This is a genomic window from Alteromonas genovensis, assembly GCF_010500895.1.
Lineage (GTDB): Bacteria > Pseudomonadota > Gammaproteobacteria > Enterobacterales > Alteromonadaceae > Alteromonas > Alteromonas genovensis.
The window spans coordinates 173,015-288,357 of sequence record NZ_JAAAWO010000003.1; the positions used below are offsets into that span (position 1 = coordinate 173,015).

96 protein-coding genes and 8 tRNA genes (2 of these 104 running past the window's edge) are annotated in these 115,343 nt (G+C 44.6%); 56 read left to right on the plus strand and 48 right to left on the minus strand.

The features are described from left to right. From GTQ48_RS05855 to grpE, 6 genes are all read right to left on the minus strand, one after another. On the minus strand, positions 1–765 hold the start of the coding sequence (locus GTQ48_RS05855) for a propionyl-CoA synthetase (protein ID WP_163105599.1). The gene continues 1,137 nt to the left of window position 1, outside the view; only the first 765 of its 1,902 coding nucleotides appear in the window; it begins with the start codon at positions 763–765; its stop codon lies beyond the left edge, outside the window. Between the two features lie 166 nt (positions 766–931). Further along, a complete protein-coding gene (locus GTQ48_RS05860; protein ID WP_163105600.1) occupies positions 932–1,429 on the minus strand; it encodes a c-type cytochrome in 498 nt (165 codons plus the stop codon). Between the two features lie 393 nt (positions 1,430–1,822). After that, positions 1,823–2,221 carry a DUF3718 domain-containing protein gene (locus GTQ48_RS05865; protein WP_163105601.1) on the minus strand — a complete coding sequence of 133 codons (399 nt, stop codon included), beginning with the start codon at positions 2,219–2,221 and terminating at the stop codon, positions 1,823–1,825. Between the two features lie 474 nt (positions 2,222–2,695). Beyond that, positions 2,696–3,829, minus strand: coding sequence for a molecular chaperone DnaJ (gene dnaJ / locus GTQ48_RS05870; protein WP_163105602.1), 1,134 nt, complete (start codon positions 3,827–3,829; stop codon positions 2,696–2,698). A gap of 193 nt (positions 3,830–4,022) precedes the next feature. Then, positions 4,023–5,951: a molecular chaperone DnaK gene (dnaK, locus tag GTQ48_RS05875; protein WP_163105603.1), complete on the minus strand. Its 1,929-nt coding sequence runs from the start codon at positions 5,949–5,951 to the stop codon at positions 4,023–4,025. Positions 5,952–6,077: 126 nt separating this feature from the next. Beyond that, positions 6,078–6,707, minus strand: a complete 630-nt coding sequence (gene grpE, locus GTQ48_RS05880; RefSeq protein ID WP_163105604.1) for a nucleotide exchange factor GrpE — start codon at positions 6,705–6,707, stop codon at positions 6,078–6,080. 235 nt (positions 6,708–6,942) lie between these two features. On the opposite strand from grpE, the gene GTQ48_RS17635 reads away from it, so the two are divergent. Continuing rightward, positions 6,943–10,662 (plus strand): hybrid sensor histidine kinase/response regulator, encoded by a 3,720-nt coding sequence (locus GTQ48_RS17635; protein WP_239060014.1) that lies wholly within the window; start codon positions 6,943–6,945, stop codon positions 10,660–10,662. A gap of 31 nt (positions 10,663–10,693) precedes the next feature. Here GTQ48_RS17635 and GTQ48_RS05895 read toward each other — a convergent pair whose 3' ends face one another. Continuing rightward, positions 10,694–12,382, minus strand: a complete 1,689-nt coding sequence (locus tag GTQ48_RS05895; protein WP_338023290.1) for an ATP-binding protein — start codon at positions 12,380–12,382, stop codon at positions 10,694–10,696. 154 nt (positions 12,383–12,536) lie between these two features. Further along, entirely contained in the window at positions 12,537–13,247 is a 711-nt protein-coding gene (locus GTQ48_RS05900) for a hypothetical protein (RefSeq protein WP_163105606.1), read from the minus strand. Positions 13,248–13,596: 349 nt separating this feature from the next. Between GTQ48_RS05900 and GTQ48_RS05905 the strand changes: the two genes are divergently transcribed. Together GTQ48_RS05905 and GTQ48_RS05910 are read left to right on the plus strand one after the other, a co-directional pair. After that, the gene (locus GTQ48_RS05905) at positions 13,597–14,289 is read left to right on the plus strand and encodes a hypothetical protein (RefSeq protein WP_163105607.1); all 693 of its coding nucleotides are present in this window, start codon (positions 13,597–13,599) and stop codon (positions 14,287–14,289) included. Between the two features lie 156 nt (positions 14,290–14,445). Beyond that, on the plus strand, positions 14,446–15,114 hold the full coding sequence (locus GTQ48_RS05910; protein ID WP_163105608.1) for a glutathione S-transferase family protein: 669 nt from the start codon (positions 14,446–14,448) through the stop codon (positions 15,112–15,114). Positions 15,115–15,145: 31 nt separating this feature from the next. On the opposite strand, the gene GTQ48_RS05915 is transcribed toward GTQ48_RS05910, so the two are convergent. Both GTQ48_RS05915 and GTQ48_RS05920 read right to left on the minus strand, forming a co-directional pair. Further along, a complete protein-coding gene (locus tag GTQ48_RS05915) occupies positions 15,146–15,796 on the minus strand; it encodes a response regulator transcription factor (protein ID WP_163105609.1) in 651 nt (216 codons plus the stop codon). Positions 15,797–16,090: 294 nt separating this feature from the next. Further along, complete coding sequence (locus tag GTQ48_RS05920) at positions 16,091–18,472, minus strand: TonB-dependent receptor (protein ID WP_163105610.1); 2,382 nt, start codon at positions 18,470–18,472, stop codon at positions 16,091–16,093. A gap of 266 nt (positions 18,473–18,738) precedes the next feature. Between GTQ48_RS05920 and GTQ48_RS05925 the strand changes: the two genes are divergently transcribed. The 12 genes from GTQ48_RS05925 (at position 18,739) to GTQ48_RS05980 (ending at position 37,143) form a co-directional block, all read left to right on the plus strand. Further along, entirely contained in the window at positions 18,739–20,034 is a 1,296-nt protein-coding gene (locus GTQ48_RS05925) for a GntP family permease (protein ID WP_163105611.1), read from the plus strand. 19 nt (positions 20,035–20,053) lie between these two features. Then, positions 20,054–21,415: an E22 family MetX-like putative esterase gene (locus tag GTQ48_RS05930; RefSeq protein ID WP_163105612.1), complete on the plus strand. Its 1,362-nt coding sequence runs from the start codon at positions 20,054–20,056 to the stop codon at positions 21,413–21,415. A 9-nt stretch (positions 21,416–21,424) separates the two neighbouring features. After that, positions 21,425–22,531 (plus strand): extracellular catalytic domain type 2 short-chain-length polyhydroxyalkanoate depolymerase, encoded by a 1,107-nt coding sequence (locus tag GTQ48_RS05935; protein ID WP_163105613.1) that lies wholly within the window; start codon positions 21,425–21,427, stop codon positions 22,529–22,531. Continuing rightward, positions 22,524–23,306 carry a 3-hydroxybutyrate dehydrogenase gene (locus GTQ48_RS05940; RefSeq protein ID WP_163105614.1) on the plus strand — a complete coding sequence of 261 codons (783 nt, stop codon included), beginning with the start codon at positions 22,524–22,526 and terminating at the stop codon, positions 23,304–23,306. Before GTQ48_RS05935 ends, GTQ48_RS05940 begins: the two co-directional genes overlap by 8 nt. Before the next feature lie 68 nt (positions 23,307–23,374). Beyond that, positions 23,375–24,250, plus strand: coding sequence for an NAD(+) kinase (gene nadK, locus GTQ48_RS05945; RefSeq protein WP_032096996.1), 876 nt, complete (start codon positions 23,375–23,377; stop codon positions 24,248–24,250). A gap of 463 nt (positions 24,251–24,713) precedes the next feature. Next, positions 24,714–25,223 (plus strand): DNA starvation/stationary phase protection protein Dps, encoded by a 510-nt coding sequence (dps, locus tag GTQ48_RS05950; RefSeq protein ID WP_163105615.1) that lies wholly within the window; start codon positions 24,714–24,716, stop codon positions 25,221–25,223. Positions 25,224–25,831: 608 nt separating this feature from the next. Continuing rightward, positions 25,832–27,517 carry a DNA repair protein RecN gene (gene recN, locus GTQ48_RS05955; protein ID WP_163105616.1) on the plus strand — a complete coding sequence of 562 codons (1,686 nt, stop codon included), beginning with the start codon at positions 25,832–25,834 and terminating at the stop codon, positions 27,515–27,517. A 123-nt stretch (positions 27,518–27,640) separates the two neighbouring features. Further along, positions 27,641–27,997, plus strand: coding sequence for an outer membrane protein assembly factor BamE (locus GTQ48_RS05960; protein WP_163105617.1), 357 nt, complete (start codon positions 27,641–27,643; stop codon positions 27,995–27,997). A gap of 153 nt (positions 27,998–28,150) precedes the next feature. Beyond that, the gene (gene tmpT, locus GTQ48_RS05965; protein WP_163105618.1) at positions 28,151–28,801 is read left to right on the plus strand and encodes a thiopurine S-methyltransferase; all 651 of its coding nucleotides are present in this window, start codon (positions 28,151–28,153) and stop codon (positions 28,799–28,801) included. An 802-nt stretch (positions 28,802–29,603) separates the two neighbouring features. Next, complete coding sequence (locus tag GTQ48_RS05970) at positions 29,604–32,972, plus strand: glycoside hydrolase family 16 protein (protein WP_163105619.1); 3,369 nt, start codon at positions 29,604–29,606, stop codon at positions 32,970–32,972. A 56-nt stretch (positions 32,973–33,028) separates the two neighbouring features. Continuing rightward, positions 33,029–35,731, plus strand: a complete 2,703-nt coding sequence (locus tag GTQ48_RS05975; RefSeq protein ID WP_163105620.1) for a TonB-dependent receptor — start codon at positions 33,029–33,031, stop codon at positions 35,729–35,731. A gap of 110 nt (positions 35,732–35,841) precedes the next feature. Then, positions 35,842–37,143, plus strand: coding sequence for a glycoside hydrolase family 2 TIM barrel-domain containing protein (locus GTQ48_RS05980; RefSeq protein WP_163105621.1), 1,302 nt, complete (start codon positions 35,842–35,844; stop codon positions 37,141–37,143). A gap of 19 nt (positions 37,144–37,162) precedes the next feature. On the opposite strand, the gene GTQ48_RS05985 is transcribed toward GTQ48_RS05980, so the two are convergent. Next, on the minus strand, positions 37,163–38,449 hold the full coding sequence (locus GTQ48_RS05985) for a DUF445 domain-containing protein (protein ID WP_163105622.1): 1,287 nt from the start codon (positions 38,447–38,449) through the stop codon (positions 37,163–37,165). A gap of 621 nt (positions 38,450–39,070) precedes the next feature. On the opposite strand from GTQ48_RS05985, the gene GTQ48_RS05990 reads away from it, so the two are divergent. Together GTQ48_RS05990 and GTQ48_RS05995 are read left to right on the plus strand one after the other, a co-directional pair. Continuing rightward, positions 39,071–39,742, plus strand: a complete 672-nt coding sequence (locus tag GTQ48_RS05990) for a DUF4097 family beta strand repeat-containing protein (RefSeq protein ID WP_163105623.1) — start codon at positions 39,071–39,073, stop codon at positions 39,740–39,742. Positions 39,743–39,782: 40 nt separating this feature from the next. Continuing rightward, a complete protein-coding gene (locus GTQ48_RS05995; RefSeq protein WP_163105624.1) occupies positions 39,783–40,334 on the plus strand; it encodes a sugar O-acetyltransferase in 552 nt (183 codons plus the stop codon). An 83-nt stretch (positions 40,335–40,417) separates the two neighbouring features. Here GTQ48_RS05995 and GTQ48_RS06000 read toward each other — a convergent pair whose 3' ends face one another. Continuing rightward, positions 40,418–41,707: a GGDEF domain-containing protein gene (locus GTQ48_RS06000; RefSeq protein ID WP_163105625.1), complete on the minus strand. Its 1,290-nt coding sequence runs from the start codon at positions 41,705–41,707 to the stop codon at positions 40,418–40,420. A 365-nt stretch (positions 41,708–42,072) separates the two neighbouring features. Further along, complete coding sequence (locus GTQ48_RS06005) at positions 42,073–43,050, minus strand: DNA topoisomerase IB (protein WP_163105626.1); 978 nt, start codon at positions 43,048–43,050, stop codon at positions 42,073–42,075. A 469-nt stretch (positions 43,051–43,519) separates the two neighbouring features. Between GTQ48_RS06005 and GTQ48_RS06010 the strand changes: the two genes are divergently transcribed. From GTQ48_RS06010 to GTQ48_RS06020, 3 genes are all read left to right on the plus strand, one after another. Then, entirely contained in the window at positions 43,520–43,939 is a 420-nt protein-coding gene (locus GTQ48_RS06010) for an MAPEG family protein (protein ID WP_163105627.1), read from the plus strand. A 61-nt stretch (positions 43,940–44,000) separates the two neighbouring features. After that, entirely contained in the window at positions 44,001–44,855 is an 855-nt protein-coding gene (locus tag GTQ48_RS06015; protein ID WP_163105628.1) for a formyl transferase, read from the plus strand. A 101-nt stretch (positions 44,856–44,956) separates the two neighbouring features. Further along, complete coding sequence (locus tag GTQ48_RS06020; RefSeq protein ID WP_163105629.1) at positions 44,957–45,967, plus strand: hypothetical protein; 1,011 nt, start codon at positions 44,957–44,959, stop codon at positions 45,965–45,967. Between the two features lie 290 nt (positions 45,968–46,257). Here GTQ48_RS06020 and dkgB read toward each other — a convergent pair whose 3' ends face one another. Next, positions 46,258–47,061, minus strand: a complete 804-nt coding sequence (gene dkgB, locus GTQ48_RS06025; RefSeq protein WP_163105630.1) for a 2,5-didehydrogluconate reductase DkgB — start codon at positions 47,059–47,061, stop codon at positions 46,258–46,260. Between the two features lie 264 nt (positions 47,062–47,325). Here dkgB and GTQ48_RS06030 point away from each other — a divergent pair, with 264 nt between their 5' ends. From GTQ48_RS06030 to GTQ48_RS06045, 4 genes are all read left to right on the plus strand, one after another. Further along, entirely contained in the window at positions 47,326–48,030 is a 705-nt protein-coding gene (locus tag GTQ48_RS06030; RefSeq protein ID WP_163105631.1) for a spondin domain-containing protein, read from the plus strand. Positions 48,031–48,040: 10 nt separating this feature from the next. Next, positions 48,041–48,775 (plus strand): spondin domain-containing protein, encoded by a 735-nt coding sequence (locus GTQ48_RS06035; RefSeq protein WP_163105632.1) that lies wholly within the window; start codon positions 48,041–48,043, stop codon positions 48,773–48,775. 158 nt (positions 48,776–48,933) lie between these two features. Then, on the plus strand, positions 48,934–49,659 hold the full coding sequence (locus GTQ48_RS06040) for a response regulator transcription factor (RefSeq protein WP_163105633.1): 726 nt from the start codon (positions 48,934–48,936) through the stop codon (positions 49,657–49,659). A gap of 14 nt (positions 49,660–49,673) precedes the next feature. Further along, positions 49,674–51,161: a sensor histidine kinase gene (locus GTQ48_RS06045; RefSeq protein ID WP_163105634.1), complete on the plus strand. Its 1,488-nt coding sequence runs from the start codon at positions 49,674–49,676 to the stop codon at positions 51,159–51,161. A 163-nt stretch (positions 51,162–51,324) separates the two neighbouring features. On the opposite strand, the gene rluB is transcribed toward GTQ48_RS06045, so the two are convergent. The 5 genes from rluB to GTQ48_RS06070 form a co-directional block, all read right to left on the minus strand. Beyond that, the gene (gene rluB, locus GTQ48_RS06050; RefSeq protein WP_032094630.1) at positions 51,325–52,224 is read right to left on the minus strand and encodes a 23S rRNA pseudouridine(2605) synthase RluB; all 900 of its coding nucleotides are present in this window, start codon (positions 52,222–52,224) and stop codon (positions 51,325–51,327) included. Between the two features lie 42 nt (positions 52,225–52,266). Then, on the minus strand, positions 52,267–52,860 hold the full coding sequence (gene scpB, locus GTQ48_RS06055) for an SMC-Scp complex subunit ScpB (protein ID WP_163105635.1): 594 nt from the start codon (positions 52,858–52,860) through the stop codon (positions 52,267–52,269). Further along, positions 52,847–53,773: a segregation and condensation protein A gene (locus tag GTQ48_RS06060; RefSeq protein ID WP_239060015.1), complete on the minus strand. Its 927-nt coding sequence runs from the start codon at positions 53,771–53,773 to the stop codon at positions 52,847–52,849. Before GTQ48_RS06060 ends, scpB begins: the two co-directional genes overlap by 14 nt. A 27-nt stretch (positions 53,774–53,800) precedes the next feature. Further along, positions 53,801–54,421: an L-threonylcarbamoyladenylate synthase gene (locus GTQ48_RS06065; protein ID WP_163105636.1), complete on the minus strand. Its 621-nt coding sequence runs from the start codon at positions 54,419–54,421 to the stop codon at positions 53,801–53,803. 313 nt (positions 54,422–54,734) lie between these two features. Beyond that, positions 54,735–55,571 carry a PHP domain-containing protein gene (locus GTQ48_RS06070; RefSeq protein ID WP_239060026.1) on the minus strand — a complete coding sequence of 279 codons (837 nt, stop codon included), beginning with the start codon at positions 55,569–55,571 and terminating at the stop codon, positions 54,735–54,737. A 278-nt stretch (positions 55,572–55,849) separates the two neighbouring features. Between GTQ48_RS06070 and GTQ48_RS06075 the strand changes: the two genes are divergently transcribed. The 7 genes from GTQ48_RS06075 to GTQ48_RS06105 are packed head-to-tail and all read left to right on the plus strand — an operon-like array spanning position 55,850 to position 62,936. Next, positions 55,850–57,529, plus strand: coding sequence for an anthranilate synthase component 1 (locus tag GTQ48_RS06075; protein ID WP_163105638.1), 1,680 nt, complete (start codon positions 55,850–55,852; stop codon positions 57,527–57,529). Between the two features lie 44 nt (positions 57,530–57,573). Continuing rightward, positions 57,574–58,206, plus strand: coding sequence for an aminodeoxychorismate/anthranilate synthase component II (locus GTQ48_RS06080; RefSeq protein ID WP_032094633.1), 633 nt, complete (start codon positions 57,574–57,576; stop codon positions 58,204–58,206). Further along, positions 58,199–59,230: an anthranilate phosphoribosyltransferase gene (trpD, locus tag GTQ48_RS06085; protein WP_163105639.1), complete on the plus strand. Its 1,032-nt coding sequence runs from the start codon at positions 58,199–58,201 to the stop codon at positions 59,228–59,230. Before GTQ48_RS06080 ends, trpD begins: the two co-directional genes overlap by 8 nt. Further along, positions 59,223–60,620, plus strand: coding sequence for a bifunctional indole-3-glycerol-phosphate synthase TrpC/phosphoribosylanthranilate isomerase TrpF (trpCF, locus tag GTQ48_RS06090; RefSeq protein WP_163105640.1), 1,398 nt, complete (start codon positions 59,223–59,225; stop codon positions 60,618–60,620). The genes trpD and trpCF overlap by 8 nt, the downstream gene beginning before the upstream one ends. A 20-nt stretch (positions 60,621–60,640) precedes the next feature. Then, on the plus strand, positions 60,641–61,822 hold the full coding sequence (gene trpB / locus GTQ48_RS06095; protein WP_032094624.1) for a tryptophan synthase subunit beta: 1,182 nt from the start codon (positions 60,641–60,643) through the stop codon (positions 61,820–61,822). Next, a complete protein-coding gene (gene trpA / locus GTQ48_RS06100) occupies positions 61,822–62,631 on the plus strand; it encodes a tryptophan synthase subunit alpha (protein ID WP_163105641.1) in 810 nt (269 codons plus the stop codon). The genes trpB and trpA overlap by 1 nt, the downstream gene beginning before the upstream one ends. 5 nt (positions 62,632–62,636) lie before the next feature. After that, positions 62,637–62,936 carry a YciI family protein gene (locus GTQ48_RS06105; RefSeq protein WP_163105642.1) on the plus strand — a complete coding sequence of 100 codons (300 nt, stop codon included), beginning with the start codon at positions 62,637–62,639 and terminating at the stop codon, positions 62,934–62,936. Positions 62,937–63,119: 183 nt separating this feature from the next. Here GTQ48_RS06105 and GTQ48_RS06110 read toward each other — a convergent pair whose 3' ends face one another. After that, positions 63,120–63,584 (minus strand): pyridoxamine 5'-phosphate oxidase family protein, encoded by a 465-nt coding sequence (locus tag GTQ48_RS06110; RefSeq protein ID WP_163105643.1) that lies wholly within the window; start codon positions 63,582–63,584, stop codon positions 63,120–63,122. 775 nt (positions 63,585–64,359) lie between these two features. On the opposite strand from GTQ48_RS06110, the gene GTQ48_RS06115 reads away from it, so the two are divergent. Genes GTQ48_RS06115 through GTQ48_RS06125 form a run of 3 tightly spaced genes read left to right on the plus strand, consistent with a single transcriptional unit; the run spans position 64,360 to position 66,630 of the window. Next, entirely contained in the window at positions 64,360–64,629 is a 270-nt protein-coding gene (locus GTQ48_RS06115) for a PepSY domain-containing protein (RefSeq protein WP_163105644.1), read from the plus strand. Position 64,630: 1 nt separating this feature from the next. Beyond that, positions 64,631–65,305 carry a response regulator transcription factor gene (locus GTQ48_RS06120; RefSeq protein ID WP_163105645.1) on the plus strand — a complete coding sequence of 225 codons (675 nt, stop codon included), beginning with the start codon at positions 64,631–64,633 and terminating at the stop codon, positions 65,303–65,305. Continuing rightward, the gene (locus GTQ48_RS06125) at positions 65,302–66,630 is read left to right on the plus strand and encodes an ATP-binding protein (RefSeq protein ID WP_163105646.1); all 1,329 of its coding nucleotides are present in this window, start codon (positions 65,302–65,304) and stop codon (positions 66,628–66,630) included. Before GTQ48_RS06120 ends, GTQ48_RS06125 begins: the two co-directional genes overlap by 4 nt. 118 nt (positions 66,631–66,748) lie before the next feature. On the opposite strand, the gene GTQ48_RS06130 is transcribed toward GTQ48_RS06125, so the two are convergent. Beyond that, entirely contained in the window at positions 66,749–67,789 is a 1,041-nt protein-coding gene (locus GTQ48_RS06130; protein ID WP_032094617.1) for an AI-2E family transporter, read from the minus strand. A 73-nt stretch (positions 67,790–67,862) separates the two neighbouring features. On the opposite strand from GTQ48_RS06130, the gene folX reads away from it, so the two are divergent. Together folX and GTQ48_RS06140 are read left to right on the plus strand one after the other, a co-directional pair. Then, a complete protein-coding gene (gene folX / locus GTQ48_RS06135) occupies positions 67,863–68,231 on the plus strand; it encodes a dihydroneopterin triphosphate 2'-epimerase (RefSeq protein ID WP_032094616.1) in 369 nt (122 codons plus the stop codon). A 23-nt stretch (positions 68,232–68,254) separates the two neighbouring features. After that, on the plus strand, positions 68,255–69,145 hold the full coding sequence (locus tag GTQ48_RS06140) for a TIGR01777 family oxidoreductase (protein WP_163105647.1): 891 nt from the start codon (positions 68,255–68,257) through the stop codon (positions 69,143–69,145). 281 nt (positions 69,146–69,426) lie between these two features. Here GTQ48_RS06140 and GTQ48_RS06145 read toward each other — a convergent pair whose 3' ends face one another. Beyond that, complete coding sequence (locus GTQ48_RS06145; RefSeq protein ID WP_163105648.1) at positions 69,427–71,949, minus strand: ABC transporter permease; 2,523 nt, start codon at positions 71,947–71,949, stop codon at positions 69,427–69,429. Continuing rightward, entirely contained in the window at positions 71,950–72,645 is a 696-nt protein-coding gene (locus GTQ48_RS06150; RefSeq protein ID WP_163105649.1) for an ABC transporter ATP-binding protein, read from the minus strand. It lies immediately after the preceding gene. Between the two features lie 14 nt (positions 72,646–72,659). Here GTQ48_RS06150 and GTQ48_RS06155 point away from each other — a divergent pair, with 14 nt between their 5' ends. From GTQ48_RS06155 to GTQ48_RS06165, 3 genes are all read left to right on the plus strand, one after another. Next, complete coding sequence (locus tag GTQ48_RS06155) at positions 72,660–73,313, plus strand: arylesterase (RefSeq protein WP_163105650.1); 654 nt, start codon at positions 72,660–72,662, stop codon at positions 73,311–73,313. Between the two features lie 47 nt (positions 73,314–73,360). Then, positions 73,361–73,546: a hypothetical protein gene (locus GTQ48_RS06160; RefSeq protein WP_163105651.1), complete on the plus strand. Its 186-nt coding sequence runs from the start codon at positions 73,361–73,363 to the stop codon at positions 73,544–73,546. Between the two features lie 225 nt (positions 73,547–73,771). Beyond that, positions 73,772–74,749 (plus strand): transposase, encoded by a 978-nt coding sequence (locus tag GTQ48_RS06165; RefSeq protein ID WP_163105652.1) that lies wholly within the window; start codon positions 73,772–73,774, stop codon positions 74,747–74,749. A gap of 64 nt (positions 74,750–74,813) precedes the next feature. Here GTQ48_RS06165 and GTQ48_RS06170 read toward each other — a convergent pair whose 3' ends face one another. The 11 genes from GTQ48_RS06170 to gltX form a co-directional block, all read right to left on the minus strand. Continuing rightward, positions 74,814–76,142 (minus strand): amidohydrolase family protein, encoded by a 1,329-nt coding sequence (locus GTQ48_RS06170; protein WP_163105653.1) that lies wholly within the window; start codon positions 76,140–76,142, stop codon positions 74,814–74,816. Next, positions 76,139–77,566 carry an amidohydrolase gene (locus tag GTQ48_RS06175; protein ID WP_163105654.1) on the minus strand — a complete coding sequence of 476 codons (1,428 nt, stop codon included), beginning with the start codon at positions 77,564–77,566 and terminating at the stop codon, positions 76,139–76,141. Before GTQ48_RS06175 ends, GTQ48_RS06170 begins: the two co-directional genes overlap by 4 nt. A gap of 136 nt (positions 77,567–77,702) precedes the next feature. Beyond that, a complete protein-coding gene (dusC, locus tag GTQ48_RS06180) occupies positions 77,703–78,641 on the minus strand; it encodes a tRNA dihydrouridine(16) synthase DusC (RefSeq protein WP_163105655.1) in 939 nt (312 codons plus the stop codon). 265 nt (positions 78,642–78,906) lie between these two features. Then, positions 78,907–79,074 (minus strand): DUF1289 domain-containing protein, encoded by a 168-nt coding sequence (locus tag GTQ48_RS06185; protein ID WP_163105656.1) that lies wholly within the window; start codon positions 79,072–79,074, stop codon positions 78,907–78,909. Between the two features lie 306 nt (positions 79,075–79,380). After that, complete coding sequence (locus GTQ48_RS06190) at positions 79,381–80,286, minus strand: M14 family metallopeptidase (RefSeq protein WP_163105657.1); 906 nt, start codon at positions 80,284–80,286, stop codon at positions 79,381–79,383. 538 nt (positions 80,287–80,824) lie between these two features. After that, positions 80,825–80,900 (minus strand) — tRNA-Glu (locus GTQ48_RS06195). A 154-nt stretch (positions 80,901–81,054) separates the two neighbouring features. Next, positions 81,055–81,130 (minus strand) — tRNA-Glu (locus tag GTQ48_RS06200). Between the two features lie 154 nt (positions 81,131–81,284). Beyond that, positions 81,285–81,360, minus strand: a tRNA-Glu gene (locus tag GTQ48_RS06205). 154 nt (positions 81,361–81,514) lie between these two features. Then, positions 81,515–81,590 (minus strand) — tRNA-Glu (locus GTQ48_RS06210). A gap of 169 nt (positions 81,591–81,759) precedes the next feature. After that, positions 81,760–81,835, minus strand: a tRNA-Ala gene (locus GTQ48_RS06215). 85 nt (positions 81,836–81,920) lie between these two features. Next, a complete protein-coding gene (gene gltX / locus GTQ48_RS06220; RefSeq protein ID WP_163105658.1) occupies positions 81,921–83,330 on the minus strand; it encodes a glutamate--tRNA ligase in 1,410 nt (469 codons plus the stop codon). Positions 83,331–83,833: 503 nt separating this feature from the next. Between gltX and GTQ48_RS06225 the strand changes: the two genes are divergently transcribed. From GTQ48_RS06225 to GTQ48_RS06240, 4 genes are all read left to right on the plus strand, one after another. Then, positions 83,834–83,909 (plus strand) — tRNA-Val (locus tag GTQ48_RS06225). A gap of 34 nt (positions 83,910–83,943) precedes the next feature. Further along, positions 83,944–84,019: transfer RNA gene (locus GTQ48_RS06230), tRNA-Val, on the plus strand. Between the two features lie 25 nt (positions 84,020–84,044). Beyond that, positions 84,045–84,120: transfer RNA gene (locus tag GTQ48_RS06235), tRNA-Val, on the plus strand. A 262-nt stretch (positions 84,121–84,382) separates the two neighbouring features. Then, complete coding sequence (locus GTQ48_RS06240) at positions 84,383–84,685, plus strand: hypothetical protein (protein WP_163105659.1); 303 nt, start codon at positions 84,383–84,385, stop codon at positions 84,683–84,685. Positions 84,686–84,815: 130 nt separating this feature from the next. Here the strand turns inward: GTQ48_RS06240 and GTQ48_RS06245 are convergent, their stop codons facing one another. Then, on the minus strand, positions 84,816–85,295 hold the full coding sequence (locus GTQ48_RS06245; protein WP_163105660.1) for an energy transducer TonB: 480 nt from the start codon (positions 85,293–85,295) through the stop codon (positions 84,816–84,818). 514 nt (positions 85,296–85,809) lie between these two features. Here GTQ48_RS06245 and GTQ48_RS06250 point away from each other — a divergent pair. Next, positions 85,810–87,438 (plus strand): response regulator, encoded by a 1,629-nt coding sequence (locus GTQ48_RS06250; protein WP_163105661.1) that lies wholly within the window; start codon positions 85,810–85,812, stop codon positions 87,436–87,438. A 154-nt stretch (positions 87,439–87,592) separates the two neighbouring features. Here GTQ48_RS06250 and GTQ48_RS06255 read toward each other — a convergent pair whose 3' ends face one another. From GTQ48_RS06255 to moaA, 3 genes are all read right to left on the minus strand, one after another. Next, positions 87,593–91,822: a response regulator gene (locus GTQ48_RS06255; RefSeq protein WP_163105748.1), complete on the minus strand. Its 4,230-nt coding sequence runs from the start codon at positions 91,820–91,822 to the stop codon at positions 87,593–87,595. Positions 91,823–92,094: 272 nt separating this feature from the next. Next, entirely contained in the window at positions 92,095–92,622 is a 528-nt protein-coding gene (locus GTQ48_RS06260; RefSeq protein WP_163105662.1) for a GNAT family N-acetyltransferase, read from the minus strand. 159 nt (positions 92,623–92,781) lie between these two features. Then, positions 92,782–93,750 (minus strand): GTP 3',8-cyclase MoaA, encoded by a 969-nt coding sequence (gene moaA / locus GTQ48_RS06265; RefSeq protein WP_163105663.1) that lies wholly within the window; start codon positions 93,748–93,750, stop codon positions 92,782–92,784. Between the two features lie 331 nt (positions 93,751–94,081). On the opposite strand from moaA, the gene GTQ48_RS06270 reads away from it, so the two are divergent. The 3 genes from GTQ48_RS06270 to GTQ48_RS06280 all read left to right on the plus strand — a co-directional run bounded on the left by GTQ48_RS06270 (position 94,082) and on the right by GTQ48_RS06280 (position 96,563). Beyond that, the gene (locus GTQ48_RS06270; protein WP_163105664.1) at positions 94,082–95,872 is read left to right on the plus strand and encodes an ABCB family ABC transporter ATP-binding protein/permease; all 1,791 of its coding nucleotides are present in this window, start codon (positions 94,082–94,084) and stop codon (positions 95,870–95,872) included. A 22-nt stretch (positions 95,873–95,894) separates the two neighbouring features. Next, a complete protein-coding gene (locus GTQ48_RS06275; RefSeq protein WP_163105665.1) occupies positions 95,895–96,110 on the plus strand; it encodes a DUF3820 family protein in 216 nt (71 codons plus the stop codon). A gap of 126 nt (positions 96,111–96,236) precedes the next feature. Then, positions 96,237–96,563: a hypothetical protein gene (locus tag GTQ48_RS06280; RefSeq protein ID WP_163105666.1), complete on the plus strand. Its 327-nt coding sequence runs from the start codon at positions 96,237–96,239 to the stop codon at positions 96,561–96,563. A 309-nt stretch (positions 96,564–96,872) separates the two neighbouring features. On the opposite strand, the gene GTQ48_RS06285 is transcribed toward GTQ48_RS06280, so the two are convergent. The 4 genes from GTQ48_RS06285 to GTQ48_RS06300 form a co-directional block, all read right to left on the minus strand. Then, positions 96,873–98,216: a class II 3-deoxy-7-phosphoheptulonate synthase gene (locus GTQ48_RS06285; RefSeq protein WP_163105667.1), complete on the minus strand. Its 1,344-nt coding sequence runs from the start codon at positions 98,214–98,216 to the stop codon at positions 96,873–96,875. 92 nt (positions 98,217–98,308) lie between these two features. Next, positions 98,309–99,079, minus strand: a complete 771-nt coding sequence (locus tag GTQ48_RS06290; protein ID WP_163105668.1) for an ATP-binding cassette domain-containing protein — start codon at positions 99,077–99,079, stop codon at positions 98,309–98,311. Further along, positions 99,076–100,032 carry an iron chelate uptake ABC transporter family permease subunit gene (locus GTQ48_RS06295; protein ID WP_163105749.1) on the minus strand — a complete coding sequence of 319 codons (957 nt, stop codon included), beginning with the start codon at positions 100,030–100,032 and terminating at the stop codon, positions 99,076–99,078. The genes GTQ48_RS06290 and GTQ48_RS06295 overlap by 4 nt, the downstream gene beginning before the upstream one ends. Before the next feature lie 21 nt (positions 100,033–100,053). Continuing rightward, positions 100,054–100,536: a low molecular weight protein-tyrosine-phosphatase gene (locus GTQ48_RS06300; protein ID WP_163105669.1), complete on the minus strand. Its 483-nt coding sequence runs from the start codon at positions 100,534–100,536 to the stop codon at positions 100,054–100,056. 156 nt (positions 100,537–100,692) lie between these two features. Here GTQ48_RS06300 and pepE point away from each other — a divergent pair, with 156 nt between their 5' ends. Further along, a complete protein-coding gene (pepE, locus tag GTQ48_RS06305) occupies positions 100,693–101,415 on the plus strand; it encodes a dipeptidase PepE (RefSeq protein WP_163105670.1) in 723 nt (240 codons plus the stop codon). On the opposite strand, the gene bioD is transcribed toward pepE, so the two are convergent. Genes bioD through bioB form a run of 4 tightly spaced genes read right to left on the minus strand, consistent with a single transcriptional unit; the run spans position 101,386 to position 105,336 of the window. Next, a complete protein-coding gene (bioD, locus tag GTQ48_RS06310; protein ID WP_163105671.1) occupies positions 101,386–102,075 on the minus strand; it encodes a dethiobiotin synthase in 690 nt (229 codons plus the stop codon). The genes pepE and bioD overlap by 30 nt on opposite strands. After that, complete coding sequence (locus GTQ48_RS06315) at positions 102,072–102,962, minus strand: methyltransferase domain-containing protein (RefSeq protein ID WP_163105672.1); 891 nt, start codon at positions 102,960–102,962, stop codon at positions 102,072–102,074. The genes bioD and GTQ48_RS06315 overlap by 4 nt, the downstream gene beginning before the upstream one ends. Further along, entirely contained in the window at positions 102,959–104,206 is a 1,248-nt protein-coding gene (locus GTQ48_RS06320) for an aminotransferase class I/II-fold pyridoxal phosphate-dependent enzyme (RefSeq protein WP_163105673.1), read from the minus strand. The genes GTQ48_RS06315 and GTQ48_RS06320 overlap by 4 nt, the downstream gene beginning before the upstream one ends. After that, positions 104,206–105,336: a biotin synthase BioB gene (gene bioB / locus GTQ48_RS06325; protein ID WP_032096071.1), complete on the minus strand. Its 1,131-nt coding sequence runs from the start codon at positions 105,334–105,336 to the stop codon at positions 104,206–104,208. The genes GTQ48_RS06320 and bioB overlap by 1 nt, the downstream gene beginning before the upstream one ends. A gap of 109 nt (positions 105,337–105,445) precedes the next feature. Between bioB and bioA the strand changes: the two genes are divergently transcribed. From bioA to GTQ48_RS06355, 6 genes are all read left to right on the plus strand, one after another. Then, positions 105,446–106,711, plus strand: coding sequence for an adenosylmethionine--8-amino-7-oxononanoate transaminase (bioA, locus tag GTQ48_RS06330; RefSeq protein ID WP_163105674.1), 1,266 nt, complete (start codon positions 105,446–105,448; stop codon positions 106,709–106,711). 282 nt (positions 106,712–106,993) lie between these two features. After that, a complete protein-coding gene (locus tag GTQ48_RS06335; protein ID WP_163105675.1) occupies positions 106,994–107,515 on the plus strand; it encodes a DUF2937 family protein in 522 nt (173 codons plus the stop codon). 263 nt (positions 107,516–107,778) lie between these two features. Then, complete coding sequence (locus tag GTQ48_RS06340; RefSeq protein WP_163105676.1) at positions 107,779–108,060, plus strand: hypothetical protein; 282 nt, start codon at positions 107,779–107,781, stop codon at positions 108,058–108,060. Between the two features lie 232 nt (positions 108,061–108,292). Then, positions 108,293–109,129, plus strand: coding sequence for a substrate-binding periplasmic protein (locus GTQ48_RS06345; protein ID WP_163105677.1), 837 nt, complete (start codon positions 108,293–108,295; stop codon positions 109,127–109,129). A 386-nt stretch (positions 109,130–109,515) separates the two neighbouring features. Continuing rightward, positions 109,516–110,307 (plus strand): DUF1206 domain-containing protein, encoded by a 792-nt coding sequence (locus GTQ48_RS06350; RefSeq protein WP_163105678.1) that lies wholly within the window; start codon positions 109,516–109,518, stop codon positions 110,305–110,307. Positions 110,308–110,368: 61 nt separating this feature from the next. Next, entirely contained in the window at positions 110,369–111,499 is a 1,131-nt protein-coding gene (locus tag GTQ48_RS06355; protein WP_163105679.1) for an AI-2E family transporter, read from the plus strand. Between the two features lie 43 nt (positions 111,500–111,542). Here the strand turns inward: GTQ48_RS06355 and GTQ48_RS06360 are convergent, their stop codons facing one another. Next, positions 111,543–112,685 carry a DUF748 domain-containing protein gene (locus tag GTQ48_RS06360; RefSeq protein WP_239060017.1) on the minus strand — a complete coding sequence of 381 codons (1,143 nt, stop codon included), beginning with the start codon at positions 112,683–112,685 and terminating at the stop codon, positions 111,543–111,545. Positions 112,686–113,374: 689 nt separating this feature from the next. Here GTQ48_RS06360 and GTQ48_RS06365 point away from each other — a divergent pair. Then, positions 113,375–114,343 (plus strand): calcium/sodium antiporter, encoded by a 969-nt coding sequence (locus GTQ48_RS06365; RefSeq protein WP_163105680.1) that lies wholly within the window; start codon positions 113,375–113,377, stop codon positions 114,341–114,343. A 20-nt stretch (positions 114,344–114,363) separates the two neighbouring features. On the opposite strand, the gene GTQ48_RS06370 is transcribed toward GTQ48_RS06365, so the two are convergent. Further along, on the minus strand, positions 114,364–114,798 hold the full coding sequence (locus tag GTQ48_RS06370; RefSeq protein WP_239060018.1) for a hypothetical protein: 435 nt from the start codon (positions 114,796–114,798) through the stop codon (positions 114,364–114,366). Positions 114,799–115,063: 265 nt separating this feature from the next. Between GTQ48_RS06370 and asnS the strand changes: the two genes are divergently transcribed. Beyond that, positions 115,064–115,343: the 5' end (the start) of an asparagine--tRNA ligase gene (gene asnS / locus GTQ48_RS06375; protein WP_163105681.1), read on the plus strand. It continues 1,118 nt past the right edge of the window; 280 of the gene's 1,398 nt are visible here — the first part of the coding sequence; it begins with the start codon at positions 115,064–115,066; its stop codon lies beyond the right edge, outside the window.

Sequence of the window (115,343 nt, forward strand, 5' to 3'; positions counted from 1 at the left end):
ACCACCATTGTCTCGTACTACACCTTTGGGTTTGCCGGTTGTGCCAGACGTATAAAGGATGTAGAGAGGATCTGTTGCGTCTACCTTAACTGCAGGGACGGGCGAACACGTTTTTATTAAAGCATGCCAATCATAATCGAAGGTAGAATCGAGTTCGGCGTGCAGCTGTGGCCGTTGAAGAACCACGCAGCCATTGGGCTTGTGAGAGGCAAGCTCAATGGCACTGTCTACCAACGGTTTATAAGGGAGCAACTTTGTTCCCTCAATGCCGCAAGACGCAGTAACGATAAACGAGGGTGTAGCGTCATCTATACGTACCGCTAATTCATTTGCTGCAAAGCCACCAAATACCACCGAATGAATAGCACCTAAGCGAGCACAGGCAAGCATGGCGATAGTGGCTTGTGGGATCATGGGCATATAAATTATTACTCGCTCTCCCTTAGCTACCCCTAGGTCTTGAAGCGCGCCTGCAAAAGTAGCCACTTCCTGTAGCAATTCACTGTAGCTATAGGTTCGCGTGGTATTGGTAACCGGAGAGTCGTAGATAAGAGCGGCTTTGTCTCCCCTCCCCGCATTAACATGGTGATCAAGCGCAAGGTAACTGGTATTGAGCTGCCCGCCTTCGAACCACGTTTGGTAACCGTTTGCTGAGCCAGATAGTGCTGTTTCAGGCGCTTTAAACCATTCTATATCGCGAGCTTTTTCTAACCAAAAGCGTTCAGGAGAGGTTGTTGAGGCTGTATATTCTTCTTTGTAGTTCATAACCAAATCCGTTGTAGAGTTTGTAGTTACACTACTTCAGTATAGTCGTGAATGCTTATAAGACTTCAGGCTTACATAAGTTAAGCTTTTGTTTAATAATCAAAAAAAAGCCGGCAGCACCGCTACCAGCTTTTCAAAAAAACGAGTTCGCTTTTGATGAAATGACTTAGTCTTTTTTATAGTCATCGTGACATGACTTACAGCTTGCGCCAATTTTACCAATGGCATTTCTATATGCACTTTTATCGCCATCTTCAACGGCGCTCTGTAGGCCTTGAGAAGCAGTTTTTAGCGCGGCAATTTTGGTTTCAACATCTGAGAAATTTTCCCAAATAGCATCTTTTGCGCCAGTGTCTACGTTGTATTCTCGAGTATCTACCGACAAGTAGTCGCCCATCATGGTAGCAAGTTGCTCTAATCGCACAGCGTTAGTTTGCATTACAGACTCATCAAACGGTAATGCACCTTTTGCCATGCCACCTAGTGGCCCCATATTGCTTTTCACTAGTTGAAAAATTGATTGGCGATATTGTGTTGCCGCTTTTGCATGCTTTGCCGACATTGCTGGCTTTACTTCCACGGCTAAAGCGTTAGTAGAAAACGCAACACTTGAAAATGCCATGCAAGCTGTGGCTGCGATTATTGCTTTATTTATATGTTTCATGCCTGTTCCCTTTTTTAACACTATGAGATTTGCTTTCTATACACTGCGGTATCAGTGGTGATTTTTATAAGGCCTGTTGACCCCGCTGTTTCCAGCAGGCCCTATTTATCGTGACGAAGAGCCGTTCAAAGCGCAAGTGATAATTGCTAAAAATAGGGCGAAACAAACTAGGAACATGCCAAGCGCATGTTGGAAGCAAACAAAGTTTATGCGCAAAATTGAGGATTATGCAATACAAGAAATTTCAAAACGAAGAGTTAGAGAATTGTTGGCAAGTGAAAAAGGCAAGGCCCCGTAAAAGGGGCCTCTAGTGCGGCGTAATGCCGCTACCATGTTGAAATGGTGATCACACCGCTTATTAGCGTGGTGCAATGAATTCAGTGTGGTTGAAGATTAAATTCTACCGTTTAGCTCTGCCGAAATGGGTGAGTCTTGTAAACCTTGCTCAGCAATCCACGCTTGAAGTGTTTTGCCGTCTGCTTCTGGCGCCTGAAGGTCTTTGCTAGGCATTTTCTTAACCAATAACGTGCCTACTTCAACCGCGTTACTCGTTACCGCCGTGCGGATAAGACTTTGTCCGTTACATGAAACACCTGCGTAATAATCGCGAAGTTTCAAACGGTAATCTGACTGTACACTACGCATCTTTTTACGAAGCTCACCTTTGTCGTCAGCCTGTACGATAGTACAGATGTTAGCTAGTGCATCGTTGATGCCGTCTGCTCGTGCTGCGTTAGAGAAAGCAAGTGTAGATGCTGCGATGATGATAGAGGTTTTAACTATTTTCAACATGGTTAAAGTTCCTGTGGTTAATGGTTTAATGTTTTTGCAACTCACTCGTCGTTGCTTGAGTTGTATTAAACGCCACCTTCGCAAAAACAAAAACATGTTGAACAATATATAAGTATTCAAACCTATACTTTAGTTGAAGCCAAAAATTATCACCCAGCCTTAAATGTGAAATTTATCAATTAAATTCAACCACTTAATAATCAGCGCCGCAAAAAAACGGGAATTATTGAATATAGGAAAGTAAGGACAAAAGGTATGAATTGAGGAGTTGATTAGACCAAATTGACCTAGATAGACAGTGGCTACAGACAAAAAAATGCCAGTTAGCATGGCTAACTGGCATTTAATCGTTATGTTTCTGAGCTATCTTTCCGTGCTATGTTTTTGGCTATTTCATTAAGCCTTTAAACATGATGAGGTGTGTAATTTCACCAGCATTACGGCAGTAACTTAACACCTAAAAAGCTAACTAATTTAATTAGTTAGATCGTCAAAGAATTTTTTGACGCCATCAAAGAAGCCTTGTGCTTTAGGGCTATGCTTGCTTGACGCTTTACCCATCGACTCTTCAAGCTCGCGCAATAGCTCTTTCTGCTTAGATGAAAGGTTCACTGGTGTTTCTACCACAACCTTACACATTAAGTCGCCTAGCGCGCCGGTACGCACCGACTTAACGCCTTTGCTGCGTAGGCGGAACATACGACCAGTTTGAGTTTCAGGGCTTATCTTCAGCTTCACTTTACCGTCGAGAGTAGGAACTTCTAACTCTCCACCAAGGGCTGCGGTGGTAAAGCTTAGCGGTACTTCGCAGTACAAGTTGTTGCCATCACGCTCAAAAATTTCGTGGTCGCGAATATGTACTTGAACATATAAATCGCCTGCTGGCGCGCCGTTTTCGCCGGCTTCACCTTCACCTGACAAGCGAATTCGGTCACCCGTATCCACGCCTGCTGGTATTTTAACATTAAGGGTTTTTGTTTTTTCTTTGCGACCATGTCCGTGACAGCTGTTACACGGATCTTCAATAATTTTGCCTTTACCCGAACAGGTAGGACAGGTTTGTTGAACCGCGAAGAAACCTTGACGCATCTGTACTTGGCCGTTGCCGTGACACGTTGGACAAGTTTTTGGTGTAGAACCATTTTTAGCGCCAGAGCCATCGCACACTTCACATTCTGCTAATGCAGGAACACGAATATCAACGCTCTTTCCGCGAACCGCTTCTTCTAGCGATAGTTCAAGGTTGTATCGAAGGTCTGAACCTTGACGAGCGCGAGATTGACGACCGCCTCGACCGCCGCCACCAAAGATATCGCCGAACACATCACCAAAGATGTCGCCGAAATCTGCACCGCCGCCGTAGCCACCACCACCGCGGTTAGGATCAACGCCTGCGTGACCATATTGATCGTAAGCAGCACGTTTCTGTGAATCTGACAGAATCTCGTAAGCTTCTTGAATTTCCTTAAACTTTACTTCAAGTGCTTTGTCACCCTCAGTACGGTCTGGGTGATATTTCATCGCTAGCTTTTTGTACGCTTTTTTAATTTCGCGTTCGCCAGCACTTTTATCTACTCCAAGCACTTCGTAGTAGTCACGTTTCGACATATCGTTTACTTACCCTACTTATTGTCGACAAGCCATGTAAATTGCCTGTCAAATCTACATCTGACTGTTGTGAAAATCACCTGCGCTGCTCATACGCTAACGACAAGTCATTTACACAACAAAGGCGCAGCAAGAAAATCCTGATGCGCCTGAACTGCTAAACAGCCCGGCGCACCGGGCTAATCAATACAGCTTACTTTTTATCTTCGTCTTTTACTTCTTCAAACTCAGCGTCAACAACATCGTCGTCGCCTTTTGCAGAAGCTTCTGGCTCAGCGCCTTCTTGTGCACCGGCTGCTGCACCTTGTTGCGCTTGCGCAGCTTCCATCAACTTGCTAGACGCTTGGATAAGTTCCTGCGTTTTCGCTTCAATTTCAGCTTTGTCTTCGCCTTTGGTCGCAGTTTCCAGCGCGCTTAATGCTTCTTCAATTGGCGCTTTGTCTTCTGCACTTAATGCATCGCCAACTTCTTCCATTTGCTTACGAGTAGCGTGGATCATGCCGTCAGCTTGGTTGCGCGCCTGAATGAGTTCTTCGAACTTCTTATCAGCTTCTTTGTTCGCTTCAGCATCTGCTACCATTTTTTCTACTTCATCGTCACTTAGACCTGAAGACGCTTTGATAGTGATCTTCTGCTCTTTACCCGTATCTTTGTCTTTCGCTGATACGTGTAGTATACCGTCGGCATCGAGGTCGAAGGTTACTTCGATTTGCGGTACACCGCGTGACGCTGGACGAATACCTTCAAGGTTGAACTGACCAAGAGACTTGTTGCCGCTTGATTGCTTACGCTCACCCTGTAGTACGTGTACTGTTACCGCAGACTGATTGTCTTCTGCTGTAGAGAACGTTTGCGACTTCTTCGTTGGAATAGTCGTGTTCTTCTCGATTAGCGCCGTCATCACGCCGCCCATGGTTTCAATACCAAGAGACAGTGGCGTAACGTCTAGAAGCAATACGTCTTTAACATCACCAGAAAGAACACCACCTTGAATTGCCGCGCCTACAGCAACAGCTTCATCAGGGTTAACGTCTTTGCGTGGCTCTTTGCCAAAGAATTCAGTTACATACTTTTGAACCAAAGGCATACGAGTTTGACCACCAACCAAGATGATATCGTTGATTTCACCTACAGAAAGGTCTGAATCAGCAATCGCTTGCTTAAGTGGACCAAGCGAGTTTTTAACTAGCTCTTCAACAAGAGACTCTAGCTTAGAGCGAGTAAGTTTAATCGCTAAATGCTTAGGACCTGAACCATCAGCAGTGATGTAAGGCAGGTTAACCTCTGTTTGTTGTGAAGATGAAAGTTCAATTTTCGCTTTCTCACCGGCTTCTTTAAGACGCTGCATAGCAAGCGGATCTTTGCGAAGGTCGATGCCTTGATCTTTCTTAAACTCGTCAACAAGATAGTTGATAACACGGTTATCGAAATCTTCACCACCTAGGTGGGTGTCACCGTTCGTCGCGAGTACTTCAAATGTGTGCTCGCCATCTACTTCATCAATTTCGATGATAGAGATATCGAATGTACCACCACCTAAGTCGTATACGGCAACGATGTTATCGCCTTGCTTTTTGTCCATGCCGTAGGCAAGAGCAGCAGCAGTTGGCTCGTTGATAATACGCTTAACTTCAAGACCAGCAATACGACCGGCGTCTTTAGTTGCTTGGCGCTGAGAATCGTTAAAGTATGCAGGTACAGTGATAACCGCGCCTGTCACTTCTTCGCCAAGATAGTCTTCAGCGGTCTTTTTCATTTTCTTAAGTACTTCAGCAGAAATCTGAGGAGGCGCCATTTTCTCGCCTTTCGCTTCTACCCATGCGTCACCGTTATCAGCCTCTACGATTTTGTAAGGCATGATGTCGATGTCGCGCTGTACTTCTTTATCTTTAAAGCGACGACCAATTAAACGCTTGATAGCGAATACGGTATTTTCAGGGTTAGTTACTGCCTGACGCTTCGCTGATTGACCAACAAGCGTTTCGCCGTCATTTGTATATGCAATGATTGATGGCGTTGTACGATCGCCTTCCGCGTTTTCAAGTACGCGTGGTTTGTCGCCGTCTAGAACTGCGACACATGAATTTGTTGTACCTAAATCGATACCTATGATTCTACCCATTTTCGTGTCTCCGAAAAGTTTCTTAATTCTGCTAAATTAGTGGGGTTATTCCCGCTATTTTCAATAGTTGTCAGTAAAAAAACTGACTTTTTTGTGTCTTAATTCGCTGTGCGTTGTTTGTTCAACTTACGCTTGCGTATCAACACCACCACTTGGCGCGCGCGATACCATTACCATGGCAGGGCGGAGCAAGCGGCCGTTAATTTGATAACCTTTCTGCATCACCGCCATTACTGTGTTTGGCGCGTGGTCTGCACTTTCTTGCATCGACATTGCCTGATGCAAATCAGGGTTAAAGGTATCGCCCTGCGGATCAATAAGGGTTAATCCAAATTTCTCAATAGTGCTCATAAAACTTTTGTGGGTCATTTCCACACCTTCGAGCAGCGGCTTCACCGCTTCATTGTCGCTATCAGAAAGTTCGATAGCACGCTCTAGGTTGTCAACAACAGGCAGAAGCTCGCCGGCAAAACGCTCTAATGCGAATTTGCGAGCTTTCTCAACTTCACCTTCAGCGCGACGACGAGCGTTGTCGGCATCAGCTCGAGCGCGAAGTACGCCGTCTTGTTGCTCTTTAATCGTTGCTTGAGCTTCAGATAAAGCAGTCTCTAGCTCATAAATGCGCTGTGAAGCTTCATCTTGAGGGGCGTCAGTACCTTCAACTTCTTGGCCTTCAACTTCTACTTCTTCAGTAGCCTGCACAGTTTCATCAACTGCGTTTTCTTTATCTGCGTGCACGTCGCGACTGTCGCTCATGCCTACCTCCAAACATTGTATAAATTGGGCAACACCCATTTGCTAGCATTACTAAACAAAGGGAATATCTATGTTGCGCTTATTTATGGGGTTAGTTTGTAAGCGATCAAGGGTAACCACACAATTTTTGTGGTTTGAATTTAATTTTTTTTCAAAAAATATTTATCAGCGTGAATACTGCTCACTATTGTGAAAATCGTGTTAACGTAAATCAGTGATTTTTATGAGGTGGTGAATGCTTAGCATTTGGTCGGTAGGCAGTATTGTTGCCGTGTATCTTTTTATTTTGTTTGCTATTGGCTTTTGGGGCGAAAGGTACCTCAAAGACAATCGGCAGCACCCTATTTTATACAGCCTAGGTTTAGGCGTTCACTGCACGTCGTGGGCGTTTTTTGGTACCACATCACAAGCCGCAGAATACGGTTGGGCTATCGTGCCTACTTACATGGGCATTATATTAACCATGGTTTTTGCATTTCCTGTGGTACTGCACATCAGTCGGTTATGCCAGCAACACAATATCACTTCCCTCGCTGACCTGATTGGTATGAGGTACAAGCACTCCCACCTTGTCGCGGCTTTTGTTAGCGTACTGTGTTTTGTGGGGGTTATTCCGTACATCGCTTTGCAGCTCGACGCCATTACCAAAAGTATTACTCTGATTACACCCAATACCGCCGAAACCAGCCAGAGCGTTAGCATGTATGTGGCTTTGTTGATGGCTATTTTTGCCATCATCTTTGGGACGCGAACCCTGAACTTAACCGACAAGCACCCTGGGCTTTTAATGACTATTGCATTTGAGTCGGTGTTTAAGCTTGTGGCGCTGTGGTGTATTGGTATTTTCGTTTGCTATTTTATGTTCGACGGCGTGCTCGACCTTATTTCAAAAGCGTCTGTACATGAACAAGCGCGAGAGGTTATCTATGCCGACAGCGCTCCCCTTGTTTATGTTACTCACGTAATGCTTGGGGTTTGCTCCATGTTTGTACTGCCGCGTCAATTTCATATGAATTTTGTCGAGCTCAACGGCGAAGGGGAACTGCGAACCGCCCGCTGGTTTTTCCCTGTGTATTTATTGGGTATGACCATTTTTCTCATCCCTTTGGCCTTGGCTGGCAAAATGCTGCTGCCTGAAAGCGTAAGCTCAGATACCTATGTATTGGCGCTTCCCCTTTTTGCCGAAAACACGCTGCTCTCAATCATTGCGTTTTTAGGGGGATTGTCTGCAACCACCAGCATGGTGATTGTGGCCACGCTTGCCCTAGGCATTATGATTGCCAACAACTTAGTTACACCGCTTTGGATAAAAGCGAGATTAAGAACCGAGCCAAACCATACCCTTGAGACAAATAAAGTACTTGTTATTCGTCGCTTAACCGTGTTGGTAGTGCTGTCGGTGGCCCTTTGGTATCACCTCAATGTCAGTCAAGCTGCACCATTGGTGAAAAGTGGCGTGATCGCCATTGCCTTGCTGGGGCAGTGCTTTCCCATACTGATGTTTGGCCTTTATTGGAATAAAAGTACCAAGGCAGCTGCCTTGGCCGGGTTATGTGCAGGCTTTCTTTGTTGGTGCGCACTACTGTTCTACCCCAGCGTTATGTCTAGTTACTATTTTAATGCACCGCCCACCGATGCTCAGCTAGGTATCGGCTTTATTATTTCACTTATTACCAACGCCGCCGTATATGTTGTAGTTTCCCTGATAAGTTTAATCAATAAACGACGAGCAATAAGTAGAAGGGGCTTAGTTGGTCATCGAGGTAGTCATCGAGGTAAAAATGGCTCTCAAACTCACAACCTAGCTGGTAGTATTGACGACAGTGAGGATTTGGCCTTATCCACACCCTACTTAAAAATTCGCGTGGGTGACATCGTCTCTTTAACCCAAAGAGTATTAGATAAAAAGAGTCACGACACGTTAATCAACCAACTCTCCATCGACGTCTCTGACGCTCGCGCTAACGGGCTTGCCAATCACACCTTATTGCAACGAGTAGAGCAACTTCTTGCAGCGCAAGTAGGCGGACCAAGCGCTCGTATACTATTAGGCGATATTGCCGATAAAAACACAGATTCACTTCCCGAGCTTGTTGACTGGGTGGAAGAAGCCTCTCAGTCGTTTCAGTTCAATCATGAGGTGCTGCAGTCGTCTGTGCAAAACATAGAGCAAGGGATCAGTGTGCTTGACGAAAAGCTGCACTTACTTGCGTGGAATGAACGCTACGTTGAACTGTTCAGCTACCCTAGAGGCTTTTTAAAAGTCGGTATGTCAATACATGACATACTGAGCTTTAATGCCAAACGAGGGCTTTTTGGCCAGCAAGAGCGCAACAGGTACGAAACCGATACCAGCACCTCAGCGACAGCAGATTCAGCGACAACAGCGTCGGCAGCAGCAGATTCGACTGCAGCAAATTCGACTGCTGTAGATTCAACGCCTTTAGATTCAACGAGCATAGATACTGACATTAACGATGTCGCTGAGATAAATAGCCGCATTAATCAAGAAATAGAAAAGCGCGTTCAGTTTATGCTCAAAGGGAGTCGCCACAAATATATACGAAAACAACATGATGGCAGGGTTATAGAGCTTAACGGTGCTCCCCTTCCAGGAGGTGGCTATGTAACTACCTATAGCGATATTACCGAATACATCGCCATTCAAGATGAATTAAAAGAGTCAAAATCGGAACTTGAGCAGAGGGTAATGCGACGCACGAAAGAGCTTCAGCTTGCCAAGCAACAGGCTGATGCGGCAAACGAGAGTAAAACTAAATTTTTAGCCGCTGCAGGACACGATTTGATGCAGCCGTTTAACGCCGCAACCCTCTTTGCTTCTATGCTAGAGAAGAAAACGAAAAATAGTGAATTATCGGGCTTGTCTGAGGGCGTAGTGAATTCACTCAATAACGCACAAACGCTACTTTCTATGTTGCTAGATATGACAAAGTTAGACTCTGGCGTACTCAAACCGAATAAGATCACCTTCGCTCTAGATGACGTGCTTTCATCATTAGTGACGGAGTTTAGTCTTATCGCGTCGCAACGAGATATTTCATTAAAATACGTAAAAACGAACTGTCACACACACACCGATAAGCACCTTTTCAGACGAGTGATACAAAACTTACTCTCTAACGCGATACGGTACACCCAAAAAGGCAGTGTTTTAATTGGGGTAAGACAATGTACCGTCAAGGGTGCAAAAGCATTGAATGTTTGCGTTTACGATACAGGTCCGGGTATTCCACTGCATCAACAAGAAGCTATTTTTGGCGAATTCCACCAGCTGGAAAACCCCAATAGTTCACAGGGCATTGGCTTAGGATTAACTATTGTTGATGGGGTATGCAAGTTGCTCGGGCATTCTGTATCACTGAAATCTGCTTTGCACAAAGGCAGTTGCTTTGCCATTACTGTGCCTAAGCACCCTGCCAGCGCGATGCAGACAAAGCGTATACCGCAGGGAATACAGGCCGAACCCAACTCTCTACCGCTCGACAACACACAAGAGAACACACGAGAGAACACACACTCGCTGTTTTTAACAAACAAACGAATTTTACTTATTGAAAACGACGAGCAAGTAACGGTGGCGATGCAGGCGTTGCTCAGTGATTGGGGAGCTGAGGTTATTACCGCAACAGGAAAGAAAGACGCCCTTGCTGCTTTCAAGCATAAGCCTGACGTTATCATTGTCGACTACCATCTTAACTTAGGTGAAACAGGCACCAACATTTTGCAGTCAATGGACTCCTTGCCATCTGAATCAATAGCGTCATCTGGAACACGAAAGCCGCTCAAGCCTAACAAAACAGCGCTTCGAATATTGATCACCGCGAACCGCAGCCCTGAGATAAGGGATTTAGCCGCAGAGATGAACCTTGCCTATTTACCAAAACCTGTAAAACCAAGTGCCCTAAAAAGATTGTTAAAACACTCGTTTACCTAAGTCGGTCAGGACTCCTTCACCGCTGACGCCTTTAGTACAGTGCCAACACGGCTTTTAACGATGCTAAGTCTACTGGTTTAGTGAGATATTCATCCATACCTGCATCGAGGCATTTTTGCTTTTCGCGATCCATGGCATTGGCGGTTAGCGCGACGATGGGTATCTGTGTGTTTTCATCACCTGCTCGCCCCTCGCGAATACGACGTGTTGCCTCATAACCGTCCACATTCGGCATCTGGCAATCCATTAAAATAAGGTCGTAATGTTTTGCTTTGGGCTTCAACAACGTGTCTATTGCTTCAACGCCATCACTTGCAACTACGACCTCAACTCCCATGTCACTTAACAACGTTACCATTACTTCTTGATTGATTAAATTATCCTCAGCCAGCAGTACATTTAAATTGAAATGGGAGGGCGGTATCTCGACATTCTCGATACTACTAGCCTCTTCGCTTTGCGAAGTCGTCTCGACCATTACGTTAAACTTAAATGTAGAACCTTTTCCGGGAGTGCTTTCAACAGAAATATCACCGCCCATCAATTCGCAAAGTTGCTTGGTAATCGCAAGCCCTAGTCCGGTGCCACCGAACTTCCTAGTCGTCGACATGTCAGCTTGAGAGAAAGGGGCAAAGAGTTGATTTATAGAAGATTCACGAATTCCAATGCCAGTATCACTAATCTCTACATTCAGTGACAACGCCTCTTCTTTTTCTACTACATTGTACTGAATATTTACACCGCCGTTCTCTGTGAATTTTATGGCATTTGACAATAAATTATTGAAAACCTGCTTCAAGCGATGATGATCACCAATCACTCTCGTATGTTTATTGTCTATGGCTCTTGCCTTAAGCCACAAGCCTTTACTTTTCGCATGATATGCTTGTTCTTGAACAAGGTTAGTGACAAACTGATTTAAGTCGAATTCAACGTGTTCAATCGCCAGTTCCCCAGCTTCAATCTTTGAAAAATCAAGAATATCGTTGATGATAAACATCAAGGAATCTGCGCTTCGCTGAGCGGTAGAGATAAGTTTAGCCTGACTGTCAGTAAGAGGTGTACGACTAAGCACCTCAATCATACCTATCACTCCATTCATTGGCGTGCGTATTTCGTGGCTCATATTAGCAAGGAAAGCACTCTTCGCTTCATTTGCTGCATTTGCTTCTCGCTCGTGAGCGACTGCAACGTCACGCTCCAACAGCAGCTCAATCTGCTTACTTACCAGCTTTTGCCGCGCAAGATGTGCAAACCAACTAAGCAATGTACTCATCATCAATGCGAAGAAAAAATGCATCACCATCGGCAAATCGAAAGCAAGATTGATAATAAACCAGCCGACCCAACTAAACACTATAGAGGTGAGCCAGTGGGCTCTGTTTGAGAGCACAATACCAGAGGCAATAAGCACTAATACTATATTGGTTGCTTGTTCTGGCGTCTGCGAGAGCCATATATGGACGAGGCTATTGGTAGCGCCGGCAATTAACATCAGTAATATACATGGGCTATGCCATCTCATAGGTATTGCTGTAGCAGTGCGGCTTAATACCAAACTCATAGCCGCAACAATCGATGAACAAGCGATAAGGGGCCACTTAAACGTTTCAGTAAGGAGTAAGAGATGACTAACCGTTAGAAACGAAAAAAGGATACAAACGACAATTGCGATACGTTTTAAGTGCCCATGGTCTTCGCCGCTGATTTGTTTCGGCACACTCAATGTCATCACTCTTTACCCACTAAAGACGTTTTATATATGTGATCATATTGTAAAAGTAGTACGGTAGGTATCCGCAATTAGGATAAGAATGCTACTTTCTCTGTCACCAATAAAGAGCCGCCATTAGGTTACCATTGCTATAAGAGCGTTATGACTCATCTACAATCTTAAGATCTATAGCGTCATCGCCGTCACTTCTTTTTTCGCCAATGAATACATCGATAACTGTTTGCTCGTGTTCAGTGAACGCCGTTTTAAAATTATCACTGTGCACAGGTATTGATTTACGCATAGCTGGAGCAATGCGCTCGTTAGCTCTTGCTAACTGCTGAGTAAAGTCTTCTATAGTTATTCGGTTGTAGGTATACACACCCTCTTTCTTGCCTCCGATAGACGGCGTGAGCAGGTCGTCATGCTCGAGTAAAAACGCATGTTTGAATACCGCCTGAGATTTAGTAAAGCAATGTGTTTTGCTGCGCAGCATTGCCGCTTCTGGCAGCGCTTTAATACGAACGCTGTCATGGCTTTTTTGCCATGTAACACCACACACACTCACTACATAAGCATCATCTTGCTGTGCGACGGTGGCTCTAGCAAGTGGGGAGCCCGCTGGCATTGCGTCTAACGCCTTTATAACGTCGGGTAATTCATTGAGAGAGAGCTTTTCTAATGTCATCACACCGCTATTAGAGGTGTAAGTAAGCTTAAGCGTATTTTCTAAGTAATACACCTGCCCGGTATCTTGCCAGATAGAAACGGCATCGTTTTTGTGATTATTGATATGTTTTTTGTTTTGCTGAGACGCAAGGGACTGTTTGTTTAATCCACTTGAAAAGCGCTTAATAATATTTGATAACACAGCACACACTTCATATTATTGAGTGTTGTGTTTTACGTATTTATAACCAGTGTGGTTTAATTCTCGCACTACAAAAGAACTCGATTGGTTTATCTTCAATTGGTTTGCCCTCGATTGGCTTGTCCTCGATTGAATTGCCAGACCTTACTGCTTATCGACTTTATCCACTCTACTCGCCACCTGCGCCCGCAAGCTAGAGTAGCTGCATGCCAGCTAACGACTGCCACGCCTCTCAACTGGCGCGTCCACAGTCGCTTTATTTGTTATTGCTACCCAATCTAATACTATCGACACTGATACCCGTACCGATTACTCTAAAGGCATTACTACACATAAAAAGGATTTGCCGTTGCGACTGTTTTTCTCCGCTTCACTGAACTCACTACTCTTCGTATTGCTAACAACCTTGATAGTTGGGTGCAGTGAAACCAATGAATTAAGTGAATCTGAAAGACGATATAACGCAGCAGTGACACTCCATGCAGAACGTATTGAGGAAACGAGAGCTCTGCTTGATGAAAAACTGACAGGTCAATTTTTATCTGACATTAACACGCTCATTTATGCAAAAGAAAAGCTCGATAGTGCAAAGTCTGTGTTCATTGATGCAAAGATTGTTGGTATCACCTCACCTGATGCACAAGCACTTGAATTGAGGTTAAAACAGTTTGAAAAACAAGCAGCCAAATCATCCTTATCGTTATTGCGTGCAGCGCTTGAAAAGACCCTTAATTTTCAAAATAGCGTGCACGACATGCCGCTAGCACCTGTAAGCGGCGCCTCGTTAGGAAGCAACTCGATGATTGAGTACATGGGCAAAAAATTCAATACCTCACTTGATGATTGCTGTCTTAAGGACTTGAAAAATATCGAAGTCTTTATGCGAGGCGCTGAAGACGAACTGTTTTATGCGCTGCGAAAACGTATTCTCAACGTGGAAAATGATTTAACTCGGGTATTGTCAGACGACGACTTTCAAAGTGATTATAAAAAGCGCCTTACGCTATTAGAAAACGATATGGACGCTTACTTTCAGCCGTAAAAAAGGCGCAATGGTACTCGATGAACTAGAGGTAGAGATGTTTTAGGATTAGCTGCAATCGTTATAATCAACTATCACTACAGATGTGTTGCACTCTTTCTTATAAAGCAATCTTATACTACATAAATGTATTCATAACTGTGTTAAAGGTTCACTATGCTTAAATTGTACGGATTTGATGTTAGTAATTACTACAACATGATTAAACTGGCGATGGCGCTGAAAGGGATAGATTATGAAGCCGTCATGACGTATCCAAATCAAACGCCAGAATATTTAGCAATCAGTCCAACGGGTAAAGTGCCCGCATTGCAAACAGACCAAGGCGTACTGGTAGAAACCAATGTTATCCTTGAGTATCTTGATGAAATCTCGCCTCAAGCACCACTTTATCCAACCGAGCCCTTCGCAAAGGCCAAGGTGAAAGAGTTAGTTAAACTCATCGAGTTATACATTGAATTACCTGCAAGGCGTTGTCACACAGAGGCGTTTTGGGGCGTACCCGTTGATGACATCACTAAAAAAGAAGTGAAGCGCGCATTGTTTAACGGTGTTCAAGCTCTTGCCCGCGCCGCTGACTTTTCGCCTTATATTGCGGGTGACACACTAACTGCGGCCGATATTATGCTGCTTTATTCTATGGACCTTGCAGCTCCCGTGGCTAAAAAGCTTTTTGATGTAGACTTATATGAACATGCTCCTGGCAGCAAAGCACTCATGACCAAGTTAAAAGAAATGCCGGAAGTACAACAAATTGAAACAGATAAACGGGCGGCTGCGCCAGCGTTTAACGCTTATTTGAAAAAGGCCCTTGGCAGTAAATAAACAGGTGCCAATTGGTGCATGTTGGCAAACATTATCCATCGGTTCGCATAGCATTTTTAAATGCTATGCCAGCTTTGGTTCTATTAATAACCCCTAGCTTTTTTAGCACTGCAGAAACATGCTGTTTTACCGTTGACTCTGAAATCGCTAACTCGTAGGCAATTTGCTTGTTAAGCAAACCATCGGCGACCATTTTAAGCACTTTTAATTGATGAGGGGTTAGTAGGCTCAAGCGCGTGCTGAAGTCATCCAGGGTGCTGCTAGCATCGGTAGTGGCACTGATATGCTCTGGCAACCAAGTTTCGCCGTCTAATACTGTATCTACCGCATCTATAATACAATCCACAGACGCTGATTTTGGAATAAATCCACTGGCACCCAACGCGAGTGCTCGCTGAACAATACCTGGCGCATCTTGCGCTGTTACAATAACCACAAGCACATCTGGATACTCAGCTCTAATCTCAGACAATCCGTTCAATCCCTCACTGCCTGGCATTCCCAAATCTAAAAACACGATGTCGATGCTGGTATCTTGAGCTAATAACGCCTTTGTTTCTGGAAACGTAGACGCTTCAAGTAGCACTGCGCCCTCGCTGTTTTGTAACGCATGGCACATTGCAGCACGAAATAGCGGATGATCATCTGCTATGAGCAATTTTACCGTTACTGGGCTATTCATTCGTCGCTACCATTTGTATCTGGCATTCGTATCTGTCATCCGTTTCAACCATTGATCTCTGCCGTTGATTCGCGCCATTCACTTCTACCATCTGGTTTTCGCATTTTTGGCTGTCAATTTGTTATTTTAGTGTAAACAGAATACTAACACGACATTGGGCTTCTTTCTCTTACCTACTCTCACCGAACTAAAGATTTAGATTTCGTAAACCTTAAATTAAGAAAAATCTATAGAAAGCGTTAATAGAAAAGCCCGCTTAAAAAGCGGGCTCTTAAAGTTTGCAGTTTTATTCTACTAGAAACGATAGCCAAGAGTTAGATGAACAGTTCTTGGGTCGCCATAATAGCCAATCAAGGTTGTATCGCCTCCTAGCCCTGGTCCAAAGTTGCCATCTTCGTCGCGGGTGACAAAGTCATAGCCGCCGGTGAGGTACTCTTCGTCGGTGAGGTTTTTCACGTGAAGACCTGCGTACCAATCTCCTTCTATGCTTTCCCATCGAGCGCTAAGATTAACCATGCCATACGCATCTTGTTCAATAAGATCGCTGGCTTCGAACAGTAAATAGTCACTTCTGTAGTAGTAGTTTGCGTTAAATGTAATATCCCCAAAACTGGTTTCTAAGAAATAGTTAGCGTTTAAATTAAAGGTGTTTTCTGGCGTACTTGCTGAACCAATAAGTGGTGGTATCGCATTATTCTCTTTAATTTCAAAGTCGATGTATCCATAAGCCACATCAAACTGAAGGTTTTCTGAGGCAATCCAAGTCATCTCTAACTCGGCACCTGTTGCTGCTGTTTCTGCGGCGTTTCTTAAGCGTTGATCCAGCGCTGTAGGGTCAGATAAATCACCCTCTACACCAATATACTGTCTGTCGCTATGATCGTAGGAAAAGAGCGTAACGTTTAATCGTAAGGTATCACTTAAGTCACTTTTCATACCCAGCTCAAAACTGTCTACCACTTCAGGATTTACGCCGGGTTCATTTATTGTTGCACGAGGGTTAAAGGTGCCCGACTTGAAACCTTGAGAATAGCTGGCGAAAAACATCATGCTTGGGTCGAATTGATACTCTAGCCCTACACGAGGTGTGAATCGTGACCAGCTTTGCACTGCTGGGGCATCTAAAACACCATCTCCGTCTGTATCGGTGCCCAATACCTGTGGAACTAGCTGTCCTTCTGGGCGAACATAGCCTTCAATCCAACCCGTGGACGGATAGACATTGTCAAAAATAAGGCCGTTATTTACAAACGCAGATTTTTCTTCGTCGGTGTAGCGCGCACCAAGAGACAGAGAGAGCTGCTCGGTAATGTCGTAATTGAGCTGTGCATAAGCAGCATAACTTTCTGAGTTATTACAGCCGGTCACCTCACGGGTGAGCCCCGGTGCACCTAAAGACTGCCCAAGCACACCTAAGATGGCATCGAAATTACCACAGCTATCACCATCGTAAAAATAGAGCCCCGACACTACGTCAAAATTATCGCCAAAGTAGTTTGCCTGTAATTCATGGGTGGTGTTGCTGTCGTCATACTCTGCCGGTACATCAAAAATAGGCAGAGGCGTATTATCAAAGTCGATGTTTGTTGGAGAATAACTCTCGCGGTAAGAGCCGATGTATTTAAGCTCTAATTTATCACTCACGTTGTAGCGGGCCAGCCAGCTATAACCCTCTAACTCAACTCTGTTCGATGTTGGCAAGCTGGTATAAGAGTCATATTTTGAATCGGGTACCGGCGCATCGGTTAGCAAGCTCGGTATCAATCGATAACCACCGCGGGCATTAGACGTATCTTCTGTTTTGTCCCAGCCAAAACGGAAGAATAAATCTTCGCTAGCATGTACCTCCAGAGAGACTCTTGCAGCCCATAAGTCTTTATTATAATTCTCTTTATCTTGATTAGGTAATGCGCTTAGCAAATACTCGCCAAAGCCATCTCGGTTTAAGTTGGCATAACCCACACCTAAGTAAACCGTATCTTCAACCAGTGGAATTTGGCCGGTAACCTTGAGGTCGCGCTGGCTATAGCTGCCCACCGTGCCTTCAATGTTCATTTGCGTGTCGCCAGTCATTTCTTTAGTTACGTACTTAACGGCACCACCAATGGTGTTTTTGCCATAAAGTGTCCCCTGGGGCCCACGTAATACCTCAATGCGCTGAACGTTTAACAAATCGAGCACTGCCCCTTGTGGTCGCGCAATATATACATCGTCAACATAAATACCAACACCGGGCTCATAGCCCCACAAAGGGTCTTGTTGGCCTAAACCACGAATAAAGGCGGTTAATGTGTTGTTAGTTCCGCGGCTGGTTTGCAAGGTTGTGTTGGGCGAGAATTGTTGTAACTCAGTAAGTACGCTAATGCCTTTTTCACCTAGTTCAACAGCACCTACCGACGTTATGGCAACGGGGGTTTCTTGTAGCGATTCAAGGGTGCGACGCGCAGTCACTTCAATACGCTCTAATTTACCTTTTTCATTTTCAGCTTGTTCTGTGTTGGCTGTTTGGCTATTGGTCTGTTGTGCCCAAACAGGAGCTGCACATAGGCTTGCGGCTACCGCTATAGCGCACAAACTATGGCGAGCCACTTTATGACAAGAAGCCTTGTTATGAGAGATTTTGTGATGGGAAACTGGGGTGCAGCCATGACGCTTTGTGTGTGTTGTTAGTGACATAGTGAGTCCTTTATTGTTCTAAGTGTTATTCACTGCTGGATAATTTGCTACGGTCACGAAATACTTTAGTTAATTAATTGTTAACAGTATGTAGTACCATCGTACTATGGGATTTTTGCAAAAGTAACGTCAAACTTTACGTGTAATTTGAATACGTTAGATTTATTGACAATAAGCTTGCGCAAAAGCAAGTCGGTTAGTAGATCTACAATCGACTTAACTGCTTTGGAATATCTGCGGTCACAGATTTTTAAAGGAAAACAACTATGTTAAGTATGATTGGCTTGGTAGGCGGGCTATTGCTACTTATTGTGTTAACAATACGTGGGATGAACCTGTTTATCGCTGCCCCCCTGTGTGCGCTTATTGTGGCGTTAACCAATAACATTGCGGTATTTACCGGCGATGTAAACTTTGTAGAAACCTATATGAGCGGTTTCTCAGGGTTTATTGCGTCGTGGTTTTTCATGTTTTTGCTGGGGGCGTTATTTGGCAAATTTATGGAAGACACCGGCGCGGCAGACTCGGTATCTCAATGGATAATTTCTAAAATTGGCTATAAGCAAGCTGTCTTAGCGGTAGTCATGGCCTGCGCCATACTTACCTACGGCGGCGTGAGTGTATTTGTGGTGGCATTCTCGGTTTATCCCATGGCGGTAAGCTTATTTAAAGATGCCAATTTGCCTAGGCGATTCATTCCTGCCGCCATGGCCTTTGGCTCGGTAACGTTTACCATGACCTCGGCAGGCTCACCAGAAATTCAAAACTGGATCCCAATTAAATACTTGGGTACATCGCCTTTTGCTGCTTGGGAAGTCAGTTTGATTGTCGCTATTTTAATGGCGGTATTCGGATATTGGTGGCTCGCTAAAATGATTCGAAAAGCAGTTAGTCAGGGTGAAGTGTTTGAGGCAAGGGAAAGCGACCCTGAAATTCGGGAAAGGGATCTGCCACACCCATTTACCGGTATTGTGCCCCTGCTTGTTGTGCTTGCCATTTCGTTTTTATTTCACGAAGAATTGGCTCAGTTAGCGTTAATTCTAGCCTTGGGCGGCGGTGTGCTTTGTTTGCTAGCCATAAACTTTAAATACTTTCAAAGTTTGCCTGTTGCCATAAATGCTGGCACCACTGGGGCACTGATTGCCATTGGCAATACCGCAGCGGTTGTGGGCTTTGGCTCGATTGCAAAAAATACCGACGCCTTTCAACAAACGGTGGCCTTAATGACTCAAATCCCTGGCAATGAGCTCATTGGCGCAGCCATTGCAGTCAGCGTAATAGCCGGTTTAACGGGTAGCGCATCAGGAGGCCAAGCTATTGCCCTTCCCTTAGTGGGTCCACACTATATAGACCAAGGTGTAGAGCCAGAGCAGTTGCACAGAATTGTTTCTATTTCATCGGGCGCGCTCGATTCATTGCCTCATAACGGGTATGTCGTCACAACGATTCGCGCAATTTGCCATGAAACCCATCAAGCAGCCTATTGGGCAGTGGGAGCGCTGACTGTCGTTGTGCCAGTAATGGGGCTAGCACTGGCTATCGGCCTGTTTAGCATATTGTAAAAAAAGGAAAGGTTTTACTATGAATCAGCGTTTTCACGACTTTCTAGTGCTAGCAAATACGTGCACTGCCAGGCAAGCTTCACTTTTTCGCCCTGCTATAGCTGGCATTTTGTCTGGCGTCAGCCAAGGCACCGGCGTGTTAGCTGCGCTGCCAACTAAGCTAACAATTAGGTCTATAGCGGCGCTGCTTTTACTGTCTGCACTGGCAACCACTGCCGTGCAGGCCAACGGCGATGTGAATACCGATAAGCAACAGCAACATACCTTGTTGGTGAATAAGCACACCTTTCACATAGACAGTTTTACTACCTTTGGTGGCAAAACAATTAACGATGTAAAGATAGGCTGGGAAGCCTACGGAAAACTTAATGCACAAAAAGACAATGTGATTCTAATTACCCATTACTTTTCTGGCACTTCTCATGCGGCAGGTAAATACAGTGCTACCGATCAAAATGCAGGGTACTGGGACAGTATTATTGGCCCAGGTAAAGCCATTGATACCAACCGCTTTTTCGTTATAAGCGCAGACACCTTGGTGAATTTAAACGCGTATGATGAAAAGGTGGTCACCACCGGGCCCGCCACCATTAACCCATCCACAGGAAAACCCTACGGGTTAGACTTTCCGGTAGTGACTATTCGCGACTTCGTTAATGTGCAAAAAGCCTTATTAGAAAGCTTAGGCATTAAGAAGCTTCATGCGGTGGTGGGACCGTCGATGGGCGCCATGCAGGCCATTGATTGGGCAAGTGCCTATCCAAGTTGGGTACCTAGAATGCTGTCGGTAATAGGCGCAGGGGAAAGCGACGCTTGGACGACGACGGCTCTTGAGCATTGGGCTACGCCTATCAGACTCGATAAAAAATGGAACAAGGGCAACTATTCGCCAAAAGAAGGGCCAACTGATGGACTTACCGCATCGCTAATGCTGATAACGCAAAATGCCCTAACCCCTGAGTTTTTTTACGCTCAAGGTAATATGCTAGGCTTTAAAAACCTAGAGCAAGCTCCCCTGTCCAGTATTAACGAACAACATTCCATCACAAAGTGGTTAAAAACGCGGGCGGCCGCCCGTGGTGAAAAGATGGATGCCAATCACCTGCTTTATTTGGTGAGAGCGTGCCAGCTTTTTGTCGCAGGACATAAAGACAACCTTGATGCAGGACTAGACAACATCAAGGCAAAGACGCTGTTTCTGCCTGCCGATTCTGATTTATTACTGATGCCCTATTTAGCTCAACATGCACATCAAACGCTTAAGCAGCAGGGAAATAACAGCGAATATACCGAGCTTCAAGGGTCACTCGGACACCTAGAGGGCGTGACAAATATATCAAAACAGGCAACCGCTATTCGCCAGTTTTTGGAAAATGAGTAAAGGATTTTTATGATGACTATCAACACTATTGTTAAAGCAGCCTTGGCAAGTAGCCTTTGCTTTTCCATTGCCTTGCACGCGCAAACAAAACATGAAGATATGCCCAAGCTATCTCTCGATTTATCTGACGTCACCGTATCGGGGTTGTCTTCTGGTGGATATATGGCCACACAGTTTCAACTGGCCCACAGCGATTGGGTTAAGGGTGTAGGGGTATTGGCAGCCGGCCCGTATTTTTGTGCCAAGGGTGATATTACAACGGCACTTGCCCAGTGTGTCAACAAGACCGACACCCAGCCCGATTTAACGGCTTTAAATGAGCAAGCGGCACAATATGCAAAGGCGGGAAAGCTTGCTGACTTAGACAACATGAAAGATGCCAAGGTGTGGTTATTTCACGGCAAGCGTGACGTGCGAATTGCCAGTGAAGTTAGCGATGCCTTATTCGAGCAATACACAATGTGGACAGACACTCAAAACATAAAATACGTTAACGATATGTCTATCGCCCACCTGTTTCCAACGAAAACGAACGGAACAGACTGTATGACATCAGAAAGCCCGTTCATTGGTAACTGTGATTATGACGCCGCTGGCGACATGCTTAATCATCTCATTGAAGGGTTAACTGCACCAGACGATGTACTGTCAGGTTCACTGCATACCATTAATCAACAGGACATTGCAGGCAGCAGTGCCAAAACACTAGCCAGCGAAGGCTTTGTTTACATACCGCAAAGCTGCGCAAGCGGAGAAAGCTGTCGGGCACACATCAGCTTTCACGGCTGCAACCAATACGCTGACGCTGTGGACGATGCCTATACGTCGCAAACAGGGCTGAATGACTGGGCCGATGACAACAATATGATTGTGCTGTACCCGCAAACAAAAAAATCCCTTTTTATGCCGCTAAATCCACAAGGTTGCTGGGACTGGTGGGGATATGCCTCAAAGGACTACGCCAACCGAGATGGCGATCAGATAAAGGCAGTAAATGCGCTTTTACTTTCTCTTAATACGTTACCCTCGCCTTCGCCACAACAGGTGAATCAGGCCGCACCTCAAGAAGAAGCGCAGCAGATAGAGCCAATGAACCAGGACGGTAATAATGAATAAGAGAACGATATTTATCACCGGGGGAGCCAGCGGTATTGGTTTGGGCATGGCAGAGACGTTGGTAAAACAGGGGCATCACGTTATCGTGGCTGATATTAACGAAAGTGCTGCGCAAGAGGCGGCAGCGGTGCTGGCGAGTAAGTTTGGCAGTATTAATGATGGCAGCGCGAGCGCAGTGGCGGTAGATGTGTGTGACGCAGCGCAAATTGCTGCCTTACCTGAAGCGCTCGGTAAGCTCACTGTCGACGTACTTATTAACAATGCTGGCATCCAACACGTTTCAAACCTTGAAGATTTTCCTGCTGACAAATGGCAGCAGCTGATTAATATTATGCTGGTTGGCCCTGCGCTAACCATCCAGGCGCTATTACCGGCCATGAAAGCACAAAATTTTGGGCGTATTATTAACGTGGGCTCTATTCACTCTCTTGTAGCCTCGCCGTTTAAGTCGGCCTATGTGGCTGCGAAGCATGGTTTGCTAGGACTTGCTAAAACCGTAGCATTAGAGACTGGTGACTATGATATTACTATTAACACCTTGTGTCCGGCCTATGTAAAAACCCCCTTAGTTGAGCAACAAATAGAAGCTCAAGCAAAGGAAAACAATATGACCGAGGACGAAGTAGTGAAAAAAATCATGCTTGAACCTATGCCGAAGAAGCAGTTTATTGAAGTTCAAGAACTAGCCGATACTGCCGCATTTTTAATGACAAACAGCGCCAAAAACATCACAGGCCAAGCAATAACCCTAGATGGTGGCTGGACCGCAAGGTAAAACTTCCCTTTTACAAAACACTTGTGCTAATGTCCAAATCATTGGAAATGAGAGGACATTAGCGTTCCATGCCCTACCAAACCGTTGCTTTAATTGGAAAACCTCAGCACGAGGCCACTCACGACAGCTTAAATTTACTTGCCGATTATTTACTCGCCAAAGGATGCGAGGTATTGGTAGAGGAAAGTATTGCTCAAGAGCTAGAAACCGACAACATTAGAAGCTGCGACCTCGTCGCTATCGGTAAAGAAGCTGATCTAGCCGTTGTCGTTGGTGGAGATGGCAGCATGCTTGGCGCCGCTCGCGTGCTTGCCCGTTTCGATATCCATGTTGTGGGTGTGAATAGAGGTAACCTAGGTTTTCTCACCGACATTCATCCTGACGATATCATTCAGCAACTTGACTACATCTTTAACGGCGAGTGTTTCGTTGAAGAACGCTTTTTACTGGAAGTGGGCGTTTACCGTCACGAGAAGTTAAAAAGTAATAGCTCAGCGGTCAATGAAGTCGTACTCCACCACGGAAAAGTGGCGCATATGATGGAGTTCGAAATTTATATAGACGAACAGTTTGTGTTTAGCCAGCGCAGTGATGGACTGATTGTAGCAACGCCAACGGGCTCAACCGCCTATTCGCTCTCCGCAGGCGGGCCCATCATTATGCCAAAACTGGATGCGCTAACGTTAGTACCCATGTTTCCGCATACTCTAAGCAGCAGACCTATTGTGGTAGATGCCGACAGCCAGGTATCGATGAAAGTGTCAAAAGTAAATAGTGACTCGTTGCAAGTAAGCTGCGACAGCCACATTGTATTGCCGGTTTTACCTGGCGATGAAATTCGCATAAACAAAAGCATCGATAAACTTCACTTAGTACACCCTAAGGGCTATAGCTACTTTAACGTATTGCGTAAAAAGCTGGGCTGGGGCAGTAAGCTCTACTAATGTGAGGCACTCGCCTACTGCCATAAGTGCTGCCGCCATACATTAGAATGCTATACATATAGACTGAGCACATATGGCTTCATTAACCCTATCTTCGCAAATTTTTCGAATTTCTCGAGCCTCGCGAATTTTGTAGCAAGTTACACCGGCTTTTCTACCTTATGTTCGCCCTGCCATATAAAGAACACTGAATATTTTACACGGCCATTCATATTTCGAGCATCTTTTTCGCACCTTTTAGACAAACCTATCACATTGAAAAATAAAGAAAAATTAACATTTTCGAATTTATTCAATTAAATTAGTTACTTATAATTTTGGTACAAGTCGGCATACCGGTTGCAACACCTTAAGCAACTGGTTCGATAATCTATGTTGTTTCAACATAACCTTTGAAGGTCAAAAGATTCGATACGTATTATCAACACCTATTTACCGAAGCGATAATAAGGAGTTTATTATTATGAGTAACAACGAAATTAAATTTACTGCACCAGGTATGGATAACGAAACTGCAGCAAGCACTATCAAAACGTTAGAGCAACGTTTGGTAGCACTACTTGACCTGCAGCTTACCCTGAAGCATATTCACTGGAATGTTGTAGGTCCAAACTTTATTGGTGTGCACGAAATGCTAGACCCACAAGTTGATGCAGTGCGAGAAATGACTGACACCATTGCAGAACGAATTGCCACGCTAGGCGGCGTACCGAAAGGCACACCAAAAGCCATTGTAGAGGGTCGTTCGTGGAATGATTATGAGTTAGGCAAAGGCCTAGTGACCGACCATTTAAAAGCACTAGATGCAGTGTATGATGGTGTAAATGGCGATCACCGCAAGGCGATTGAAGGCTTAGGCGACTTAGATCCAGTGTCGGAAGATATGATTACGGGCCAACTCGCTGAGTTAGAGCAGTTCCAGTGGTTCGTAAGAGCGCATTTAGAATCAGGTAGCGGCGAACTGGCCCAATAGATCTACCGGCTACCAATAGCCATAAAGGTAAAAGATACCGTTAGGAAGATAAAGGAAGGTCAATTTGGCCTTCCTTTTTTGTTTTCTATTCCTCCCTGCCTTAATCACTTCCCTTTCTCTATCTTTTACTTTTCTAACATTTCTCCCAAACGATTTTCTTTGTTTACTCATTTCTACCTACCTTGAACGTAATGCGAGTAATTACACAAGGTGGAATTGCCTTTAACTTTACGATGACCTCTGGCAAAAAAAGTTGTAGGCTTAATTTTGAAGCAGAGGTCTTGCGAACAATGGAAAGTATGTGCTTTGTTTATAAAAAACTGATTTATTTACAAATCAAAAAATACTCCTACGGCTTAATACCTTCTGCTCAGAAATATTTTTTGCAGTCAAAAACATGGTGCAAAAAACAAAACAGGCAAGCCATGCATAAAAATACTGTAAAGCCTGCCTAGGGCCCGTAAACAGTGGGTCAGATAAAGATTTTCGGCAAACAACACCTCGCAAATCGACGGATTACATTCGACTATACTTTACATCTCAAAAATACTGTATATATTTACATGCACTGTATATATCATCATGTTCAACTTTATTAGAGTGTGGTTATGTTAGCGAATCTTTCGATATCAAATTTTGCCGTTGTAAAACAACTTTCTGTTCACTTTGAAAATGGCCTCACTGCGGTTACAGGTGAGACAGGGGCAGGTAAATCAATTGCCATTGATGCACTAAGCTTATGTCTTGGTGAAAGGGCCGATGCAAATGCGGTAAGAAAAGGTTCAGCAAAAGCCGAAATAGTGGCGCACTTTTCACTTGCTGATAATGCAAGTGCAAAAGCGTTTTTAGACGACCATGAATTGACCTCTGACGAAGACGAAACCAGCTGTTTTATTCGCAGGGTAATATCGAAAGAAGGTCGCTCAAAAGCCTTCATCAACGGCACTCCAGTATCTTTGCAGCAACTTAAAGGTCTCGGCCAAACACTGCTTTCCATTCATGGTCAAAACACCCATCTACAGCTATTGAAAGAAGATTATCAGCGCCAGCTTATTGATAGTTACGCAAACCATACTCATTTAATGAATGATGTTAAAGACGCTTATAGCTCGTGGAGAGACAAGCAAAAAACACTCAATGAACTGCGTTCGAAAGCTCAACAAAGAGAAGATCGTCTGCAATTACTTACCTATCAGGTGCAAGAACTCGACGAGTTTGCCATTGAGAATGGCGAATTTGAAGAACTTGAAATTGAGCACAAGCGCTTAAGCAACGGTCAGAGTTTATTAGAACAAGCGCAAACCAGTGTGTATAACCTCTATGAAAATGATGAAGGAAATGCACTGACCGTTATTCAAAGCAGTATTGAGAAACTTGGAGAATTAGAAGCACACGATGCGAGCCTAACGCCTATCATCGCCCTGCTTAACGATGCATCAATTCAAGTTGAAGAAGCAGCAAGCGAACTGCGAGGTTACTGCGATCAATTGGAAATAGACCCTCTGCGTTTACAGCAGGTTGAAGCTCGCTATTCAAAAGCGATGGAGCTGGCTCGTAAACACGCCGTAACGCCTGAAGAACTTGCTCAACATCATCAGTTATTGTCGCAAGAATTTGCCGCACTTGGTGAGCAGGAAAGCTTACTAGGCACACTCGAAAACGATGTTGAAGCAGCAAGACAACATTATTTAGTAGCAACTAGCAGTTTATCTGAAAGCCGAATGAAAGCGGCCGAAAGTTTTGCAAACGACATTGAATCACAAATTCAGCAAATGAATATGCCGCACGCTAAAGTGTGTATTGATATTCTTTATGACGAGCTGAAAAAGCCCGCAGTTAATGGGTTAGACTCGATTGCCTTTAAAGTATCAACGAACCCTGGGCAAGATGCCGACGTATTGGAGAAAGTGGTATCAGGCGGTGAGCTTTCTCGAATAGGTTTAGCTATCCAGGTTATTGCTAGCGACAGCCATGCTACCCCCACTATGATTTTTGACGAAGTGGACACCGGTATTAGCGGACCAACTGCTTCCATTGTAGGTGCACTGCTTAGAAAATTAGGAAAGCAGTCTCAGGTTATGTGTGTCACCCACTTACCTCAAGTGGCGGCACAAGCACATAACCAGCTTTTTGTTACCAAGCTTACTGATGGCGAAAGTACAGAAACACAGATGATACCGCTGACTAAACAAGACCGAATTGACGAACTCGCCCGACTGTTAGCTGGCGACAAAGTAACCAAGTCGGCACTTGCTAACGCAAAAGAGCTGCTAAAAAGCGCTTCATCGAACTAAAATGCAGTTGATTGGTCATAGTTGTCAATGTAGCATGCCTTCGCGCTTGCATTAAAACAGCTGAGGTTTCCTTACGAGGAAACCTTTAGGCACTAACAAAGGCAATACTGGACTTATATACGCATGAAGTTGCACCATCTTATAGTTATTCTTTGCATTACATTTACTACCACAGCTTGTTCTAACTGGATTTTCAGGATTGACGTTCCACAGGGCAATTTTCTAGATCAGCGTGATGTTGAAAAATTGCGTATTAATATGACAAAAGAACAAGTGATCTACGTGTTAGGTAATCCTGTTGTTCAAGACTCTTTTGATAACGACACGTGGTATTATGTTTACGATATGAAGCGTGGTATGAAAGACCGAGGAGACGACTTCCAGCGTCAGATGATCATCACGTTTGTAGATAATAAAGTGGCAAACGTTGAAGGTGATTTTGAACTGTCTGAAGACTTTAATACTCCACTCGACGAGTAAATCAAACACGTTGTTTTACAGCACTGCAGAAAAATAGAACAGAAGCGGGTTATTAACCTGCTTTTTTAAAGGTGCTTCTATTTTCTACGATATTAGATTTAAGCTGTTAGATTCGGAGCATTAAACTTAAGGCACTAGATTTAGGGTATCAATATGGAACATAGCTTTTGGCACAGCAAATGGCACAATAATGAAATTGGGTTTCATGAACCCACTGGTAATGCCTTGCTGGTGAAATATAGTGATGTTTTATTAGGCCCAAATGGTGATGAAGCCTCACAAAAGCGAATCTTTGTGCCCTTGTGCGGGAAAACTAGAGATATTGCATGGCTGCTGTCAAAAGGCTGTCAGGTTGCTGGTGCAGAGCTTAGCGAGGTGGCTATTACACAGCTGTTCGACGATCTCGACATTACTCCCACTGTTAAGTCTTCGTCTAAGGGTAAAGTATATTCAGCCCCTAACCTTACCATTTTTGTTGGTGATATTTTTTCACTGCGTCGTGATGACATTGGCAAAGTAACAGGTGTGTATGATAGAGCAGCATTAGTTGCTTTACCCGATGATCTACGCCGAAAGTACGCTAACCACCTAGTAGACATAACTCATAACGCCCCCCAATTAGTTATCACATTTGACTATGACCAGAGCGAACTGCCAGGTCCTCCTTTTTGCGTGAATGATGAGATGGTTGCAGATTTGTATGCTAGCAATTATTCAATTTTACAGCTTGAGCGCTCAAACGTAGAAGGCGGTTTAAAAAGAAAAGTGAAAGCAGACAGCCTAGTCTTTAAACTTAGCCTTTAAGCTTAGCCTTTAAGCTTAGCCTTTAAGCTTAGTCTTTAGCTTTGGAGTTTAGTTCTGGGTTCTGGGTTCAAGTTTCTGCACTTAAGAACTCGCAACAATCCGTTCACGCTACACATTTACTTGTGATTCTCCATATGAGTATCCTCATAAATACCCACATTAGTGCATTCATTAGTACTTTCGATGTTAGGTTATGAATTCCCAATCTAGTTGTCTCCCCAGCTAGTCTTCTCACACCCACAGCAAAACGCGTTTTTTATTAATATCTAGGTAATTTCCTCGCTTTATAAGTTAAATAAGTCTGGTTAAAGTGGCTTAACAGTCCTCAATTCCTCGTTTTACTTATCCTATAATCATCATAAAATCAGAAGTTTAGACTTAAGTCTTACCCGTCACATATGTAAACAAAATGTAATAAATCAACATTTGCACAATTATAACCTTCAGCTAATATCAAACTCAGAAAACCACGATACACAGTGTTCTGAAAAGCGTTGAACTTTATACCAACGCTTCTTATTGATTATTGAATGTTAGGGCATGCTACGTGTACCCAGCGTGCTAATACTTAGAATGAAGTTCCTTCATAGGTATTCGCTGTAGTCTAATCAAACCTGTGTGCTTGATGAGTATCTACTCGTAAGCAGAGTGCTTAGTCGTTGTTTTCTCTACCTTTCGTTGGAATTCGCCGTGAAGGGTAGCGCAGCTTCACTGTGCAAGACTCTATTTTTGACTCTCACAGTGACATTTGCACTAAAAAACGAGATAGAAAACACACTACGCACTTTGAGAGTAATGCCGCATGAGCACTAACAAAACTTGGTTTGGCCTTGCATTAATTGCAGGCAGCACATTGATACTAAGCGGATGTCAAAACGACGATGAAGCCATCGGAGGTAAGTTAGAGAACCCCCCTCCCCCAACATCAGCTAATTACGAATTAATTTGGGCAGACGAATTTGACGGTAATGCCCTAGACACAAGTAAATGGCAAGTTCAGTTGGGAGACGGGACGTCTGAAGGATTACCACCAGGTTGGGGTAATAACGAACAACAGTACTACACCGCAGACAACATTACTGTCGAAGACGGTGTACTTGTTATAGAGGCTCGCGCAGGCGACTCCCCAGACGCTAATTTCGCATTTACCTCCGGCAGGCTTCGCACTCAAGGAATTTTAGATATTACCTACGGGCGAATTGAAGCTCGTATACAAGTGCCTGAGGGTCTTGGTCTTTGGCCGGCATTTTGGACGCTGGGAAGCGACCCCTCTCCCTTTGGAGAATGGGCTGCAAAAGGTGAAATAGACATTATGGAGTCTTTTGGACAAGCCACGCCTTTTGTAGCAGGTACAGTGCACTACGGGCAAAGGTTCCCGTTAAATGAAAGCGCTACCAAGACATTTGAAATCGACCCCACCGACGGTTTTCATGACTATGCAGTAGAATGGGATTCGCAACGTATACGCTGGTTTGTAGATGGCGTACATTATTTTACAGTCAGCCGTGATACGTATTGGAATTACTATTTCAAAAATCAAATGGAAGGCTTCCTGGCCGGCGAAGAAGATGCTCCCTTCAATGAAAACCAGCATCTTCTTCTTAACCTTGCGGTAGGTGGCGATCCCGCAGGCACACCAAATCCCAACGACACTGATGTATTTCCAGGGCAAATGCTCGTGGACTATGTGCGGGTTTATCAGTGTCCACTCCCTCCTGTAAATGATGGGTTAGGGTGTGAAAATAGTATTGACCAAGTTGATCCGTTCGTTATCACTCAAGGTGGTGATGGTACCCCGCCTGCGCAGAACGTAGAAATAAACAGCTTTAGTTTATACGACAATGGACCTGGCGTACTCTTCCCTGACAGTAATAGCGAGCGTCCTTTAGATATTGGCGTTTTCGACAATAACGGAGCACTTACCGTATCCGAGGTTGAAGCTGCAGACGCAGATAGAGGCACCGTCATTGAAATTATCACGTCTGGCGGCGGCAATATCCAAATCAACGATCCAGAAGGCAATACCTTTGAATTGTTTGGCATGGGTAGAGCGGATAATAATGAATTCTTTGGCGGTGAACTGACCTTTGACGTTTTCGTAGACAGTGGGTCCACAGAGGCCACACTACTGCAGGTAGGTGTTGACAGCGGCTTTCCAAATATTGGCTTTACACAGATACCTTTGAGCGACTTACCGCAGGATGAATGGACGTCTATTTCTCTTGCCTTGAGCGACGTTATTCAAAGCAATATTGGCGCCTTTGGTGGCGGCCCTCTTGATATTGAACAGGTTCTCAACCTTATTGTGCTTGAACCCGTGGGTGGCGCTGCTCGCATGCAGTTCGACAACATTCATTTAGTCTGTGGGGCGCCCTCATCAAGACCGTGCGGCATTGTTAGCATCACCACCGTACCTCAAAACGTGTTTATTGATAGCGTCGACCCTTTATGGGACTTTGGCATTGGCGCAGGTGACAGTGGCTCAGGGTTTGCCACCTACACCGATGGCAGTAACCCAGATGGTGAGAACAAAATAGAATGGGAAGTGATAACGGCTAATGATGCCGCTCGCGACCAAGTTATAGAGATTACCTTCAATGGTGACGGAGAGAGTGGCGTTTGGTTTATCGCTACCGAGCCAGTTAACCTCTCGGGCTATAACAGCGGTGCGGTGGTATTCGATATATTTGTTTCAGATTTTGGCAGCGACACCAACAGCATAACAATGCAAATAGACTGCGTGTTCCCCTGCACAAGTGGCCCACAAGATATAGGTCGCCCTGGTGATGGCGAATGGCAAGAAATTGAAATTCCACTGAGCCAGCTTATTAATAGTGGACTCAATACCGCCAATGTAAGTGCTGGTTTAGTGTTGGCCACCACCGATGTTAATGCGACTTCAACATTTACCATTGATAACGTGCGCTGGGAGCCTACCACCGAAATTGAAGAGATAGAGGTATTGCCCTTAAGTTTCTTTGCAGACTTTGAGGGCGTTGACGGGAGCGGCGCAGCGTTAGGTGGAAACTGGCAAAGCTTTGGCACCGTTTTTGATGCTAACGGCGGGTTTGTTTACAACTACGGGCAACCCTTCGCAACACCGTTAAATAGCAACAGCTTTGCCAATATCACCACTGACCAAGGTGGCGCAGGACAAGGTACGCAACAGTTGGTTATTTTTAACGACTACAATAATCAAGACCATGGTAATGGCCTGCTAATACAGGCAGCGACTTTCCAGCAAGTCACGTTGAGTGCAGACGATACCGGTGTATACACGTTTAGCTTCGATGCAAGAGCCCCTAGTGAAGGTGCTATCGCCGAGCCCACCGTGGCGACTGCTTATGTACAAACCTTAGACCCATCGAACGGCTTTGCTACTACAGCACGTGTGGAAATCGATTTATCCACAATCTCAAGTTCTGATTGGCAAACCTACAGTGTTGATTTCAATATTGACGGTGAGGCTATGGCTGGACAGTTGCTAGAGTTTGGTTTTACAAACCGTACTACTGGCTTTGCTCCCTCGGCAATTGTCGTTGATAACGTAGACTTCAACCTGGCTGTTGGTGGAATAAACTACGCCAGCAACTTTGAAAGTGGCGACCCAAGCGGTGGTGAAATTGGTGATAACTGGCTAAGTTTCGCTGCGGTATTTGGGGCGGATGGTAATTTTGCCTATAGCTATGGGCCGTTCCCATCACCAAACAACACTGGCGGATTTACTAGCTATGCCTCAGGCGAAGCCACAGAGAGCCAAGGTACTCAGTATCTGAATGTGTTCAGCGATTACAATAACGCCGACCATGGCAACGGGCTTACAATTGAAGCCGCAAGTTTTCAGGAGCGTACATTCTCTGCATCTGATGCCGGCGAGTATTCGTTTTCGTTCGATGCCAAAGCTCCTTTTGAGGGTGGTATTGCTCCACCCACCACAGCGTACGCCTACATTCGCGTACTCGACCCTAACAATGGATTTGCTTCATCCGTTGATATTCGAGTGGATTTGAGCGAAGTCAGCAACAGTGAATGGGCACGCTTTACTGTACAGGCAACGCTAGAAGGCAGCTTAGACGGTCAAATACTTCAGTTTGGGTTCTCAAACTCAGCCACCGACTATAACCCCAGCGGCATTTTCTACGACAACGTAGAATTTTCCCGAGCTGAGTGAGGAGAGACGCAATGAGATATTTCAATAAATATATATCGAGCGCGGAGCAAGGGTTCATGAATACTGCCACAACAAAGGTTCATTTCGCCAGCAAACAGCTTTTAATTGCTGCGATTGCTTTAATGACCTGCAGCTCGTTAGCAGCACAAGAAGCTGAAAGCGAACAAGATAAAAAAGACGCTGACGTAGAGCGAATTATTGTCACTGTAGAGCGCAGAACACAGGACTTACAAGACTTAGCGGGCACTGCCTTTGCGTTTTCTGGAGAGGATTTAAAAGCCCAGGGCATTCAGGATATTACTGATATCGCCGAGTCTATCCCTGGTCTTGAGATTGGTAATAATCAAGGTAACGTGGAGGTGTGGATTAGAGGTATAGGCAGTTCTAACAACACCGAGCTTGGCGACCCTGCCGCTGCAACTCACTTAGACGGTGTCTACATTCCTCGTCCTTCAGGTATTGGTTCTGCCTTTTTTGACATATCGAGAGTAGAGGTAAACGTTGGCCCGCAGGGCACGCTGCGCGGTCGTAACGCCACCGCCGGCTCGGTAAACATCATTCCTTGGCGACCGGCCTTGAACCAGTGGAATGGAAGTGCAGAAGTGGAGGTGGGTAATTATAATCAGCGCTCTATAACAGGTGCGCTTAACATTCCTGCTACCGATAACTTAGCCTTTCGCATTGCAGGCACTAAAGTTGATCATGACTCGTATTATAACGATGTCGGCCCCTTAGACCTTGAGCTTGCCGAAGCAGCAGATAACCTTGGACTGCGTTTTCAAGCGCTGTATGAGCCCACGGATGACTTAAGTATTTACCTTTCTTATGATTACGCTCGGGAACAAGGAACGGGGTATACTGGCACTAACTTTGCCCTACCACTGGGGTTAGGAATTGACCCAGATGATATTGAAGACCCTCGAGACGTAGTAGGAAGAGGCTTCACTCCAATTCAAGACACCATCCACGATGGATTTAAAATTGAAGTTACGTGGGATATGGGCAAGGCCCTACTTGAATACAACGGCAGTTATCGAGACTTAATTTACGACTATCAAGCCGCCACTCCGCTGTCGCCTGATTTCCCTGGCGTATTTGAAGCACTAGACCCATTAGATCAAGCAATTGATGACTTTTCACGCTTTCAATTTTTAACCGACTCAGAATCGATTATTCACGAACTTCGTCTGTTATCTGATGATGATACCAGTCGCTTAACCTATACCGCAGGTATCTTCTTGTTTAATGAGAGACAGCAAACATTTCTAGCATCGGCTGGCGATAGAGGCGGCTTTTTCCAAGGGGCAGAATTTAATCAACCTAATACAGATACCGATTCATTTTCTGTTTACGGTGATGCCACCTATGAGTTTAGCGCTGACACCCGCCTCACAATTGGTCTTCGTTATACTGAAGACACAAAAACCCGACAAGGTGTTAACGCGCGGTATGCGTTTGCATTGGGTGGGTTTGATGTCAATACCGGCAACCCGTTTGGTTGCTGTATGGGAGCGCGCGTTGGCACTGAAGGATTTGCGTTTGCAGGATTTGGACGCTCTATTTATGAGCCTGACCAAGATGGTGACGGTGCGGTATCTGATGCTGAATTTTTAAACTTTTACTTCGACGGTATTGCTCAGTTTGGCGAGCGAGACACCCTTGATGATATTTTTGCTAACGGCATTACTCCGGGCGGCGCAGACGTGCGCCCCGCGTGTTCAGATAGCGACGTTACCGATAGCCTGATTTGTAACCAAGACGGCACCCACTCGTTTGCTGTACCCATTTCGCCGAACAACTCAATTACGGTTCAAGACGGACGCATTGATAATAACTTTGTCGACTGGCGGATACGTATTGAGCACGACTTAAATAACGATCAGCTTGTGTATGGATTAATCGCAACGGGCCACAAATCTGGCGGCTTTAACGATACGTTTAGCGATCCCACCACCGGGCTTACTCTAGCGCCAACTTACCAAGAAGAAAGCGTTACTTTGTTTGAGTTTGGCTCGAAGAATGAGTTTGATTTAGGCGATGTGCCTACTACATTTAATTTTTCAGCGTTTTATAACGACTATCGCGATCAGGTATTTACTAACCTACTCTCTGTAGAGCAAGCCCTTGAATTCAACTCAGGCGCTCCCGTAGACCCCCTCGATGCAACGCCGGGCGCACTGGTGGTTTCGTTTAGCTTCAACGCCGCAGATTCAGCCATTTATGGTATGCAGTTTGATGGCAAGTTTGAGCTTCCCTACGATATGAACCTTAATTGGACAGCGTTGTGGCTTGAGGCAGAAATTGAAGACAGCCAAGATATTCAAGACTCTCGCTTTCAAGCAGATGTGGCACCTGATGAAGCAGTATTTCAGTCTATTGACGGTAACCGACTGCCACGCACACCTCGCTTTCAACTCAATGCAAGCTTAAGCCAGGTGTTTGATATCAGTTCTGGCACCATTGATTACGTTATATCTGCAGGTTGGCGGGATGAGCAGTTTCTCACTATTTTTAACAGCATCGATTATCAAAACCCTGACAACCCGCGTCGCCGTCTAGATGACAGCGTAGACGCCTATTGGACCGTTGACGCTGGTTTAGGTTACACCCACGGCGATGGGGCACTCAGATTTGAAGCATTCGCTAACAATCTGTTTGATGAGGTTCGCACTGCTGCAACCATTATTACCCAATTTGATAACACACGCTTCTTCACGCGCCCCAGAACCTTTGGTGTGCGCATGCGCTACACTTACTAATCAAGGTTTGTGTTATCTAACAATTGATTACGGACGGCGACACCCTCATTAGGGTGTCGCAGCGTTTACATGTTATTAAAAACCGTTAGGCACGCTTAAGGAGTGATGCAGTGATCATACTTCATCGTTTAAAAACACATTTTCTAATCGCTGTATTAGCACTATTCTCACCCTGCCTATTTGCTAAAGCTATTCACGTAGAGGTAACTAAAGCCTCAGACGGAGGCTATGTGTTAACGCGGGCAGGTAAACATTATGTGGTTAAAGGTGCAGGTGCGGATGGCGCTGATTTAGAAGCCTTGAAAGCACATGGCGCTAACTCTGTTCGTACCTGGTCTATTGACGGTGGCGCTTATTCGGCTTTTGAACTTTTAGATAAAGCTCATGAATTAGGGATGACGGTGTCTTTAGGAATAGATTTTGCTCGGGAGCGCCACGGTTTCGATTACGATGACTCATCTGCAGTGGCAGCGCAATTAAAACGGGTGAAAGCAGAAGTGATGAAATATAAAGACCACCCTGCTCTACTCACATGGTTTATTGGTAACGAATTGAACTTCGATTTCACTAACCCGAAAGTTTACGACGCTGTAAACCAAACCGCAGAAATGATCAAAAGCTTAGATCCCCACCACCCCATTACCACAACGATGGCTGGCTTTGACAAAAAAGCCATGGATGCTATTACCCAGCGAGCAAAATCATTAGACTTCATTAGCTTTCAGCTTTATGCCGATGTTGTAAACCTACCAAAGTATATCAAGTCTTACGGCTACACAGGCCCTTATATGATCACCGAATGGGGCGCCGTAGGCCACTGGGAAGTGTACAAAACAAAATGGGGAGCTCCTGTAGAAACAACAAGCTCTGAAAAGGCCAGTAACTATGCCAAAAGCTATTTAAAAGCTATTCAGCCCCATGGGAAGCAAGTTATCGGCAACTATGTGTTTTTATGGGGTCAAAAACAAGAACGCACCAGCACCTGGTACGGCATGTTTTTAGACTCTGGCGAGCGCACAGAAGCTGTTGATGTAATGCAATATATATGGACAGGCAGGTGGCCAGAAAATCGAACACCCCGGGTTAGCCCTATTGGCTTAGATGGCAAGGTAGCCTTTGATAACGTGTATCTTTTTATGGGTGATAAGTACGAAGCAACTCTCAATGCAGTAGACCCAGATAAAGACCCACTAACCTTCAAGTGGGAAATAAGAAAGGAATCGACAGCAACTCAAGTAGGTGGCGATAAAGAGGAAGTCCCTGAGATTGTGGATGGATTAATTAAAGATACCTCTGCTCAAAAAATTGAATTTGAAGCACCGAAAACACCAGGGGCCTATCGGTTATACGCCTATGTGTATGATGGAAACGGTAACGCCGCACACGCGAATATTCCGTTTTTTGTGAAGTGAATTGCGTATCGAGCAACTCTCACAAACCAATAAGCATCTCAATGCCAAACAGTATTGCGCCAATTCCCCCTCCCACAATGGTGCCATTGATACGCACTTTTTGAAGGTCCCTACCTATATTTAACTCTACTTGCGCCGCCATGTCTTCCTCGTCCCAACTATTGATTGTGTCTCTAATGTGCCGGGTAAGAAACTCGGCTAACTCGGGCGCCATGTATTTTGCAGCCTCGCCAATATGCTGATTGAATGAATGGGATAATTGGCTATCGTTTCGCAAAGAAGCCCCTAAATCCTGTAGTAATCCTGCGACCTTTTGCTCTGCTTTACCCTCGTTTTCTTCCAGGGATTTTAGTAGCCACAGGTTAAACCGTTGCCACGAGTTGTGAAGATAGTTCTTTAACGCAGGGTCGTTAATAACCTTTTCTCTGAATCCGTTTACTTTTTGCTCCATATCAGCACTGTGCTGTAGGTCGTGTAAGAACTCATTAACCTGCTCGTCAAATGCATGCCTGATTGGATGATTTTCGTCTTGATAAATATCTTCTAAAATAGATGATACCGCCTTTACCGCTATTAACGCGCCCTGCTCGCTTATCCAACTAGAAGGTAAAATCTTCTCAAGTCTGCTGTATTCAGTTTTAAGCCATATCACTAGCGCATCGGCAATGTATTCTTGCGTATCTGGTTGACTGAGTAACCCCGCTAATTTACCGAGAAGTCTATCGAGCATGACTTGGTGTTGGCGCTCTTTGGTTACTGCTCCTAGAGAGGTAGCAATTAACTGGTTTAAATCGAGATTTTTCAGCCCTTTCTCTACCGTTTTAGCAATAAAGGCTTTTACCGGTTTATCGTCTAATACTCTTAACATTCCGCTTAGCGCATCACATAAAAAACGACTTAGTTTTTGCGCATTCTGTGGAGTTTCTAACCACCGACCAGCACCTTGCGCAGGGTTACTGTCGCTTATCAGTTTTTCAATTGCTTGAGGATTAAAAAACTTTTCCTTTACGAATTCAGAAAGGTTATTGGCAATAGCGTTTTTATTATTCGCCACTATGTTGGTGTGTGGAATTGGGTAAGATGAAGGTATAGGTTTGAACAAAGCAGTGACAGCAAACCAATCGGCTAGCCCGCCGACTAAAGCTGCTTCACTTGCCATTTTGATAAGCCCTAGCCACCAAGTATGAGCAATATCAGGCTGATACTTTTGGGTGAGAATAGTGATCACAAAAACACCCGCCGCAAACAGTAAACATGCCAATGCCTGACGCTTAGCTCTGTGTAGCTGATACTGCTTATCTTGCATGCAATTTCCTTTAAATAAAAATGCTAACCGTGCAGAAGGCCCAATGATTGAAGTAGCCTAAACGCACACTATCCTTTTCTCTGCTTTGACTTTCTTCCTACAAGCTATGCAAACTACAGACCTATTATCAGCAAACAAACCCTTAAAGCATATTTACTTGCTTAGCTGTTACACTATGTCGCTTTTTAAACGCTGCACAGCGCAACTCGGCCGCTTGCTTTATGCATACCTTATGTGAACGTTCTGTTTAGCTTTGCGCTTAAACCTTGGTTAAGCGCACATCTTCCGCTGCACACATCATCATCACAAATAGCGAAAAAAATCATTATTTAGCTTTTTCAGTGACTTAATAATCAAACCCACGAAAACATTGTACTACCTAGCAGCCCAAAATTTCATAAGCCCATGTTTATAAAGCTTTTTATGACTTGGCACATTACATGATAGCAACATACTACGAAGCAATAGCTAGCTAGTCTGCATACTGGCTAAATACCTGCTAAGCAACACGTAAGTCATAGTGAGAGAATAAAGACGCAATGCTGACATAATCATGTACTGCCATACGCCAACAGTTTTCTCGCTTTCAATATAAAATTATAGATTCTCAAAGGAACGAAAATGAAAAAGTCTTTTATCGCCGGTGCCATGATTGTAGTCAGTACAACGTTATTAAGCGGCTGTGTTATTCATGTGGGTAACGCTAGCGCTATGGATGGAAACGACGTGAGTACTATGCTTGGCAACGTTGATATAAAAAGCGGTAAGCATGCCGGTGATATTTCATCAATCAATGGTAACGTGGACATTGATGATCACGGCAGTGCTGAGGACATCAGCATAGTAAACGGCAATTTAGACATGCAAAGTCACGTAACTGCGACAAGAATTGACGTTGTAAACGGCGATATTTTCGCTGCATCTCATATCACTGTAACGCAAGATGTAGAAACGGTGAACGGCGACATATCCTTTGATTCTCATGGTGAAATAGGCGGGAATATAGAAACGGTAAATGGCGACATTCATATTACCGACGTAACAATCGAAAAAGACCTAGCTACTGTCAACGGCGACATTGACATTGAAGGCGACAGCGTTATTTTCGGCAACATCGTGTATAAAAGCAGCGACAGCAAGTGGATAGACGAGGATGACCACATGCCTACACTTAGCATAGGGGCTAATGTGACATTGCACGGCTCTGTAATATTAGAGCGACCAGTTGATCTCAAGATTGAAAATAAAGACATCAAAGGAAAGGTTATTGTAAGCTACGCCGACGCGAAATAATCGTTTACCGTACCTTTTACCGGATAGGCGCTGAATTTACATGACCGAACAAGAAAAAATGCTCGCAGGCGAGCTTTATTTCCCCTCAGATAAACACCTTACGGCACGTCGTAAAGACTGCCGTAAGCAATTAGATATACTCAATAGCACATGTCAGACTGAACATAAAAAGCGCACACAGTTACTTAAATCTCTGTTCGCCGAAACGGGAAAACGCCTGTACATCGAGTCTACGTTTAAATGTGACTATGGTGAAAACATTGTTGTAGGTGAGAACTTTTATGCCAATTTCAATTGCGTTATTTTAGACGCCGCCAAGGTCACCATTGGCGATAACTGCATGCTAGCGCCACAAGTTGGTTTATATACTGCAACACATCCAATAGACCCCGTGCAGCGTGCCACCGGCATTGAATTCGCAAAACCAATCACGCTTGGCGACAATTGCTGGGTAGGTGGAATGGCTGTAATAAACCCCGGTGTAACACTTGGTAATAATGTGGTGGTTGCATCGGGTGCTGTAGTAACCAAATCCTTTGGTGATAATGTGATCATTGGCGGAAATCCTGCCCGCGTTATTAGGCCGTGTTAACCGTTGGTGTGCGAATTTTTATCTGAATGGAAGGGGTTTAATCGCGGATCAGCCCTGTAAACCTAGAGGGCTATATCAGTTGCTTAAGATAGGTCACTTAGCGTAGCAATACCAACGGCGTTTTTGCCTTTGTGCTTGGCGCTGTATAAAGCCTCATCTGCGCTTGATAGCATTTGATTGGGCAAGTCGTTCAGGGTGAGCTGGTCAGGTGTAACGCTGACAATACCAAATGAACAAGACGCATTATAGGCAGCCTCACCTTCTCCAAACTGTGCGTTAGCCACATGCACACGAATACGTTCAACAATAGCAGGGGCGTGATTTTCGTCTTGCGTATCGGTAAATAGAATAACGAACTCATCGCCTCCTAGCCGTGCAATGCAATCAGACTGACGAATGTTATCCTTAATAATACTGGTTATTCGTGTCAGCAGGGCATCACCACTAGCATGACCATACTGATCGTTAATGGTTTTAAAATTGTCCACATCGAACACGCACACGGATAACCATTTGAGCTCTCCCCTTAGCATTAAATTTACGGCTTCGGTAAGGCGTATTTCTAGGTAACTGCGAGAGAATGCCTGGGTTAAATGATCGTACATTAAACGATCGCTTAGCAAGCGTCGCTCCTCATAAAGGTCATCTATATGCAGGACCAGCGCCCATGCAATGGTTGATGTCACTAGAAATGAACCAATCCAAGTAAGCGGTGGTAAATCAACAACCTGAACACCTGTTAGCATGTCGCACACGCCAGTAATCATCCAAATCGTATTGGCTAATAGCAATAGCAAAACGGTACTTGTATCGCTATCGTTTTGAGCATGTTCTTGTGTTTGCCGTTGTCTTTTGCGCTGTCGCAGAAACACTTTGAAAAGTATAAAAATACCATAAACCGCCAGCACTAAAATCCATATCCCCCAAAGCTCAAACAGTGGTCCAAACGCTAGGCCCGTGTAATAAGTGGATGTTGAATAAAAAGCATTGTCGAGAAATAGCGAACTCGGTATGACCGTGGCTACAGAGAAAGCTGCACAAACGCCATAACACCACTTTAAAGACGTGGGAGCCTCGTATTGGTAAAACGCCAAATAAAAGTGCAGGCTAAGTACCGCGGTAAACATAGCCGCAACCACAGTAATCCGATTTGAAATACTAAGGTAAGTGAGGTTATCACTTGAGTTGAGCATAACCGCAAATGCACCAAAGAAAATGCCGCTGACTAATGCCGCAATTGAGAAAATTAAGTAGTATTTGACCGACTCTTCATGACGAGAAATTAAACGGTGGTAAAGAAGTACAAAGAAAAAGCTTAGTAACAAGCAGGTGGTGGAGGTCACAAATAGGGGCAGTGATAATCCTTGAATCATATCTTTTTAAACTACCTCTGCGGCTGTCATCGCTCGCTATTCTCTAGGGCGTAAATTTTTATCATACCCTAACGTAATTGCAAATATATTTGTGTTAAAGCCGTAATCAGTGCACTGATAGATGCCACATAGACCGACATCACACAACAAAGGCAAGGCCCTGCCTTTGTTGAGTATAAAGCATGAATATTTAATTGCTCATCTGATTATATCCTCCTTTAGAACAAGGCATGGATTCGGGTGCTTAGTTGGAGGGATGAGTTAGGGGGTTAGATAACAGGGCTAAATTAGAGAGCTGAGTCTGAAGACTATATCTAAGGGCATATTAAAGGGCTAGCTCAGGGCGCTAGGCTTAGGCTGTATAGTTAGCGCTCCAAAAATGCTAAAAAGCCTCGCTCTGTGCGGCTTAAATATTTCGTTTTTCTCGGTAATGTTAATGACTTTCTCCATGCCTCCTGAGTTGCCCCATCTTCTTTACACAATGTAATTAACTCTGGGTGCACATAAGATTTACGCGCAATGGCTGGCGTGTTACCAAGTTGAGAAGACACCGTATCGAGCATGCTTTTAAGGGTAAGTTCGCCTGTTGCAAAAGCCAGTTCTTCAAATGCAATCACACTGGCTCGCCACGTTCTAAAGTGCTTGGCACTAAACGATTCACCCATGACCTCTTGAATGTATTGGTTAACTTCACCTGAGGTCACATTGGTGCGCTCTGAACCATCTATATATTGAAAAAGGTGCTGACCGGGCAAATCCTGCAGCTCTTTTATTACATGGCTAAGCACTCTGTCGGTGATATTGACTTCTCGCTCCTTTCCCGACTTAGCACGGTAGTTCAGCTGAATGGTTTTACCGGTAAGTTTTGCATGGCGAGCGCGAAGCGTTGTGGCACCGTAGCTTTTATTTTGCTTTACGTTGCGTTCGTTCCCAACTCTCAAGGCGCCCAAATCCATCAGCCTGACTACCGCAGCCAACGTGCGCTGAACATTAAGCTCGTCACCTTGTAAGTCAGATTCTAATTGCGCTCTAAGAAGCGGTAACTTATTACCAAAAACACCGCAGGCCTCATACTTTTTTGCCTCCTGCTGAGCTCTGAATTCCGGATGATAACGGTACTGCTTGCGCCCTTTACTATCAAACCCAGTCGCTAAAATATGGCCGTTTTCTTCAGGGCAGAACCACGCATTTTTATAGGCTGGCGGCAACGCTAAGCTATTTAGCCTATCAATAACATCTGCATCTTGTATGGATTTTCCGATAGGATCGAAATACTGCCATTGCTTGCCCTTTGGCTTTCGAGATATGCCGGGTAAATTATCGTCAACATAAATTAATTGCATTGTTTTTTATGAATCCTAGTTATTCTCACCGCGACTCTTACTGAGCGTTTTATTATCTGCTACATAATTAAAAGCCTACAAGATTTAAGCCATGTTCTGCTGCCGCTTATTTAGCGATTGTCGCATTCAGCTATTCGCTATTGTTACTCACTATACAAATAGCTCTCAGCCAAGCCTTAATACTCACTCAGAGGAATCCTTTGATAGTCGTTCATTTTCCCTTTCACGACGAGGTTATTATGAGTGAGAAGCGTCATATATCCTTGATGCGACGGAGATAATTCCGGAGTTCCCGTGTAATTTTTATAAGTCATTTGGAATATATTACAGCGGCCTTCGTTGATTTTGCGCTTTAAGCGAGTAAAAGCCTGCTGATAATAGAGGCGTGCTTTTTGCAGCGTTATTTTTAATCACCTTATAAGGGTTGCGACTACCGCGAAACACGGAAAACTCAGTAAAGGATTTATCCATGACAGATATCACATTTTCAGTTTACTTCGCCTTCTATTTGTATTTAGTACTTTTACTCGTGCAGTGGGGCGTTGCAACGATGAGCAAAGCGAAACAACCCCATGCAGTCCCAGGCAAAATAGATGACGATTTATCACACGATAGCTTTGTCTTTAGAGCGCATCGCACGTTTCACAATACACTTGAAAACAGTGCTTTATTTTTAGGTACTGTGCTATTCGCTTTTGTTATTAATTATCAAAGCCCAGTTTTTGCGCTTTGTGTATGGGTTTATGTTATCGCGAGAGTCATTCACACGGCACTTTACTATGCCATTGCCACCGAAAAGAACCCAAGCCCACGAAGCTACTTCTTTTTAATGGGTATTATTGCTAACGTGGTTATGTTGGTGTTGCTAGGAATGAGATTAGCGGTGTAGTAACAGCACCCCACCCGCCCTAGTTAAAACACTTCATTGAAGCCGTTTTGAAAGGACGATTATGCGCATTACACTTCTTTGCAACTTAGATATTGCTAGTAATTTGGCCGCAAATCGTCTTATCACGGCCCTACCCGAACATCATTTTAGTGTGCTAATGACTGCGCAGGTAGGCGGCAAAAACCATCGCCCTAAAGCGCTTGAGGCGTTGTCTTTCTACGAAAACACACTATTCACTGAAATTCTTTTTCCTGCGCTAATCTCTGGGCAAAAAGCTTCTGGCAAAGAAGTTTTTGTAAAAGAAACTTGTGACAAAAAAGGCGATGAGACACCGAGACTTCTCACATTCGGCGCCATGCAACAGCGTGGTATCGACATCCATCCCGTGTCAGAGATTAACGAAGGTAACGGCCTTTCTGTATTAGAGCGCTGCCAACCTGATTTAATATTGTCGGTGCGTTTTGGCCGTATTTTAAAAACCCCCGCCCTTGACGTGCCCAACCACGGAGTACTCAATCTGCACTCGGGATTATTGCCACAGTACCGCGGAATTATGGCAACATTTTGGGCGATGCTAAGGGACGAATCTCATATAGGGTGCACGTTACATCGCATACAAGATGGAGGTATTGATACGGGCGATATATTGTCTACCCATCCTATCAAAACTGACTACAACCTGTCCTATTTTGACAATATGCTTGCCATTTACCCTGCAGGCTTAGATGCCATGATCGCCGCGACAAAACGCATAGCAGACAGCGTGGCGCTAGTTTCGATACCGCAAAACGACACACAAGCCAATTATTATGGCCTACCAGACCCAGCCTCTATCTCATTATTTGAGCAGAAAGGTCATCGTTGGGTTATTCACAGTAACTTAATCAGCTTGGCGCAACGATTCTTTCCCCAATAACGTGTAAAATACGTTTTTTTCTGCAGTAGAATTTGAAATAGTGCGTCGGTTCACCTTCTACGCTGCGTGTTATCGATGACAATTAATGACAAGGAACATGTGTGGATAGGACTTTACTCAATAGGCTCAGTATCCTTTTTAGCCTACCTGTTATGATGGTATTGCTTGCGCTTTTAACAAGTGCGGCAAGTGAAGAAAGTGCAGCAGCCGATACCACCACAAGTGCTGATTCAGTGAAGTTTTCGCAAAAGCTAGACATTCAGCTGCGTTATGACAATCGCTCGAATAGACCCAGTCGAGAGCAATATCGCTTTCGTTATTACCCTTCCGTTTCGCTATCAAATACGTGGTCGCTGCATAGCTTTGTTGTAACTGGTGACGGATTTTCTTCAAGCCACAATACCATTGGCAGTAGCAACACCAATTACCTCTATGCTAGGCGACTTTATGCCCGTCATGAAAGTCAGTACGGAAAGACAGAGTTTGGAATAATACCTACGTACAAAGGCCGAGTTTCTTCTACAGGGCTATCGAAAGATGGGTGGATAACTGGCTTTCGACACGTTCGTTCTCTTCACAATAATAGCGCTATAGAAGTTGTTGTAGGGCACCTTGTCAATGAACAAGCAAACCATGCGTTAGACATTGGCAAAGGAAACAGCAATGACAACTACTTTGAAGTTGAATACTCAGCACGAATGGGTCAACGGCACAGCTATGAAGCCAGCATAGAGCGAATGCTACGTGGTGATTTCCTGCGCGCTGAATATCGCTTTAACTATTCCAGTGACAACACGTTGTTTTTTGAAAACGTGCAGCGCATTGATGCATCAGCAAATAAATTTGTTGCCGGTATGAGTGGCGAATTCTCTGGAGAACGTGTGAGCCTGCCCTACCCCATCGAGTACTTCGCTTACTACTCTTATGTGGACGATGGTTTTGGCGAACGCGTAGAGCTTACTGAAGACTTTTTAGGCACCGGGCACGGTGGCTCTGTGGAATTTAGCAGTGTGTTGTCTAGACAACACAATACCGACTGGTTTGTGAGGGTAGACACTGTCGGAGGCGTTACTCGCTTACTGGCAGGAGTAAAACTGTCTCTTAACCGATGAGGGTTAACCATCAAAATATAGTCAATTGTTTTTGAAAATTTAATGGCTTGGAAGCATTAGAGGTTTGGAAAAATTAGCAGGCTTAATTATTTTGCTTACTGAATTTTCTCACTCTCTTTGCAAAAGCGAGGGCGAGAGCAGGTAGCTACAGACAATAGCGAACGAAAGCAGAGAAAAAAGTAGCGAAAGGCAGAATCTGTTACGTGCTCTGTCCAATCGCTACTCTTTATTTTGCGTTGTCTTTTTGTAACTAACGGTTTGTTCGTCTACCTATTCAGTATTTTACTGTTTTAATCCCATTTGGGAGCAAAGTCAGGATCGACAATCCGCTCGCCATTATCCAGTTCGTCAATTGCCTCTAACTCTTCATCAGATAGCTGTACTCCACCATAGGCTAGGTTTTCTGCCAGATGTGTTTTGCTGGTTGATGAAGGTATTGCATATATATGGCGTTTCTCCATCCACGATAAAACCACCTGAGCGGCCGACGCATCATATTTCTTAGCAATCGCTGTGAGCGTATCATCGTGCATCACCTTGCCCACCGCAAATGGCATGTAGGCGGTTACCTTAATGTCCCTTTCTCTGCATGCTTGTGCTACTGCGCGGTTTTGCATAAAAGGATGCACTTCTATTTGGTTGGTATAGATTTCACCTTTACCTAAGATTTTCTCTGCTTGGTCAAGCTGATCTATCGTAAAGTTAGATACGCCAATATGTCGAGCCAACCCGAGTTCTTTCGCTTGTTTTAAACGATTTAAGTAACTCTCAAGGGTTATATCATCACCAGGATACGGCCAATGTATAAGAAGTAAATCTACATATTCGAGTTTTAGCTTTTCTAAACTTTCATGGACGCTTGCCATGAATTGGTCTTCACCTAATGATTCATACCAAACTTTGGTAGTAACGAAAAAGTCGGCGCGCTTTAACCCACTGGTTTGAATAGCATCGCCTACCTCAGATTCATTACCGTAAAACTGTGCAGTATCGATATGGCGAAACCCTACTTCGAGTGCGTCGCTCACTGCTTGCCTTGCCTGCTCGGCTTCTAAACGAAATGTTCCCATTCCCAACTGTGGCATGTCTTTCATCTTTCCTCCTTGTCATTTTGAAACAACTTGTACGCTATTTCCTACGGGTGTTTGCAACAGTGGATCGCTATTTTTTGTCGATATTGATTGGGTGATGAAAATGTGTTCAGTAAAAACCACTGCAATCGTTGTTATATCAAGAGAATAAATTTGTCTGATTTTCGGGATACTTTTGTGACATTTCCCCCTCAGTATTGCTAAGACATGAGCGCCTACTTGCAAGAACTTGTTCACAAGAGCTTTTTGATAACTGAGGAAATACCCATGAAACAACTAAGCAAACTTACTACCGCAGCATTATTAGCTTTTACAGCCCAACACAGTGTTGCTGCCGATTTAACAATAGAAATTCAAAACTTAACTCACGGCTTGTATTTCACCCCCATTGCAGCAGTAGCACACTCTGCAGATGCCAGCCTTTTTGAGGTGGGTGAAACGGCGAGTACCGAGTTACAGATGATGGCAGAAGGTGGGAGCTTACAAGGTATAGCAACCATCGGCGACGCCATTGGAGCGGATGTTATCGCCAATCCAGCGGGCGGATTGTTAGCCCCAACCATGACAGCATCAGCGGATATTACGACAGCTGACAGCAACGTTGTGTTATCTGTCGTTGCTATGGTGCTTCCATCTAACGACGGCTTTATTGGGTTAGACAACTGGCACATTCCAACAGAAGCGGGCACTTACACCGTTTATCTCAATGCCTATGATGCAGGCACAGAGGCCAACGACGAATTGCGCGGTAGTGGCTCATTAGGAGAAGCAGGAATGCCTGTTCCACCGCCGTTAGAAGACATGTTAGGCACTGGCGGAACCGGCGTTGCCGGAGCAGACATTAACCAAACTGTTCATATACACAGAGGAAACATTGGCGATGATTCGTTAACTGAAGGCGCAAGCGACGTAAACAATGCCGTTCATCGCTGGTTAAACCCTGTAGCGAAAGTCACCGTAACGGTGCGATAAGGAGCAGGATATGACCAACGTATTTCAAGACAACACTAAGCACTATAAAAAAGCGTTTGTATTGCTTCTACCTTTTTTACTTGTCGCCTGTGACGATGACGACACTAGGGAAGTGATTGTTGAAGTGGAGGTACCGGCAGAAATTCCACCGCCAGTACCCGTAAGCTACGACGTTACTGTAACCAATTTAACCAATGCACAGCCCTTGTCTCCACCCGCTGTTATATTACATGGTGACGATACCCTTTGGCAGATTGGTGACGTCGCCTCTGTTGAGCTAGAGCGCATAGCCGAAGGTGGTGACGCTACAGACTTTCTTAACCAAGGTGTAGCAAGCGCAGGGGGCACTGGCCCTATACCGCCTGGCGATTCGCAAACGATAAGTGTGACGATAAATGACGTTACAGATGCAAACCTGACTATTGCCACTATGTTAGTGAATTCCAACGATGCGTTTACCGGAATGAGTAACTGGAACTTATCCAGCCTTGAGGTTGGCGAAACCTACATTACTTCTCGCCCTGCTTATGACTCTGGTACAGAATCGAATTCAGAAAGTGCTGCAACAATGCCTGGCCCCGCGGCTAACGGAGAAGGGTTTAATGCCCAGCGGAATGACACCGGCTATATTTCGATGCATCCGGGGATAGTGAGCGGTGACGACGGACTGCCCCAGTCTGCGCTGTCTTCACAGCACAAGTTCGACAACCCAGTTATCCGCATTCACATTACCCGAACTGAGTAAAATGAATGTGTTCCAAGGGGCAATTGGCACTAGCGTTTGATAAAAACGTTACCCAATGCCCCTGACACAAACCGACTCACCAAATAAAAGCGTTAATCGGATGAAAGATTAACGCCTTTTCATCGTTCTACTTATTTTTAGCGCGCGGAACGCCTCGGATGACTGACACAATACTAATCGTTGAAGACGATCAAGATATAGCAAATCTTATGAGAGTCAATTTGCAAGAATTGGGGGTTGAAACTGAGCATCAATCTGATGGCAAAGCAGCACTTAAAAGCGCATTGACGGGTGAATACGCCATTGTGATATTAGACGTTATGTTGCCATCGCTCAATGGCTTAGATATTTGCCGACAGGTGCGGGAAGCACTTCCGATGCAAATTATTATTATGCTTACCTCAAAGACGTCGGAAACCGACAGAGTGTTAGGGTTAGAGCTAGGCGCCGACGATTACATGACAAAACCCTTCAGTGTGCGAGAACTACAGGCCAGGGTGCGCTCACAACTGCGGAAATTTCACGCCCTGTTAAACAACCAGAATACTCAAAACAGCCAGCAAAAATCTAACGCTTCTTTAACCATCGGAAGCCTTACCATTGACCAGCAGAGCCATGAAGTCTTTTTGCAGGGAAAAGAATTAGTACTTACCGTTACCGAATTTGAATTACTTCATCATTTAGCCAGCCATCCTGGACAGGTGTTCAGTCGAAGTCAGCTGCTTGAATCGGTATGGGGATACCACCATAGCGGGTATGAACATACCGTTAACTCTCACATCAACCGGCTGCGATTTAAATTGGAAAACGACGCCACTGCGCCCCAAATTGTGCAAACCGTGTGGGGCGTTGGCTATAAATTCAATCCACAAGGTGTGGGCTAATAAGGAACAAACCAATGAAACTCAGTTTTTATCCTCGCCTTGCGCTGTATGTAGTGAGCGTATTTATGGTGGTTATCGTTGTCTGCTTTTACGTCACTAACTTACTGCAACAGCGTACTCAAGAAGAAGCCGAGCAAAGACTGCACATTGGTTTGGCTGAGCATTTAGTTGGCGACAATCCGCTGCTCGAAGAAGGGGTTTACGACTACAAAGCGTTAGAGAATCTATTTCACACGCTGATGGTGCTAGGGCCCAATTTCGAATTTTATTATCTCAGTCCGCAAGGTGACATTCTTACCTACTCAGCAGAGCCGGGTAAGGTAAAGGCAAAGAAAATCAATCTTACTCCCATTCTTCAATTAGTGAATACCGACATTGAGTTACCTATTTTTGGAGATGACCCAAAAAACCTAGGCCAGCATAAGATATTTTCAGCCGCCCCTGTATATAAGCAAGACACGCTTCAAGGCTACTTGTATGTAATTATTGGTGGTGAGCGTTACGACTCCATTCTTGCTAATTTGAAAAACAGCCAAAGCATGCGAGAAGTGGCGTTGTTTATGTTTGTGGGTATGGCTTTGCTATTAACCGTGCTTTTGATCCTTTTTAAATATTTCACTCACCCCCTTAGGCGCTTAAGTGATGACATGGATAAGGTATGCAACGCTGAATTTGACCGAGAAAAATTACTGCCCGTTTTAGCCAAGTGGGACAAGAGCAGCACCAATGAGATAGACCGCCTAGGATGTGGTTTTCACGATATGCTATTGCACATTGATGACCAGTTTACTCAATTAAATAAGATTGATAGCCAACGACGCGCACTGCTGGCTGACTTATCCCACGACCTGCGAACCCCGCTGGCTAGTTTGCAGGGCTATATCGAAACTTTGGCAATTAACGGTGATAGCCTGTCCCAAGAGGACAAACAGTATTTTATTGATGTATCTTTGAAAAACGCGAAAAATCTAAAGCATCTCATCGACCAAATATTTGAATTGGCGTACTTAGAGGGCGGCCAAGTAATGCTGCATCAAGAGTCATTTCCGTTAGGAGAATTACTTCATGATGTAGCAGCAAAGTTTGAGCTAGATGCAAAGCAAAAAGACATTACTATTCGCGTTATTCCCAATCATTTCGAGTATCACGTATTTGCAGATATTGGAAAGCTTGAGCGGGTGCTTACCAACCTAATTGCCAACGCGATACGTCACACGCAACCCAATGGAAGCATTGACCTAAAAGTCACTATTTTTGATGAAAAATTGCGGGTAGATATTAGTGATACTGGCGTAGGTATAAGCGACAAGGAAATTGCGTTTATCTTCGATGCTAGATATCAAGCTAGCAATACAGAGAAAGGTAGCCTTAGCCACGTAGGGTTAGGATTAGCTATTTGTAAAAAGCTGATGGCGCTGCTGAATTCAGATTTACGGGTAGAAAGCCGGCTAGGCCACGGAACGTGTTTTAGTTTTGAATTAACCCTTGCACAACATACGTGAGCAATCGGTTAAGAATGGTCTGGCTTAGCTAAGCTCGTATAACGTTGCTGGATAGATTTTGTAAAAAGTGGCAGATAAAGAAAAAGGGCATGCCGCCCTTTTTCACTTTTACTATTTTTTGCGTTTCTTGAGTCTAAACTCGCGCTATATAAAGTATTCGGCTTTATTTTCGCTTAGTAGCGCGGCCCACTCTATTTTTAAGCCCTTGCTGCTTGCGCACTTTGTGCTTTTTAACCGAGCGACGCATGCGGCTTAACCTAACGTGATCCAGCTTGCCCTGTTGGTTCACATTCACCATGGTCTGAGTTTCATCCGTTAACTGAACATGCTTTCTCAGCGCGTTAACATCTGATAGTTCAAGTTCCACCCACGCACCTTGAGGCAGGCGTTTTTGCAGTTCGATAGGACCATACTTTACGCGGATAAGACGGCTTACCTGAACCCCTTGAGACTCCCATAAGCGACGTACTTCTCGGTTACGACCTTCTTTAAGGGTAACGTTGTACCAGCGGTTCATACTTTCGTCTTCGGATAGTTGCGGAGTAGGAGCGCCAGATACCGTGAGGAACTTGGCTTCTCCATCTTCTAGCTGAACCCCTTTTTTAAGGGTGCTGATGGTTTTGCCAGTAACTTCACCAAATACACGTACTGCGTACTCTCGTTCCACTTCACACTTTGGGTGCATCAGGCGGTTGGCGAGCTCACCGTCATTGGTGAATAGCAATAAACCACTGGTGTTCATATCTAAGCGGCCTACCGTTATCCAACGCCCTAAGCGTATTGCTGGAAGTCGGTCGAACACCGTATCTCGGCCTTCTGGATCGTGTCTGCTACATAACTCACCTTCGGGCTTGTTATACATTAGAACGCGGCACACAGGCTGTTCGGTTTGGCGGGATAACAAATGGCCATCAACGCGAATGTTCGCGGTGTTGTCAACGCGATCGCCAAGGGTTGCAACGGTACCATCTACCGATACTCTACCGTCGTCAATCCAACGTTCCATTTCTCGTCGCGAGCCTAGCCCTTGGTTAGCTAGTACTTTTTGCAACTTTTCAGTCATGGGTAACTTCACTCTTTATTTGCTTGTTTACGGTCGCACGGTCTATTGTGACGGTGCCTCATTTAACACCTTAAGCGTCGAGTCAGATTCAATTCTTTCTGCCATATTTTCAAAGGCATCTGCATTTGGCAAATCGGCCAGTGATGACATAGAAAAATAATCTAGAAAACCTTTGGTTGTAGCATAAAGCGCTGGACGCCCGGGCACTTCTTTGTGCCCTACAACTTTAATCCAATCTCGTTCTGTGAGTGTTTTTATAATATTGCTGCTTACCGCCACTCCCCTCACCTGCTCAATTTCGCCGCGGGTGATGGGTTGACGATACGCAATAAGCGCCAATGTTTCTAACATTGCGCGCGAATACTTTGGTGCACTTTCTTGCCATAACTTGCTTAACCACGGGCTAAGCGCGTCAAGGGACTGAAATCGAAAGCCACTTGCTACTTCAATTAGCTGAATTCCGCGGGGCTGATAATCTAACATCAGCTCGTTAATTACCTTGCTTAAAGTTCTGTCCGCCACGGTAAATTCGCTCAGCACAGACTCTTTCAACTGCTGCTTAGTAATGGGTTTTTCTGCTACAAATATAGCAGCTTCAACCAGCTGCTTGAGCTGTGCGGTGTTAATTTTCTTCATGTGAACCCAATTTTACATGAATTTTGGCGTAAGGACCTGCCTGTATGCAAAAAATAAGTTGTTCTTTCATTAGCTCTAAAATGGCTAAAAACGATACCACTACACCAGCGCGTCCTTCTTCCACGGTGAAAAGTGCCTCAAGAGGCGAGTAATCTGTGCTATTGAGCAGACTCAATATCAATGACATGCGCTCTCGCGTGCTTAGCGCCTCTCTTGCAATGGTGTGGTGTTCAAAGGCTTGAGCCCGCTTCATTGCTTGACTAAATGCCAATACCACCTCGGCAAGAGATACATTTGGCTCAACCCTAATAGGCACTACGTTAGAGCTTGTTGAAACAGCAACGTTGAACACATCACGCTCTAAGCGCGGCTGCTCATCTAAGTCTTCCGCGGCTTGCTTTACCAGTTCATACTCTTTCAAACGCCGTATAAGCTCGGCGCGAGGGTCTTCCTCATCATCGCTTTCATCACTTCGCTTAGGCAGTAGCAAGCGAGATTTAATCTCCGCTAAAATCGCCGCCATCAAAAGATATTCTGCGGCAAGTTCAAGCTTTAACGCCATCATGGCATCCACATATTCCATGTATTGCTTAGTTACATCGGCAATGGGCAATACGGTGATATCAAACTTTTGTTTTCTGATGAGATACAGCAGTAAGTCTAGCGGCCCCTCAAAAATTTCAAGAATCACTTCGAGAGCATCGGGAGGAATGAACAAGTCCTCTGGCTTTTCAATCAACGCCTCACCGTTGATAAACGCCAGAGGTAATGGCTGCTGAACGGGTACCTGCGACTGCTTTTCGCCGTTAGTAAGCTCTTCGTTTTTAAGCTCGGCACCGTTAGAGCCATTGCTGGGCATGTCGGTAGTGTCAAGCACAGCGCCCGCCTCTTGGGTATTTGTGTCATCGTTCAACGTAAGTGTTCGCTACAAAGACTATCGTTACTGAAACGGCGTAATGTCACCGGTACCTTCACGTAATATCACTGGCGTATCGTCGGACAAGTCTACTACCGTAGTAAGATGTTCGCCAATATAACCACCGTGGATAATTAACCCAACTTGTTTCTCAAGGTTCTCGCGAATAACGTCTGGATCAGATTCAGCCTCTGTTTTGCCTGGCAAAATAAGCGATGTAGACATTAATGGTTCGCCCAGCTCCTCTAGCAGCGCTAGTGCAATGGCGTTGTCCGGCACGCGAATACCAATTGTTTTACGCTTTGGGTTTTGTAAGCGCTTGGGCACTTCTCGCGTAGCTTTTAACACAAAGGTATAGCGCCCTGGCGTATTGTTTTTGATTTGGCGAAAAGCCGTGTTGTCTACTTTTGCGTAAATCGAAAGCTCGGACATATCACGGCACATTAGCGTGAAGTTATGATCCTTATCTATCTGACGAATACGGCACAATTGCTCTAAGGCTTTTTTGTCTTCCATTTGGCAGCCGATAGCGTAACCAGAGTCGGTAGGATAAACCACTACAGCACCGTCACGAATCAACTCACAGGCTTGAGTGATGAGTCGCTTTTGAGGGTTATCTGGGTGAACGTAAAAAAATTGGCTCATGGTGTCTCTTCATCCCATCAGTTAAATAAGTTGTTAGGGCGTGTTGATCTTTGTTGCACGAGTTTTGGGCTAAATGGAAGCATTTTAATCGCGAAAAAGTCTTTTAGGCCTAGTGGGCTTAGTCAAAGGGCCCAAATAAAAAAAGCGGCGACAAAGAGTAAAATGCTTCCATAACGCCCCTTTCAGGCAGTGCCTGTGAGCTATTTACCCTGCGTTGAATGATTTCGATTTAGCCCGCTAGACCTTCAACCATTCGCCTTGTCTAAATAGCTCACAGCCCGCTGCAAAAATGTACAGCAAAAATCACCACACCCTAGATATGCTGCCAATTATGCCAGACAGGTGTCAACTTACTATTTACGCCTAAATTCTTTCCAAGTTCGGTCCATCGAGACGGAAAATGGAAATCAGAGCCTGCAGAGGCAAATAAACCGTGACTTTCCGCGAGCTCGTTAATGAGCTCTTGCTTGGTTTTATTGATGCCAGGAAACGCGGTTTCCATGGCGTCTCCACCAGATTGATCAAAAAACGCGACGAGCCTGCGAAGCCATTTCGCGGTCATGTCGTAATGAGCAGGATGCGCCAATACCGCTTGCCCGCCTGATTCTTGAATCCAGGTTATGGCAGTATCAATACTTGGCCATTGTGCTTTTACTGCTGCCCGTTTGCCCTTGCCCAAATACTTTTTAAATGCTGCATTCATGGTAGGCACACCGTAATTATTCACTAGCACTCTGGCGAAGTGAGCACGGGTTACCTGCCCTACTCCAGCAAGCGCTTTGGCCCGCGCTAACACGCCCTCAAACCCGCATTTTACTAGTTTTTCGGCAATTAACGCAGCACGTTCTTCTCGCGCATTCGCTTGCTCTTGCAAGCGAGCAAGAAACGAAGGGCACTCTCGATTTACATTAAGCCCTACCACATGAATATCGAAACCATGCCACAGGGTAGAAATTTCAACACCGTCAATGATCGTAAGTGAGCGTTTTTGCTGCGCTTGCGTGGCATGCGCTTCATCAAGCCCAGCGACAGTATCGTGGTCTGTAATTGCGAGCACATCCACCTGCATGGTGTGCGCGCGCAGCACGAGTTCAGTGGGCGTAAGATGGCCGTCAGAGAATTTTGTATGGCTATGTAGATCTATTTTCAATGTCTTATGCAAATTTAAGGTTGACACAAAAGGCGTTTTGTTTTCTTCTATAGGCATAGAGTATACGTTTTTACAGCTTCAATGCCTATTGAAGTTTGAACCAAATAGCGAGTTATTCATGCGTTTATCGACAATTTCAACAGCAATGAAAATTGCAGCTTGGTGGTGGCACTCCCTAGTTTAACGGGCGGTGTGCACGGTAGTGCGTGAATGAATACACAAAAGGCCCGTTAGTACGGGCCTTTTTTTTATCTTTTTGCAGTTGGAGAGTAGCAAAAATGAGTTTAGCTGAACTGGGGACATCTCCAGGCAAGGTAGAAACCATAGAACAAGCGGGTCATTACATAGACGATCCCCTTGCCGCATTTGCCCACATTTGCGGTAAAAAAAGTAATGCCTTACTGCTCGAGTCTGCGGAAATAGACTCGAAAGACGACTTGCAGAGCTTATTAATGGTAGACGCTGCGTTAAGACTGGAATGCAGAAGTAACACTGTTGTTGTTACCGCGCTAACAGGCAATGGCAAATCATTACTTCCACTTTTTCAAACAGAGCGCCCAGAAGGCCTTAATGTTACGCACAGCGACGAGACTTCCATCACACTTGAATGCGATATAGCGTCAAGTGAACTTGATGAGGACAGCAGATTAAAAGCGGCAAGCGTGATGGACGCGCTTCGCATTGTGGTCAACAAGATTGTGCCTATTCGAAAGCACCCACACGCTGTTTTTCTTGGTGGTGTGTTCGCCTACGATATGCTGGCAGGCTTTGAAACTCTGCCAGATGTGGTCGACGGTGAAAATGACTGCCCTGACTTTGTGTTTTATCTAGCAGAAACCTTAATTACCGTTGATCATCAAACTCGGGAAACTCATCTAGTTGGCAGTGTATTCAGTGGTGAAGATGTGGCTCAGCAATACTTCGCAGTGGCCCAACGGTTAGAAGCCCTGCACCAGCAGCTTCACGCCATGCCACAGGCACCTGAGCTGACAAATACCGCAGCAGCAAAAGGTGCAGCAAAAAGTGGACAGACACTCGAATTAGCTGAAAACGAACAGGCACTCGTCAATACAGATATGAGCGACGAGGTTTACTGTAATCACGTTCTCGATTTAAAGCAGCATATTCTGGCAGGTGACATTTTTCAGGTCGTGCCATCGCGAACCTTCTCCTTGCCTTGTCCGTCGCCGCTTCTTGCGTATGCCAAATTAAAAGAGCAGAACCCAAGCCCTTACATGTTTTTCATGCAAGACGCTGAATTTGCAATATTCGGTGCCTCTCCAGAGTCTGCACTTAAATACGACAGCGAAACTAACCAAGTTGAGATTTATCCTATTGCAGGTACTCGTCCTCGCGGAAAACGTGCAGATGGTAGTATCGATCACGACCTAGACAGTCGAATTGAATTAAACTTGCGCGAGGATACCAAAGAAAAGTCTGAACATATTATGCTCGTTGATTTGGCCCGTAACGATGTGGCTAAAGTCAGTCGCCCGGGCACTCGATTTGTAAAAGATTTATTGAAAGTAGACCGCTATTCCCACGTAATGCATTTAGTGTCGCGAGTCGTTGGGCAACTTCGTGATGACTTAGACGCGCTCAATGCATACCAAGCCTGTATGAACATGGGCACCTTAGTGGGGGCGCCAAAAGTCAGCGCGGCCACCCTTATTCGCCACGTTGAGAAAAAGCGTCGCGGTAGCTACGGCGGTGCGGTTGGTTATCTGAACGGTCAAGGCGATATGGATACGTGCATTGTTATCCGCTCAGCTTTCGTGAAAAACAAGACAGCCTATATTCAAGCTGGCGCTGGCGTTGTCCACGACTCAATTCCTCAGGCCGAAGCCGACGAAACTAAAGCGAAAGCTCAGGCGGTGATTGGTGCTGTGCGAGCTGCGCTTGAAGAAGAATTTAAGTCGTCAGGCCTCGAGAGCCAGAGCAGTGAGGAAGCACGATGAGCACTGAAATAAACGTAGACGCAAATGCAGGCACAGATTCGGGTATGAACAAGCAACAAACCACCTTATTTTTGCTGGATAACGTAGACTCTTTTACCTACAACTTGGTAGACGAACTCAGAACATTGAATCTAGATATCAAAGTTTACCGTAATACCGTGTCTGCCGACTTATTATTTGAGCGAATGCAGGAGCAAGCGCAGAAAAGCTCGGTGTTGCTGATGCTTTCTCCAGGGCCAGGTGCGCCAAGCGATGCAGGCTGCATGCCTGCACTTTTAGAGAAGGTGGCAGGTACATTCCCTGTAATTGGGATCTGTTTGGGACATCAAGCCATTGTAGAATACTACGGCGGTGTTGTAGGTCGTGCTACGCAGGTGATGCATGGGAAGTCCTCTGCCATAACGCATTCTGAAAAAGGCATGTTTGAAGGTTTGCAACAACCGCTGCACGTAGCGAGATATCATTCACTAGTCGCACACTCTTTACCAGATAACCTGACGGCGTGTGCGTCTTGTGTGAACGACGATGGTAGCGAAGCTATTATGGCAGTGTACAACGATACTGATCACATGCTTGGTTTTCAATTTCATCCTGAGTCAATACTGACAGCACAGGGAAGTTTGTTATTAAAACAAAGTATCGATTACTTAACCTCACAAGGAACTGCTCATGCTTAATGCCGCCAAACTACTTGAGCAACTAATGCTGCGAGAATCGCTGTCTCAAACTGAATCATTTAGTTTGTTTAATAGTATAATGCACGGTGAGCAAAGCGATGCCATGATTGCTGCTGTTCTCACTTCGCTTAAAATAAAAAAAGAGTCGCCTGGAGAAATTGCAGGCGCCGCCAGTGCAATGGTAGCAAACGCATTGCCCTTCCCTTCGCCCGATTATGAATTTGCCGATATTGTTGGTACGGGTGGTGACGGACATAACACAATTAACATATCGAGTGCGGCGGGCGTTGTGGCTGCTGCATGTGGCGTAAAAGTAGCGAAACACGGTAACAAAAGCGTGTCGAGCAAGTCTGGCTCCGCCGACCTTTTTCGCCAGTTTGGGTTGAACTTAGAGATAAGCCCTGAGCTGTCTCGTCAATGTTTAGATGAAGCAAATTTCACATTTCTTTTTGCCCCCGTCTATCACGCTGGCATGAGATACGCAGCCCCCGTGCGCGCTGCCCTTAAGACACGAACTCTGTTTAATATTTTAGGCCCTTTGGCTAACCCTGCGGGTCCAACTCACGGCGTTTTCGGAGTATACTCACCCGAGTTGCTTGAACCGTATGCAAAAACCCTTATGCTGCTCGGTCACCATAGAGCGATGATCGTTCACGGCGACGGATTAGACGAGTTAGCGCTTCATGGTGAATCGATTATTTACGACCTTGAGCATGGCGACATTCGAGAACTAACCGTGACGGCAAAAGATTTTGGTCTTTCAAGTTACCCGCTTTCTGCCATCGAAGGTGGAGAGCCTGAAGAAAACAGAAAATATATTCAAGCGGCGTTAAACGGTGAAGGCAAAGAAGCCCACCGCGCTGCAATAGCCATGAACTGCGGAGCATTACTTAAAGTAACCGGAAAAGTTAATAACTTTAAGGATGGCGCAGAAATGGCAATGGAAGCAATGAAAAAAGGTGCGCCCATGCAGGTGTTATCAGTTGTTGCAAAAATTACTCAGGAGGTAGGCACGAATGGCTAATGTGCTTGAGAAAATAGTTGCCGATAAAAGAGAGGAAGTGGAAGCACGAAAAATTGCGCTGCCACTTGAGTCGTTCAAAGCACAGCTAACGCCGTCGCAAAAAAGTCTTTTTGCTGCGCTTAGCGAGCCAAACGCGGGCTTTATTTTCGAATGCAAAAAGGCGTCGCCGTCTAAAGGGCTCATTAGAGAAAATTTCGATTTAGACGAAATTCTTGAAGCTTATACGCCTTATGCTGCCGGCATCTCGGTACTGACCGATGAAAAATACTTTCAAGGTACTTTTGAATACCTGTCTTACGTGACTGAGCGCGTTGCGCAACCGGTGCTTAATAAAGACTTTTTTGTTGACACCTACCAAGTGTATCTTGCTCGTCACTACAATGCCGATGCCGTGCTGTTAATGCTAAGCGTGCTTGACGATACCAGCTACAGAGAGCTTGCTGATGCTGCTGATTCACTCGGTTTAGATATTCTTACCGAAGTAAGCAACGAAGAAGAGATGAAGCGAGCTATCGCTCTTGAAGCGGGCATTATTGGTATAAACAATCGCGACTTGCGAGATTTATCAACCGACTTGGCCACTACCGAGCGGTTGGTTCCTATGCTTGAAAGTGCGACGCACGATTTTGTGGTTATCTCTGAATCTGGCATTTATACCCACGAAGATGTATTGCGATTAGCCTCTGTCTCTCAAGGGTTTCTTGTTGGTAGCGCACTCATGGCGCAAGCTGACCTCCCTCGCGCGGTAAAAACCTTGCTTAACGGTGCAGTGAAAGTATGCGGTCTTACTAGTAAAGAACACGCTGCTATGGCCTTTGAAAAAGGAGCAAGCTTTGGTGGTTTAATCTTTGCTGAAAAATCACCACGATGGGTAAGTAAAGATACAGCATTATCGATAACGCGGTCTGTGCCAGGGGCTTACGTTGGCGTAGTGGTTAATCACGCTATTGATGAGGTTGTCGACCTTGCCGTTTCACTGAATCTATTTGCTGTTCAGCTCCACGGTAATGAAGATAGCGCCTATATCGCAGAACTCGCGAGCAAGTTACCTAAGACATGTGAAATTTGGGTAGCAGTAGGTGTAACCGATAGCATTCCTAACAGTGTGGACAGTCACTTAAATAACGACGCCGTTCATCGCGTACTTTTAGACTGCCAGGTGGGCAAAGCAAAAGGCGGTACGGGTGAGTCGTTTGATTGGTCGTTACTTGACGATATTCAACAAAAGCAAAAAATTATACTTGCAGGCGGTATTAGCCCTGACAACGTTGAAGATGCTATAGCCACAGGCTGCGGCGTACTTGACGTAAACTCTGGTGTAGAAAACGCGCTAGGCAATAAGTCAGCAGAAAAGCTGACCGAACTATTCACGGTTTGCCGCCGCTACTAATATTAAAAACAGGACAACGTATGAACCAACTTGATACAAAATTTGGCGAATTTGGTGGCATGTACGTGCCCGAATTGCTAATACCAGCGCTTGATCAGCTGGAAAAAGAATTCTTAGACGCAAAAGAAGACCCTAGCTTTAACAAAGAGTTTCTATCACTGCTTAAAGACTATGCGGGTCGCCCGACTGCGATGACGCTAACTCGTAATTTAGTGAGCAACCCTAAGGTAAAGCTTTACCTAAAACGTGAAGATTTACTTCATGGTGGCGCGCATAAGACCAACCAAGTGCTAGGACAGGCTTTACTGACTAAGCGCATGGGTAAAAAAGAAGTTATCGCTGAAACAGGTGCTGGACAGCACGGTGTAGCAACAGCACTAGCCTGCGCGTTACTTGGCCTTAAAGCACGTATTTATATGGGTGCTAAAGACGTTGAGCGCCAAGCGCCTAACGTATTTAGAATGAAGCTGATGGGCGCTGAAGTCATTCCTGTGAACGCGGGCTCTGGTACGCTGAAAGATGCCGTAAACGAAGCTATGCGTGACTGGTCTGCAAACTATGATACTGCGCACTACCTATTAGGTACCGCCGCAGGACCACACCCTTTCCCAACAATTGTTCGCGAATATCACCGCATGATGGGTGAAGAAACCCGTGCACAAATTATGGAAAAAGAAGGCCGACTACCTGACGCCGTGGTTGCATGTGTAGGCGGTGGTTCAAACGCGATTGGTATGTTTGCTGACTTTATTGATGAGCCTTCAGTTCGCTTAGTAGGCGTAGAGCCTGCTGGTAAAGGCATTCACACTAAAGACCACGGCGCGACTATTGTAACGGGCACAAAAGGTATATTGCATGGTGCTTACACCTTTATCATGCAAGATAATGAAGGTCAGATTGAAGAAAGCTATTCCGTATCTGCTGGCTTAGATTATCCAGCTGTTGGCCCCCAGCATGCTTATTTGCATGATATTGGCCGCGCAGAATATGTTGCAGCTACCGATGAAGAAGCGCTTAATGCCTTTAAATTGCTGGCCCGCAAAGAAGGTATTATTCCAGCACTTGAGCCATCTCACGCACTAGCTCACGCCTTAAACATGGCGGATGAGGCTGAAGAAGAAACCATTATCGTTGTTAATCTTTCGGGTCGTGGCGATAAAGATTTAGAGCATGTAATCAGAGTGTTAGGAGACGATATATAATGGATAGATATGCAGACATGTTCGCTCGTCTTGACGAGAAAAACCAAGGCGCTTTTGTTCCGTTTGTTATGGTGGCAGACCCAGACTTAGCTCAATCTGAAGCCATTATTTGCCAGCTTGTAGAAAGTGGCGCTGATGCACTAGAGTTAGGTATTCCATACTCAGACCCAATTGCAGATGGCCCGACAATTCAGGCGGCGAGTATTCGCGCGCTTAGCCACAAAACGAAAGTTGCTGACTGTATGGCGCTGATTTCTCGCGTTAGAGCCAAATACCCCGACGTTCCAATCGGTTTGCTGCTTTACAGCAACCTTGTTATGGCAAAAGGTATTAGCAACTTTTACGAAAACGCTCGCGATTCAGGTGTCGACTCTATTTTGGTTGCTGATGTGCCAATTCGCGAAGCGAAACCATTTCAAGAAGCGGCAGAGAAAACGGGTGTTTCTCAAATTCTTATTGCACCACCTAATGCAACTGATGAGACTATGGAGAAAATTGGCGAGTATTCAAAAGGCTATACCTATTTACTAGGTCGCGCAGGGGTAACCGGCGCCGAGACGGCTGCTAATGTGCCGGCTTCTGAGCTAATTGAGCGCCTTGAAAAGCATAAAGCTGCTCCTGCACTGTTAGGTTTTGGTATTTCAACCCCTGAGCAGGTGAAAACCGCTATTGACGCTGGCGCTGCAGGTGCCATCTCTGGTTCAGCCACAGTGAATATCATTGCTGCAAACTTAGGTGAAAATGAAAAGATGCTCAGTGAGCTAGGTAGCTTTGTATCGGCAATGAAAGCCGCAACAACGAAGGGCTAACCACTATGTTATATATGATTTGCGCAACTGATGTGGCAGACAGTTTAGATAAGCGACTTGCTGCAAGACCTGCGCATTTAGAAAGATTGAACGCGCTAAAGGATGAAGGCCGCTTGGTGATAGCTGGCCCCTTCCCTGCTATCGACAGCCCTGATCCTGGCCCTGCAGGTTTTACAGGGTCATTAGTTGTGGCAGAGTTTGATTCGCTGGAAGACGCGCAGGCTTGGGCAGATAGCGACCCGTATATTGAGGCTGGCGTTTACGAAAGCGTTATTGTAAAACCTTATAAGAAAGTATTGCCTTAGGGCTGGATGTTTTCACTGCGTTTCTATGAATGCAGTGATGCAATACCTATAAGCTTGTAGCGTGCTTAACGAAAAAAGCTTGGTGCTTAAGAGTGAATGTTTGAAAACATGTCTTTCTTTTCACCAAGCTTTTTTTATTTCTGCCTTAGGTAAATGCGCTTTAGGCCTTTTAATCCCAAAAAATCACAAATTTACTGTGTCGTGATTGCCCATTTCTTCAGGCTGTACGTTTTTCCCTGTTAGCATTTTAAATACGCCCTTTAGAGATGGGTCTGCGTCCCAAATTTCCGCGTCATTGAGCTCGAACCTAAGCATCAGAAGGTGTGGATCTTCTTTACCTTTTTCGTACCACGCTTCCACAGGGTTAGACCAATATTTATCAATAATTTCTGGGCGATTTTCAGTCACTAATGTGCCGCGAATACAGGCAAACACATCATGACCTTTAGATGCAAAGTGGATCATTGCCTTTCCACCCTTCGCTATTCTATTTTCCTTAGTGGTGTAAAACCAAAACATGCCGTTGGCTTCACTATCTAACTGGGCATACATTGGCTCTGCATGCATGTCCTCATTCACAAGGCTCACCATAACTTTTGGGCTTTCTGACATTGCCTTCCACATTTTCGTTGTAATATCGCTAGACATAATTCCTCCTAAAGGATGTGTGTAGTGGCGCTAACTCATTTATGTAGTGATGTTAGTTGGCCGTTTCACTTGATGTAATTACTGAATTAATAAAATAATACAAAGCATGTGCCATGCCACCACGCAAAATCCACTACTTAAACCCACCTATTAATTTTTTCTCTAAACTAATATCACCACGTAGAAAAACACAGCTTACGCTCTAAAGACCCTTTGCATCGATCCGTTTACGAAGGCAGTGCTATGGGAGTATGGCAGGCATGTATGGCCAGATTGATTCTGAAGATTGACTGTGGACAGACACTCAAACTAACCTCAGATTGATTGAAGGTTAACTCCTATAAACTAGCTATACCCGCGAGTAAATCTTTCAGGCTTGGTCAATCTTTGGAATCCGTAGTCTTGTGAGCAGATTGATTGTGGACAGACACTTAAATTTTCTTTGGAAATTAGTAGTGGGGAAAAAGTGGACAGTCACTCAAAGTCTCGTATTGAGTGTCTGTCCATTGTTCATACTTTTATCAATATGGCACCATACTTTGAGTGACTGTCCGCTTTCAACTGTCCCCTTTCGGCACAGTTTCACAATCTAACGAAAATAAGTGTCTGTCCTCTTTTCATTCTATTACCGACTAGCTCGGTGCCTAATAGGCTACTTGTGTACAGTCTTCTCATCACGAGGTAAACTCATTATAAATTCAGGATAGGTTCATCATTGTCTTTTATAATCAGATAAATTAGTGAGCCTGAGCACATCTTTTCATAGTGAGGTTTTATGTGGTTATCGCTTAGAGCAACAATGTTTAGCGTTATATTTACACTGTTGAGTGTAAATAGCGCCTATGCTCAGCAAAGTACAAGCGGTGAACTGTCAAAAAGCCAAGCCGCTTCACGAGCCAGTAGTGCCGAAAATGGTCGCGTATTGAAGATTGAGCAAACCTCGACAAAATACCGCGTAAAGGTACTAAAAAAGTCTGGCCGAGTTGTTTCTGTGGAAGTTGATAAACGTTCAGGTAAAGTTAAAAAGTCTAAAGACAAGGGTTAACATGCGAATTTTAATAGCTGAGGATGATAGTAGACTTCTAACGCAACTTGATGCTCTCTTACAGCAAAACGGATACAGTGTTGACCTTGCAGATAATGGGGAGCACGCCCTATTTCTCATAAAGGAATACAGGTACGATTTAGCAATAATCGATATAGGTATGCCAAAACTAGATGGCTTTGAAGTAATTCGCCAAGCTCGCAAAGATAATATAGCCTGCCCTATTCTAATATTAACAGCTCGTGACAGATGGCAGGAAAAAGTAGAAGGCCTTGATGCTGGCGCTGACGACTATTTAACTAAACCGTTTCATAACGAAGAGCTCCTCGCACGAGCTAAAGCTCTCATTCGCAGAGCTTCCGGCCAAGCCAACCCTACTATACAATTTGGCCCACTATCCTTAAATACGGTGTCTGAAGAGCTTTGCGTCAATGATAAATCTTTTGATCTGACTGCTTACGAATATAAGGTTATGGAGTATTTGATGATGAACCCGCAAAAGGTTGTCTCAAAAACCGAGCTTACCGAACATATTTACGATCAGGATTTTGATTTAGACAGCAATGTCATTGAAGTATTTATTGGACGACTTCGCAAAAAACTCGACCCTGACGGAAGCTTAAAGCCTATTGAGACTTTAAGAGGCCGAGGTTATCGGATAAACCGTAGCTTATGAGGCAACTATCACTTCGCGTGAGAAGTGTATTATTGGCAATAACTCTTCTTGCGTTATTCGCGCCTTTTACCGTGATCATTTTAGAAGAGGCGTTTACTGAAAGCCTCACTGAAGCCAAGATGAGTGAATTGCGCCTAATGAATTTAGGGTTGCTATCAGCTTTCGAATTAGAAGGTGATAACCCCTTTATGCCTGACTTGCTCTTTGAAGAGCAACTCAACTTACCCGGTTCAGGGTACTTAGGCATCATTGTTTTTCGCGACCGTGTTATCTGGCAATCGGCATCTGCATTAGAATACTTTTTCACACCGCCAAATTTTGATGTGTCCGTTGGCAACGAACTGTTTACCGACACTTATCATCCTAGTTTTGATAAAGGTGAGGAGTATTTTGTTTACGCCTTTACTGCTGAATTTTTATCGAGCAAAGATTTCGAACCCGTTCACTTTTATATATTCAACGATAAACTGTTGTTCGAAAAGGAACGCAAAACCTTTTTAGCGACTACTTGGCAATGGATAAGCACCTTATGTATTGCCCTCCTTCTTTTTATTATCACAGGTATCAGCGTGTTATTAGTCCCCGTTAGAAAACTAATCGAGGAAATTTCACTCGCCTCCAAAGGTAACAAAAGTGAACTCGACAACCACTACCCTGCAGAGTTCGACTCACTTAAACACTCTATCAACGAGCTTTTGTATTTTGAGGCCGCGCAGCGAAAACGCTATAAAAATAGTTTGGGAGATTTAGCCCACAGTTTAAAAACGCCCCTTGCTGTTGCTTCAAGTAGTGAAGGCCTTCAGCCAGAAGTAAAAGAATCACTAGCGCAAATTGATAAGATAATTCAGCGTCAGCTAAAGCGCGCTAGCGCCGGCAAAGTGGGATGGCAAGCGTCCATCGCTATAGAACCGATACTGTTAAAAATAGCTGACGCCATGGACAAAGTTTACCAACACAAACAACTTTCAATTGACATTGATGTGGCTGACTCGTATCTATTTAAGGGAGACGACACCGACCTGTTAGAGCTCTGTGGTAATCTTTTAGATAATGCCTGTAAAGCGGCTCAGTCACGAATTCGGGTGCAGGTAACGTCTGATTCCAATTGGCTAAAACTCTCGTTTGACGATGATGGCCCTGGAATTGCTGATGACAAAAAACAGTTTTTATTGGAAAGAGGTACTCGGTTAGACACTTACACAGAGGGCCAAGGTATTGGTTTAGCACTAGTGAGCGACTTGGTGTCTATTTATGAGGGTAAATTGCGCATTGAGGACAGTGACCTTGGCGGCGCCCGCATCATCATTCAATTTCCTAACCACTAATTCTTTGCGTTGAAATAGCGCGGACCACCCCCTAGGTAAAAATACGTGTCTGTCCGCTTTTGGTTCAGCTTTGAATTAAGTGTCTGTCCACTTTTGGATTTAATTGTTCCAATAAAGGCTATGCGTTTTTTTCGTTCCCTTCGCTTGAAAGCAATACGGCTAGCCATTTACTTTCTTCTCTCGACTCAAGAGCAATTTTCACAACCATGGTGAGCGGAACGGACAGCAACATACCAACGGTTCCTAATAGCCAGCCCCAAAAGATCAATGAGAGAAAAACGACCAAGGTAGAAAGCCCCATTCCTTTACCCATCAGTCGCGGCTCAACCATATTTCCCATGATGGTATTCACCAGTAAAAAGCCGAGTGCGGCGAAACCAGCAGAGGCAATACCATACTGAACAAACGCAATAAGCACGGCAGGCACTGCGGCAATGATAGAGCCAATGTTAGGGATGAAATTAAGCATAAAGGCGAGCACTGCCCACAGCATGAAGTGGTCTACGCCCATCACGTAAAGCCATGTTCCGATAATGATACCCGTCCCTAAACTTACAACGGTTTTAATGGCTAAGTAACTGTTTACTGAGCGAATAAAACGGTCTATGTGCTGTAACTTCATATCCGGGTCTGATAGAGCAATATGCAAGCGTCTCGGTATACTATCAGCCTCAAACAGCATAAAAATAACCGTAAGAAGAATGAGGAAAAGGTTAGACAGGACGCCTCCCATGCCACTAATAAAGTTAGTCGCGACAGACATCGCTGTTGCAGGGTCTAGATGATTAGCAATAAGCTCACTGTTAATGTGAATATTGAAATCGGCTAATTTAGCAACAACCCACTCAAACTCAGAATCAAGTTTGCTTCTATATTGAGGCAGGTTTTCTCTGAACTCCGCCATCGATTGACCAACCAGGCCAGCCAAGAGGAATCCGAAAACAACAATAAGTAGTATAACAAAAGAGATAGACAACCATTTTGGAACGCCAAAACGCGACGTCCAGTGAATAATTGGACCGCATGCTATTGCAATAAAAACGGATAAGAAAAAAGGCACCATAATGGCACTTGCTGATTTAACACCAGCCATAACAACAACTAAGCACGCTAACACAACGAGACTTTTTGCTGTTGACGATCGTAGTTCCATAGACATTGTGTGCTACATTCCCAAATAAAACAGCAACACTTTACAACGACTTATAATCAACTACAAACAAGAGACTGCAATGAATTTCAACCTTGCCACTATTAAAATCAAAAATTTACGTCTTCGCACCTACATCGGTATTAACGAAGACGAAATAAAGAACAAACAGGACGTTGTGGTAAACGTAAAGATTGATTACGACGCTGCAAAAGCTACCGACACTGATGATATGAGTGACGCGCTTAACTATAAAATTATCACCAAAGCGATAATAAAGCTTGTTGAAGACAATCGCTTTTCACTTTTGGAAAAGCTTACCGCCGATGTACTAAGCATCGCGTCAGAACACAGTTCTGTGCGTTATGCTCAAGTTGAAGTCGATAAGCCACACGCATTGCGATTCTCTGACTCAGTGTCGCTAACACTTTCTTGCAACAAATCTGAATAGGCAATTCAGCAGGGAGTTATGTCTTGAACATTCTTATTACCGGCGGCACTGGATTAATTGGCAGCACGCTTATCAAAAAGCTTAGCGATGAGCATAGCTTTACCGTTATCTCTCGCAACGAAGCAAACGCCAAGCAAACGCTGGGCGCTCATACCAACGTGCTTGGCAGTGTGGCTGATATAAAAGATATTGGCGTGTTCGATGCTGTGATCAATCTTGCTGGCGAGCCTATAGCCGACAAACGGTGGACAGACACTCAAAAGAAAATTATTTGCGATAGTCGCTGGCACATAACGACCCAGCTTGTCGCCAAAATAAATAGTAGCGATAATCCGCCAAAGACGTTTATCTCTGGCTCCGCCATTGGCTTTTATGGCAGGCAGGGAGAAAAGGTAGTTACCGAAGATACCTCGCCACATAAAGAATTCACGCACGATTTGTGTGAGAAATGGGAAAGTATTGCCACTGGCGTAGATAGCGAAAAAACCCGTGTTGCCATTTTACGCACTGGCGTTGTACTCGCTGAGAATGGCGGCGCGCTTGAGAAAATGGCGTTGCCATTTAAGCTAGGTGTGGGTGGGAGTTTAGGAAGCGGACGTCAATATTTATCGTGGATCCACCTTGACGACATGGTCAACGCAATAGAGTTTCTACTCAATAATGAAAACTGTTCCGGGCCGTTTAATCTCACCGCACCCGAACCAGTAACGAACAAAACGTTTTCTAAGCAACTAGCCAAAGCATTGTCTAGACCTTGTTTGTTTTTCGTTCCCAGCTTTGTGATGAAAATTGCCATGGGTGAATCATCAACAATGTTACTAGAGGGGCAAAATGTAATACCTGATAAGCTGATTAAAGCTGGGTACTCATTTACCTACCCTACCGTATACAGTGCCCTTAGCGCTATCTATTGATAACTGACTTCTGACTGGCAAAATAAAAACACTGACATTTCTATAGAGCTTCCTAGATTTAAACGGGAAGCTTTCGCTGGATTCCATAGAAAATTAACAGCGGACAGTCACTCAAATTAATTTGGGTGACTGTCCGTTTTTAAAGTCTAACTTTAAGTGTCTGTCCGCTCAATTTAACGGTTTTGTTTCGAGTGTCTGTCCGTTTTAATTTCTAATTAATTACCCTACTACTGTTCGTGCTATTCGCACTAAGAACATCCCTGTCCGCAGAGTAATCAAAATTAAACCATTTTGCGTAGCATCTCTCCGGTATTAAGCGTAAGCAAACGCCAGCAGCCTATGGCTCCAAGAACACCTACAACCAGAGCACCAACAGCAGGTGCAACCAACCAATACTCTAGGTGCAAACTGGCCGTCATTTGAAATACGCTTGTTTGCAGCATATACAAACTCAGCTCGTTTGCCAGTGCTGCCATAAAGCCCGCTACGGTACCAATGATAAGGAATTCAAACACCACGCTTTTACGAATTAAACTGCCTTTAGCACCTAATGTTCGCAATATTGCAATCTCTTGTCGGCGCTCATCCATACTCGCCTGTACTTGAGCTATGAGCACTAAACTGCCTGCCATAAGCACTAGCACTAGAATGAACTCAACTGCCACAGAGACTTGCTCCACTATATCTCTCAGTTGATTAATACGAGCATCCACATCAAACATCGTCACAGACGCAAATGGTTTGAGCAATTTGGTAAGCTCTGCCTTTCGCTCCGTTGGTAAGTAAAAGCTCGTAATATAGGTAGGACTAAACGCCTTCATTGCATCTGGGTGTATCACAAAGAAAAAGTTAGGCTGCATCGTTTGCCAATTTACTTTGCGAACGCTAGTTACTTTCGTTTCAACTATCTCGCTACCCACGTTGAAGCTTAGCAAGTCGCCCATTTTTATATCTAACCTTTCGGCAACGCCCTCTTCCACCGATACTGGAAACCAGCCTTCAGAGTATGTGGAATCAACATTACCATGCCAAAAACCTTCTATAACCTCGTTTTCTTTTTGCAGCGTGTTGCCCCATGTAAGGTTTGCTTCTCGGCCTAATCCTCTTCGCCCTTCGTTAGATGATTCTTCCTCTTTAGACACTTCGGTATTAACCCCTTCACCATTTACCGAAACGAAACGGCCTCGAGTAACGGGGAAAAACTCATTGATATCAACATTTTGATCAGCGAAGTGTCTGTCCAACCTAGCTTGATTATCGGGTGTGATATTAGTTAGAAAGTAATTAGGCGTACCCTCTGGCAACTGTGCGCGCCACTGAGACACCATGTCATTTCGCATCACAAGTACCACAAGCAGCAGCATGATAGTAATTGAGAAGCTGATAAGCTGCACACTATTGTCCATGGCTCTTCGCTTAATACGCGCCCAAGCAAGCTGCCACGGCCCCATTTTGCCATTCCCTAATTTTCGACCCAACGCAATAAGGAAATAGGTAGCAACTAGGAGCCCCGCTACTAACGCCGCGCCAGAAGCAAAAAGGATAACGCTTATTTTTAGGTCTTGGCTATACATCCACATAAGAGCAAAAATAGCGCCGCCAGAAGCCACAAATTGAATACTTCTAGAACGTAAATTGGCATCGAGATCTTTTCGTAACACGCGTAAAGGCGGCACAGAAAAAAGCTGAAGCAGCGGATATAAAGAGAACAAAACGGCACAGGTTGCCCCTGTGGCAATGGCGATAACCACTGGGCGCCAGTGCCATACGTTTAACGACACGTCTACCCTATCGGCAACTAAAGACACAACAATGTGTTGGCCAATAAAGCCAATAATCAACCCAATGGCGATTCCTAACAACGTGATAAAGAGTATTTGAATTAGATACACCTTGCGGATTGTTTGCTTTGTTGCGCCTAAGGTTTTCATGATTGCAACAGGGTCAAAATGACGCTGTGCATATCGCTGAGCAGCTACGGCAATCGACACTGCCGCTAAAACAATAGCGAGTAGACTGGCAAGCAAAAAATATCGTTCAGCACTGGCTACCGAGCGACCAATAGCTGATTCGTCGTCTTCAACAGTGCGCCATGAATGTAGGTCATCATTTAGTTGAGGAAGAAGCCACGAGGTATAACCTTTTACGTTACTGGTATCGCCTGCAAAATAGCTGACGTAGCGAGCTCGGCTCCCTGGCCCTGTTATCTCAGCGGCCTCCAAATCATCTAAGTTCATCAATACTATAGGATCGGTATTAAACACGCTGAATCCAGCATCTGGGATATCAGACAGCACGCGGGTTACGGTAAGCTTTACCTCGCCAATATCAATAGCGTCGCCCACATTGAGCTTGAGCGTTTGAAAGAGCCTAGACTGAACCCAGGCTTCGCCGGAGGCCGGTAATGCGTCTATATCCTTTTTTGCGCCAAAAGGGGCGTCTGCCACGCTCACCATTCCTTTTAACGGGTAGTTGTTATTCACAGCACGTAAGTCTACAAGGGACATTGCATCGCCTTTAAACACCATAGAGCGAGTTGAAACTTGTTTGGCGGTATCAAGCCCCTCATCTTTCGCTTTTAACAGCCACGTTTCATCAACTGGCTTATCGGAGCGAAGCTGGGCATCAGCAGCGATAAACGCTGCTGAACGGGATTTCAATGCGCCTTGTAAACGTTCACTAAAAAGAGACAGAGAAAGGACCGCACCTACCGACAGCACTATGGCAAGCAAAATAATAGTGAGTTCGCCCCGTCGCGCCTCATGCTTAAAGAGTCGCCAAGCGAGATTAAACGTCATAGGCATTTAGCTCACCTCACTAGGCGATGTGGATGAGGGCGTCGTTTCTTTTAGCTCACCGGCGTGCATGGTGAGCTGCCTATCGCAGTGCGCCGCCAATTCGTTGTCATGCGTTACTAAAACCAGCGTGGTGCCTGTATTTCGATTTAACTCAAAAAGAAGTTCTTCAATTTTATCGCTATTTTTAGCGTCTAGGTTGCCGGTAGGTTCGTCGGCAAATAAAATTTTTGGTGAAGTGATAAATGCCCGTGCAATGGCAACGCGCTGCTGCTCTCCACCAGAAAGCTGATTAGGAAAATGATGCGCACGATGGGCTAGCCCAACTTGCTCTAGTATTTTCATCGCCAATTCTTTCGGTTTATCAAGGTTTGAGATTTCTGCAGGTAGCATCACATTTTCAAGCGCCGTTAAACTTTGAACCAGCATGAAGCTTTGGAAGATAAAGCCTACTTTACTGCCTCTTAAAACTGCCCGCTGCTCCTCATCCATCGTATGGAGTGCTTCATTATCGAGATAGATTTCACCACTCGTCACTTCATCCAGGCCAGCTAACAGACCAAGAAGCGTTGATTTTCCGGAGCCTGACGCACCAATAATTGCAACGGACTCACCAGACTTGACTTCAAAAGAGATTGGCTGAAGGATCTGTAGCGAACCTTCACTCGTATTTACTGTTTTCGTTACCGTGCTTGTTTTTATCATAAGGGGTCATCAATTTGTTCGTAAGTTATCGTCAAATTATCGCGATTTTATTCATTGTTTTAATACCGTTTCAGGCGCTTTCAGATCAAGAAAGCCCATCACAGAATGCAGAAGAAGCGACATTGCTCATTATTGGAGACAGTTTGTCGGCAGCCTACGGTCTTCAACAAGAACAAGGCTGGGTTAGTTTGTTACAAAAACGCTGGCAAGACGACAACATTCCGATTGATATTGTAAATGCTGCGGTGAGCGGTGAAACGACAGATGGCGGACTTGCCAGGTTGCCACGTCTTATTGAGCAGCATAAGCCAACTCACATTTTTATCGAGCTTGGAGGAAATGATGGGCTTCAGGGTCACGATATAACGAAGATCAGGAATAACTTGGACTCGCTAGTTCAGGTTGCTCAGCAAAGTGACGCCACCGTTTTTTTACAGCAAATGCAGATACCGTCGAACTACGGCAAACGATATACCACTATGTTTATGGAAAGCTTTGACATTATTGCAAACAAATACTCGATAGCATTAATACCGTTTTTTCTTGAGACTATCGCACTTAACGAGTCAATGATGCAGAACGATGGGATCCATCCAAATGCTGAGGCACAGCCGAAAATAGCTGAGCTTATGGACAGTAATTTACGAAGTTTAATTATAGTTGAGTAATATTTGTGCTACGTTCTATTAATAGAATTAACTAACAAAGGGGCATTATGGACATTTCTTCAGTAAATTCGTCGCCGGTGTCTACAATTTTAGAATCGACGCCACAAGCACCACAGCGCCAAGAACAGCGCAGTGAGCAGACCAATCAGGTTAGTGAATCTAGAGCGTCTAACGAGACGTCCTCAAATACTAGCGATAGTCGTTTGGGTAGCCGTGTTGATGTGTTTGCGTAATTAAATTTGTACTACATTTAGAAACTACAGTGGACAGACACTCGTTTTACAATGAGTGTCTGTCTACTGTTGCTGCGCCGTAACTACAACATGCTTATATCGATCGCCCTCCTTTTCCCCGACTTCGTTTTATAAACCACAAAAAACAAGCCAATCCTGCTCTAAAGCTCAGTTCACATCCCACATTTTTTATTCATAATACCAAGAAAATATTGGGATATGGATATGCCTTTACCACGCTACAAGCAAATCAACACAGACATTACTCCTTATTATCATTGCACCTCACGTTGCGTAAGACAGTCGTTTTTGTGCGGTAGAGATAAGCGTACGGGAGCCAACTATGAGCACAGGAGAAAGTGGATTACAGATAGATTACATAAATTATCTCAAGCTTTTGCCATCGATTTATGTGCTTATGCCGTTATGCACAATCACATTCATGTAGTGCTACACATCGCAAAGGGACGTGCTGATGGCTGGTCGATGGATGAAGTGTTATTGCGATGGAGAATGTTTTATAAATGTCCTCCGATTGTTCAGCGATATTTAGATGATCAACATCAGGCGTTCACTGAAAAAGAGAGTGATAAAATTAAATCACTGTCAGTTCAGTACAGAGAAAGACTACAAAGCATAAGTTGGTTCATGCGGCTATTGAATGAATACATCGCAAGAAGAGCGAATAAAGAAGATGAGTGTACTGGTTACTTTTGGGAACGGCGATTTCGCTCTCAGGCTATATTAGATGAAAAAGCGCTCGCTGCGGTCATGGCCTATGTCGACCTAAATCCAATTAGAGCGAATATCGCAACATCTCTTCAAACCTCTAAACATACCAGTATTCATTATCGAATGAACGCGCAAAGAGTGAGAAAAACGCCAAAGTACCTGATGGTATTCAGCGATCAGGCGATAAAAACACAGCCACATTTACCATTCAACTATCACGACTACATATCACTGGTAGAAGCGACATTTAAAGTTCATAGAGATAAATGCACACGCACGATACCTAAATTGCCTCACGGGTTACTGTCTAAAATAGGGATGGACCAAGAAAAATGGCGCCTATTAACCAGTCGCTTTGAAACATTCTTTTCAGGCCCGGTGGGCAATGAAAGCAAAATGCGTAAATTTGCGGACGGATGTAAGAGAGGCTCAAGGCCAAATGTAAAAAACGCTATCAAATATCTGTCTTAAAATGAAAAGCTGCACTTAGAGTAAATAAATATAAGTGCGGCTTTCCATCTAAGGTTATTCAATATTACTCAACACGCTCATACTGCGACGGGTTGGTATGTTTCTTTTGTTGCAGCGACATATATCTATCACGCAACTTCGTTTGCCTAGATTCCATTTTAATGGCCTTACCGCCAATGAAAATCGACTCAGCCGCTTCTGTTACCTCTAGCGGATCACCAGACCAAATAACAACGTCTGCTCTTGCGCCTTGGCGAAGACTTCCTACTTCCTTTTCAAGACCCAGAATTTTCGCAGGTACGCTTGTCAGACTTGCTAACCCAGTCTCATGAGGCAAACCGTTTGCAACGGCATTACCGGCATGTTGCGCCGCCAAACGAATATTATGCGTATCCATGCCTATCGCGATTTCTACACCAGCTTCATGAAGTCGAGCAGCATTAGTTAAGGTAGCGCCCATTTGGTCAAACCCACCTGGTAAGTTGTATTCTGGGTCGATAATAACCGGAATATTAGCACCAGCAAGTTCCTTCGCTACTCTCCATGCTTCAACACCGTGCACAAGTACTACGTTAATCGACGAGTGTCTGTCTTTAAAGGCAATAACCTGTCGAATATCGGCAGCCCTATCAGCTCGCATAAACAACGGCATGTCTCCAGCAACCACTCTTTTCAGCGCTGCCACGTCTAAGCGCGAATTTATGCCATACCATGATTTTTCAGGCGAGAGGTTATCACTTGCTTGCTTCGCTTCTTCAAAAACTTTATCGAGCATTACCCATAGTGACGCTCTAGAGCCCCCTGACAATTCCGCGCCATCGCTGCCCGCGTCCACTGTCATAAACGCGCCAGATTTTAAAACGGGTGTCTGTCCACTTTTAAATTCGCTAGCATTTGCGCTATTACCGTCTATGCGATGCCCCTCAAGATTGATCACCGCGCCTTGACCGCCAAACAGATAGTCGCTTCTATTCAGGGTGGTGGCAGCCGAGGTAATCCCCTCTAAACGGGTGATCGCGATAAGCGAACTGTCTGGGTTTATTGCGTATTGAACATCAAGTGCAGCGCCGGTTTTTGATATAGGTGTAATCTCAATGCTGGCATCCACCACACCAGACGATGAAGACACTTCAACCAAGCCTAGCGATGTTAAAGCACCAATGAAACCAGGAGTAATCACTTTACCGCTTGCATCTATGACTCGGTAGCCATCAGGCACGTCACCGTTAGCTAACACCGAATCTATAAGGCCATCTGACAACAACACAGTGCCATTTTCTATCACACCTTGAGATGTCATGGTGTGTACCTCACCGCCTACAATGGCAATGTTTTCAGCATGAGCATAAGATGTCATTGTTAGCGCGGCTAATAATACTATTAACTTTTTCATTTGGTATCTCCCTCACCCACTTGACCTAACTCGAAGTCACTTACCGGCCATGACGTACTATCGCTCAGTGAATACGCAAGTCCACCGTCTATATAAACATGCTCAGCTTTGGCATAAGTCGAAAATGGGTTACCGTTCCATAACACCACATCAGCTTGTTTGCCCTTTTCTAACGAGCCCGTCTTATCAAATATTCCTAACGATTTGGCAGGGTTAGCTGAAAGCCAAGTCCACGCATCTTTCATCGGAATATCAAGACCTGCTCGTTTGCCGTCAGACCATGCTTTGGCAGCTTCTTGGTTCAATCTCTGTATCCCCAAGTCACTATCAGAATGAACAATGGCACAGGCACCTGCGGCGTGCACTGCGGGAATGTTTTCCCTAATGCCGTCATAAGCTTCCATTTTAAAGCCCCACCAGTCCGCCCACATCGCTGAACACACGTTATTTTCTTTCAGCTTGTCAGCAATTTTATAAGACTCAACAGCGTGATGAAAGGTACCAATCTGATAATCAAACTCTTGCATTACGTCCATCATTACCGTCATCTCATCAGCCCGATAACAATGCATGTGCACACGAATATCGCCATTGAGTACGCCCGCTAACGTTTCAAGCTTTAAATCTCGTTTGGGCGCTTTAGCGTCTTTGCCCGCCTCATAATCAGTCTCATACTTGTCCCATTTTCGCATGTAGTCTTGTGCATCAGACCAAGCCTGTCGATAACCTGCAACGTTCCCCATGCGAGTCATGGGGCCGCCTTTTTGGCCATAAACCCGCTTGGGATTTTCACCACACGCCATCTTCATTCCATAGGGAGCATCGGGAAATTTCATATCTTGCATTGTTCTATTGGGAACGTTTTTTAATACTACTGAGCGGCCGCCAAAAAGGTTGGCTGAGCCAGGTAGAATTTGTATCGACGTAACACCGCCAGCCAGTGCGCGCCCAAAACCTGGGTCTTGAGGCCATACCGAATGCTCTGCCCATACTTGTGCGGTCACTGGGTTTGTCATTTCATTGCCGTCGGAGTGCGAGCGTGTAGATGGCGAAGGGTATACGCCCAAATGACTGTGGTTGTCGATAATGCCAGGAGTAACCCACTTATCAGTACCGTCAATGACAGCTGTTTCATCAGGCACTTCGAGTGTCTGTCCGCTTTCAGCTAGTGCTTGAATTTTACCGTCTGCAAAATAGATGCTGCCATTTTCTATGCGATTACCCACACCATCTAATATGGTGACATTGGTGATAAGCGTTGGCTGGCCTTCTATAGGCGTATAAGTGCTTGGATAAGGGTTTGGATCTATGGTGACCTTTGGCGCCTTAGCGTTATCGTTGTCGGCTTGTTTACTGCATCCTGCTGTTAGCAAAGACATAGTACAAGCCAACAGAAGCGTCAGCTTCGTTGGTGTTAGTTTCATGTGTACCCCAGAGCAATTGTTGTGATTTTATTGATTATGGTTTTATAGATAAGGACACAACGTTTGCGTTATGTCGTTCTCTGAGAGTAGACAATTGAGTCACTAAAACCAAGTAGCTCTGGGATAAACCCTCTGTTTACTGGGAAGACTGACGAGCTAATACGTCAACAATATCTTGTGAGTTGGTAAGACGTCTTATGTCGTTGAAAAGAATGTCTGCTTCAGGGTACTGTCTTTTTAAATAGCCACACCACTGTTTAATTCTATTTGGGTAATACCGTCCCTTATCGCCAAAGATTTCATAACCCGAATATTGGATAAGTAGTGCTGCCAATTCCGGCCACGGCATAGGGCTATCGCCAAATTTTATCGCCCGTGCAAGGTTAGGCATAGCGAGAGCGCCCCGTCCAACCATTAGGTTGATACAATCAGATTGTTCTTGGCATTTTTGGGCGTCATCAGCATTCCATATTTCGCCATTTGCGACTAACGGAATATCGGTGTGCTGCTTAATTTTCGCTATCCAATCCCAGTATGCTGGCGGTTTATAGCCCTCTGTTTTAGTACGGGCATGCACCACCAGTTCTGAAGCGCCTGCTTCTGTTATAGCAATGGCGTTATCAACGGCTAGTGATTTGTCTTCAAACCCTAAACGAATTTTTGCCGACACCGGAATATGTTGCGGTACGGCGTCTCGCACTGCCTTTACAATGTCATATAGCGCCTGAGTTTCTTTTAATAGAACTGCTCCGCCCTTGCTTTTGTTGACGGTTTTAGCAGGGCATCCAAAGTTTAGATCGACTCCGGGAGAGCCAAGTTCAACAGCAGTTTCAGCGTTTTCTGCTAACCATTGTGCGTGCTGCCCTAATAGCTGAACACGCACAGGCACACCTGAGGCAGTCTTGCCATCTGTATGAAGCTCTGGACAAATTTTATAAAAGGTCTTTTTAGGTAGCTTTTGATCGACAACGCGAACAAATTCCGTCACACATTGATCAAATCCGCCAACGCGGCTCAACATGTCTCTCATTAGATGGTCGACTACCCCTTCCATCGGGGCCAGCATTATTTTCATTCGAAATTGAGCTCAAGATAAGTAAGAAAAATCGGCGCGAGTTTATCAAAAAGGTAGGCTGGTCGCTATGCGGCTAAAGTTAATAATATTTTCCCCGGCAGAGGTAGACCTGAGAGGTGCCCAAGAAGTGGCTTAAATATACCGATTTGAAGCGTTTGAGCAAAAAGATGAGCGTTTTAAATAGAACGAGTGTCTGTCCGCTTTAAGCTCCGAGTGTCTGTCCACTTTAGGATATGAGTGTGTGTCCACTTTAAGCTCACTTAAGCTAATCAGTATCTTCGAAGGTGTTGAGTCGCTGGAATACCGCATTTTTTTGCTCAAGGGTGTATGACGCCCAATTTACAATCTCATCTATAGTTCTATTGCAGCCAATACAGATATCATCATCAGTGAGTTTACACTGCGCTTTACAAGGAGATATGGGGTTATTCATTCTACTACTTTATTCAATATGGTTACTGTAACTTTTTTGTGGCCGCTATATTCGCTAGCGTGTTCTCTGATAGCTCTTTATTCGACCATAGACAAACATAACAACCGTAGTGCGCCTCAAGGTATGCAGAAAACTCTGAGTCTGTTTGACAATTATGTCTTACTAAAGACTGTTTATTACCGTCATAAATGACTGCTGAAAAAGTAAACACAATGAGCCTCCTCTGAGAGAAGGCTAAATATACATCTAGACGTCTAAACGTTCAAGCGTCCAAATATAAATATGCGCGTTACCGTATCGTTAAAGCTATATTATAAAATCAAGTGCAGCACATACCGCCGCCACTTGCGCATCGTTACAATTTTCTGGCGTAGCGTTATCACTGTCTGGATACACTTCGGTTGTGGTAACAAAGTTTGCATCTGTCATTCCACCGCAAAGAAAAAGAGATTTCTTGTCGTAACAAATAACCCCTTCACTCACGACGTCAGCACCTATAATTTTTCCACTTTCATCAGGTGGCGCTATGTGAGTAACGCCTTTAACAGCCTCGATGACGGCTTGTTGGAAAGCAAGCTGCGGGTTTGGTGTATTCGCTACCGTATAGAACCCATCTGGTATGTTCCAGTTGTCGTGATCAGTCCCATCGCGAGCTGCTAACGCGGGCCTAAATTCACTATTATCTGTATCAGTAGTCTCATGCAAGTCGATATGCAAAGAGAGATCTGTCTTTAACGACGTTACAAACTGCATCAACTGCTGAGATTCAGGTGCTGGTGAATCAGGATAAAAAGAACGATTCGGATCGATAGCTAGCGGGTTCCATCTGTTGATTGTTTCGTAGGCCCATGGACTAACACAGGGCACTACAAAAATGTTAACGCTTGCGGCATAATTTGATAGTTTAGTTTCAATAAACTTTAATGCGCCTTGCACACCGCTCGTTTCGTAGCCATGTACACCGCCTGTGACTAACGCAGATGGTTTGGAACTGTCAAATGATGTAGGCACTACTGCATACAATGGGTAGCGCGCTTCATCATAGGGTAATGCGCCGTATTGCTGTAACCTGAAACCTTCGGGAATAATGTTTTGTAACTTAGTAAACACTTCCTCTTTTACACTGCGCTTTACGCTTTGCTGCTCATACCACTGTGCTTTTTCTTTCTCGCCCCACGGTTTTCCCGCAGTGCCGATTGAATAATTTTGCATGATAGCCTCTTTGCTCTTCATCTTATCAATAACGTTATGATATCACCTGTATTTGTTAAAGTATGTGGTATAGCCTTCCTAACCCGGCTCTGGCAGTAACTCTGACTGTACACCGAATATATTTTTGTGCACCTAACGTCACCTTCCCCAAAGTCTCCCCGTTAAATAAGGCACAATGAAAGCTTAAATGAAAGCGCGGAAAGCGTAAATGAAAGCGGACAGACACTTGTTTGGAATGAAAGCGGACAGACACTTTCTTTTCCCCTGAGATAGCGAGAGCGAACCGGAGTGGAACCGGAGTGGACAGACACTCAAAATATTCAAACTCCTTCATCCAGAAGCAAGAGCATAATACCGTTGGTGTAAGGTTAATGTAGATTAGAAGAGTCAAATAAAAAGCTGAAATGGATGGAATTGAGGGGTAACGTTATTGAAAACAGTGAACGACGATAGAGAGGTTTTACACTTAAGGAATGCACGTTCACAAAATGTAAGCGCTAAAACAAAAAAACCAGCCGATTGGCTGGTTTTTTCGATATGGCGTCCCCTAGGGGATTCGAACCCCTGTTACCGCCGTGAAAGGGCGGTGTCCTAGGCCTCTAGACGAAGGGGACTGAAAATCTTCTTTCGAAAGCTACGCTTTCGAGATTGTCAGTAAAGCGAAGTGAGCCAGCGAACTGAGCGACCTCTTCCTTACCAAACTTTCAGTCAGAAGTTTAAAAAACTCCAGCCTATTTCACGGTATTGACCGACCGTGACGCGATTAAATGGCGTCCCCTAGGGGATTCGAACCCCTGTTACCGCCGTGAAAGGGCGGTGTCCTAGGCCTCTAGACGAAGGGGACTGAAAATCTTCTTTCGAAAGCTACGCTTTCGAGATTGCCAGTAAGGCGAAGTGAGCCAGCGAACTAAGCGACCTCTTCCTTACCAAACTTTCAGTCAGAAGTTTAAAAAACTCCAGCCTATTTCACGGTATTGACCGACCGTGACGCGATTATATGGCGTCCCCTAGGGGATTCGAACCCCTGTTACCGCCGTGAAAGGGCGGTGTCCTAGGCCTCTAGACGAAGGGGACTGAAAATCTTCTTTCGAAAGCTACGCTTTCGAGATTGCCAGTAAGGCGAGGTGAGCCAGCGAACTGAGCGACCTTTTCCTTACCAAACTTTCAGTCAGAAGTTTAAAAAACTCCAGCCTATTTCACGGTATTGACCGACCGTGACGCGATTATATGGCGTCCCCTAGGGGATTCGAACCCCTGTTACCGCCGTGAAAGGGCGGTGTCCTAGGCCTCTAGACGAAGGGGACAATAAATCTTTTCAAACGTAAACGTTTGAATCAGTTACACCGTAAATTCACTAAATAAACAACGATGTAATGAAATATTGTCGCAACTGATTACACTCAATCCGAGCTCTCAGTTAGCCTATTAAGTTACAAGATATTCTCTCTATCATGCTAGGCACGATGTGTAACTTGGTGGAGCCAGGCGGGATCGAACCGCCGACCTCCTGCATGCCATGCAGGCGCTCTCCCAGCTGAGCTATGGCCCCGTCGTGTCGTAGTCAATTTAATATGACTGTTCCGTGACAGCGGGGCGCATTCTAGGCATCCCCCCCTGCCATGTCAACGGTTTTTTTATGAATTTTCTCTGTTTGCTATAAAAGTAAGCGCTTTGTCGATTCTCTCACCAACTTTCTCTTTTGAGAGCAGATTTAATGTCACGTCTAGCGAGGGAGAATTACCACTGCCTGTGGAAGCTACACGTAGCGGCATGCCTACCTTTCCCATACCAACTTCAAGTTCTTCTGCTGTGTCATTTATCGCAGCTTGAATACTCGCTGGCGTCCACTCTCCAAGTGCTAATAGCTTATCTTTCACCAGCTCTAATGGTCCTCTTGCCACTGGGCGAAGATGCTTTTTCGCGGCGTTGGCGTCAAATTCATCATAATCCTGATAAAAGTACGTCGAGATCTCCGCCAGCTCTTTGAGCGTCTTCACGCGGTCGGCTTGTATCGCAATAACCGATTCAAGAGAAGGACCCGCGGTTACATCCACATTCAACTGGTCAAAATGCCATTTTGCGTGAGCGGCAACGTCACTTGCTGGCATAGACTTAATGTAGTGCTGATTCAACCAAATAAGTTTCTCTGTGTTAAATGCGGAGGCAGACTGCCCTATTCCATCTAGGCTAAAGTGCTCAATCATTTCATCAAGAGTAAATACTTCTTGGTCGCCGTGTGACCAGCCTAACCTAACAAGGTAGTTCAATACCGCCTGTGGTAAAAAGCCATCATCGCGATACTGCATTACGCTCACTGCGCCATGACGCTTTGACAATTTCTTACCATCATCGCCAAGTATCATAGATACGTGAGCGTATTCAGGGATAGGTGCGCCCAGGGCGTGAAGAATATTAATCTGACGCGGAGTATTATTGATATGGTCTTCGCCGCGTACAACGTGAGTAATACCCATATCCCAATCATCTACAACAACACAGAAGTTATAAGTAGGCGTTCCATCAGTACGCTGAATGACAAGATCGTCAAGTTCACCATTACTGATTTCTATTGTGCCGCGCACATGGTCTTTTATCTCAACAGACCCATCTAGCGGATTTTTAAACCGGATAACGAACGGCTGCCCTTCAGGGTGGTCTGTTCTGTCGCGCCATGTTCCAGGATAGCGAGGTTTTTCACCTTTTTCTTTTTGTGCTTCGCGAATAGCATCAAGTTCTTCTGAACTCATGAAGCATTTGTACGCTTTACCTTCGTCTAGTAACTTTTGGATAAGCTCTTTGTATCGGTCAAAACGCTCTGTTTGATAAACCGGGCCTGTGTCCCAGGTTAAGCCAAGCCACTGCATGCCGTCTAAGATTGCTTGTTTAGCTTCTTCAGTAGAACGTTCAATATCTGTATCTTCTATGCGAAGTACAAACTCACCGCCTTTGCTTTTCGCATAAAGCCAAGAATACAGCGCTGTGCGTGCGCCCCCAACATGAAGATACCCCGTTGGGCTAGGTGCAAATCGTGTTACAACCGACATGAATACTCTCTATAGTTAATTTAGAACTTATATGACCTTATTCTACCAGCGTAAGTGTTACGACAAAAGCCGCTTCATTCACTCTGCAATATTTAATACTCAGGTAACATTCAACATACCGCTAAAACAATCATGGAAAGTATATGGGTGTACCGGACAGATGGGTGTACCGGACAGACACTCGAGGAGTTAAGCGGACAGACACTCGGAGTTAAGCGGACAGACACTCGTATTTGTAAAGCGAGCAAAATGGACAGACACTCACCTCAGTAGAGAATGTCATTTTATAGTTGTTTGCGTTGTCTCTCTATTTGAGGCTGATAGAAGGCTCAGGAAAAAATACGCGACAAAAAAACGGTGCGTTTTTCATCAATTTATATAAAAAGACAGCAAAATGTTTAATTTTCGCGCATACAGTAATTTTCTTTAATTTTATTGTTGACACTATCACGAGCAACTCTATAATACCGCCCCACTTGCCCAGGCAAGTAAACAAACAAGACGGACGCTTAGCTCAGTTGGGAGAGCATCGCCCTTACAAGGCGAGGGTCACTGGTTCAAGCCCAGTAGCGTCCACCACTCTTGCTTGTTGTTAGAATTGCGAAATACAGATGGACGCTTAGCTCAGTTGGGAGAGCATCGCCCTTACAAGGCGAGGGTCACTGGTTCAAGCCCAGTAGCGTCCACCAATCTTTTTTCGAATTCAGTTTTATCGGACGCTTAGCTCAGTTGGGAGAGCATCGCCCTTACAAGGCGAGGGTCACTGGTTCAAGCCCAGTAGCGTCCACCACTTTCTCTTTTATCCCAAAACTTTCATAAGACTCGATGGTTCAATAACTTCATTACGAGCCACAGCAGCGTCCACCATTTCCTTTTTTATTTTAAAATTTCATAAGACTAGACAGTTCAACAACTTCAAAACGATCTACAGCGATACTTCTCCAACCTTTAAATAAAATCACAAAGCAATCAAGCCTCCTCAATGGGTTACAGTCCAAAATGGGTGTGCTACATTTAATGTACAAAGTTTGCAAATAAAGGCGCTTATTAGCATGGCTGTAAAACAAGATGAAGAACTACATTGTAAAAGCATACCTACCAAAGTAAGAGCCGCGCTGTTTGCAGGCCTTGGAATTTGCCTCTTAAGCGGTTGTTCAAATGCTCAGCATCAGGCGAAAGTTGAGGAATTAAATACTGATTATTGCACTGAAGAAGTACAAAACAACTGTAGGTATATCGCAGCAGGTTTTTTAACGCCCGTGCAACCAAATAACGCTTTTGAAGAGCAGCTCAAGCCTATACACGAGCGGCAAGAAGTCATTGAACAAGAATTTGAAGTATCAAGGCGTAAGTGATTGATGGCTCAACATAAGTGGGCTTAGGCTAATTACGTGCCTCACTTGTACTGAAGATACCGGGCAATGTAGCGAGTGGGCTCCTTCAAGCAAACACAAAGACGTCTCTTACAGCTTACTAAAATGAAGGTTAAAAACTGTATCGCTTTACCCTTGATCCAACTACAAACATTGTGTCATCTCCACGGCATGACGTGCGCCTATTCACGGCTTCTTCCGTGCAATTGCCCTCACCATTTTTGAGACAATATTCAAATCGAGTTCTCATCAACAATGGCTCAGTAATTACGCCTTCGTCAAGGTTAGACCAGCCCCACTTAGGAATAACGTTCATCGCTTCCTGAGCAAAATGCTTCGCTGTCGCATCGATAATGGTCATTTTTTCTATTTCAAGGGATGGTGTGATCACATAATCAATTGTTGCACACCCCATTTCACCGGCTTTAGCCGCAGCAACCGGATAAAGCGGCGTAATCCTGTTAACAACATCTGACTTTTCTTCGCTTGCGACTTGCTTTGCACTGTTTTTAGTCGCTTTCTGAGGTGGGCCCAGCGTACTTTGACAGGCCGTCAAAGCCAAAACAACACAACCTACTGTTAAATAACGCATAATAACTTCCTTATTCTTTTGTCAATATCTTTGCTTATCGTTGCTTTTAAACTACTCACTGTTTCATCTAAAATTACAAAAGTAGCACCTAAGAATTTAATATAACATTAGTCAATCAACTTATTAAAGCAGTGAACTGGACAAGCTCTTTTTAGCTAAAACTGTTAGCAGACCATCATTTGATGACAAGCAACTGGGTTACTTCAAGACACTATCATCAATGCTAGAAGTGTACAGATACCATTCTCAGCTACCTATGTATGCTTATAGTGAGTTGTTTTCAAAACGCATGGGTTAAAGTACTCTGTTAAAAAGCTATCTTTCTGAAAGATATCTTATTTAAAGCTTCCTGTTTGAAAATAAAGTGCACAAAGGTCAATTTTCGAGCATCTATGCCGATAAAAAGCTATAGTGAGAATAATAGGGAAATCATTGTCGTTGCCCACTGTCTTTTATCGCTTATTGTAAAACGCTTTTTAATGGGTGTTTTTAAACTTAACTATGCGGCAGGAATATGAAATATAACTTAGCCAAAGACACTAAATTACTTATTGCTGAAGATCAGGTGTTGGCCAAAAGTCATCTACACTATGCCCTTGAGCAACTTGGGTTTAGTAATATGGACTATGTAGACCGTCCTTCCACCGCAATTGCGTCGTTGCAAGAGCGCGAATACGATGCAATTATTTGCTCTTACAACCTACGTTCTGATCAAGGTGGGTATTACCTCCTCGAGCAATTACAATCTCAAAACGCATTATCATTAACTAATGCTTTTATCTTTACAAGTGCAGATACCTCCGCAGAAGTCGTTCACGCCATTATCGAACTGCAGCCTGATGAGTTCATAGCGAAACCTTTTTCGGTCAATGAGTTGGATAGACGACTTTCTCGGGTTCTCTCCAGGAAAGCAGCATTAAAGAACGTGTATCGCTTTATGGACAAAGCCGACCACGAGAAAGCCCTCTATGAGGTAGAGCAGTTTCTACTTCAGCCAGAACACGCTGAACATTTCCCGCTGGCAATGAAGATTAAGGGCGACTTATTAATTCTCAACGAACGATTTAGTGATGCATTAGCGTTTTACGACGCAATTATAAACGTTCAAGACTTTAGCTGGGCGAAGTTAGGTATTGCCAACTGCCTTTTAGCACTTAAAGAATTTGATGACGCCGAAAGAGAAATTTTACAACTGGCAATGCGTCCCGACTCTGAACTAGCGGCTTACGATTTACTCGCGAAATTAAAAATTCAGTTCGATGCCTTTGATGACGCCTTAGAGTGTACCAACCTCGCTTGCCATATTTCGCCAAGAAAAGTGTCTCGCCACCAGCAGGCCATCAATTTAGCCCGCATAACACATAACTATGAAAACCAATTTTCTAGTGCTAAACAGCTTGTGCGCTATGCCCGTGACTCCATACATGACACACCAGACATTTATCTAAACGCCGCCAGGGCCGGTGTCGACTTTGCGATGACTTCTGCACCTGAAGATATGAATAGAATTGTAAAGCAGTCTACAAGCTATTTGCAGCAGCTAAAACAGGCACACCCTAATGCCTCACTTAAAGACGAGTTATATGTTTTAGATGCACGGTTACATTATTTAAAAGATGATGTGGCCAAAGCACAATCGCTCTTATCAGACTTTCATATCGACCAAGCACAGCATCATTCTACAGAAGCTCTTTTAGATAGAGCAAAAGCACTTCATGAAGTGGGGCTTAAAGACGATTCACTGAAGATATTTGAAGCCCTCTCCCATCGTTTGAAAAAACATGAAGGAAGCGATGACTTGATGAGTCGCTACATTACACAAGAGCAGGAAGAGAAAGCGGCTATTTCGTTAAGTCCTAAAGCACTGAATAACTCTGCTGTGGCTGAGTATAAAAGAGGTAACCTTGAGCAGTCTTACTCAACATTTTCTCAAGCATTCAGAGTCATGCCTAAAAACCCTTCTATTGCCTTGAACTACTTGCAAGCCATTGTACGTGCAAGAAAGTCTCGTGAGGCATTACCGGCTGACACGCGACAGGCCATCAAGTCTTGTCGGGAAACCTTGGAATCTGCGCAGCTTTCTAAAGAACAATTATCCCGCTACGAAACCGTTAAAAGCATCTTAACGAATAACGGAAAGTAATTAGCAGTATCGCTTACTATCTTCACGTAGCCTTGTGTACAGAATTCAAAGCTTAAATGAATATTAGCTCCGTAAAAAGGTAGCTCGGTAGCAAAGAAGCAGAGTAGAATAACGACTCGACAGTCTCAAGTCTGTGCAAGACACCATCGAGCATTTAGTTAGGTTTTTTTAGCCATTTTCTCAACGTAGAAATGACAACGGTATGCTCGATAGGTTTTGTCAGAAAGTCATCCATTCCGGCTTGTAGGCACATTTCTTTATCGCTTTTCATCGCATTTGCAGTCATTGCAATGATAGGGACCTCCCGGTATTGCCTGCCTCCAACGCCTCTTCTTATCTGTCGAGTCGCTTCAAACCCGTCCATTTCCGGCATTTGACAGTCCATGACGATAAGGGAATACACGCTATCTTCGCCACACTGTTGTAAAAGCTCAAGGGCCTCTTTACCATTACTGGCCACGTCTACCTGAAAACCTTCGCTTTCCATCACGCTCGTAGCAACCATCTGATTTATCGTATTGTCTTCAACCAATAAAACCCGAGTACTACTCAAGGAAGACTGCGACGGCTCTTGCTTATTTTCAAACGTATCAATGTCAAAAGTATTAATGTCAAAAGTATCGGTTTCAAAAGCGTCTGTTTTAAAAGTGCTCTTTTCAACACCGTCTGCTTCAACAGCAAGCGTGCCCCTCTCTGAGGTTTGGGTGCTTTCGCATTTAGGGTTATGAGAGTCATCAATTGATGAGCTATCTTCTAACACGCTCTTAAAGTCATTGGTCGATAAAGGCTTGGGGAAGCTAGCAAAAACGCCTAACGCATGATTTTGTTCAGCGCTACTAATATCTTTTAGCGAGGTCATTGTTACAACGCGAATATCACGAAAACGCTCATCATCTCGCAATGTAGTGCAGAACGTATCAAAAGGCATATCAGGTATGTCTTTATCAATAAATATTGTAGTAATTGGCTTTACACTATTAACAGTATTTTCGTATTGTTCAAGGGCACTTCTAGCTGAATTGGCCACTGATGTAGTGATACCCCATACCGTGAATTGTCTTTCAAGGGCTTTTCTATTGGCCCTGTTATCGTCTACAACAAGGCAGTGAAGATTAGTGCTGGTTTTACGTGCCGATATAGGCTGAGCGTCGTTTACTTTATTTACTTCACAAGTCACTACAAAGCAACTCCCCTCACCTAGCTCACTGGTTACCGTAATTTCACCACCTAATAATTCACACAACTTTTTAGTGATAGTTAACCCAAGTCCAGTACCACCATAACGACGTGTGGTAGACGCATCAACCTGGGTAAATGCATCAAAAAGACTTGCTAACTTGCGTTTCTCTATGCCAATACCCGTATCGCTTATTGCACAGCGCATAACTAACTTCCCTTCCTCTTTTGCAGGAAGAAGCTCTGCCACAATGCTTAACTCACCTTGCTCCGTAAACTTAACCGCATTACTCAGTAAGTTAGTGAAAATTTGTTTTATACGGTTTGGGTCTGAATTAACTTTTGAGATGGTCACTTGGGCCAGATCGACAACAACTTCTAGCCCTTTTTCTTGCGCTGTGTGAGCTATTGAATAAGCAAGTTCTTCAATTAAGCCGCGTAAATCAAAGTCCACCGATTCGATTTCAAGCTTGTCAGCTTCAATCTTAGAAAAGTCTAAAATATCGTTAATCAGTACCAACAAAGACTTAGCACTTGAATTCGCAATATTCACCCGGTGTGCCTGCTGCGTATTTAAACCGCTGTTTTTAAGTAGCCCCAGCATGCCTATTACACCGTTAATTGGCGTTCTGATTTCATGGCTCATATTGGCAAGGAATTCAGATTTAAGCTTCGTTGCCTCTTCTGCTTCTTTTAATGCCGCTTTAAGTTGGTGTGCTTGCCCCTCCAACGAAGCAGTTTTCTCAGAAACCTGTTGCTCTAACGCCTGCACAAAACGCTTCTGCTTAATAATTTCGCTTTGGTGCAACCTAGTACGTAAATAAATAACTAACAACACTAAGCCCACTAATAGCAAGCAATAAAACGCATAAGCCCACCATGTTTTCCATGGCACTTTCTCTACATGTAAATTAACCGCGAGCTGTTCCTCACTCCACTGACCGTTTGGCTTTAAGGCTTTTACTCTAAGCGTATAGTCGCCCCCATTTAAATTTGTAAATGACACATTGTTGTAGCTGCCAATATCTATCCATTGTTCATCGTAACCTTCAAGCTTATAAGCAAAATGAGGTTTTGTTTGTGATGAATAATCGAGCAGTGCAAATTCAAAAGAGAAAAAATAATCTTCGTATGACAGATAAACGTCAGTGAGATAGGAAAGCGGGGTATTCGTATCTGCCTTCTCACCCATAATATTAAACCCGGTTAAGACAATGGCCGCATCGAGTAACTGCTGCTGTTCTTCTTCATCAGAAAAATACTCGATACCCCGTTGACTGCTTGTAAACAAGGTTCCGTGAGCAGAATTGACTAAACTGTTGGCGTAATAATTTTTCCCTGTAGGGGTTGTGCTGCGAGTATAGTTACTGGCGCTTTGCTCAGTGGGATCGTATAAAAAGATGCCCTTATTAGTGGTAAGCCAAAGTTTGCCATTATCCCCGTTTGCCATGGCGCGAATGAGGGTTGCAGGCAACCCTTCTTGCTCACTAAACTGTTTAAAGCTTTGCGTGTCAGGTAGGTAACGATTTAATCCCTTTTGGGTTGCAACCCATATATCGCCATTGGCGCTTTGATGAATATCTTCCACAATACTGCCAAGCAAAGTTTCGTCTTGCTTGGCCGTGCTGAATGCGTCGAAATGCTTGCCGCCTTTCTGCCATCGACTTACACCTTTGCCAGTTCCCACCCACATGTTGCCATTGCGCTCTTTGAAGATAGTGTGGATTTCAGGGTGAGGAAGACCGTCTCGTTGAGTTAAGTGCTTAAATGTTTTATTTCGAACGTTATAAACGTAAACACCGTTTTTATAAGTACCTATCCATAAGTTTCCCTCATCGTCTACCTCAAGCGCTCTAAACTCGCGAAAGTGTCGATATTCGCTATCTTCTTTTGGATATTCAATTCGCTGTATCTCACCAGTCTTTCTATTGAATTTTGCTAAGTAGTCATCTTGGGCAACCCAAAGCATGTCGGCACCTACGAGGCCTTTAATAGGGTCTGCGTCAGGTGCATCTAAAGGGGCTGTGACTGGGAGAATGATGGGGCGCTCGAGCACGCCGCTTTGCGCGTAGTCATCAAAGCCAGCGAACACTGACTCTGACACCTGCTCGAGCTGCTGCTCGCTCACCTGCCATTTAAAAATTTCTGCATTCGCATTTACTATGAGCACATCGCCATTTTCATCAAGCTCAATACCGTTTGGCGCAACCAACGACTCGCTGTTGATCAGTTTCACATTTCGACGGGGCGACAGCTTAAAAATGCCGTGCACTTCGCTCGTTACCCATTTTGTGTGACTTTTATCTTCAAAGATTATCCTCAGGCCGTTGTCATAGCCAAAATCCATTTTTTCTACCGTATTTTTGCTACCCGTATGGCGATACAACCCATTGGTTGAAACAAACCACACATCGCCCTGATGATCTTCAATCATCGAGTTTACCTGCCCCAAGGATCTCCCATCTTTTGTAAGCTGCGCAGTAAAGCGACCTGTTTGAGGTGAAAACAGAAAAGGGCCTTCCTGGGTAGCAACATAAAATTGTCCAGAACTTGTCATTAGCAAACTTCGGATTTCATTTGCTCCTGTGGCAGTTTTATTGTCTACATCGGGGAAATAATGTGTGGCAGTAAGCGTGGTTTTATTGAGTAAATTCAAGCCATAGCTTGTTGCTATCCAAAGGGATTCTTCATCGCTATCGATGATGTCCCAAATACGATTATGCGATAAGCCGGTGCTCTCTCCCTCTTCCTCTCCCTCTTCTTTTTTTAGAATCCGCTGAAACGCATTATCACCAAGATATTTATTAAGCCCTCTGTTATAAGTTCCTAGCCAGATAGTGCCGGTGCTGTCATGAAACAGAGACTGAATGCGATTTGAAGAAAGCGACGTTACATTGTTAGGGTCATTGCTAAATCGTTGAAATTTTCCTGTTGCTGGGTCGTATTTATTTGCACCTCCTCCCCACGTACCTACCCAGATATTGCCATCCTTATCGAGCATAAGGTTACCGGCATCATTGTGTGATAGGCCTTGTGCTTCCCCTAGGTTTGACTCAAACAGTCTGACTTTATTTCCGTCATAGCGCATTACGCCATTTTCGGCTGTGCCAAACCACAAAAAGCCCTGCTGGTCTTGAATGATTGAGTAAATTTCGGAGGATACGAAACCGTCATTGGCCGTGAGTTGATCAACGGTGTATTCATTGATTAGCTCATCCGAGCCTGATGAGTGCCCCTTAGACACACAAAGAAAAAACACCAATATTGCTGTAAAAGCCCGCAAAAAAAAAGCTTGATGGGTCGTCATTTTTCGCAAATGTACGCTCTCTTAATCTGGCATGCGAGCTGAATTCTAATGCTAAAAAGATACTCTATTTTGCTCCCAGTTTCCATGCTACCAAAGGTGAATTTCCTTTCGTACACACAATGCAAATGACATGAGCCGTTGTAACAAGCAGCAATAGGGCGTATTGATCTTTACTAGGTGGTATATACCAATACCAATTCTTGAAAGACGCTGTCTTTATACTCAAGCTCGTGGCTGTAGGACATTCCTAGCTTTTTCATGATATTAATAGAGGCAGTGTTGTCTGGATTGGCGATTGCAGAAAACTTATCGATACCGAGGTCATATAAATTTTCCTTTATGGCATTTGCCGCTTCTGTGGCGTATCCCTTACCCCAGCTACTTCGTTTAAAACGCCAGCCTAATTCTATATTGTCGCTTTCAGGCGCGTTAGTGAAGAAACCGAAAGGCCTTACTAAAATCCAGCCGATGCTTTCCTTGTTATCTTGCCTTTCTACCCGCCACAATCCCCAACCAAAAGCAGGGTTAGAATACGCTTGAAATCGAGGAACAAAGATATTTTGAATGTCATCTTTAGAAGATTTTTTACCACCGTTGATAAACTTCATAACCAGTTCATCTTGGTCTAATTCCCACAGAAAATCAGCATCTGCTTCGGTTATGTAGTGGTAGGAAAGACGTGCACTATCCCTGATTTGCATATACATCCTTTTCTCTTATTATTTTTTTGAATATATCTTATTTTTGTCATTATCCAAATAAATTTTTATGCACAATGAGGATTGTTTTCTTTTTAACCGCGCTAGGTTGATCCATCGCAATTATCCCCCACCTTTCGAGCAAAAACTCACTAAATAAATCTATCCACCCAACATAGCTAAGTGTTTAGTGGCACCGGTTTTCCCTTCATGCAAATAATGAGTTGCATGTTTTGTTCCTAAAGCATGTTTCAGAAATGTCACTACCTCCTGCACATCTCCTTTAGCCAGTAGGTCGCGCATATCAATACCGTTTTCACTGAATAAACAAAGGTGAAGTTTACCGGGAGCAGATACACGCAGTCTGTTACACGTTTTACAAAAATCCTTGCTGTAAGGCATGATGAGCCCTATTTTGCCCGCGTAGTCGGGGTGATAAAACTCTTGTGCAGGGCCCGCGTCTTTTCTCGGAACAATTGGCTGCCAGCCCATATTTTCTAGGGTTGTTTTTAAAGGTGAGCCACTTTGGTGCTGTTTACTGAAAAATTGAGAAAGATCCCCTGTTTCCATTAGCTCAATAAAGCGAAGAGTAACTGGCATATCTTTAAGCCATGATAAGAAACGCTGTAGCCGACTGTCTGAAAAATCATTCAATAATACTGAATTTACTTTTACCTCTAGTTTGGCGCTGACCGCGGCATCTAACCCTCTCAATACCGACTTCAATTTGTCTTGCCCAGTAATAGCAGCAAACTGCCTGGGGTCGAGGCTGTCTATGCTTACGTTAACCTGATCAAGGCCCGCTTGTTTCCACTGAGATGCGTATTTTTCCATACGCGCGCCATGGGTTGTCATCGCGACTCTTTCTATGCCTGGCGTATTGGCGGTGAGTTGAAGAATATCAATAAAGTCACGCCTTAAGGTGGGCTCTCCGCCAGTGAGGCGTACCTTTGAAGTGCCCAAGCTAGCGAAAGCTTGCAATAAAGTGTCAATTTCAGATAGTGACATAAACTGATCGCTCGAAGGGCCATCATAGCCATCGGGCAAGCAATACTGACAACGGAAGTTACATGCTTCGGTTACCGATAAACGTAAATAATGAAACTGTCTTCCGAAACTATCTTCTAGCAAACTAACTCCTAATGCTTTTATTGCATCTTTACCAACAACCTACTCTGGTAAGATACAACGATGAAAAAACTTACACCTACGTGTATTGCTATATCTTATTCGCCAATTGGCTTCTTATATACTCTACACTGCCGTTACTTTACACTACCAACAGCGTATATAAATAGTGAAGCGCTTTTCTTTACATTAAATGAGACCGACATAATCTTAGAATCATTTCATCTCGTACTGTTAAGCTACGTATTATTAAGTCACTAAAGCGCCTTTGTAACATGTGTTTTGATGTTATTGGCTTACATAGAAGCAAATTTGGACGTTACTGCAGTATAAAATGAGAAAAAATCGCTTACCTATTAATGATGATGAGCCCGTAAAATGGCAAGTGTTGTCCCAGCTCGTTCCCTATCTTTTTGAATTTAAACAACGCGTCGGACTGGCTATTCTATGCTTAGTGGCTGCAAAGCTTGCCAGCATCGGGCTTCCTTACGTATTGAAGTACACTGTAGACAGTCTCAATGGCGATCTTGCCACCCTTGCCATGGCCGTTCCCATCAGCTTGATTGTGGCCTATGGGGTACTTAGGCTGCTCAATGTACTGCTGGGGGAAGTGCGCGATACCTTATTTGGTAGAGTCACTGAACGCGCGATGAGACGCGTGGGCCTCAAAGTATTTAAACACCTTCATAATTTAGATTTGGGTTTTCATTTAAATCGCAGAACAGGTGGCCTGTCTCGGGATATAGAGAGGGGTACAAACGGCATTAGTTTCTTAATGCGTTTTATGGTGTTCAACATAGTGCCAACGCTGTTAGAAATAAGCCTTGTCGTAGGCCTTCTTCTGTTTCAATTCGGTATCTCTTTTGCTCTGATTATCGTTATGAGTGTAGTGATTTACGTGGGCTTTTCCATGAAAGCTACCGATTGGCGAACCCAGTTTGTGAAACAAATGAACGAAGCCGATTCCACCACAAATTCGCGGGCGGTAGATAGTCTACTGAACTTTGAAACCGTGAAATACTTTAATAATGAGCGTTTCGAAGCCAATCGCTACGATGAAGATTTAGCAGCGTGGGAAGTAGCCCGTCGACGAAATAGACTATCCCTTTTTACCCTTAATGCTGGGCAAGCGAGTATTATCGCCGTTGCCATGACCGCAATGATGGCCAATGCGGCGCTAGGCGTATTAAACGAGGAAATGACCATTGGTGATTTTGTCCTGATTAACGCGTTCACCATGCAAATTTTTATGCCCCTTAACTTCCTTGGCTTTGTGTATAGAGAGATTCGGGGCAGCCTTGCCAATATTGACAAGCTATTTAATTTACTCGCGCAAGTACCTAAAATTAAAGATACTGAGAATGCAGAGACATTAAAGACAACAAACCCTACCGTCAGCTTCAAAGACGTGCATTTTTCTTACGGCGAAAAACGCAAAATACTCAGCGGCATCACCTTTACTGTGCCTGCCGGTAAAAAGATTGCAGTGGTTGGTGCAAGTGGTGCCGGTAAGTCGACTATTATGAAATTACTGTTTCGCTTTTATGAGCCAAATGAAGGCAAAATATTCATAGACGGCAAAGACATTAAGCAGCTCTCACAGGATAGTCTTCGAGCTCACATTGGCATAGTGCCCCAAGACACTGTGCTTTTTAATACTTCGTTAAAAGAGAATATTCGTTACGGCAACCCCAAAGCCACTGATGACGAAATTAGCCAGGTTATTAAACTTGCCCACCTTGAAGCCTTTATCGAGAAGTTGCCAGAGGGACTCGAGACAACCGTTGGCGAGAGAGGTTTAAAGCTCTCTGGTGGCGAGAAACAGCGCGTGGCCATTGCTAGAGCCCTGCTGAAAGGTGCGTCTATTATGATTTTCGATGAAGCGACAAGTTCATTAGACAGTGCCTCTGAAAAGGCTATTCTCTCAGCTTTGCGCGATGCCGCTAAAGGCCATACTAGCCTTGTTATTGCCCATCGATTATCCACTATTATTGACGCCGATGAGATATTAGTGGTTAACGAGGGAGCCATTGTGGAGCAAGGCACACACGATGACCTGCTCGCAAAAGACGGCGAATATGCCTCATTGTGGCAAACGCAACAGCGTAACAAACTCGAGCCTTAACAACTGGATTTGAAATTAACATATGGACCCGGAAAGCATAAAAGAAGCAATAAACCAAACTATGCCATTCGGTAAATACGCGGGAAGACGATTGTTTCATCTTCCCGAAACGTACCTAGTTTGGTTTCACAAGCAAGGGTTTCCTAGCGGTAAATTGGGACAGCAACTTGCACTGATGTATGAAATTAAATTGAATGGCCTAGAATCTGTTGTCGAGCCTCTTCTTTATGATGATTAAGGCATTTAGACACAGCGTTTATATAAGGCTTACATCCAAAGAGCCGATATTAAGTATTATAAATAAACAAGCCCTACGAACAAACAAGCCCTTTGAATAAACAAGTACTATGAATAAACAAGCACTATGTCCGTAAGACCCCGTAAGCAAAGGCGAGGTGAAGTTAACGCCCGCATTCTAAAAATACATGAGGCCATGGCAACAAAGGTACTCAATGACCCTGACTTACTTGATGGCGTGCGCGAAACCTTAGAGCAGCGCTACAACAATAGGCTCATGCGTTACGGCAGCTATATGCTGTGGAGCAGTATTTTAGAAACCGTCAATAACCCTGAGCTATTTAAGTCTTTACTGCTTGCTGATGACGAGCGTACGGCGAACCTAAGAAGAGAAACCATATTTACAGGCGTGTTAAGCGAGGAAGAACGCCAGCATGTGCTGACAAGCGAATAGCATGGCGCTTATACCAGCCAGCATAGATAGTAACCCACTCAGCGAGACTTAAAATATTCGTAATCGCGGCGTGTTACCGCAGGTGCGATGGCTCTCTATCAAGATGACACAACAAAGAATACGGACATTTTAAACTCGGCCTTCGGGAGGGTCTGGCAAGCGATACAAGAAAGTAAAACTCATAAAAAAGCGCTCGCATTACATTTGAATGTAAATATGAGCGCCTTTTTTGATTTGCGGCATAGCTTTTATGACAAGCTGAAACTTTATAAACTTTGGCTTTATAAACCTTGATTTACACGTCGAGACTTAAGCGTTGCGCAAATGATCAGCCACTAAAAACGCCATTTCCAATACCTGATCCGCATTTAAGCGAGGGTCGCATTGGGTTTTATAAGCTTGGGCTAAGTCTTCGTCACTTATCTCGTAAGCGCCGCCCGTACACTCAGTTACGTGCTGACCCGTCATTTCTAAATGAATACCACCAGCATGAGTGCCTTCTGCTTCATGGGCTTGGAAAAACTGCTTAATTTCGCGCAATATGGCGTCGAAATTACGAGTCTTGTAGCCAGAAGACGCAGAGAACGTATTGCCGTGCATAGGGTCTGAACTCCATACAACATGACGACCTTCATTTTTCACTCTGCGCAGTAAGCGCGGAAGGTTATCGGCAAGGTTGTCAGCACCCATTCGCGTTATCAGTGTTAAACGACCCGGATCGTTTAGCGGGTTTAATGTATCGATGAGACGAATTAGTTCGTCTTCTTCCATACTTGGCCCTACTTTTACCCCAATAGGATTGTGAATTCCGCGGAAAAATTCAATGTGCGCATGGTCAAGCTGACGCGTTCTTTCACCTATCCATACCATGTGCGCCGAGCAATCGTAAGGCTTTCCAGTTAGCGTGTCAGTGCGAGTTAGCGCTTGCTCGTAATTCAATAGCAGGGCTTCGTGAGATGTAAACAGCGATGTCTCGTGCAGCGTAGAACTCGAATTAGCATTAATACCAATAACATCCATAAATTCCAATGAATCTTGAATGCGCGTGGCCATATCAGAATAACGTTCTTTTAGCGGACTATTTTCCACAAACGCCATGTTCCAACGATTCACTTCGTGAAGGTCTGCTAGCCCACCTTGCGCGAAGGCGCGTAATAAATTCAACGTAGAAGAACTGCGATGATACGCCTCTAGCAAACGGTTAGGGTCTGGACGACGCGCCGCCTCGGTAAACTCAAAATTGTTGATAATGTCACCGCGATAGCTTGGCAGTGTAACGCCATTTCGCGTTTCAAAATTTGAAGAGCGAGGCTTGGCGTACTGGCCAGCCATGCGAGCAACTTTGGTTACTGGGCAACGTCCCGCAAATGTGAGCACTATCGCCATTTGCAAAAGCACTTTAAACGTATCGCGAATTTTAGGTGCGTTGAATTCGTCAAACGACTCCGCGCAATCCCCGCCCTGCAATAAAAACCCTTTTCCTAGGCTCACTTCGCCAAGCTGACGACGAAGCTCTCTGGCCTCAGCAGCGAACACTAATGGAGGATAAGTACTAAGGGTCTGTTCAACATTGCTTAATAAGGCACTGTCTTCATATTCTGGCTGCTGCAGAATAGGTTTCTGCCTCCAGCTATCTACTTTCCATTCACTCACCGGTACTCTCCTGAAAATATATCATCGTAAAGCTATGCATATAGGGGCATGCTTGCTGACGCTAAAAATTATATTTGTATATTTTAACATACTTATGGGAGGGTGATAGGCGCGCAAACTTGAATTTCTAGAAAGTTTTTCTTCTTGCTTATTAGAAAATGACACTCAAATACGCGCTCTAAATTATGTTGGGTCGCCACTGAATGCGGCGCACCGCTAGCCACAATACGCCCCTTATTCATAAGCCACAGTGAAGTACTGTAGTTAGCACTTAAAGCAATATCATGGGAACTCATAATAATGGTGTTGCCTTTAGCGCATAGAGCTTGGATAAGTGTAGCAACGGCGTATTGATGTCGAATGTCTAGCCCTTGCAGGGGTTCATCAAGAATGGCAATGCCTTCGCCGATTTCCAGCTGAGGCCAAATTTGCAGCAGTGCCCGACAAATCTCTACTCGCTGTCGCTCTCCTCCAGAAAGGTGCGTAAGGGGCTTGTAGAGAAATGACTTTACTTCAAGCGCACGTTCCAGCATAGCCGGAACAAGAAGGTTATCGCGATGACTGTGAGCATAAAACGATAAATACTCACCCACACGTAAGGCAAAGTTCGACTCCAACTGTTGCGATAGCATGGTTCTCAGTGACGCTAACTCGGCAAGTGACCAGGTGCTTAGTGATTTATCGCACAGCACAACTTCCCCTTGCTCTGGAGCAATAAGACCGGCAATAACGGCCATCAACGAACTTTTTCCCGCACCGTTTGGGCCAAGAAGGTGTATGCACTCCCCTTTTACAGCATGCAGGGAATCTACTTGTAAGCGGTTGGAGAGACTAATACTGGTTAAATGCAGCACCGTACTCATCGAAGCTGACCTTTTAGCAACGCCCAGATAAGCAGCGGCCCGCCAAGCGTAGCGGTGATCATCGACACTGGCAGGGTAATAGCTCTTGTAAGCTCTGAGCACAGTGCAACAAGTAGCAGCAGGGTTGCCCCAGCTAGAGCGCATAGTGGCAGAAGCAATTTGTTATTGTGTCCAATCAGTAAACGAAGAATGTGCGGAATCAACAAGCCTACAAAGGCAATAGAGCCTGCCATCGACACGGCAGCCCCAACGGCTATCGCACAGGCAACTAAACTTCGCTCTGTGAGCTGATGCACATCTACACCACTGCTTGTCGCCGCTACATCACCGGCATAAAGCTTGTTGTAGCTGCTTGCACTAGCGAACTGGTACCACAGCGCTGCAATAATGAGTGGGCCACCCACCAGCAGTATTGGCCAGCTGGTTTGGTATAAGCTTCCCATTAACCAGAAGGTCAGGTTTCTAAGTGAATTCGCATCGCTGAATAAATAGAGCCAGGCGATAATTGCTCCGCTCAAGGTGGAAATCGCGATACCTGATAAGATAACCGCAGTAGACGACCCGAGAAGCTTTCTGGCGAGTTTGTAAACAGTGAAGGTGGTTGCCAGCGCCCCGATAAAACACCCTAATGGTAATAAATAGTGGAGGTATGCTTGAGCCCAGTGTGGCGTAATGAGCAGCAGCAAAGCTGCCACAAGGCTAGCGCCACTTGTAATACCGACAATACCTGGATCGGCCAGTGGATTTCTTAGCACGACCTGCAAGGTCGCTCCACTCACTGATAACGCAGCTCCCACCAGGGTGGCAGTCAGCACCAGAGGCAGCTGCAGTTGATATAAAATATGCAGCTTAAGCGCGTTCGGTGAATCTGAAAACGCCACGACAGCGAGTACACTCACCAGCGCAACAACAAATAATGATGCAACTGCAGTAACCGTTGCTTTAGGATTTATCAACGTGTGCTGGCCTAATTATTACACCGCGCTACTGGAGGCGTTTTTTATATGTGTGATTAAGCCATCAGAGGCCGACTCAATGAGGTCGAGCACTAACTCAAATCCTCGTTTGCCCCCGTAATACGGGTCGGGCACTTCTTTTTCATCTTCATCGCAAAAGTCGAGAAACAGACTGACTTTTTCGTGATATTGAGCAGGACACATGCCGTGTAAGTTACCCAGGTTGCTCTCGTCCATCGCCAATATATAATCAAATTTTTCAAAGTCACTTTCGTGAACTCGACGACACTTCAGCCCTTTAAAACTGTAACCTCGCTCTACACCCGCCGCCTGAGAGCGCTTATCTGGCGGGTTGCCGATATGATAGCCATGGGTGCCTGCAGAATCGATGAAGAGATCTAATCCCGCTTCTACCGCTTTATGTTTAAAAACTGCTTCTGCTGTAGGAGAACGACAAATATTCCCTAGACAGACAAATAAAACCGATGTGGATTGCTTCATTTACGTTCCTTTAACCTACGTAAGACTATCGATACGAACACCACAGCAACATAAAGTTCGCCGCACTAAACTTTAACGGCAATTTAGCGTACTCTTGCAGTAATTGACCTTACGTTAGCCAGCGTAAATTTATATCTATGATTTTGTGGAGTTTGTATGACCGCACATGCACTAATGCTTAGTAGTTCTCGTCAAGGTGACGAGGCATACCTTGAACATGCAAGGCCTCATATTCTTGCACACTTAGGAGATATTCGCGACCTCCTATTCGTTCCATACGCTGCCGTCACCGGCACCTACGATGAATACGTTAATAAAGTCGCAGAGGCTCTGCCAGAGTGCAATGTCACTGGATTACACACTGTAGAAGACCCAGTATCTGCCATTAATCATGCCAAAGAAAACGGCCAAAGCATTGTGGTTGGTGGAGGAAATACCTTTCATCTACTCTCAACCTTGTATGCCGGTGCGCTAGTGGTCCCCATCAAGCATGCCATCGCAGATGCAACTCCCTATATTGGCTGGAGTGCAGGCTCTAACATTTGCGGTCAATCAATTAGAACCACCAACGACATGCCTATTATTGAGCCGCCTAGCTTTGAAGCACTGAGCATTGTCCCCTTCCAATTAAATCCGCACTACACCGATTATCAGCCTGAGGGCTTTAATGGTGAAACTCGTGATCAACGGCTTTTCGAATTTACAGCACTGAACCCCAGCACCCCCGTAGTAGCTATACGCGAGGGAACTGCTCTTACGCTGACTGACAGTAAGCTCGAGCTAGCGGGAGATAAGGAAGGTTATGTATTTTTGGGAAATGAAAAATCGCCCATTGCTCCTGGTGCAGATTTAACAGAGTTGCTCAATCGCGAGGGCTAACCTGTCGTCGCTTGGCTGTTGGCCGAAGGGGATTTCGGCTAACAACGGCTCTGGCAGCATTGCTTTTAGCGACGCTAAATTATCGCCATAGCGGGTCATATTGCCAGTAATGTCGTTGGCTACCCAGCCGGCAATGTTAAGCCCGTCACCTCTAATAGCTTGGGCAGTGAGTAAGGCATGATTTAAGCACCCCAAGCGCATACCCACCACTAATATTACGTCCATACCAATGGATGCCACTACATCAGATAAAAACCGAGTTGGCTTAGTCTCATCGCCCACATTAAGCGGTAAACGCCAGCCACCGGCCCCCTCCATTAATAATAAATCTGGTTTATAAGTTTGCAGACTTCCCAGCCCCTTTATTATTTTTTCATCGCTTAGTAACACGTCCGCCTCAACGGCCGCAATATGCGGAGCGATGGGCGGTGTAAGCGCAATGGGGTTTATTTCGCTAATAGGTAAATCAATGCTGTTAGACTTCTGGATAGAGGCGGCATCTTCGTTTACCCATTCACCATCAATAAGGTCGCATCCAGCGCTTATTGGCTTATAACCAATCGCCTTGTGCCCTAATTGCGACGCTGCTTCAAGAAGCTTGCATGTAACGTAGGTTTTGCCGACTTCGGTGTCTGTGCCGGTGATGAAGTATTGTTTCATGCCTTTTTTTCCAATCTAAAATGACATACGCGATAGGTAAGCGGGAGACTCCCCGCTTCGCCATGAATGTTGTGATACGCCATACTCAATTTTTTAATATCCTGACGACTAAGCACTTTTTGTTGCTTGCCTGTCTCTCCTGCCCCTACGCCTTTAACCGAGCGCAATAAAGACATAATGTCGCTGTGGCTATCCACATAGTCTCGAGTAATAACTCGCTTCACGGCCAGCCCTGCGCCGCGAAATGCGCGATTCCAACCATCGGCAGTGGGTAATGGAGTCATTGCAGTAGGAAGCTGAGCTAATTTACGCGCGTGCGTTAGCTCTTCAAAGGAACCCGATACCATTATGGCCAATTCTGCGATGGCATCATGGTTGAGTACCCGATGCACTTCTTCAGCGACACTATTTAGGCAGTTGGCCCACTGCAATGCCATAGATGAAAAGGCAACATCAATGCTGTTACTTGCTATAGGTAGCGCTTGAGCACTGCCCAGTTTAAAAGTGAGATGGGGGTAGTTAGTACCCGCTAACGACAGCATCCCTTGTGCAATATCAACACCAACGGCATGTAAGCCACGTGCGTTGAGAGATTGGGTGTGTACACCTGTCCCGCATCCAATATCAAGGGCATTGCCAACAAGTTGGGCTGGTAAGTTGTGTAACCCATGCTGCGCGATGGTGTGTTGAATAGCCGCGAGCTTATCGTAACGTGGGGCTGCCTTGGAAAAGCGCTCTGCGACTGCTTTCTCACTTATGCCTGAGCTTATATTTAAACTTTTACTAGCATTCTGTAGTGGGGTTGGCCTATCCAGGCCTTTCTCCTGAGCCACTGCGCCTTTCTCCTGAGCCAATGCATTTGCTGCTTGAGCGCAAAATTCATTCACGATATGGCCCCATTCGCCAAAGCGAGCGCGTCAACTAACATATCGATATCTTGTTCGGTATGGGTGGCGGTAAGAGTAATACGCAGTCTATCTTCATTTTTCGGCACCGTGGGTTGACGAATAGCGCTAACCCACATCCCTCGCTCTTTTAACGCATCACTAAGCGCTACAGCTCGCTTAGGGCAACCCACAATAACAGGCTGAATTGCGCTTTTAGAGCCAATCAAAGAGAGGTCGCCAACGGTCGCTGCGTTATGGGCAACGCAGTCTTCTCCAAACTCTTGGGCAAACCGCACTCTGAAGTATTCAATATTTGCCCCTAGCTGGTCTTGGCGAGAGGTGTCAGTGCCAATATGAGTGAGCGAATACAAGGTGGCAACTGCTTGCGCAGGCGGCATGGCCGTTGAGTAGACATAGTGTTTTGAGAAATTAACTAAATAATCAATCAGTGTTTGGCTACCAGCAATAAATGCCCCGCCTGTTCCAATGGCTTTGCCAAAGGTTCCCATTACAATAGGTACTTGGTTTTGACTTAACTTTAATTCCTCAACTGTACCAAACCCGTTGTCTCCATAAACACCCATGCCATGGGCGTCATCGAGCATAAACCAAGCGCGGTGTTGCTCTGCTAATGCCGCTATTTCTTTTACAGGTGCTCGATCGCCATCCATACTAAACACACCCTCACTGACTATCAGCGCATCACTGTGCAACGACTCGCGAGCAGACAGCAACGATGCTAGGTGCTCCATATTATTGTGTCTAAACCGGCGAAGCGAGACATTCTTTTTAAGTGACATAGCCCCTTCAAGAAAGGAAGCATGCATGAGTTTATCGGCAAAAATAGCCGACGATTGCGCTGCCGACGCGCTTGGGGAACCTTGGCCAAAAAGCGCCGTACACACGGCTTGGTTCGCGGCAAAGCCTGAGCTAAATAACAAAGCCGCCTCACGATTTAGCCCGTCAGCAAGGGTGGCCTCTAGCGCGAGGTGAGCCTGCGTATGACCCGTCACAAGCGGTGATGCACCGCTACCGCCACCAAATTGGGCAAGCCCTTCTACCCAGCTTTGCAGCACCCCTTCATGCTGGCGCATACCAAGGTAATCGTTGCTGGAAAAGTTGAGATAGTGCTCACCGTTAATACAAATAACGTTGTCTTTTTCGTACTGCTGACACACGCGTTGACGCAGCAAGCCCACCTGGGCCCGCTGAGTGAGTGCATCTTCTAACCAAGAAAAAGACATTAGGCCTCTGCTGTATTCGATTCGTTTTTCAAAGAGGCTTTAGCAGCTTTTGGCTTACTAGCATCGTAAAAAAGTGCGTCAGCATCGCCCTCAGCTTGCTGTGCAATTTCTTCTTCTAGTACTTGTTGATGGGCTTCGTCAGAAAAGTCGCGGGTTCTTTCCGTGTTAATGCCCAGCTTTTTAAACAGCATAACGTCTTCGTGAGTATCCGGGTTAGACGTAGTCAACAGCTTACAACCATAAAATATAGAGTTAGCCCCTGCCATAAAGCACATGGCTTGCATCTGTTCGTTCATAGCCTCTCGACCTGCAGACAAGCGAACGTGAGACTTAGGCATCATAATTCGCGCCACAGCGATAGTGCGAATAAACTCGAAGTAGTCTAAATCTTCAACGCTGTCTAACGGTGTCCCTTTTACTTTAACTAACATATTAATAGGAACACTTTGTGGCTGCTCAGGCAGGTTTGCTAGCTGCACAAGCATACTTGCTCTGTCTGCTGCTGTTTCTCCCATACCAACAATACCGCCAGAACATACGTTCATGCCTGCTTCTCTGACATTTTCTAGGGTATTTAGGCGGTCTTCATATGTGCGTGTAGTAATAATATCGCCGTAATACTCTGGCGAGGTATCAAGGTTGTGATTGTAATAATCTAACCCTGCTTGCTTGAGTGCAACGGCTTGGTCTCGGGTAAGCATGCCAAGGGTCATGCAGGTTTCGAGGCCCAGCTTTTTCACCTCTTCAATCATGCTTACAATGTACGGCATATCGCGGTCGCGAGGGTTACGCCATGCGGCACCCATGCAAAAGCGTGTAGAGCCAACTTGCTTTGCTTCTTTAGCGCGCTCAATCACTTTTTCGATTTCTAAAAGACGTTCTTTTTCAAGCCCAGTGTCGTAGCGCGCGCTTTGCGGACAATATTTACAATCCTCCGGGCATGCACCGGTTTTAATCGACAATAGCGTGCTCACTTGAACTTCATTGGGATTAAAATGCTGCCTATGCACGACCTGTGCTTGAAAGAGTAAATCGTTAAATGGCATTTCAAACAAAGCGGTTACTTCGTCTTTCGACCAATCGTTACGAATTGTTGTCGTTTGCGCATTTTGCGCTGAAGCCAGTGTCATGGACTGTCCTTTACTTGTTCTTTACTAAATGAGAATGCTGGCTTAGTCTATGCGTCATTACAAAGTTGTCAACTCTGACCATTCCAAAATATTTACTAACGGTTAAATTTTGAACAATATTGAATTTGATAAACAGCATATTTGGCACCCGTATACATCTGCCGTTAATCCACTACCATGCTACGAAGTCACTGGGGCTAATGGCGCTGAACTGACGCTCTCTACTGGTGAGGTCCTTGTCGACGGTATGTCTAGCTGGTGGGCGGCAATACATGGCTACAATCATCCTATGTTAAATAAAGCCGCTCACGATCAGGTAGATGCTTTTTCCCATGTCATGTTTGGTGGCATTACCCACCAGCCAGCAGTGGATGTATGTAGAACCCTGCTACAAATGGTTCCTGCAGGGCTAGAACGAGTTTTTCTTGCTGATTCAGGTTCTGTGTCTGTTGAGGTGGCAATTAAAATGACCATTCAGTATTGGGCATGCCAAGGGCGACCCGAGAAATCGCGAATTGTTGCACCTCGCAATGGCTACCACGGTGATACATTTGCAGCAATGAGTGTGTGCGATCCGGTTAACGGCATGCATAGCTTGTTTGAAAGCGTGTTGAGCAAGCAATTTTTCGCTCCCGCCCCTCAGACTCGTTACGGTCAAACCTTCAGCGAAGACGACATCCTTGTTTTAGAAGAATTGTTTGAAAAAAATCACCACCAAATGGCGGCGCTGATATTAGAGCCTATTGTTCAGGGAGCAGGCGGTATGCGCATGTACCATCCTGAATATTTAAAACGCTGTCGTCAGTTGTGCGATACCTATGATGTGCTGCTTATTTGTGATGAGATTGCAACTGGTTTTGGACGCACAGGGAAGCTGTTCGCCTGTGAGCACGCGGGTATAACGCCAGACATTATGTGCTTAGGCAAAGCCTTAACCGGTGGCTATTTAACCATGGCTGCAACGATATGCACTGAAGATGTGGCATTGGGAGTTTGCCAAGGTTCGCCGGGTGTGTTCATGCACGGACCCACCTACATGGGCAATCCGCTTGCCTGTGCTGTGGCTAATGCAAGCCTATCTATTATAAATGAAAACCATTGGCAGCAGCAGATACCGGCTATTGAGAAACAATTACAGAGCGAATTAGCAAAATGTGCAGACTTACCAAGTGTAGCGGATGTACGCGTACTGGGCGCTATTGGCGTAGTTGAAGCTGTGCAGCCCGTTAACGTGGCAGAAATACAGCGTCATTTTGTGAAACACGGTGTATGGATAAGACCCTTCGGTAAATTGGTATACATTATGCCTCCATACATAATAAGTTCAGAGCAGCTAAGTAGATTGACTCACGCTATCTATGACTTCTTTAAATAGCGACATCTTTTAAGGCAAAGTGTTACTAAGGTGAAGTGAAGCTAAGGCAAAGAGCTATTAATTCGAAGGCTAAATAGATTTGGTGTCATCAGGATGTGGGAGTTCATACACCACGCACTTCGACGATGGCATGCGCCAAGTATTACGCATTGCGAGAAAGTAGCACAGCTGCTGCGGTAATGGGAGTCTTTAGCGTTAATGCATGCTTTGTTAAATACATATTTGCTGGTATGGATGCCAAGTAAATCGCTGTCATATTTGTATTAAATTTGAGGTTAACTAATGATCACGCGCGTTTTAGATAAAGTTGTTTTTGCTGTTTTATTTATTATTACGCTACAAGTGCCCATTCTTGCCGATCATTACAGGCAGTACCTTAATGGCTATTACGATGCTATACGAGATGAAGTCACCTTGTCTTCTGAGTTAGCAAAGCAGCATGGCTTTTTATCGGTTGAAGCCATGCTAGACAGCCTCCAACAAAATGACGAGGCCCTAGTAAGAGATAACGCCTCGCAAAAAGCTCAGCGCTTTTCAATGATTGACTCTTTAGAGCAAGGAATGCGTACCCTTGAGTATGGTCACTACTTTGAAAAATTGACCTACATGGCCAACCCAGAACAGTTTTCAACGTTAAAAAAAGTAGTCGATAACTTTCGCCCTTCCATTCCCCTCACGCCGGCTTCGGTCATTTTTAGTTTAGTAACCGCTATCTTGCTCAACCTGCTTATTTGGACCCCTCATTTTTGCTATTGCCAAGCCAAAAAGTTAAAGAGCTCTTCAAAACCCTTCTCTTACAAGTAGTCTACTTGTGTTTATCATTCATTGACGATGTTGCTTTGCCTCTAACGCGCATTTACACGTTGTAACTGCAAATTGGCATTGATGATGCAACATCTTAGATAGTAATAACGTATTTGTTAATACAGATTATTAGATGAAGGTTAACGAATGAGTACGTATATCAGCACCAACCGTGCTCCTGGTACATATGCTTTTTAAGAACTTATTCTTCATTAAAAAGCGCAATACCTCATTCGTGTTTGATAGCTTAAGGAGAAACAATTATGCCAACTGACGCACAAGTATTGATCGGAAAAGTGTTGCAAATTAAAGACAAGTTGTACGCTAAACGCCACTCTATTCCCACCGATTTGCAGAAAGAGTGGAACGCACTTGACAGAAAAACCGCATGTTTTGAAAGCGACGCTTTATTTCACACAGCGGTGAAAGGTAAGCAAATGAACAAGAAGATAAACTATTCAGGTTCAGTGGAAGAACTGTCTCAGCTTGTTTCACGTCTTAAAACGTTAAACAAAAAGGTCAATATTACTCACGTTCATCACTAATCAATGTTTACAGCTGGCAAATTTTGGTGCATACATGCACACACTGTGGTCCTTACTGTTTTTAAACATTGAGCCCCGATTAAGCGCAAGGCCACAGGAATGCTTAATTTAAAGCGCTTAGATTGAAGAACGCTTGTACTTTAGAAACGTTCTGGCTTGGTCATATTGCAATGCAGGTTCAGTTTCTACACAATGCTAGCGTGTCAGAAGAGAATGTTGTAGTGAACCAGTTTTGAAACCTTTAATGTGCCGCCTTAAAAGCCGATTGTCATGGTCTTTACTGTTTCTGTCGCTAGTCAGTTTATTAGCAAGTGCATTACCCGCATTTGCAAACAATACCGTGAGCATTACGGTATTTGAAAATCATAAGCGGTATGTAGAAGCGTCTGAATCCTACGGTATTTCCTGGAAGCTTTTTGAGCTAGCAACGCAACATGCGAAATATCAGCTTGAGCTTCAGCCATCTTCGTGGCGAGCGTCTATGAAGCGAATCAAAGACGGCAAAGTGGACATGGTTTTTGGTGCATTAAAGACTGCTGAGCGAGAAAAATGGGCTTCTTTTTCGCTACCCCTTATCGCTGAAGGTTCGGCGATATTCACCCAGCCTAGTAATCCTGTTATCCATTTTGACGACATTGATTTAGAAAACAGTGCCATAGGTGTGTCTGCAAATTCCCTTCAAGAAACACTGGCTAAAGAGTTAGGTTTTAAAAATATCTATTCTACGGTTCATCGCCCGCAGCTTTATGACATGTTGAAAGGAAACAGATTAGATTACTTATTCTTTGGCACTAGCATAATTAATTACTACTGTGTCAATTACAACAAGGCCGCAACGCCCAAGTGCATGAAACAAGTCAGTGAAGAGTTCCACCCCAGCGGTGTTCATACCTTAGCGTTAAGCAACAATAGCGCGGCAGTAGATAAGCTCAACCACATTAATCAAGCACTTGTCTCCCTTCGCCATTCAAAAGAATTAAAAGCCGTGTTCGAGCAGTACGCCAATTCAGATAGCTTGTATGAGGTCTGGCTTAAAAGCGTCGACGCTTGGCTTGCGGAAAAAAACTAACGGTACTTTTCAATTTATATTAGGGTTCGATTTGTATTTACGTTCGACTTGTATTCAAACATCAGCGCTTGCGCATTGCGTTAGCAGTGCCGAATAAAGATATTACAGCGAATAGTGTAAATACTTCTTAATGTAATTCTGTGCACGGTGGCACAGATATTATATTTCACGCAATCTCATCCGAATCACTTTGATTTTAAATTTTAGAAAATAGCGGTAAATGCTTTCCAAGCCTTATCTTACCTACCCTTAAAAAAGAATTGAGAATACAAAAAAATACATCTCGCCAACCTCATATATTTCCCCAACACTTTGTCTCTATGGCGCATAGCTTGCAGATGTCTCTGTCACTATCACAGCCGCTACAAAGCAAATTAGATAAGTATATGGACATCACGTTTCTGACTAAAGTTATTGCTCGCATTGGATATTCAGCAAAATGCATTGTGTACTGTGTTCTCGGCATTCTTACACTGCTTGTTGCGTTCACCGCCACAAGAGCTGAAGAAGTGACGAAAAAATCAGTCTTTCAAGAGATCTTGTATACACCGTTTGGCTCGTTCTCTCTCACCGCTGTTACTGTAGGTTTTGCCTGCTATGTAGCGTGGCGTCTAGCTCAAGGTGTTACTAATCCTGGCAACCTTGATATGACAAAGCCAAAAGATGTCCTCATGCGCCTATTCTATTTCTTTTCTGCCATCGCCTACGGCTCAGCAACTTATGTATCAATAAAAGTGCTAATGTCACTACAAGACGATTCTAAACAGCAACAGCAGCAAGTTGGAGAGAGTATTCTTCAAACAACATGGGGAGCGATACTTGTTGGCGCAATCAGTTTGGCAGTCATCCTTTTTTCCCTCATTCAGTTTAAACATGTAGTAAAAACGGATTTTATGGATAAATTTGTAAGCTCTATGCCTGCCTTACAAAGCAAAATAGTAGTGTGGTGCGCCCGCTTAGGCTTTGCCTGTCGGGGCGTTGTGTATTTGATGGTTGGTGTCTTCTTTATGAATGCATCCATCGCGCAAAAATCGGAAAAAGCAGGTGGCCTTCCTGAAGCCGTATCCACATTATTAGTTCAACCCTTTGGACCATGGATGGTAAGTGCCCTGGGCGTTGGTTTAATGGGGTTCGGTATTTTTTGCGGTTTCGAGGGCCGATACCGGAAAACAGACTAGTCAATTTTGAGACTTAATGACAGAAGTATTCACTCACTCTTCACATTATAAGGACAGTACAATGAAGGAAAATCCACTTTTACATAGGCATGACGAATACAAGGTAAAAACAAGAGATGTTCGAGTTGTAAGGCTTCTAATTGTTTTAGTCGCGCTTGCCACACTCTACACGCTGTATTTCGCTCAGTCACTGATCATTCCAGTGGTTTTTTCAATGTTGGTTGCACTACTGTTGAGCCCTCTTGTGACTAGACTCAAACGGCTGCTCATACCGCGGGCCGTTTCCTCTATAGTTCTTCTAGCGATGTTGGTTACGCCATTAACTTTTTTGGCATTCGAACTTTCGGAGCCGGCTGAGCGATGGATGAAATCTTTACCTCTATTGGCCGAGCAGATCGCTGAAGAACTCTCGATGATAAGTTCCGTGATGCACGGCGATACAACCTTGCAGGAAAGCCAAGCGAGTAATACCGCATACCCGTGGTTTGAAAAAGAGCCAACGCAAAAAACCGACGATTCGGCTGTAGAGGAGCAATTTAAACAAGGTAGCAGGCAAATGATCTTTGAAATGTTGCTGGCTGCTCCGCTTTTTCTCGCACAGGTAATAGGCGCCGTGGTACTAACCCTCTTTCTTCTTATTTTTGGACCACCACTGTCGAAAGTTGTCATCAATGATTTTCCAATAATCAAAAATAGAGAGCGAGCTAAACTGTTGATTAGAAGTATTCAACAGGCTCTATCTCACTATATTTTAACCATCAGTATTATTAATTGTGCACTAGGTGTTCTAACAGCAGTCGGCCTTTCGTACTTTAATATTCGCGATGCGATTTTGTGGGGCGCCATCGTCGGTCTATTAAACTTTGTCCCTTATATGGGCTCTATAATTAGTGTTGGTATACTGTTGCTTGTTGGTACGCTGCAGTTTGGAATAACAAGCACAGCGCTGCTTCCTGTTGGGATATTCCTTACTTTGAATATCATTGAATCTCAAATAGTAACCCCAACGGTTTTAGGCAAAAGTATGCAGATTAACCCGCTGGTTATCATAGTGTGGCTTTTTGTCAGTGGCTGGATCTGGGGCATGTTGGGTGTACTGTTGGCGGTGCCGATATTTGTATGTATCAAACTGACACTCCAACAAATGGAAGTCTTTCCTCACTGGTTAAAATTCATTGAAGCTCACGACTAACAAAAATAGGTGAATAGAAACCCTCCTACAGAAATACGCAACATTACTGCTCCTCCTCTGAGGAGCTTGTTGTGACTGATTCATAGGAAACGATATCGTCGACTTGCATTTTCGTTGCGTCAAAAAATGCATTCTTCAATACTGAAACCACCGCTTGGAAAGTAGAAATATCAGTACTATCCAGTGTACCTTCAATAGGTATTCGCGCAGCGACTAATTGAGACTCATCATTTTCAAGTATCGCACTTAGCAAATCGGCACCGCCCTCAAAAATAATGGTAAATAATCCGTCATCGTCTTTTTCTGCATCTTCCCGCCAAGAAAAAATACTTAAATCGTAAACACCGGCTTTAGCATAACCGTTAACTTCATTACTTTTTGCCGCTAACTCCATAGCGCCATCAATGCCACCGGCCTCAATATCAAATGGCGTGTATACATTAAATACCGTTTGTATCTGCTTGACCGAAAAGCGTTGTACTTCCATATTAAAATCAAAGTTGGCCTGTTCGCTAAAAGGGTCTAACTTTCCAACTAAAGTGAGGGTTGCCTCTCCCATTAAATCCCCTTTCACGTCAACGCTGGTCACTAACGTTTTCGTCAAATTCTGTGCGTTGGTAATGTTTTTTATATCTGCATTGATGTTTGCAATATATGTAGGTATTTCACCCTTCTTTGTTTGATTAACTAGCGATATTTTACCTTCGATAATTTTTAACGTATCGATAGAAAACACCACTAAATTATTAGCAAGTCCAATCCACGTTCGTTCATCTTTAACTTGTTGGTTTTGCTCCGGTGTCGTGGTGTCTTTGTCATAAACAACTACCTTTGGTTGGCTAAACACCATATTAGTCACTAAATTGCCGTTTAATACCGCCGACCATGCTAGCGAGAAATCGAGTGTTTTCACAGACAGTAGCGGCTTAGGCGATGACTGCTCGTCAACGGCATAAATCTCAATATCGTCAACTGCGTAGGCGCCGCGATACAATTGTAAATCTACGTCGCCGACCTGCCCCGTTATGCCCTTCGTCTGATTAATTTGTTGATTGATATAATATTGAACTGCGTATGGCGCGCCTACGCGCGCTAATATAAGAAGTAAAACAGTTACCACAATAACCGTGAACCATGTTCTTTTGTGCATATCAGCACTAAACCTATCGCTTCTAGAAAGAGACATCCCGCAATCCTTTTTATCTTTAGTTGTGTTCATTTATGTGAATGCTAGCGAAGCGCCATGTAGATATTAGCTCAGCGCAGTGTAAAAACCACACAAGCAATGCTGGCATTAGCGACGTTGAAAACCTCATTATGACTAACAACCTATACATAAGCGCTTTAATTAGGCCCGCAACTGCACCTATGAGCTACATCCATGATCTCCCCCACGAGCTTCCCCCATGAGCTACACCCATGAGGCTCGGGCAACGCTCCTAGTCTCTTCGTATTAAGAGATGGCGCGACGTAAGTAAAACGCAATTTCACTGTGTTTTTGTTGCAGTGTTTTCGCTTTAGTACCTATCAAAAGCTTCTTTCAAAAATTGAGCCAAAACTGGCATCGCACAATTTTTAAAGCAACTCCATACAGCACAAGTATAAACACGAGTGCGAAGGCCTTTTTGAAAACTCAGAAACAGGGCATAAACGTTACATTAGGTTAAAAACTCAATAGGGTAATGTGCGCTGTACGTTTCGAATGTTCGTATAAAGTCAGTCATCATAGCCTAGGGCGAATATCTTTTTCACTGCCTTTGCGTTTTCTGTATTACAAAAAAGAGCAGCATTTGCGATACTAGGTAAAAGAAAGAACCTGTTTACAGAACAGTGTTAATAGACCGCACATAATAGATGCAGATTTAAGGAGAAAGTATGTTTTTAGCCTGCTTGGCTATTGCTATTGGTTTACCGGTACTACTGTGGAGCGCAGGAAAGTTTGTGGGTGGCGCTGCCTCGGTGGCAAATCACTTCGGCGTATCACCGCTATTGATAGGTATGCTGATCATCGGTTTTGGTACGTCTGCCCCGGAAATCATTGTCTCCATATTCGCTGCACTCCAAGGAAACTCAGGTATCGCGCTGGGGAATGCCTATGGGTCTAATATCGCTAACATCTTACTTATATTGGGGCTAACCGCTGTTATTAGCCCTATTGCAGTGAAATCAGAAATAATCAAAAAAGAGCTGCCTGTGTTACTTGGCATCACTTTTTTTGCTGCTTGGCAGGTACTCGACCAACAGGTTTCTAAAGACGATGCGTTTTCACTATTAGGATTATTCGTCTTGCTTATTTCGTGGAGCATTTACCACGGGATGAAAGGCGACAAAGACGCACTCGCCGACGAATACAACGACGAGATCAATGCCTCCGAGGGCACAGTGAAAACCCATGTAATCTGGCTTGTTGCCGGTTTACTGCTGCTTGTTGCAAGCTCACGCATGTTGGTGTGGGGTGCGGTGGAAGTTGCTACGTTTTTTGGTGTCAGCGACACTATTATCGGGCTTACGGTTATTGCTATTGGTACATCATTGCCAGAGCTCGCCTCTTCGCTTATTGCCGTTAAAAAGGGAGAGCACGACCTAGCCATTGGCAATGTGATTGGCTCTAATATGTTTAACACCCTTGCTGTGGTAGGCATTGCCGGCACCATTCAGCCCATGGCCGTGAGTTCAGATTTTATTTATCGAGACATTGCCGTCATGCTTGCATCCACGGTGGCCTTATTTATCTTTTGTATCGGTATTAAGCGCCAAGGACGACTTAACCGCGTTGAAGGGGGAGCTTTCGTGCTAGCCTATATGGCGTACACCTATTGGCTCATACAAGTGGCTTTCATTTAAACTTTCCACCAACAAAAAAGCTAACTCACTGTTGTGGCCAACGTGATTAAACTGGTGGCCACAATTATTGTGAGAATGATTAAGTTAATACCAAAGCTGTCGTTTTTTCGGCGACTTCTTCTTGCCCGCATCACGGTGCTGATTAAACTCAACACTAAACATATGCGAAGCAACACAACCATGGCATCCACGTATGACATGGTCCACGTGTTATCGCCCTCTACGCCCCAGTATTGCTGCACCCCGGTAATGAATTCTGGGCGAGCATAGTGAAACAGAATCAATACCACAACCAGGCCCGCCCAAGCTGCAATATTAAGCCCAAGCATGATCTTGTAAAACAAAGTATCTCCATGAGGGGTTTTCCGTCTATCTTCGCTATGGTGTAACGGCTTTGTGCTCATATTGTCCTTTTCATCGCCTTTCATTGATAAAGAAACATTTTTATTTCCCATTTGTCACTCTGTTCTCTGGCATCCAGCTTATGGTTGAGTATACTAGCGTGCTATTGGATTGTGGCAGACTTCTCATTTAAAGCACCTTCGCCATTGTATTGGCAGCCGTGCGTCTAGAAAGCCACGTTTAAATTTGTGTTATTTTATCGGCAAAAAAATCCAAAACATTGACCAAAAACCATTTTTTCGTGCATTTTGCACACTGCGTTTATGTGACTAATGATAGTACATAGCAGCCAAGAAACAGTAAGACGGAGAAACTAACATGACGCACGCGCCCGTTGTTGACGTACTTAAAGGTAAGTACGCCGTTGGCGAATCGGTAACCGTTAAAGGTTGGGTGAGAACACGCCGAGATTCTAAAGCCGGTTTATCATTTATCGCGCTACACGATGGTAGCTGCTTCGATCCGGTTCAAGTAATTGCGCTAAACTCTCTGTCAAATTACGCCGACATCCAGCGCCTAACGGCTGGCTGTTCGCTGTCGGTTACCGGCACAGTAAAAGAGTCACAAGGTCAAGGCCAATCCCTTGAGATTGATGCTA

Bases quoted from the DNA above. Each gene is read 5' to 3' on its own strand.
- GTQ48_RS05860 (WP_163105600.1), bottom strand. From the start codon at position 1,429: ATGAAACATATAAATAAAGCAATAATCGCAGCCACAGCTTGCATGGCA.
- GTQ48_RS05865 (WP_163105601.1), bottom strand. From the start codon at position 2,221: ATGTTGAAAATAGTTAAAACCTCTATCATCATCGCAGCATCTACACTT.
- dnaJ (WP_163105602.1), bottom strand. From the start codon at position 3,829: ATGTCGAAACGTGACTACTACGAAGTGCTTGGAGTAGATAAAAGTGCT.
- dnaK (WP_163105603.1), bottom strand. From the start codon at position 5,951: ATGGGTAGAATCATAGGTATCGATTTAGGTACAACAAATTCATGTGTC.
- grpE (WP_163105604.1), bottom strand. From the start codon at position 6,707: ATGAGCGACAGTCGCGACGTGCACGCAGATAAAGAAAACGCAGTTGAT.
- GTQ48_RS17635 (WP_239060014.1), top strand. From the start codon at position 6,943: ATGCTTAGCATTTGGTCGGTAGGCAGTATTGTTGCCGTGTATCTTTTT.
- GTQ48_RS05910 (WP_163105608.1), top strand. From the start codon at position 14,446: ATGCTTAAATTGTACGGATTTGATGTTAGTAATTACTACAACATGATT.
- GTQ48_RS05915 (WP_163105609.1), bottom strand. From the start codon at position 15,796: ATGAATAGCCCAGTAACGGTAAAATTGCTCATAGCAGATGATCATCCG.
- GTQ48_RS05920 (WP_163105610.1), bottom strand. From the start codon at position 18,472: ATGTCACTAACAACACACACAAAGCGTCATGGCTGCACCCCAGTTTCC.
- GTQ48_RS05925 (WP_163105611.1), top strand. From the start codon at position 18,739: ATGTTAAGTATGATTGGCTTGGTAGGCGGGCTATTGCTACTTATTGTG.
- GTQ48_RS05930 (WP_163105612.1), top strand. From the start codon at position 20,054: ATGAATCAGCGTTTTCACGACTTTCTAGTGCTAGCAAATACGTGCACT.
- GTQ48_RS05935 (WP_163105613.1), top strand. From the start codon at position 21,425: ATGATGACTATCAACACTATTGTTAAAGCAGCCTTGGCAAGTAGCCTT.
- GTQ48_RS05940 (WP_163105614.1), top strand. From the start codon at position 22,524: ATGAATAAGAGAACGATATTTATCACCGGGGGAGCCAGCGGTATTGGT.
- nadK (WP_032096996.1), top strand. From the start codon at position 23,375: ATGCCCTACCAAACCGTTGCTTTAATTGGAAAACCTCAGCACGAGGCC.
- dps (WP_163105615.1), top strand. From the start codon at position 24,714: ATGAGTAACAACGAAATTAAATTTACTGCACCAGGTATGGATAACGAA.
- recN (WP_163105616.1), top strand. From the start codon at position 25,832: ATGTTAGCGAATCTTTCGATATCAAATTTTGCCGTTGTAAAACAACTT.
- GTQ48_RS05960 (WP_163105617.1), top strand. From the start codon at position 27,641: ATGAAGTTGCACCATCTTATAGTTATTCTTTGCATTACATTTACTACC.
- tmpT (WP_163105618.1), top strand. From the start codon at position 28,151: ATGGAACATAGCTTTTGGCACAGCAAATGGCACAATAATGAAATTGGG.
- GTQ48_RS05970 (WP_163105619.1), top strand. From the start codon at position 29,604: ATGAGCACTAACAAAACTTGGTTTGGCCTTGCATTAATTGCAGGCAGC.
- GTQ48_RS05975 (WP_163105620.1), top strand. From the start codon at position 33,029: ATGAATACTGCCACAACAAAGGTTCATTTCGCCAGCAAACAGCTTTTA.
- GTQ48_RS05985 (WP_163105622.1), bottom strand. From the start codon at position 38,449: ATGCAAGATAAGCAGTATCAGCTACACAGAGCTAAGCGTCAGGCATTG.
- GTQ48_RS05990 (WP_163105623.1), top strand. From the start codon at position 39,071: ATGAAAAAGTCTTTTATCGCCGGTGCCATGATTGTAGTCAGTACAACG.
- GTQ48_RS05995 (WP_163105624.1), top strand. From the start codon at position 39,783: ATGACCGAACAAGAAAAAATGCTCGCAGGCGAGCTTTATTTCCCCTCA.
- GTQ48_RS06000 (WP_163105625.1), bottom strand. From the start codon at position 41,707: ATGATTCAAGGATTATCACTGCCCCTATTTGTGACCTCCACCACCTGC.
- GTQ48_RS06005 (WP_163105626.1), bottom strand. From the start codon at position 43,050: ATGCAATTAATTTATGTTGACGATAATTTACCCGGCATATCTCGAAAG.
- GTQ48_RS06010 (WP_163105627.1), top strand. From the start codon at position 43,520: ATGACAGATATCACATTTTCAGTTTACTTCGCCTTCTATTTGTATTTA.
- GTQ48_RS06015 (WP_163105628.1), top strand. From the start codon at position 44,001: ATGCGCATTACACTTCTTTGCAACTTAGATATTGCTAGTAATTTGGCC.
- dkgB (WP_163105630.1), bottom strand. From the start codon at position 47,061: ATGAAAGACATGCCACAGTTGGGAATGGGAACATTTCGTTTAGAAGCC.
- GTQ48_RS06030 (WP_163105631.1), top strand. From the start codon at position 47,326: ATGAAACAACTAAGCAAACTTACTACCGCAGCATTATTAGCTTTTACA.
- GTQ48_RS06035 (WP_163105632.1), top strand. From the start codon at position 48,041: ATGACCAACGTATTTCAAGACAACACTAAGCACTATAAAAAAGCGTTT.
- GTQ48_RS06040 (WP_163105633.1), top strand. From the start codon at position 48,934: ATGACTGACACAATACTAATCGTTGAAGACGATCAAGATATAGCAAAT.
- GTQ48_RS06045 (WP_163105634.1), top strand. From the start codon at position 49,674: ATGAAACTCAGTTTTTATCCTCGCCTTGCGCTGTATGTAGTGAGCGTA.
- rluB (WP_032094630.1), bottom strand. From the start codon at position 52,224: ATGACTGAAAAGTTGCAAAAAGTACTAGCTAACCAAGGGCTAGGCTCG.
- scpB (WP_163105635.1), bottom strand. From the start codon at position 52,860: ATGAAGAAAATTAACACCGCACAGCTCAAGCAGCTGGTTGAAGCTGCT.
- GTQ48_RS06065 (WP_163105636.1), bottom strand. From the start codon at position 54,421: ATGAGCCAATTTTTTTACGTTCACCCAGATAACCCTCAAAAGCGACTC.
- GTQ48_RS06075 (WP_163105638.1), top strand. From the start codon at position 55,850: ATGAGTTTAGCTGAACTGGGGACATCTCCAGGCAAGGTAGAAACCATA.
- GTQ48_RS06080 (WP_032094633.1), top strand. From the start codon at position 57,574: ATGAACAAGCAACAAACCACCTTATTTTTGCTGGATAACGTAGACTCT.
- trpD (WP_163105639.1), top strand. From the start codon at position 58,199: ATGCTTAATGCCGCCAAACTACTTGAGCAACTAATGCTGCGAGAATCG.
- trpCF (WP_163105640.1), top strand. From the start codon at position 59,223: ATGGCTAATGTGCTTGAGAAAATAGTTGCCGATAAAAGAGAGGAAGTG.
- trpB (WP_032094624.1), top strand. From the start codon at position 60,641: ATGAACCAACTTGATACAAAATTTGGCGAATTTGGTGGCATGTACGTG.
- trpA (WP_163105641.1), top strand. From the start codon at position 61,822: ATGGATAGATATGCAGACATGTTCGCTCGTCTTGACGAGAAAAACCAA.
- GTQ48_RS06105 (WP_163105642.1), top strand. From the start codon at position 62,637: ATGTTATATATGATTTGCGCAACTGATGTGGCAGACAGTTTAGATAAG.
- GTQ48_RS06110 (WP_163105643.1), bottom strand. From the start codon at position 63,584: ATGTCTAGCGATATTACAACGAAAATGTGGAAGGCAATGTCAGAAAGC.
- GTQ48_RS06115 (WP_163105644.1), top strand. From the start codon at position 64,360: ATGTGGTTATCGCTTAGAGCAACAATGTTTAGCGTTATATTTACACTG.
- GTQ48_RS06120 (WP_163105645.1), top strand. From the start codon at position 64,631: ATGCGAATTTTAATAGCTGAGGATGATAGTAGACTTCTAACGCAACTT.
- GTQ48_RS06125 (WP_163105646.1), top strand. From the start codon at position 65,302: ATGAGGCAACTATCACTTCGCGTGAGAAGTGTATTATTGGCAATAACT.
- GTQ48_RS06130 (WP_032094617.1), bottom strand. From the start codon at position 67,789: ATGTCTATGGAACTACGATCGTCAACAGCAAAAAGTCTCGTTGTGTTA.
- folX (WP_032094616.1), top strand. From the start codon at position 67,863: ATGAATTTCAACCTTGCCACTATTAAAATCAAAAATTTACGTCTTCGC.
- GTQ48_RS06145 (WP_163105648.1), bottom strand. From the start codon at position 71,949: ATGCCTATGACGTTTAATCTCGCTTGGCGACTCTTTAAGCATGAGGCG.
- GTQ48_RS06150 (WP_163105649.1), bottom strand. From the start codon at position 72,645: ATGATAAAAACAAGCACGGTAACGAAAACAGTAAATACGAGTGAAGGT.
- GTQ48_RS06160 (WP_163105651.1), top strand. From the start codon at position 73,361: ATGGACATTTCTTCAGTAAATTCGTCGCCGGTGTCTACAATTTTAGAA.
- GTQ48_RS06165 (WP_163105652.1), top strand. From the start codon at position 73,772: ATGCCTTTACCACGCTACAAGCAAATCAACACAGACATTACTCCTTAT.
- GTQ48_RS06170 (WP_163105653.1), bottom strand. From the start codon at position 76,142: ATGAAAAAGTTAATAGTATTATTAGCCGCGCTAACAATGACATCTTAT.
- GTQ48_RS06175 (WP_163105654.1), bottom strand. From the start codon at position 77,566: ATGAAACTAACACCAACGAAGCTGACGCTTCTGTTGGCTTGTACTATG.
- dusC (WP_163105655.1), bottom strand. From the start codon at position 78,641: ATGAAAATAATGCTGGCCCCGATGGAAGGGGTAGTCGACCATCTAATG.
- GTQ48_RS06185 (WP_163105656.1), bottom strand. From the start codon at position 79,074: ATGAATAACCCCATATCTCCTTGTAAAGCGCAGTGTAAACTCACTGAT.
- GTQ48_RS06190 (WP_163105657.1), bottom strand. From the start codon at position 80,286: ATGCAAAATTATTCAATCGGCACTGCGGGAAAACCGTGGGGCGAGAAA.
- gltX (WP_163105658.1), bottom strand. From the start codon at position 83,330: ATGTCGGTTGTAACACGATTTGCACCTAGCCCAACGGGGTATCTTCAT.
- GTQ48_RS06240 (WP_163105659.1), top strand. From the start codon at position 84,383: ATGGCTGTAAAACAAGATGAAGAACTACATTGTAAAAGCATACCTACC.
- GTQ48_RS06245 (WP_163105660.1), bottom strand. From the start codon at position 85,295: ATGCGTTATTTAACAGTAGGTTGTGTTGTTTTGGCTTTGACGGCCTGT.
- GTQ48_RS06250 (WP_163105661.1), top strand. From the start codon at position 85,810: ATGAAATATAACTTAGCCAAAGACACTAAATTACTTATTGCTGAAGAT.
- GTQ48_RS06260 (WP_163105662.1), bottom strand. From the start codon at position 92,622: ATGCAAATCAGGGATAGTGCACGTCTTTCCTACCACTACATAACCGAA.
- GTQ48_RS06270 (WP_163105664.1), top strand. From the start codon at position 94,082: ATGAGAAAAAATCGCTTACCTATTAATGATGATGAGCCCGTAAAATGG.
- GTQ48_RS06275 (WP_163105665.1), top strand. From the start codon at position 95,895: ATGGACCCGGAAAGCATAAAAGAAGCAATAAACCAAACTATGCCATTC.
- GTQ48_RS06280 (WP_163105666.1), top strand. From the start codon at position 96,237: ATGTCCGTAAGACCCCGTAAGCAAAGGCGAGGTGAAGTTAACGCCCGC.
- GTQ48_RS06290 (WP_163105668.1), bottom strand. From the start codon at position 99,079: ATGAGTACGGTGCTGCATTTAACCAGTATTAGTCTCTCCAACCGCTTA.
- GTQ48_RS06300 (WP_163105669.1), bottom strand. From the start codon at position 100,536: ATGAAGCAATCCACATCGGTTTTATTTGTCTGTCTAGGGAATATTTGT.
- pepE (WP_163105670.1), top strand. From the start codon at position 100,693: ATGACCGCACATGCACTAATGCTTAGTAGTTCTCGTCAAGGTGACGAG.
- bioD (WP_163105671.1), bottom strand. From the start codon at position 102,075: ATGAAACAATACTTCATCACCGGCACAGACACCGAAGTCGGCAAAACC.
- GTQ48_RS06320 (WP_163105673.1), bottom strand. From the start codon at position 104,206: ATGTCTTTTTCTTGGTTAGAAGATGCACTCACTCAGCGGGCCCAGGTG.
- bioB (WP_032096071.1), bottom strand. From the start codon at position 105,336: ATGACACTGGCTTCAGCGCAAAATGCGCAAACGACAACAATTCGTAAC.
- GTQ48_RS06335 (WP_163105675.1), top strand. From the start codon at position 106,994: ATGATCACGCGCGTTTTAGATAAAGTTGTTTTTGCTGTTTTATTTATT.
- GTQ48_RS06340 (WP_163105676.1), top strand. From the start codon at position 107,779: ATGCCAACTGACGCACAAGTATTGATCGGAAAAGTGTTGCAAATTAAA.
- GTQ48_RS06350 (WP_163105678.1), top strand. From the start codon at position 109,516: ATGGACATCACGTTTCTGACTAAAGTTATTGCTCGCATTGGATATTCA.
- GTQ48_RS06355 (WP_163105679.1), top strand. From the start codon at position 110,369: ATGAAGGAAAATCCACTTTTACATAGGCATGACGAATACAAGGTAAAA.
- GTQ48_RS06360 (WP_239060017.1), bottom strand. From the start codon at position 112,685: ATGTCTCTTTCTAGAAGCGATAGGTTTAGTGCTGATATGCACAAAAGA.
- GTQ48_RS06365 (WP_163105680.1), top strand. From the start codon at position 113,375: ATGTTTTTAGCCTGCTTGGCTATTGCTATTGGTTTACCGGTACTACTG.
- GTQ48_RS06370 (WP_239060018.1), bottom strand. From the start codon at position 114,798: ATGGGAAATAAAAATGTTTCTTTATCAATGAAAGGCGATGAAAAGGAC.